The 113,595-nt window shown below is 66.6% G+C and carries 98 protein-coding genes, 1 tRNA gene and 1 pseudogene (1 of these 100 only partly in view); 54 read left to right on the forward strand and 46 right to left on the reverse strand.

Going from position 1 to position 113,595, the window contains the following annotated elements; all coding sequences use genetic code 11:
• Positions 1-13: 13 nt before the first annotated feature.
• A complete protein-coding gene (locus tag NX780_RS16505; protein WP_258828970.1) occupies positions 14-1,306 on the reverse strand; it encodes a GGDEF domain-containing protein in 1,293 nt (430 codons plus the stop codon).
• 346 nt (positions 1,307-1,652) lie between these two features.
• On the opposite strand from NX780_RS16505, the gene NX780_RS16510 reads away from it, so the two are divergent.
• Positions 1,653-3,473, forward strand: a complete 1,821-nt coding sequence (locus tag NX780_RS16510; RefSeq protein ID WP_258828971.1) for a hypothetical protein — start codon at positions 1,653-1,655, stop codon at positions 3,471-3,473.
• A gap of 241 nt (positions 3,474-3,714) precedes the next feature.
• Positions 3,715-4,596, forward strand: a complete 882-nt coding sequence (locus NX780_RS16515; protein ID WP_258828972.1) for a CAP domain-containing protein — start codon at positions 3,715-3,717, stop codon at positions 4,594-4,596.
• A 10-nt stretch (positions 4,597-4,606) separates the two neighbouring features.
• On the opposite strand, the gene NX780_RS16520 is transcribed toward NX780_RS16515, so the two are convergent.
• On the reverse strand, positions 4,607-5,053 hold the full coding sequence (locus NX780_RS16520) for a hypothetical protein (RefSeq protein WP_258828973.1): 447 nt from the start codon (positions 5,051-5,053) through the stop codon (positions 4,607-4,609).
• Between the two features lie 213 nt (positions 5,054-5,266).
• Between NX780_RS16520 and NX780_RS16525 the strand changes: the two genes are divergently transcribed.
• On the forward strand, positions 5,267-6,157 hold the full coding sequence (locus NX780_RS16525; protein ID WP_258828974.1) for an apurinic/apyrimidinic endonuclease family protein: 891 nt from the start codon (positions 5,267-5,269) through the stop codon (positions 6,155-6,157).
• A gap of 4 nt (positions 6,158-6,161) precedes the next feature.
• On the opposite strand, the gene NX780_RS16530 is transcribed toward NX780_RS16525, so the two are convergent.
• Both NX780_RS16530 and epsC read right to left on the reverse strand, forming a co-directional pair.
• Positions 6,162-6,857, reverse strand: a complete 696-nt coding sequence (locus NX780_RS16530; protein WP_258828975.1) for an alpha/beta fold hydrolase — start codon at positions 6,855-6,857, stop codon at positions 6,162-6,164.
• A 31-nt stretch (positions 6,858-6,888) separates the two neighbouring features.
• Entirely contained in the window at positions 6,889-7,806 is a 918-nt protein-coding gene (epsC, locus tag NX780_RS16535; RefSeq protein WP_258828976.1) for a serine O-acetyltransferase EpsC, read from the reverse strand.
• 153 nt (positions 7,807-7,959) lie between these two features.
• On the opposite strand from epsC, the gene NX780_RS16540 reads away from it, so the two are divergent.
• The 7 genes from NX780_RS16540 (at position 7,960) to NX780_RS16570 (ending at position 14,359) form a co-directional block, all read left to right on the forward strand.
• Positions 7,960-8,445: an acyl-CoA thioesterase gene (locus tag NX780_RS16540; RefSeq protein ID WP_258828977.1), complete on the forward strand. Its 486-nt coding sequence runs from the start codon at positions 7,960-7,962 to the stop codon at positions 8,443-8,445.
• A 66-nt stretch (positions 8,446-8,511) separates the two neighbouring features.
• Positions 8,512-9,066, forward strand: a complete 555-nt coding sequence (locus NX780_RS16545; RefSeq protein ID WP_258828978.1) for a lipocalin family protein — start codon at positions 8,512-8,514, stop codon at positions 9,064-9,066.
• 58 nt (positions 9,067-9,124) lie between these two features.
• Positions 9,125-9,200, forward strand: a tRNA-Phe gene (locus tag NX780_RS16550).
• Positions 9,201-9,492: 292 nt separating this feature from the next.
• Positions 9,493-9,972, forward strand: coding sequence for a MarR family winged helix-turn-helix transcriptional regulator (locus tag NX780_RS16555; RefSeq protein ID WP_258828979.1), 480 nt, complete (start codon positions 9,493-9,495; stop codon positions 9,970-9,972).
• A gap of 86 nt (positions 9,973-10,058) precedes the next feature.
• Entirely contained in the window at positions 10,059-11,777 is a 1,719-nt protein-coding gene (gene mqo / locus NX780_RS16560) for a malate dehydrogenase (quinone) (RefSeq protein ID WP_258828980.1), read from the forward strand.
• 464 nt (positions 11,778-12,241) lie between these two features.
• A complete protein-coding gene (locus tag NX780_RS16565; protein ID WP_258828981.1) occupies positions 12,242-13,630 on the forward strand; it encodes a hypothetical protein in 1,389 nt (462 codons plus the stop codon).
• Positions 13,631-13,750: 120 nt separating this feature from the next.
• Positions 13,751-14,359 carry a peptidoglycan-binding domain-containing protein gene (locus tag NX780_RS16570; protein ID WP_258828982.1) on the forward strand — a complete coding sequence of 203 codons (609 nt, stop codon included), beginning with the start codon at positions 13,751-13,753 and terminating at the stop codon, positions 14,357-14,359.
• A gap of 62 nt (positions 14,360-14,421) precedes the next feature.
• Here the strand turns inward: NX780_RS16570 and NX780_RS16575 are convergent, their stop codons facing one another.
• A complete protein-coding gene (locus NX780_RS16575; protein ID WP_258828983.1) occupies positions 14,422-14,817 on the reverse strand; it encodes an FxsA family protein in 396 nt (131 codons plus the stop codon).
• 172 nt (positions 14,818-14,989) lie between these two features.
• On the reverse strand, positions 14,990-15,415 hold the full coding sequence (locus tag NX780_RS16580; protein WP_258828984.1) for an Sbal_3080 family lipoprotein: 426 nt from the start codon (positions 15,413-15,415) through the stop codon (positions 14,990-14,992).
• 197 nt (positions 15,416-15,612) lie between these two features.
• Between NX780_RS16580 and NX780_RS16585 the strand changes: the two genes are divergently transcribed.
• Positions 15,613-16,014: an MmcQ/YjbR family DNA-binding protein gene (locus NX780_RS16585; RefSeq protein ID WP_258828985.1), complete on the forward strand. Its 402-nt coding sequence runs from the start codon at positions 15,613-15,615 to the stop codon at positions 16,012-16,014.
• Between the two features lie 56 nt (positions 16,015-16,070).
• A complete protein-coding gene (locus NX780_RS16590; protein WP_258828986.1) occupies positions 16,071-16,415 on the forward strand; it encodes a zinc ribbon domain-containing protein YjdM in 345 nt (114 codons plus the stop codon).
• A gap of 8 nt (positions 16,416-16,423) precedes the next feature.
• On the opposite strand, the gene NX780_RS16595 is transcribed toward NX780_RS16590, so the two are convergent.
• Genes NX780_RS16595 through NX780_RS16605 form a run of 3 tightly spaced genes read right to left on the reverse strand, consistent with a single transcriptional unit; the run spans position 16,424 to position 19,094 of the window.
• On the reverse strand, positions 16,424-17,284 hold the full coding sequence (locus NX780_RS16595; RefSeq protein ID WP_258828987.1) for a hypothetical protein: 861 nt from the start codon (positions 17,282-17,284) through the stop codon (positions 16,424-16,426).
• A 31-nt stretch (positions 17,285-17,315) separates the two neighbouring features.
• A complete protein-coding gene (locus NX780_RS16600) occupies positions 17,316-17,906 on the reverse strand; it encodes a TerD family protein (RefSeq protein ID WP_258828988.1) in 591 nt (196 codons plus the stop codon).
• Between the two features lie 48 nt (positions 17,907-17,954).
• Positions 17,955-19,094, reverse strand: a complete 1,140-nt coding sequence (locus tag NX780_RS16605; RefSeq protein ID WP_258828989.1) for a toxic anion resistance protein — start codon at positions 19,092-19,094, stop codon at positions 17,955-17,957.
• Positions 19,095-19,255: 161 nt separating this feature from the next.
• Between NX780_RS16605 and NX780_RS16610 the strand changes: the two genes are divergently transcribed.
• From NX780_RS16610 to NX780_RS16620, 3 genes and pseudogenes are all read left to right on the forward strand, one after another.
• Positions 19,256-20,101: a DMT family transporter gene (locus NX780_RS16610; protein ID WP_258828990.1), complete on the forward strand. Its 846-nt coding sequence runs from the start codon at positions 19,256-19,258 to the stop codon at positions 20,099-20,101.
• 105 nt (positions 20,102-20,206) lie between these two features.
• Positions 20,207-21,600 (forward strand): annotated as a pseudogene (locus tag NX780_RS16615) (FAD-binding oxidoreductase).
• Positions 21,601-21,742: 142 nt separating this feature from the next.
• Positions 21,743-22,483, forward strand: coding sequence for an HAD family hydrolase (locus NX780_RS16620; RefSeq protein ID WP_258828991.1), 741 nt, complete (start codon positions 21,743-21,745; stop codon positions 22,481-22,483).
• Here NX780_RS16620 and NX780_RS16625 read toward each other — a convergent pair.
• The 3 genes from NX780_RS16625 to NX780_RS16635 form a co-directional block, all read right to left on the reverse strand.
• Entirely contained in the window at positions 22,432-22,899 is a 468-nt protein-coding gene (locus NX780_RS16625) for a hypothetical protein (protein ID WP_258828992.1), read from the reverse strand. The genes NX780_RS16620 and NX780_RS16625 overlap by 52 nt on opposite strands.
• Positions 22,892-24,058, reverse strand: a complete 1,167-nt coding sequence (locus tag NX780_RS16630; protein WP_258828993.1) for an MGDG synthase family glycosyltransferase — start codon at positions 24,056-24,058, stop codon at positions 22,892-22,894. Before NX780_RS16630 ends, NX780_RS16625 begins: the two co-directional genes overlap by 8 nt.
• 140 nt (positions 24,059-24,198) lie before the next feature.
• Positions 24,199-24,846, reverse strand: coding sequence for a glutathione S-transferase family protein (locus NX780_RS16635; RefSeq protein WP_258828994.1), 648 nt, complete (start codon positions 24,844-24,846; stop codon positions 24,199-24,201).
• Between the two features lie 108 nt (positions 24,847-24,954).
• Here NX780_RS16635 and NX780_RS16640 point away from each other — a divergent pair, with 108 nt between their 5' ends.
• The 6 genes from NX780_RS16640 to NX780_RS16665 all read left to right on the forward strand — a co-directional run bounded on the left by NX780_RS16640 (position 24,955) and on the right by NX780_RS16665 (position 31,348).
• Positions 24,955-26,016 carry a helix-turn-helix transcriptional regulator gene (locus NX780_RS16640; RefSeq protein WP_258828995.1) on the forward strand — a complete coding sequence of 354 codons (1,062 nt, stop codon included), beginning with the start codon at positions 24,955-24,957 and terminating at the stop codon, positions 26,014-26,016.
• 135 nt (positions 26,017-26,151) lie between these two features.
• Positions 26,152-26,628: a MarR family winged helix-turn-helix transcriptional regulator gene (locus NX780_RS16645; RefSeq protein ID WP_258828996.1), complete on the forward strand. Its 477-nt coding sequence runs from the start codon at positions 26,152-26,154 to the stop codon at positions 26,626-26,628.
• A gap of 7 nt (positions 26,629-26,635) precedes the next feature.
• A complete protein-coding gene (locus tag NX780_RS16650) occupies positions 26,636-28,693 on the forward strand; it encodes an FUSC family protein (protein ID WP_258828997.1) in 2,058 nt (685 codons plus the stop codon).
• On the forward strand, positions 28,690-28,896 hold the full coding sequence (locus NX780_RS16655; RefSeq protein ID WP_258828998.1) for a DUF1656 domain-containing protein: 207 nt from the start codon (positions 28,690-28,692) through the stop codon (positions 28,894-28,896). The genes NX780_RS16650 and NX780_RS16655 overlap by 4 nt, the downstream gene beginning before the upstream one ends.
• A 1-nt stretch (position 28,897) precedes the next feature.
• A complete protein-coding gene (locus NX780_RS16660) occupies positions 28,898-29,833 on the forward strand; it encodes an efflux RND transporter periplasmic adaptor subunit (RefSeq protein WP_258828999.1) in 936 nt (311 codons plus the stop codon).
• Positions 29,834-29,842: 9 nt separating this feature from the next.
• On the forward strand, positions 29,843-31,348 hold the full coding sequence (locus NX780_RS16665) for a TolC family protein (RefSeq protein WP_258829000.1): 1,506 nt from the start codon (positions 29,843-29,845) through the stop codon (positions 31,346-31,348).
• A 59-nt stretch (positions 31,349-31,407) separates the two neighbouring features.
• Here the strand turns inward: NX780_RS16665 and NX780_RS16670 are convergent, their stop codons facing one another.
• The 4 genes from NX780_RS16670 to NX780_RS16685 form a co-directional block, all read right to left on the reverse strand.
• Positions 31,408-31,617: a hypervirulence associated TUDOR domain-containing protein gene (locus NX780_RS16670; protein WP_258829001.1), complete on the reverse strand. Its 210-nt coding sequence runs from the start codon at positions 31,615-31,617 to the stop codon at positions 31,408-31,410.
• Between the two features lie 153 nt (positions 31,618-31,770).
• Positions 31,771-33,741, reverse strand: coding sequence for a PKD domain-containing protein (locus NX780_RS16675; protein WP_258829002.1), 1,971 nt, complete (start codon positions 33,739-33,741; stop codon positions 31,771-31,773).
• Between the two features lie 264 nt (positions 33,742-34,005).
• Entirely contained in the window at positions 34,006-34,995 is a 990-nt protein-coding gene (locus NX780_RS16680; protein WP_258829003.1) for a MerR family transcriptional regulator, read from the reverse strand.
• A gap of 160 nt (positions 34,996-35,155) precedes the next feature.
• Positions 35,156-35,716: a DUF2058 domain-containing protein gene (locus NX780_RS16685; protein ID WP_258829004.1), complete on the reverse strand. Its 561-nt coding sequence runs from the start codon at positions 35,714-35,716 to the stop codon at positions 35,156-35,158.
• 210 nt (positions 35,717-35,926) lie between these two features.
• Here NX780_RS16685 and NX780_RS16690 point away from each other — a divergent pair, with 210 nt between their 5' ends.
• Together NX780_RS16690 and NX780_RS16695 are read left to right on the forward strand one after the other, a co-directional pair.
• Positions 35,927-41,233 carry a DUF4214 domain-containing protein gene (locus NX780_RS16690; RefSeq protein WP_258829005.1) on the forward strand — a complete coding sequence of 1,769 codons (5,307 nt, stop codon included), beginning with the start codon at positions 35,927-35,929 and terminating at the stop codon, positions 41,231-41,233.
• Positions 41,234-41,390: 157 nt separating this feature from the next.
• The gene (locus NX780_RS16695; RefSeq protein WP_258829006.1) at positions 41,391-42,317 is read left to right on the forward strand and encodes a helix-turn-helix domain-containing protein; all 927 of its coding nucleotides are present in this window, start codon (positions 41,391-41,393) and stop codon (positions 42,315-42,317) included.
• Here the strand turns inward: NX780_RS16695 and NX780_RS16700 are convergent.
• The 3 genes from NX780_RS16700 to NX780_RS16710 form a co-directional block, all read right to left on the reverse strand.
• Complete coding sequence (locus tag NX780_RS16700) at positions 42,314-43,627, reverse strand: MFS transporter (RefSeq protein WP_258829007.1); 1,314 nt, start codon at positions 43,625-43,627, stop codon at positions 42,314-42,316. The genes NX780_RS16695 and NX780_RS16700 overlap by 4 nt on opposite strands.
• Positions 43,624-46,095, reverse strand: coding sequence for a family 20 glycosylhydrolase (locus tag NX780_RS16705; protein ID WP_258829008.1), 2,472 nt, complete (start codon positions 46,093-46,095; stop codon positions 43,624-43,626). The genes NX780_RS16700 and NX780_RS16705 overlap by 4 nt, the downstream gene beginning before the upstream one ends.
• A 61-nt stretch (positions 46,096-46,156) precedes the next feature.
• Positions 46,157-48,796, reverse strand: a complete 2,640-nt coding sequence (locus NX780_RS16710) for a TonB-dependent receptor (RefSeq protein ID WP_258829009.1) — start codon at positions 48,794-48,796, stop codon at positions 46,157-46,159.
• A 362-nt stretch (positions 48,797-49,158) separates the two neighbouring features.
• On the opposite strand from NX780_RS16710, the gene NX780_RS16715 reads away from it, so the two are divergent.
• Positions 49,159-49,800 carry a choice-of-anchor J family PEP-CTERM protein gene (locus NX780_RS16715; protein WP_258829010.1) on the forward strand — a complete coding sequence of 214 codons (642 nt, stop codon included), beginning with the start codon at positions 49,159-49,161 and terminating at the stop codon, positions 49,798-49,800.
• A 108-nt stretch (positions 49,801-49,908) separates the two neighbouring features.
• A complete protein-coding gene (locus tag NX780_RS16720) occupies positions 49,909-51,498 on the forward strand; it encodes an FAD-dependent oxidoreductase (RefSeq protein ID WP_258829011.1) in 1,590 nt (529 codons plus the stop codon).
• 92 nt (positions 51,499-51,590) lie between these two features.
• On the opposite strand, the gene NX780_RS16725 is transcribed toward NX780_RS16720, so the two are convergent.
• Complete coding sequence (locus tag NX780_RS16725) at positions 51,591-52,340, reverse strand: hypothetical protein (RefSeq protein WP_258829012.1); 750 nt, start codon at positions 52,338-52,340, stop codon at positions 51,591-51,593.
• Between the two features lie 131 nt (positions 52,341-52,471).
• A complete protein-coding gene (locus NX780_RS16730; RefSeq protein ID WP_258829013.1) occupies positions 52,472-53,680 on the reverse strand; it encodes a serine hydrolase domain-containing protein in 1,209 nt (402 codons plus the stop codon).
• A 136-nt stretch (positions 53,681-53,816) separates the two neighbouring features.
• On the opposite strand from NX780_RS16730, the gene NX780_RS16735 reads away from it, so the two are divergent.
• Positions 53,817-54,803: an LLM class flavin-dependent oxidoreductase gene (locus NX780_RS16735; RefSeq protein WP_258829014.1), complete on the forward strand. Its 987-nt coding sequence runs from the start codon at positions 53,817-53,819 to the stop codon at positions 54,801-54,803.
• 4 nt (positions 54,804-54,807) lie between these two features.
• Here NX780_RS16735 and NX780_RS16740 read toward each other — a convergent pair whose 3' ends face one another.
• Entirely contained in the window at positions 54,808-55,398 is a 591-nt protein-coding gene (locus NX780_RS16740; RefSeq protein WP_258829015.1) for an isochorismatase family protein, read from the reverse strand.
• 92 nt (positions 55,399-55,490) lie between these two features.
• On the opposite strand from NX780_RS16740, the gene NX780_RS16745 reads away from it, so the two are divergent.
• On the forward strand, positions 55,491-56,558 hold the full coding sequence (locus NX780_RS16745; protein WP_258829016.1) for a serine hydrolase domain-containing protein: 1,068 nt from the start codon (positions 55,491-55,493) through the stop codon (positions 56,556-56,558).
• A gap of 120 nt (positions 56,559-56,678) precedes the next feature.
• On the opposite strand, the gene NX780_RS16750 is transcribed toward NX780_RS16745, so the two are convergent.
• A complete protein-coding gene (locus NX780_RS16750; protein ID WP_258829017.1) occupies positions 56,679-59,456 on the reverse strand; it encodes a M16 family metallopeptidase in 2,778 nt (925 codons plus the stop codon).
• 241 nt (positions 59,457-59,697) lie between these two features.
• Complete coding sequence (locus NX780_RS16755; protein WP_258829018.1) at positions 59,698-60,825, reverse strand: PQQ-dependent sugar dehydrogenase; 1,128 nt, start codon at positions 60,823-60,825, stop codon at positions 59,698-59,700.
• Positions 60,826-60,999: 174 nt separating this feature from the next.
• Here NX780_RS16755 and mepK point away from each other — a divergent pair, with 174 nt between their 5' ends.
• The 6 genes from mepK (at position 61,000) to NX780_RS16785 (ending at position 65,975) form a co-directional block, all read left to right on the forward strand.
• Positions 61,000-61,539, forward strand: coding sequence for a peptidoglycan L,D-endopeptidase MepK (mepK, locus tag NX780_RS16760; RefSeq protein WP_258829019.1), 540 nt, complete (start codon positions 61,000-61,002; stop codon positions 61,537-61,539).
• A gap of 4 nt (positions 61,540-61,543) precedes the next feature.
• On the forward strand, positions 61,544-62,341 hold the full coding sequence (locus tag NX780_RS16765) for a hypothetical protein (protein WP_258829020.1): 798 nt from the start codon (positions 61,544-61,546) through the stop codon (positions 62,339-62,341).
• Positions 62,338-62,640 (forward strand): hypothetical protein, encoded by a 303-nt coding sequence (locus NX780_RS16770; RefSeq protein ID WP_258829021.1) that lies wholly within the window; start codon positions 62,338-62,340, stop codon positions 62,638-62,640. The genes NX780_RS16765 and NX780_RS16770 overlap by 4 nt, the downstream gene beginning before the upstream one ends.
• A gap of 47 nt (positions 62,641-62,687) precedes the next feature.
• Positions 62,688-63,977 (forward strand): M20/M25/M40 family metallo-hydrolase, encoded by a 1,290-nt coding sequence (locus NX780_RS16775; RefSeq protein ID WP_258829022.1) that lies wholly within the window; start codon positions 62,688-62,690, stop codon positions 63,975-63,977.
• 68 nt (positions 63,978-64,045) lie between these two features.
• Positions 64,046-65,515, forward strand: coding sequence for a PQQ-dependent sugar dehydrogenase (locus NX780_RS16780; RefSeq protein WP_258829023.1), 1,470 nt, complete (start codon positions 64,046-64,048; stop codon positions 65,513-65,515).
• A gap of 16 nt (positions 65,516-65,531) precedes the next feature.
• Entirely contained in the window at positions 65,532-65,975 is a 444-nt protein-coding gene (locus tag NX780_RS16785; protein ID WP_258829024.1) for a thioesterase family protein, read from the forward strand.
• On the opposite strand, the gene NX780_RS16790 is transcribed toward NX780_RS16785, so the two are convergent.
• On the reverse strand, positions 65,900-66,100 hold the full coding sequence (locus tag NX780_RS16790; RefSeq protein WP_258829025.1) for a hypothetical protein: 201 nt from the start codon (positions 66,098-66,100) through the stop codon (positions 65,900-65,902). The genes NX780_RS16785 and NX780_RS16790 overlap by 76 nt on opposite strands.
• A gap of 10 nt (positions 66,101-66,110) precedes the next feature.
• Positions 66,111-66,569, reverse strand: coding sequence for a hypothetical protein (locus NX780_RS16795; RefSeq protein ID WP_258829026.1), 459 nt, complete (start codon positions 66,567-66,569; stop codon positions 66,111-66,113).
• A 155-nt stretch (positions 66,570-66,724) separates the two neighbouring features.
• Between NX780_RS16795 and NX780_RS16800 the strand changes: the two genes are divergently transcribed.
• From NX780_RS16800 to NX780_RS16810, 3 genes are read left to right on the forward strand one after another with little or no spacing between them, the layout of a single operon-like run.
• Entirely contained in the window at positions 66,725-67,321 is a 597-nt protein-coding gene (locus tag NX780_RS16800) for an RNA polymerase sigma factor (protein WP_258829027.1), read from the forward strand.
• Positions 67,322-67,334: 13 nt separating this feature from the next.
• Positions 67,335-67,820, forward strand: coding sequence for a hypothetical protein (locus NX780_RS16805; RefSeq protein WP_258829028.1), 486 nt, complete (start codon positions 67,335-67,337; stop codon positions 67,818-67,820).
• Between the two features lie 39 nt (positions 67,821-67,859).
• The gene (locus tag NX780_RS16810) at positions 67,860-68,927 is read left to right on the forward strand and encodes a hypothetical protein (RefSeq protein WP_258829029.1); all 1,068 of its coding nucleotides are present in this window, start codon (positions 67,860-67,862) and stop codon (positions 68,925-68,927) included.
• Positions 68,928-68,990: 63 nt separating this feature from the next.
• Here NX780_RS16810 and NX780_RS16815 read toward each other — a convergent pair whose 3' ends face one another.
• Positions 68,991-69,485: a DUF3016 domain-containing protein gene (locus NX780_RS16815; protein WP_258829030.1), complete on the reverse strand. Its 495-nt coding sequence runs from the start codon at positions 69,483-69,485 to the stop codon at positions 68,991-68,993.
• Positions 69,486-69,650: 165 nt separating this feature from the next.
• Entirely contained in the window at positions 69,651-70,139 is a 489-nt protein-coding gene (locus tag NX780_RS16820; RefSeq protein ID WP_258829031.1) for a DUF3016 domain-containing protein, read from the reverse strand.
• Between the two features lie 157 nt (positions 70,140-70,296).
• On the opposite strand from NX780_RS16820, the gene NX780_RS16825 reads away from it, so the two are divergent.
• Entirely contained in the window at positions 70,297-71,037 is a 741-nt protein-coding gene (locus NX780_RS16825; protein ID WP_258829032.1) for a DNA-formamidopyrimidine glycosylase family protein, read from the forward strand.
• Positions 71,038-71,226: 189 nt separating this feature from the next.
• Positions 71,227-72,729: an HD domain-containing phosphohydrolase gene (locus tag NX780_RS16830; RefSeq protein WP_258829033.1), complete on the forward strand. Its 1,503-nt coding sequence runs from the start codon at positions 71,227-71,229 to the stop codon at positions 72,727-72,729.
• Positions 72,730-72,856: 127 nt separating this feature from the next.
• Here NX780_RS16830 and NX780_RS16835 read toward each other — a convergent pair whose 3' ends face one another.
• Both NX780_RS16835 and NX780_RS16840 read right to left on the reverse strand, forming a co-directional pair.
• Positions 72,857-74,788: a GAF domain-containing sensor histidine kinase gene (locus tag NX780_RS16835; RefSeq protein ID WP_258829034.1), complete on the reverse strand. Its 1,932-nt coding sequence runs from the start codon at positions 74,786-74,788 to the stop codon at positions 72,857-72,859.
• 102 nt (positions 74,789-74,890) lie between these two features.
• Positions 74,891-75,391: a hypothetical protein gene (locus tag NX780_RS16840; protein WP_258829035.1), complete on the reverse strand. Its 501-nt coding sequence runs from the start codon at positions 75,389-75,391 to the stop codon at positions 74,891-74,893.
• Positions 75,392-75,920: 529 nt separating this feature from the next.
• Between NX780_RS16840 and NX780_RS16845 the strand changes: the two genes are divergently transcribed.
• Entirely contained in the window at positions 75,921-76,310 is a 390-nt protein-coding gene (locus tag NX780_RS16845) for a hypothetical protein (RefSeq protein ID WP_258829036.1), read from the forward strand.
• Between the two features lie 113 nt (positions 76,311-76,423).
• Positions 76,424-79,069 carry a bifunctional diguanylate cyclase/phosphodiesterase gene (locus NX780_RS16850; protein WP_258829037.1) on the forward strand — a complete coding sequence of 882 codons (2,646 nt, stop codon included), beginning with the start codon at positions 76,424-76,426 and terminating at the stop codon, positions 79,067-79,069.
• Here the strand turns inward: NX780_RS16850 and NX780_RS16855 are convergent.
• Positions 79,066-79,977 carry a LysR family transcriptional regulator gene (locus NX780_RS16855; protein ID WP_258829038.1) on the reverse strand — a complete coding sequence of 304 codons (912 nt, stop codon included), beginning with the start codon at positions 79,975-79,977 and terminating at the stop codon, positions 79,066-79,068. The genes NX780_RS16850 and NX780_RS16855 overlap by 4 nt on opposite strands.
• Positions 79,978-80,088: 111 nt before the next feature.
• Here NX780_RS16855 and NX780_RS16860 point away from each other — a divergent pair, with 111 nt between their 5' ends.
• A complete protein-coding gene (locus NX780_RS16860) occupies positions 80,089-80,499 on the forward strand; it encodes a RidA family protein (protein WP_258829039.1) in 411 nt (136 codons plus the stop codon).
• Here NX780_RS16860 and NX780_RS16865 read toward each other — a convergent pair.
• Entirely contained in the window at positions 80,496-80,741 is a 246-nt protein-coding gene (locus tag NX780_RS16865) for a hypothetical protein (protein ID WP_258829040.1), read from the reverse strand. The genes NX780_RS16860 and NX780_RS16865 overlap by 4 nt on opposite strands.
• 29 nt (positions 80,742-80,770) lie before the next feature.
• Positions 80,771-81,481 carry a 7-cyano-7-deazaguanine synthase QueC gene (gene queC / locus NX780_RS16870; protein ID WP_258829041.1) on the reverse strand — a complete coding sequence of 237 codons (711 nt, stop codon included), beginning with the start codon at positions 81,479-81,481 and terminating at the stop codon, positions 80,771-80,773.
• 152 nt (positions 81,482-81,633) lie between these two features.
• Here queC and NX780_RS16875 point away from each other — a divergent pair, with 152 nt between their 5' ends.
• Together NX780_RS16875 and NX780_RS16880 are read left to right on the forward strand one after the other, a co-directional pair.
• Positions 81,634-83,484: an autotransporter assembly complex protein TamA gene (locus tag NX780_RS16875; RefSeq protein WP_258829042.1), complete on the forward strand. Its 1,851-nt coding sequence runs from the start codon at positions 81,634-81,636 to the stop codon at positions 83,482-83,484.
• Positions 83,484-87,917: a translocation/assembly module TamB domain-containing protein gene (locus NX780_RS16880; RefSeq protein WP_258829043.1), complete on the forward strand. Its 4,434-nt coding sequence runs from the start codon at positions 83,484-83,486 to the stop codon at positions 87,915-87,917. The genes NX780_RS16875 and NX780_RS16880 overlap by 1 nt, the downstream gene beginning before the upstream one ends.
• Positions 87,918-87,927: 10 nt before the next feature.
• Here the strand turns inward: NX780_RS16880 and NX780_RS16885 are convergent, their stop codons facing one another.
• On the reverse strand, positions 87,928-88,113 hold the full coding sequence (locus tag NX780_RS16885) for a hypothetical protein (protein WP_258829044.1): 186 nt from the start codon (positions 88,111-88,113) through the stop codon (positions 87,928-87,930).
• Positions 88,114-88,234: 121 nt separating this feature from the next.
• Between NX780_RS16885 and NX780_RS16890 the strand changes: the two genes are divergently transcribed.
• Entirely contained in the window at positions 88,235-88,753 is a 519-nt protein-coding gene (locus tag NX780_RS16890) for a CcdC protein domain-containing protein (protein ID WP_258829045.1), read from the forward strand.
• A complete protein-coding gene (locus NX780_RS16895; RefSeq protein ID WP_258829046.1) occupies positions 88,750-89,328 on the forward strand; it encodes a hypothetical protein in 579 nt (192 codons plus the stop codon). The genes NX780_RS16890 and NX780_RS16895 overlap by 4 nt, the downstream gene beginning before the upstream one ends.
• 10 nt (positions 89,329-89,338) lie before the next feature.
• On the opposite strand, the gene NX780_RS16900 is transcribed toward NX780_RS16895, so the two are convergent.
• The 6 genes from NX780_RS16900 to NX780_RS16925 all read right to left on the reverse strand — a co-directional run bounded on the left by NX780_RS16900 (position 89,339) and on the right by NX780_RS16925 (position 97,812).
• A complete protein-coding gene (locus NX780_RS16900; RefSeq protein ID WP_258829047.1) occupies positions 89,339-90,703 on the reverse strand; it encodes a serine hydrolase domain-containing protein in 1,365 nt (454 codons plus the stop codon).
• Positions 90,704-90,893: 190 nt separating this feature from the next.
• Complete coding sequence (locus NX780_RS16905) at positions 90,894-93,716, reverse strand: ATP-binding protein (RefSeq protein WP_258829048.1); 2,823 nt, start codon at positions 93,714-93,716, stop codon at positions 90,894-90,896.
• 9 nt (positions 93,717-93,725) lie between these two features.
• Positions 93,726-94,430 carry a hypothetical protein gene (locus tag NX780_RS16910; RefSeq protein ID WP_258829049.1) on the reverse strand — a complete coding sequence of 235 codons (705 nt, stop codon included), beginning with the start codon at positions 94,428-94,430 and terminating at the stop codon, positions 93,726-93,728.
• Positions 94,423-95,817 (reverse strand): hypothetical protein, encoded by a 1,395-nt coding sequence (locus tag NX780_RS16915; RefSeq protein WP_258829050.1) that lies wholly within the window; start codon positions 95,815-95,817, stop codon positions 94,423-94,425. Before NX780_RS16915 ends, NX780_RS16910 begins: the two co-directional genes overlap by 8 nt.
• A 169-nt stretch (positions 95,818-95,986) precedes the next feature.
• On the reverse strand, positions 95,987-96,739 hold the full coding sequence (locus NX780_RS16920; RefSeq protein ID WP_258829051.1) for a DUF3108 domain-containing protein: 753 nt from the start codon (positions 96,737-96,739) through the stop codon (positions 95,987-95,989).
• Positions 96,736-97,812 carry a DUF3108 domain-containing protein gene (locus NX780_RS16925; protein WP_258829052.1) on the reverse strand — a complete coding sequence of 359 codons (1,077 nt, stop codon included), beginning with the start codon at positions 97,810-97,812 and terminating at the stop codon, positions 96,736-96,738. Before NX780_RS16925 ends, NX780_RS16920 begins: the two co-directional genes overlap by 4 nt.
• Before the next feature lie 154 nt (positions 97,813-97,966).
• Here NX780_RS16925 and NX780_RS16930 point away from each other — a divergent pair, with 154 nt between their 5' ends.
• The 5 genes from NX780_RS16930 to NX780_RS16950 all read left to right on the forward strand — a co-directional run bounded on the left by NX780_RS16930 (position 97,967) and on the right by NX780_RS16950 (position 100,666).
• Positions 97,967-98,650, forward strand: a complete 684-nt coding sequence (locus tag NX780_RS16930; protein WP_258829053.1) for a PhaM family polyhydroxyalkanoate granule multifunctional regulatory protein — start codon at positions 97,967-97,969, stop codon at positions 98,648-98,650.
• 6 nt (positions 98,651-98,656) lie between these two features.
• Positions 98,657-99,049, forward strand: coding sequence for a GFA family protein (locus NX780_RS16935; RefSeq protein ID WP_258829054.1), 393 nt, complete (start codon positions 98,657-98,659; stop codon positions 99,047-99,049).
• Positions 99,050-99,169: 120 nt separating this feature from the next.
• A complete protein-coding gene (locus NX780_RS16940) occupies positions 99,170-99,415 on the forward strand; it encodes a hypothetical protein (RefSeq protein ID WP_258829055.1) in 246 nt (81 codons plus the stop codon).
• A gap of 45 nt (positions 99,416-99,460) precedes the next feature.
• Entirely contained in the window at positions 99,461-100,090 is a 630-nt protein-coding gene (locus tag NX780_RS16945; RefSeq protein WP_258829056.1) for a hypothetical protein, read from the forward strand.
• A gap of 144 nt (positions 100,091-100,234) precedes the next feature.
• Entirely contained in the window at positions 100,235-100,666 is a 432-nt protein-coding gene (locus tag NX780_RS16950) for a hypothetical protein (protein ID WP_258829057.1), read from the forward strand.
• 119 nt (positions 100,667-100,785) lie between these two features.
• On the opposite strand, the gene NX780_RS16955 is transcribed toward NX780_RS16950, so the two are convergent.
• The gene (locus NX780_RS16955; RefSeq protein ID WP_258829058.1) at positions 100,786-101,466 is read right to left on the reverse strand and encodes a PEP-CTERM sorting domain-containing protein; all 681 of its coding nucleotides are present in this window, start codon (positions 101,464-101,466) and stop codon (positions 100,786-100,788) included.
• Positions 101,467-101,485: 19 nt separating this feature from the next.
• Positions 101,486-103,663 carry a phosphocholine-specific phospholipase C gene (locus NX780_RS16960; protein WP_258829059.1) on the reverse strand — a complete coding sequence of 726 codons (2,178 nt, stop codon included), beginning with the start codon at positions 103,661-103,663 and terminating at the stop codon, positions 101,486-101,488.
• A 486-nt stretch (positions 103,664-104,149) separates the two neighbouring features.
• Between NX780_RS16960 and NX780_RS16965 the strand changes: the two genes are divergently transcribed.
• Positions 104,150-104,737 carry a PEP-CTERM sorting domain-containing protein gene (locus NX780_RS16965; protein ID WP_258829060.1) on the forward strand — a complete coding sequence of 196 codons (588 nt, stop codon included), beginning with the start codon at positions 104,150-104,152 and terminating at the stop codon, positions 104,735-104,737.
• Between the two features lie 55 nt (positions 104,738-104,792).
• Here NX780_RS16965 and NX780_RS16970 read toward each other — a convergent pair whose 3' ends face one another.
• On the reverse strand, positions 104,793-105,020 hold the full coding sequence (locus NX780_RS16970; protein ID WP_258829061.1) for a hypothetical protein: 228 nt from the start codon (positions 105,018-105,020) through the stop codon (positions 104,793-104,795).
• A 282-nt stretch (positions 105,021-105,302) separates the two neighbouring features.
• Here NX780_RS16970 and NX780_RS16975 point away from each other — a divergent pair, with 282 nt between their 5' ends.
• Complete coding sequence (locus NX780_RS16975) at positions 105,303-105,980, forward strand: class I SAM-dependent methyltransferase (RefSeq protein ID WP_258829062.1); 678 nt, start codon at positions 105,303-105,305, stop codon at positions 105,978-105,980.
• A 6-nt stretch (positions 105,981-105,986) separates the two neighbouring features.
• On the opposite strand, the gene NX780_RS16980 is transcribed toward NX780_RS16975, so the two are convergent.
• A complete protein-coding gene (locus NX780_RS16980; protein WP_258829063.1) occupies positions 105,987-107,528 on the reverse strand; it encodes a sensor histidine kinase in 1,542 nt (513 codons plus the stop codon).
• 225 nt (positions 107,529-107,753) lie between these two features.
• On the opposite strand from NX780_RS16980, the gene NX780_RS16985 reads away from it, so the two are divergent.
• Positions 107,754-110,960 carry a patatin-like phospholipase domain-containing protein gene (locus tag NX780_RS16985; protein WP_258829064.1) on the forward strand — a complete coding sequence of 1,069 codons (3,207 nt, stop codon included), beginning with the start codon at positions 107,754-107,756 and terminating at the stop codon, positions 110,958-110,960.
• Here the strand turns inward: NX780_RS16985 and NX780_RS16990 are convergent.
• Positions 110,957-111,823 (reverse strand): aldo/keto reductase family oxidoreductase, encoded by an 867-nt coding sequence (locus NX780_RS16990; RefSeq protein WP_258829065.1) that lies wholly within the window; start codon positions 111,821-111,823, stop codon positions 110,957-110,959. The genes NX780_RS16985 and NX780_RS16990 overlap by 4 nt on opposite strands.
• Before the next feature lie 99 nt (positions 111,824-111,922).
• Between NX780_RS16990 and NX780_RS16995 the strand changes: the two genes are divergently transcribed.
• Complete coding sequence (locus NX780_RS16995) at positions 111,923-112,831, forward strand: LysR family transcriptional regulator (protein WP_258829066.1); 909 nt, start codon at positions 111,923-111,925, stop codon at positions 112,829-112,831.
• 5 nt (positions 112,832-112,836) lie between these two features.
• Here NX780_RS16995 and NX780_RS17000 read toward each other — a convergent pair whose 3' ends face one another.
• Positions 112,837-113,595 carry the end of a tetratricopeptide repeat-containing response regulator gene (locus tag NX780_RS17000; RefSeq protein ID WP_258829067.1) on the reverse strand. 975 nt of this gene lie beyond the right edge of the window, so 759 of the gene's 1,734 nt are visible here — the last part of the coding sequence; its start codon lies off the right edge, out of view; the stop codon is at positions 112,837-112,839.

Consider the following 113,595-nt stretch of genomic DNA (forward strand, 5'->3'; position numbering starts at 1 on the left):
TTTTTGTTGGTGCTCAGTCGGTCGCCATCGTCCAGGCGCCGCTCTCCTGTGCACAGATGCGGTTGCGCCCGCCCTGCTTGGCCTCGTACAGCATGGCGTCGGCGCGCAGGAAGAGCTCGTTCTCGCTGCGGTGGGCGGGATAGGCCGCCACCCCGCCGCTGAAGGAGAAGTGGCGGATGTCGCCGCGCCCGACCTCGAAGGGGATGGCGCAGAAAGCCTGGCGCATGGCATCCATCCGGCGCTGCCCTTCTTCCAGCGAGCAATCCCAGAACACCAGCACGAATTCCTCGCCGCCGAAACGGCTGAGCAGGTCCTGCTCGCCCAGCCGGGACGCCAGGGTGAGCGAGAGGCGCTTGATGACGATGTCGCCGAAGGAATGGCCCCAGGTATCGTTGATGGTCTTGAACTTGTCGATGTCGATCACGCCATAGGCCAGCGGACGGCCGTCCTGCGCCGCCTGGCGGATCAGGTCCTGGGCCTTCTTCTGCAGGCCGACCTTGTTCAGGAGCCCGGTGGCGCGGTCCTTGCCGATCAGGTCCTTGTTGATGCGAATCTTGCCGGCCCGGTTGAGCAGCTGGGCTTCCAGCAGCGCGGGATCGCTCATGTCGAACACCGCATCGAAGCCATCGAGCAGGGCGCGCCGCGCCAGGGCGGCATCCGGCCGGCGTTGCAACAGCGCCGTTTCGCGTACCGGATCGGCTTCAATATTGCGCTTTAGCACGCGAACGATGGCATCCGTGCGCGCGTATTCGGTGTCGCTCACCAGGATCAGGTCCGGCTGCAGTTCCTTGACGCGCACGTGCAGGGTGGTTGGGTCCTGGTGGCGCACCAGTTCGATGCGTCGCAGCAAGAGGTTCGCCTCGTCCAGCCCGGCCACCTCGCCCAGCACGGCAACGCGCACCAGGTCGCCCCGTTTCTTCTGCACGAAGAGATTGAACAGCTTGTCGACCAGCACGTCGTTGGCGATCGGCTTTTCGGCGTAGGCCAGGCAATTGCTGTCGACCAGGCGCTGCTGCAGGAAGAAGCGGCCGCCCTGGCGTGCGCTCTGCAGGTAGATATAGCTGTGGTCGCCCGGCAGGCGCTGCAGCAGCTCGCCCAGCATCAGGGTCCGGCGGCCGTCGCCCATGTCCGCCTGCATCGTGTGCAGGGCGTCCAGGTCGATCACATACAGGTTGTCGCCATTGTCGCGGGCCACCGCCTCGACGAAGCGGCTGACCTCGTCGAAGAAAACGATGTCGAAATCGTATTTGTGGGCGTGCAGTAGCAACTCGGACCGGTTGTCCTTGATGAAGAAACTTTGACACAAGACCAGGACATGATTCCTGTAGAGCGGCGCGCCACTTGGCATGTTTCGTCAAATCCCTTAGTAGGTTCCAGAGCCCTGGATTGAGGAGGATTGCAACACGATTGTCGGATGGACTGTGCCGAAATGCAACTACAGCCGGTCAGAAACACGGCCTCTCCTATGGCGCCGGGTGTTGCATTCACGTCAATCCGGCGTATCGGCAAAATCTTGGAGGCGATTCAGAAAAATCTGATTCAGCGCAAAGGGTAAAACTGCCGCCTTGCCGGTCGCGAACCATGAGCGTGCGCCCGACTCCAATCCAGACGGCGGCGCATGCTGCCGATATTGCATCCGATGGAGGAGACCGATGAAACCCCACCACCTCCTCGCAGCGCTCGGCGCAGTCGCCTTCACGGCCGTCGCGGCCGTGGCGGCCCTCCCCGCCGCATCCACGTCTGCGCAGCAAGCCAAGGGCCAAGCCGCGCCCGGCTTCGATCCCCTGTTCGCCGGCGCCCGGTGTGGCCCGGGGCAGGCCGGGCGTCCGCCCCTGCTCGACCGCCTGGTGCTGGCCCAGGCCGAAACCAGGCCCTTCAAGCCGGGCCAGCAGCTGCCCGCCCCGGCCACCGAGGCCGCGCCGCCCCTGTACGGCAATCTCGGCACCCTGCACGTCAAGGTCACGACCTCGGTGCCGAAGGCGCAGGCCTATTTCGACCAGGGGCTACGCCTGACCTTCGCCTTCAACCACGCCGAAGCCAGGCGCGCCTTCCGCACCGCGCGCCAGCTCGACCCGAACTGCGCCATGTGCCACTGGGGCGAGGCCCTGGTGCTGGGGCCGAACATCAACGCGCCCATGTTCCCGGAAGCCGCAGCGCCGGCCGCGGCCGCCGCCGCCCGCGCGGTGGCGCTTGCCGGCACCACGACGCCGGCCGAACAGGCCCTGATCCGCGCCGTCGCCAGGCGCTACGCGGCCACGCCACCGGCCGACCGCGCTCCCCTCGACAAGGCCTATGCCGACGCGATGGGCGAGGCGGCGCGCAGCTTTCCCAACAACGACACCATCCAGGTCTTGTACGCGGAGTCGCTGATGGACCTGGCGCCCTGGGACTACTGGGAAGCCGGCGGCGCGCGGCCCAAGCCGAACAGCGTCGCGATGCTGGCCGCCCTCGAGCGCGTGCTGGAGCGCAACCCCAACCATCCGGGCGCGGCCCACTACTACATCCACGCCGTGGAGGCCTCCACCCATCCGGAACGCGCCCTGCCCTCGGCCCAGGTGCTGGCGCGCCAGATCCCGGGCGCCGGCCACATCGTCCACATGCCCTCGCACATCTATTACCGGCTGGGCATGTACCGCGAAGCCCTGCAATCGAATATCGATGCCATCGCCATCGACGAGAAATACTTCGGCGGTTCGCCCAGCGACCCGGTCTACAAAGGCGCGTATTACCCGCACAACATCCATTTCGTCATGGTGTCCGCCCTGATGGGCGGCAAGGGTGACGTCGCGCTCGAGGCCGCCGACAAGCTGGACAAGGCGGTGCCGGCCGAGCTCCTGAAGGGCTTCGCCGGGCTACAGCCGGTGAAGGCGGCGCCCTACTTCTCGCACGTGCAGTTCAGCTCGCCCGATGTGCTCCTGAAGCTGCCCGACCCGGGGCCGGACTTCGTGCTGGTCAAGGCCATGTGGCACTACGCACGGGCCGTAGGTTTCGCGCGCAAGGGCCTGCTGAGCGAAGGCCGGCGCGAAGTGGCGGCGCTCGATCGCATCGAACAGGGCGCCGACTTCAAGCCGATCGCCGACTGGGGCGTCCCGGCGCGCGAGATCGTGCAGACGGCGCGCGCCGTCGCGCGTGGCCGGTTGCTCGATGCCGGCGGCGACCTGCCGGGCGCGGCCGCAGCCTACCGCGAAGCGATCGCGGTGCAGGACAAGCTGCCCTATATGGAACCGCCCTACTGGTACTACCCGGTGCGCCAGTCACTGGGGGTGGTCCTGCTGCGCAGCAAACAGCTGGACGCCGCCGAGCAGGTATTCCGCGACTCGCTGGCGCGCACGCCCAGCAATGGCTGGGCCCTGCGCGGCCTCATCGAGGTCTACCGGCAACGCGGCGATACGGCGGCGCTGGCGGCGGCGCAGAAGCGCTTCGAGACCACCTGGCTGGGAGAACGGGGCGGGCCGGCGCTGGCGCGGCTGTGATGGCGCAGGCAGGGGCGCCATCCTGTTGCGCCTTGTTACAGGCCGGCGCTTTGCAGGCGCCGGCCGCACTGCTATAGTGAGCGCGTACCGGCAGTCCGGCGAAAGCTGCACCGGCCATCGAAAACGCTGACCTTGCCGGGTCGGCGTTTTTGCTTTGTACGCGTCTTTCTTTCCTGTCAATTCACTTCTGGCATGCCGCAGGCCCCTGAGCGCGCGTCGTGCTTGACGAGGAAGCACCATCTTGCAAGCACATTTGTCGCCTCTCACTTTCCGGCTAGGGAGTACGCTGGCCGCGCTGCTGTTCGCCGCAAGCAGTGGCGCCGCACCGGCCCAGGGCAGCGAACTGGGCGCCATGGTCAATGCCTACCGTGCGGCGCCCGGCAGCTGCCGGGGCGCCACCGCCACGCCCGCTGCAAGCCTGGCCGAGCCGGCAGCCCTGTCGCGCGTGCGCATCGGGCCGGGCACCTTCATCGAACTGGCGCTGGAACGGGCCGGTTTCGCAGCCGACCACGCCGAAGCGATCAGCGTGACCGGACCGGACAACGCGCACGAGGCCATGACCGTGTTGCAGGAAAAATACTGCCGCACCCTGCTCAGCCCGGGCTTCTCGGCCGTGGGCAGCTACCGCGAGGGCAATGCATGGACCGTGGTGCTGGCGCGCGCGGCGCCACCCCTGCCCTCCGAGACCTTCCCTGCGTGGCAGGATGCGGGCCAGGCCATCCTGGCGGGCGTCAACGCGGCCCGGGCGAGCGCGCGCAGCTGCGGCGACCGGCGCTTCGGACCGGCTCCGCCGGTGCGCTGGAACCCGGCCCTGGGCGAGGCCGCGCTGGCGCACAGCCGCGACATGGCGGCCAAGCGCTACTTCAACCACAAGGCCAGGGACGGCAGCCAGGTGGCCCAGCGCGCGACGCGGGCCGGCTACCAGTGGAGCCGCGTCGGCGAGAACATCGCCTTCGGCCAGAGCTCGCCCGCCGAGGCCGTGGCCGGCTGGCTGGAGAGCCCGGGGCATTGCGCGAACATCATGAATCCGGGCTTCACCGACATGGGCGCCGCCTACGGCATCGCGGCCGAGCGGCGCAGCGGCCTGGTCTACTGGACCCAGGTCTTCGCCTCGCCGCGCTAGCCTGGCTGCTTCACGAGGTCGACGCGCCGGCGCCGCCCTGCTTGCCCGGCGCCGGTGTGGCGCCGCTGCTCGGGTCGCCGCCCGCGACCGACATGCCCTGGCTTGATGAGGTGCCGGTGCCGGTCCGGGTGTCGTCGCTCGATGCCGCCTCGCCCATGGCATTGCCGTCGGCGCCCGATGCGCCCGCCGCCGGGCTGCCGCCACCGCCGAGCGATCCGCCCGGGCTGCCGGGTACGCCTTCGGCCACGTCCTGCTTGCGCATGCCCGCCCCACCCGGCCCCCCTTGGCTGCCCGACTGCGCCGCGGCCGCCGAGGCATCGGTGCCGCCCGCCGCGCCGACGATGTCCGCGCCAGGCGGGTGTCCCTGGCCCATCACCGGACGGGCGTCCGGCGTCTCGCTGCGCGTCGCGCCCTGTGCCCCGCTGTTTCCGTGTTCATCGCTGCGTTCGTTCGCCATGCCATCCTCCTGTTGAGCTTGGATTCATCGACAGCCGCACGCCTGGCGGCCGCCGCAAGAAGGCCATTCTGCCGGACTTGGACTGCGCGGCGCGTCCCGTTTCCGACCCGCAAAACATGGCCAGCCGTACCGCCCGAAAAACCCGCCTGCGCTAGACTGCCCCGACAGCACGGCCGCCGCGGCCGCCCATGAACCGCAAGCAACAGGCAGACCATGCAACCACATCTCGGACTCGTGTGCATCACCGCCTCAAAGGACGTCCGCTACCGCACCGTGACCCGCAAGCGTCTCCTCGAACACAGCCTCGACGCCCAGGCAAGACTGCTCGAAGACCTGTACCGCGACAATATCCAGACCTTCGACAATGCCATGCGTTATTGCGAAGCCGAGGGCATCGGCCTGTACCGCCTGCCCTCCTCGATCTTTCCCTTCGCCGACGAAGACATCGGCCGCGCGGTGCTGGCACCCTTCGCCGAGACCCTCGGGCGCTCCGGACGGCGCGCGACCGAGCGCGGCATCCGCCTGGTGATGCATCCGGACCAGTTCGTGGTGCTCAATTCGGATTCGGAAGGTGTGGTTGCGAACAGCGTCAAGATCCTGCAGATGCATGCGGACATCATGGACCTCCTTGAACAGCCGCGCTCCTCGTGGGCCCTGCTGGAAATCCATGGCGGCAAGGGCAATCGGGCCGATGCCCTGGTCGAGCGCATCGCGCAACTGCCCGACGCCATCCGCTGCCGCCTCGGCCTGGAGAACGACGAGTACGCCTACGGCGCCGAGGAGATCCACGACATTTGCATGCGCGCCGGCGTGCCCATGGTGTTCGACGCCCACCACCACGTGGTGCACGACAGGCTGGACAGCTACGAGCACCCGAGCGTGGGCGAGATGCTGCGGAAGGCGCGCGCGACCTGGATCAATCCGGCCCACCAGCTGGTGCACATCTCGAATGGCCGCGAAGGCTTCAACGACCGCCAGCATTCGGACCTGATCGGCGTGATGCCCTCGTCCTATCTCGGCGCGCCGTATATCGAGATCGAGGCCAAGATGAAGGAAGAAGCGATCCGCGGACTGCGCGCGTGGTCGACGTCGGCCGGGGCCTGAAGCATCAGGCCTGGCTTACCCGTTCCAGCCAGGGCAGCATGAGCGACAGCAAAGCTTCGGGCGCCTCGATCGGCACCATGTGGCCGCTGTCCTCGACCACCGCCAGCTCGGCGCCGGGAATGCCCGCCTGCAGCTCTTCGGATTCCGCGCGGCTGCGCAGGCGGTCGTGGCCGGCCGCGATCACGAGCGTAGGGCAGCGGATCTCGCCGAGGCGCTCGCGGTCGCCCGCGCGCACGATGGCCGATTGGCGCCGGAACACCTCGCCGCCCAGGCGCACGCCCATGGCGCGCACGCGCTCGATCAGCGCTTCGTTGTGGGCTTGGTCGGGATGCAGGGAGGTGGCGATCGCGGTGCGGCTCAGTCCCGAGAAGGACACCGAGGCGCTGGCCGAGCCGACCGTGCCGCGGCTTTGCCGCATCGAGGGGCTGTCGGCGCGCGAGGAGGTCGCGATCAGGACCAGGGCGCGGACGCGTTCCGGCGCCAGGCGCACGATCTCGCGGGCGACGTAGCCGCCCATCGAGAAGCCAACCAGGATGAATGCATCGGGTGCGTTGGCGAGGACGCGGGCCGCCATCGCTTCGATGGTGGGATCGTGACGCAGGTCGGCGTGGACCACGGGACCACACTGCGCGAGCCCGTCGGCCACATCGTCCCAGAGCGTTTCGTCGGCCATGTAGCCGGGTACGAGCAGGATGGACATCCCGCCATGATAGCAGCGCGCCGGCTACCTTTCAGGTATTGCGCATCTGCGCCTGCGACACATTGCTGCCCGGCGGCACGCTCTGGGTCAGCCAGACATTGCCGCCGATGGTCGAACCGGCGCCCACCGTGATCCGTCCGAGGATGGTGGCGCCGGCATAGATGACGACGTCGTCCTCGACGATCGGGTGGCGCGGCGTGCCCTTGATCAGGGCGCCGCTGGCGTCCACCGGGAAACGCTTGGCGCCCAGGGTCACCGCCTGGTAGAGGCGCACGCGCTCGCCGAGGATGGCGGTCTCGCCGATGACGACACCGGTGCCATGGTCGATGAAGAAGCTGCCGCCGATTGTCGCCGCCGGGTGGATGTCGATGCCGGTCAGCGAGTGCGCGATGTCGGCCGCCAGCCGCGCCAGGAAAGGCACGCCGAGGCGGTGCAGGCAGTGCGCCAGGCGGTGGTAGAGGATGGCGATGGTGCCCGGGTAGCACAGCATGATCTCGGCCACGGAACTCGCCGCCGGATCGCCCGCCATGGCGGCCTGCACGTCCGACACCAGCAGCGCGCGGATGCCGGGCAGGCTGGCCGCGAACTCGCGCGTGATCGCCTCGGCGCGCTCGGCGAGGCCGGTTTCGTCGGCGTCCGTGAACTGCGGCGAGAAGCGCAGTGCGCGCCGTACCTGGCCCACCAGGCGGTCGAGCGCCACGCCCAGCGTATCACCGACGAAAAAGTCGATGCTCTCGTCGTTCAGGTCGGGCCGTCCGTAATGGGTGGGAAACAGCGCTGCGGAGACGCCATTGACCACCTGCATCAGGACCTCGCGCGAAGGCAACTCGCGCACCCGGCCATGGTGTCGGATGTTGTGGGTCGACTCGCGCGAGGTGCGCAGCGCGTCGATGATCGGGCCCAGGTGCCAGTGCACGGAGCCGCTCGGGGTCGGAAGTTCGCTGTTCATGAGCCCGAGCCTAAACCAGCTTGGCGCGATTGGGAACGATTCAGATCACACTTCGATATAAGAAAATCATCGTTAGGTATGCGGTCCTTGTTATTGCTGTGCAGCAGTTTTTGGCGCAGCATAGAATCGAGATTATTTTTCGACGAGTCCCGCATGAACCTGCCTTCCCACCAGCTGTCGATGACGGTCCTGATGACCCCGGACACGGCCAATTTTTCCGGTAACGTCCACGGCGGCACCATCCTCAAGCTGCTCGACCAGGTCGCCTATGCCTGCGCCAGCCGCTATGCCGGCCGCTACGTCGTGACGATGAGCGTCGACCAGGTGACCTTCCGCCAGCCCATCCACGTGGGAGAACTGGTGACCTTCCTGGCCTCGGTGAACTACGCCGGCCGCAGCTCGATGGAGATCGGCATCAAGGTGATCGCCGAGGACATCCGCTCGCAGGTGGTGCGCCATGTGAACAGCTGCTTCTTCACCATGGTCGCGGTGGACGACGACCGCAAGCCGGTGGCGGTGCCGCCGCTCACCCCGTCGACACCGGACGAGGAGCGCCGCTACGAGGAAGCCAGGGGCCGCAAGGAGGCGCGCCTGGCGCTCGAGCGCCAGCACGCGGAACGGGCGGCGGCGCGCAGCTAGGCTGGCGTGCGGCATGGCCCGGGCCGGGCGTTTACGATACGGTCTCGACCATCACCGGGAGCACGCATGAAAACCCTTCTGTGGGCAGTGCCGGCCCTGCTGCTCGCCTTCCAGGCCCGGGCGGCCGCGCCCGACAGCGCGGCCAAGCCCCTCACAACCATTGCCTCGCTCGACCTGAAGCGCTATGCCGGCACCTGGTACGAGATCGCCAAATTCCCGAATTCCTTCCAGGACAAGTGTGTCGGCTACACGACCGCCACCTACAGCGCGCGCGAGGATGGCCGCGTCGGCGTCGTCAACCGCTGCCGCCGCAAGGATGGCGACAACGACGTGGCCGAAGGCGTCGCGCGCCAGCCGGACGGCCCGACCTCGCCCAGGCTCGAAGTGCGCTTTGCGCCCGCCATCGTCTCCTTCCTGCCGATGGTCTGGGGCGACTACTGGGTGATCGATCTCGATGCGAACTACACCCTGGCCGCGGTCAGCGAGCCGAAACGCGAGTACCTGTGGATCCTGTCGCGCACGCCCACGGTCGACCCGGCGGTCTACGACGCGCTGTTGAAGCGGCTGGCCGCGCAGGGGCTGGACATGAACCGGCTGGTGCCCACCAAACAGGCGCCGTAACCATGTTTTCCCGCAGCACTACCGCCGCGTCAATGCCTGTGCTAGAATGCGAGCCCTTGGCCTGGTAGCTCAGTTGGTAGAGCAGAGGATTGAAAATCCTTGTGTCGGTGGTTCGATTCCGCCCCGGGCCACCAAGATATCGCTCACGAAACGCCCACTCATGCAAGTGGGCGTTTTGGTTTCCGGGATCGACGTTTCCCGGTGTCGGTCGATCTCCGCCCCTTCCCAGACAGCGGCTTTCGGCGCCCGCTCCCCGTGTTGTCGTGCCGGCCTTCCCCCAATTCAGGCAAGCATCCCCGCTTTGCCACCCGTCGTCTGGCCCCAACGCCATGAACAATCCTCGGCATAGAGTGGAATATTGACTACGGGGAATCCACAATTAACTATATTTGCCTAGGCAAATATAGTTCTTACCTTTCCAGACCCATGGCTGCATTTGAAGAATCAAAAAATGAACAGTTTGGTTACCTGATCAGCCAGGCTCGCAACGCCTTGTTTGCAGCGCTTGATCAAGAAATGCTGCCGCTGGACCTGACCGCGTCGCAATTTGTCGTAGTCATCAGTGCGATACGCAATCACGCGCGGACCGTCAACGAGTTTTGCCAGCTGGCCGGGATCGAGCCTGGCCCAATGTCGCGCCTGCTGGACCGCCTGGAAGCCAAGGGGATCGTCCGCAGGGTGCGCAACGTGGCAGACCGTCGCCAGGTCAACGTTGTCCTGACCGATAAAGGCGCCGCGCTCTGCCCACAGATCAACGTGGCGCTCCACAAGATCTACGGACAGTTGCTTGATGGGTTCAGCGAACAGGAAGCGCAGGCTTTCAAGCATGCGCTGGAAAAAGTTCTTTTCAATGCAAGACAGTACAACACACATCCAGGCACTACTGGGCCATTGGTAGAAAAGTAGATTCCCGAATACATCAGCTCGCGTCCGTGCACCATCCTTGTCCGACGGTTGCCTCTCGCATTCACTTTTTCAGGAGGACTCATCGCATGAGTCAGGAAACCAGCAAGAATCCGGCAGCGCCTGTCAGCGGCAAGCGCTTCTCACGACGCAAGTTTATCGGCACCGCTGTCGGCGCCGCAGCCCTGGCCGGCGGCTACTCGCTTGCATTCGGGGGCCAGTTCCGTGCCGCCAAGGCAGATCGCAAGGTTGACGTGCTGCTGATCGGCGGTGGCATCATGAGCGCGACGCTTGGTGTCTATCTGTCGGAGCTCGAGCCGACATGGACCTTCGAAGTGTTCGAACGTCTGGACAAAGTTGCCGAAGAAAGTTCCAACGGCTGGAACAACGCGGGCACAGGTCACTCGGCGCTCTGCGAACTGAACTACACCCCGATGGACGACAAAGGGCAAGTGCAAATTACCAAGGCGATCGAGATCAACGAGAACTTCCAGATCTCGCGCCAATTCTGGTCGCACCAGGTGCGCAAGGGCGTGCTGGGCAATCCGCGCGAGTTCATCAATTCGACGCCTCACATGAATCTCGTGTTTGGCAAGGAGAACCGGGACTTCATGCACAAGCGCGTTGCTGCGCTACAGGCATCGCCGCTGTTCGCCGGCATGGAATTGACGACCGATCCGGCCAAGATTACCGAATGGATTCCGCTCATGATGGAAGGCCGCAAACCGGACGAGATGGTGACCGCCACCCGTTCGCCGCTCGGCACCGACGTCAACCTGGGCGCGATTACGCGCCAGTTCTACAAGCATCTTGGCGAGACTGTGGGCAGCAAGATCTCGACCGGGCACGAGGTCCGCTCGATCACCCGTAACGAGGATGGATCCTGGCGTGTGTCGGCGTTCGACGTCAACGACAGTTCCAAGGTCCAGACGGTCGATGCGCGCCACGTCTTCATCGGTGCAGGCGGCGCCGCATTGCCGCTGCTGCAGTTGACGGGCATTCCTGAAGCGAAACAGTATGCCGGCTTCCCGGTCGGCGGCGAGTTCCTGGTCGCCGAGAATCCAGCAATTGCCTCGCGCCATCTGGCCAAAGTGTATGGCTTGGCGGATACGGGTTCGCCACCGATGTCGGTGCCGCATCTGGATACCCGCGTGCTGGACGGTAAAACGGTGCTGCTATTCGGACCATTCGCGACCTGGTCCACCAGATTCCTCAAGAACGGGGCTTACTCCGACATCGTCAAGGCAACCACGCCCTCCAATATCATTCCGCAACTTCAAGTCGGCGCCCATGAGTTTGCACTTGTAAAATATCTCGCACAACAATTGCAGCTGTCCAAGGAAGAAAAAATGGCAGCGCTGCGCCACTACATGCCCGAGGCAAAGGATGAGGATTGGCGTTTGTGGCAAGCTGGCCAGCGTGTACAGATCATCAAGAACGTGCCCGGCAAGGGTGGCGTACTGAAGCTTGGTACGGAAGTGGTGGTTTCCGAAGATCGCTCGGTGTCTGCGTTGCTGGGGGCATCCCCAGGTGGCTCCACATCGCCGGCGATCATGCTGTCGCTGCTGGAGAAGGTTTTCCCGGATCAAATGAAGACGGCCGCCTGGCAGGAAAAAATCCGCGAAATCGTTCCGTCCTATGGGAAAAAGCTGAATGAAAATGTGCAGCTGCTTGCGGCTACCTGGGCAAGTACCGCTGAAACACTGCAGCTCGCAATCGCGTCACCAAGCCTGGAGAACTTCACGCCAGGTGCGGCCGCCGTCGTTCAACCCGGGCGAGTGAAAAAAGTGCCTGACATCGCGCTGTAGTACTGTCTGGCTGCAATTTGAGCATGCCTCCTCCGGACTCTCCATGCGCTGAGCGGCCTGGCTCGATACCTGGCTGACCGCCCAAGTCGCATGTTGGCGCGTGCGACGGCGCCCGGTATTGAAAATCCTTGTGTCGGTGGTTCGATTCCGCCCCGGGCCGCCAGAACACTACCTCACCCGACGCCCACTCATGCAGTGGGCGTTGTCGTTTCCAGGGCCGGCCGTGCTTTTGTTTGCCTAGTGTCGAAGATATTTACACGCCGCTAGTTCTCTCATTTCGAGCTCAGCAGTTTTTGCAATGGAATCAGGCATGTAAAGACAAATCTGTCTTCTGGCACGCGATTTGCTGTGGTTCCTCGCGCAACACAACCGATAGTAAGTCAACATTTGAGGGGGACTCGAATATGCACACATATGGGAACGCTCGGCCGCGTCCGGGATGGCGGGCAGGGGCCGCTTGCGTAATGCTCGCCCTGAGCGCTGTCGTCTTACCGGCAAAGGCCGGCGTGGTCATCTACAACAATACCAATCCAAGCCTGGCCACGGTGGCGCTCGGCATCAACGATGCGGGCCACCTGAATTTCACCGGTGGAGAGAGGCCAGGCAACGCCGGTGCAATGGGACTGGCCTACCGCTTCGCGGACGGCACCTTGCGCGATGCGACTGCCCCGGGCTGCCTGTGCGAAGGCTGGGGCGTGGCAGTCACACGCAGCGATGGCAATCGGGTGTCGGGTTTTGCCAATGAATCGGCAGGGTCTGGCGGCTTGACGGGTGGCACTTTCAGCTCTACGACGACACGCGCCACATCGCAGATCGGCCTGAGCGATGCCCCGGTCGTGATCACGCACGCTTACGGGGTGTCGATTGCTCCAAACCTGTTCCAGGGGAACATCACCATTACCAACACGGGCAGCACGACGCTCTCGGACGTGGTCTACCGCCGCGCCATGGATTGGGACGTGCCGAATACCGAATTCGACGAATATGTTACCCACAAAGGCGTGGTGGCCAACCTCGAGAGCAATGGTGGCGCAGTCCGGTATGCCAGCGATAACGGCTTTGCCTCAAGCAATCCGCTCGTGGGCGCAGGCTATATCAACGGCGGGACCGTGAACACCGATTTCGTCGATAATGGCCCCGCCGACCATGGTTCGGTCTTCGACTTCGCCTTTGGCTCCCTGGCCGCCGGCGAAAGCCGCACCTTCAACATCTTCTACGGTGCCGCCGCCACCAAAGCCGGCGCCTTGTCGGCCTTGGCGACAATCAATGCCGACGTCTATTCGCTTGGCCAGTCAATGGGTGCCGGCGGCCCCAATGACGACGCCCCGACCTTCATCTTTGCTTTCGGCGGCGTCGGGAGCACCGAACCCGGCATGTCGCCCGACAACCCACTGCTGCCGATCGTCGACGTGGGCACCGGCGTGTATGAGTTTCCTGCGCCAGTTGCACGTCGCTGGTACGACCCGCCATTCGCGGAAGGCTTCGAGTATCGGCTGGCAGGCGATGGTGTCTTTACCGCGGTCGGCATCGACACCGGTTTCGGCGACCTGACGATCGTACTGGAGGACGGCACCCGCATCGCCATCGCCGCCGGCACCACGATCGACTTCGCGGACAAGGGGCTGGCCCCGAAGAGTTTCAAGATCCTTGGACTGCACCTCGACACGGGTGATCCGGACTACGATCCGCTGCGTGCGTTCCCGACCTTCCTGGATTTCAGCGGCTCGCCTGACACCCTGTTCATGTCGCCGATCCTGGTGGATGATCCAAGCGCGGTGCCGGTACCCGGCACGCTCCTGCTGCTGGCGCCGGGCTTGCTGCTGCTGGTGCGCTCGCGCCGCCGCGCGGCCTGAGGCAGCGCCAGGAAACGCGCCCGGCACCCGTGCGCTGCCGGGCGCATTTTCCTGGTTCAGATGTTCCAATTACAACGTTCGTCATCTACAATGACTCAACCATTCTCTAGGGACCTGCCCATGCAAGCGCGCCTGAAGAAACCGGTGGTACATCTCCTTGTTGCCGCAAGCCTGTGCGCGCCCGTGTTGGCGCAAGCCACCTCGGCGCGCGGCGAGTTCGGCGTCAAGGGTATCGGCGCCAGCGACTGCGCCACCGCCGTACGCGAGTACAAGGGCGGCACGCCCAACGCGATGATGTACGGGGGCTGGCTGTACGGTTATCTCACCGCCGTCAACCAGGCCACGCCGGACACCTTCGACCTCGCGACCTGGCAAGACCTGAACACGCTGACCAATTTCGTCATCGAATACTGCCAGAAGAACCCGCGCACGAGCTTTGCGCAAGCCGTTTTCAACTTGACGGCTGCGCTCAAGCCGATGCGATTGACGGCGGCCTCGCAGCCGGTGCGCTTCACCCACAACAACAAGCCCTTCGTCATGTACGGCGATGTCATCAAGCGCATGGGAGAAGCCCTGAAGCACAAGGGCTACTACAAAGGAACCCTGCCGGCCCAGCCTGCCTTCACCGGCGAGATGGCGCGCGCCGTCAGCCGCTTCCAGGCCAGTAATCAATTGCCAGCCACTGGAGAACCGGACCAGTTCACGCTGTTCAAACTGTTTGGCCGTTGAATCCCGTCATGGAGTCTACCTGACCGGACCAGCGCCAACCCATGCAGGTTGGCGTTGTCGTTTCAGTCCTTCTTTTCCCTGAATTCGCCGTCGATCACCATGTCGTCGGTGCTTTGGCGAGCTTGTCGGCCAGTGAAGGAGAAGACGGACGACGATATCCGATCCAGAACAGCTCGTCTCAGCCAGGGCAGTGCGAGAACGAACGCCGTCGTAAAACCTGCAAATGCTGCGGACACGTATTCGCCTCGCGCCAGGAAGTGCAGGAAGCACAGCGCGAGCAAGCCCACGATGAACGGCCGCCGGACCGGCTTCGGCAGCAGGCCGACGATGCGCAGCTTGCCTTCGCGTATCCAGGGAAACCGCGCAAGAACAGCGGCAAGCAGCAGTCCTGCCAGGAACCGGCCTGTGCCGAGATAGTCGGCCAGGACCCCGATGACAAGAAAACCCGTGTAGGTCATCGTGCTTGCCAAGGCTGCCAGCACCAATAGTGAAACAGCGATCGTCAGCTTTGGCGTACGTATCGCCGTCGTGATTAAAAAACGTAGGATTTGTGTGCTCCAGAAAATGGGCCTTGGAAGGCTATCGCAAATTCTAGCAGTACTCTCCCGTATCCACGCTTCTACCAGCTATTCATTTGAATCCGGAAAGAAGCTCGTCGATGACAGGCGACAGTTTGGAAGAAGTACTAGCCCATTTATTCAAAGCAAATCCGCCGGAATGCTCGTAATTGGCTGAAGCAATCGTTTCGCTGTTGCGGCGCAGCCGTAGCTCGGCACGATTCAGGAATGGCGTAAAGTCCCAGCCCCTGGTCGCCGTATACCAGAGCGTGTATTCACACCGGTCAGGGGCCTTGTCGCGATAGACCAGGGTGCGGATATCGTGGCGCTGAAATCCTTCTTCCAGCACGGACAGCATGTCATTCACAAGAACCTTGGGGTTTTCCTCGATGCACACCAGTTTTACTGCGTGGGCGGATGCATCCACCTTTCGGACGTTAACCGAGGTGCATGCTTGTAACAGGGAAGTGGCAAGGACGACGAAGATTATTTTTTTCATGGATAGATAGGGAAGTACCGCAGACGTGCAGCGAGAGCAAACTAAGCATGTGAGAACACACGTTTATGCCATGGAGCATAACACATTGCCATTAGCCAATTATTTGAATGATGAGTGCGGCGTACAATGCAATGTTGCACATCCTTGCCCCTGTACTTTTAACGCTCCGCCGAGTTCACCGCCCGTTTCCTGCCCCTATGAACGTTGAAGAACTAAAAACACGCTGTCGAACATTCCCAGCTGCCACCGAAACGCAGCAAGGTGCGCCAAGCAACATTCTCGTCTACGCCGTCGGCGGAAAGACCTTCGCCTATTTCAAGACGAGCGAGCCGGAAAAGTGGCGCTTCAGCATCAAGGTGTCGCCCGACCGCTTTCTGGAACTGACCGGGATTCCTGGCGTCAAACCCGCCCGTTACATGGGACGTTTTCATTGGGTGACCATCGTCGACGTCAATGCTTTTCCGGAGTCCTACCTGACCGAACTGCTGGAATGCTCGTATCGCAAAGCGCTCGAGTCGCTCGGCAAGGCGGCCCGACGCGCCATCGCGGAATCTGACGCCGGCCTCATGTATCCGCGAAGCAATTCTTCTTCAGCGTAAAATAGCGCGGCGCCCGCGCGCATTTTTTATTGCATGAACTTTTGCCTGGATTCACCATGACACCATTACCCCCCTGCCCTGTTTGCAATTCCACCCTGAGCTACGAAGACGGCTCCGGCAACTACGTCTGCCCGGAATGCGCGCACGAATGGCCGGTCGCGGGCGAAGCGGCAACTGAGGAGACGGCGCGCGTCTGGCGTGATGCAGCCGGCAATGTGCTGCAGGACGGCGATTCCGTCACCGTCATCAAGGACCTCAAGCTCAAGGGCGGTGGCGGCGTGGTCAAGCAGGGCACCAAGGTCAAGAACATCCGCCTGGTCGATGGCGACCACGATATCGACTGCAAGATCGACGGCTTTGGCGCCATGAGCCTGAAGTCGGAATTCGTCCGCAAGAGCTAAAGCGTTTTCTACTTGCCGCCCTGCGCCTGGGCGAGTTCGAGCGCAGGCAGGGTGACCGTCAGGAAGGACGACACCTGTCCGATCAGGTCCGCCGCCTGCTGGCGGACCTGCCCCATCTGCAGGATCGACAGCTCCGCCTGGCGCACCGCCTGCTGGATCAGCGTGCGGCGCTGCACCAGCGCATCCTGCAAGGCCGCATCCGCACCGCCGGCGAGCTTCGACACGACTGCCAGCACCGCGCCGTGCAGGGCCAGGTTCTGCGCCGACGCTTCCAGCATGCCGACGGCGCCTTCGCTGTCCGCCATCAGTTGCAGGAGCTGCGCGCGGCTCGCGCTCAAGGTGTGCTTGTGCTGTGCAAGCGGTAGCGGGCGGCGGAACAGCTTGTCGAACACGCCCGTTGCCGGCTTGCTGCTCTCGAGTGCGGCCTCCAGCTGCGCGGGTACGCCCATCTGCGAAAATGTCAGGACCAGTTCGGTGATCGGCTGGAGCAGCGCCGCCTGCTCCATCAAAGGTTTCTCGGCCCATTCGGTGACCAGCGACAGCTTCACCGGCAGGATGCGCCGGAACAGCGCCGCAAGGCGTTCCTCCGCATGGTCGGCCAAGGCCGGATGGTCGGCCCGGGCCATCGCCAGGGCATCGCGCACGGCCGGATGGTCCTCGCTGTCGAACAGCGCCTTGACCTGCGCGCCCGGCGCGGGCGCCGGAGGAAGATCGTCGAAGGAAAGCGCCCTGGGCGGGCCACTCGGAGCAGCCGGAGTCTCTTCGTCGCCGAAATCGAAAGCCCGCGGCCCGTCCGGGGGCGCGGGCGGCGTGGCGGGTCGCTCCTCCTCCCCGCCGAAATCGAAGGCCTTGGGCTTCTGGTCCGTCATCGTAGCGAGCAAGGCTGCGCGGTGGTCGCCCTTATCCGACGGTGCCGCCGAGCTTGCGGATGAAGGTCGCCAGGCTCAGCTTGAAGCCGGCGCCGACGGCCTGGAAGCGCCATTCGCCATCCTTGCGGTACAGCGAGCCGAACTGCAGCGCGGTCTTGTCCGAGTAATCCTCGTCCAGGTCGTATTCGGCCAGCACTTCACCGGTGTCGTCGTTGTACACCTTCACGTAGGCGTCGGTGACGCTGCCGAAGGTCTGCTTGCGGGCCTCGGCCTCGTGGATGGTCACGACGATCGGCATTTCCATGACTTCGGCTTCGACCCTGGACAGGTCGACGGTGATCACTTCGTCGTCGCCATCCTTGTCGCCCGTGCGGTTGTCGCCCGAGTGCACGACGGCGCCGTCGGGCGAGGTGTTGTGGTTGTAGTAGACGAAGTGGGCATTGCTGATCATGACCGGATGGTCGCTCGCATCCTTCCTGCACAGGAACACCGACGAGTCGAGGTCGAAAGCATGGCCCGCGGCCGCGTTGACCTTCCAGCCGAGGCCGATACGTACGCGTTTCAAACCCGGCGCGGTCTTCTCCAAGTTGATGCGGTGGCCGGTTTGGAGTGTCGTCGACATGGACTTCCCTTCTAAGATCGAAATGGTTTGTAAAGTGCGCTGCGCGGCTCAGCCCGCCGTCGGCGAGAAGCGCGCGATCAGTTCGCGCTCCAGTTCCTGCAGCTTGGGCAGCTCGTCCTTGCGGCGCTGCTGGCCTTCGTTCGAGATCTGCTCGAGCTTGTCGAAGGCGCTCACCAGCTGGTTCTGGACGTGCTGGGCGGTTTCCAGGCTGACCAGGGAGCGCTGCTTGGCGCGCGCCACGGTCTCGGTATTTTCCAGCAGCATGTCGGCCTGGGCGCGGAAGGCCGCGTCGGTGGCGTCATAGGCCGCGTTGGCGACCGCCGCGCTCTGCTTGGCTTCCAGCTGCAGCAGGTAGAGCGAGAACACATTACGCCAGGCGGGGATCGACACGTTGACGATGTCGGTGAAGGTGTCCGTCAGCGCACGGGCGTTATCCTGCGACAGGCGGATCTGCGGCACCATTTGCGTGGCCATCAGCATGGCGCGGCGCAGGTCGTCGATGCGCTTTTCCAGGCGCTCCAGGCGGCGCTTGAGCTCGGTCGCCTGCTGGGCCTCGAAGGCATTCGTGGCCGCCCCTTGCTGGGCGACCGCCAGCCGCAGCTGCTCGGCCCATGCCTCGCCCTTCTTCACATCGGCGTCCAGCCCCTGGTAGTACTGTTCCAGGCCCAGGTACATGTCGTCGAAGTCCTTGATGCGGCCCCGGTGCACGTTCGCGTGGCGCGTCATCTCCGCGATCAGGGTGTCCATGCGCGATTCGACCACCTGGTACTGCGACAGCATCTTTTCCTTCACCGAGCCGAACATGTTCGTGACGCGCGACAGCAGGCCGCCGGAACGCAGCTTGGCCGGGTCCAGGCCCTTGGAGGTCGCGATCAGTTCGTTCAGCTGGGTGCCGAAGACGTCCGCATCCGATGCGCGCACGGTGCCGAGCAGCTTGGCCGACACCTTGGCCACGCCCGCGCCGGTATTGCCGCCCAGGGCCTCGATGGCCTTGTCGTCGATGCCGGAGACATCGACGCGCACCACTGGGGCGGCGGGCGCCACGGGCGCCGGGCTCACCTCCGACAGCGATGCGGGCAGCCTGTCCAGCGTCGGCGCCGGATTGAGCAAAGGAGCAAGGGGCGCGGGCGCCACAGGCTGCTGGGCGGCTGCGTTCGCTTCTTCTTCGGAGGAGAACAAGGGTTTCATGACTTTCCTTCAGGGTGAAGTGACAACATGACTAGCTTACCACCGGACAATCCGACTGGGCGAGCGTCCCCTCAGTATACGCACACCACGCATCGGCATTTCATGCGGGGCGATTATCATCACCGGCAACCATATGCTCATCACTATCGGGAGAACGCTCCATGTCCCCTGCGCGCATCGTCGCCCTGACCGCACTGGCACTGCTGGCATTCGCGGGAAACTCCCTGCTCTGCAGGGCTGCGCTGGCGCACACGCGCATCGATGCCGCGAGCTTCACGACGGTGCGCCTGGTCTCGGGCGCGCTCATGCTGTGGGTGCTGGTGGCGCTGCGCGGATCCGCCGGCGCCGGCCAGGGCAGCTTCCTGTCCGCGCTGGCCCTGTTCGCCTATGCGGCCGGCTTTTCCTTCTCCTACCTGCATCTCAGCGCCGCGGCGGGTGCGCTGATCCTGTTCGGCGCCGTCCAGGCGACGATGATCGCCTGGGGCCTGTGGAAGGGCGAGCGCCTGCGCCTGCCGCAACTCCTGGGCCTGCTGCTGGCCTGCGCCGGGCTGGTCGGCCTGATGCTGCCCGGCCTGTCGGCGCCACCCTTGGCCAGCGCCCTCCTGATGCTGGGCGCCGGCGTGGCCTGGGGCATCTATTCCGTGCGCGGCCGGGGTGCGGGCGACGCGCTCAAGGTGAGCGCCGGTAATTTCCTGCTGGCGGCGCCCATGGCGCTTGGCCTGAGCGCCATGCTGCTCTCCCGCGCCGCATTCGATCCCATGGGCATGTGGTACGCCTTCCTGTCCGGCGCCCTTACCTCCGGCCTCGGCTATGCCGTCTGGTACACGGCGCTGCCCTATCTCGCATCGACGACTGCCGCGGCCCTGCAACTGAGCGTGCCCGTGCTCGCGGCACTGGGCGGCATCGCCTTCCTGGACGAGCCGCTCACGCTGCGCCTGCTTGCCGCATCGGTCGCCATCGTCGGCGGCATTGCGCTGGTGATCCTGGCCGGCAAACGGCCGGCGTAACGGCGCCCCCGTCGCGCTTCTCCAACGCACGTGCTTGCGTCAGCCGCTGTCGCCTTCCTATCATGAAAAGTGCGGCTTCGAACCACGCATCCAGGAGGGCAGACGATGAATACGCTGACGGATGGACAGTTCAATGAACTGAGAGGGCTCATCAGGGGAACGCTGTTGCAGGCGGGCGATGCGGGCTACGAGGAAGCCCGCACCGTGTGGAACGCGATGATCGACCGGCATCCGGCCATCGTCGTGCGCTGCGCCGGGACGGCCAGCGCCAGCTGGTGCGCGCGGCGCTACGCTATGCGCGCGAGCAGCAGCTGCCCCTCGCCGTGCGCGGCGGCGGCCACAACATTGCCGGCAGCGCCCTGTGCGACGACGGCCTGGTCATCGACCTGTCAGGCATGAAGTCGGTCCACATCGTTCCCGATCAGCGCCGCGCCTGGGTGGAGGGCGGGGCCACCCTGCGCGATTTCGACCACGAAGCGCAAGCCTACGGGCTGGCCACACCGCTTGGCATCAACTCCACCACCGGCGTGGCGGGGCTGACGCTGGGCGGCGGCTTCGGCTGGCTCAGCCGCACGCTGGGACTGGCGGCCGACAATCTGCTGTCGGCCGAGATGGTCACGGCCGATGCCCAGCGCCTGCATGTGAGCGCGAGCTCCCACCCCGAGCTGTTCTGGGCCATCCGCGGCGGCGGCGGCAACTTCGGCGTGGTCACGCGCTTCGAGTTCCAGCTGCACCCGGTGGGTCCCGAGATCACGGCGGGGCTGATCGTATTCCCGTCCGCCCAGGCCAGGACGGTCTTGCGCCAATACCGCGATGCCGTCAATGCCATGCCGGCCGACCTGACGGTCTGGGCCGTCCTGCGCAAGGCGCCGCCGCTGCCCTTCCTCGCGCCGGAGGTGCATGGCCAGGACGTGCTGGTGCTGCCGGTGTTCTCGCCTTCGCGCAGCAGCGCCATCGATGCGGCGATCGAGCGCATCGGCAAGCTGGGTGACGCGCTGGGCATGCACGTCGGCCCCATGCCTTACACGGCCTGGCAGCAGGCCTTCGACCCCTTGCTGACGCCAGGCGCGCGCAATTACTGGAAATCGCACAATTTCTCCCAGCTGAGCGACGAGGCCATCGAAGTCGTGCTGCGCTATGCCGGCGCCTTGCCGACATCCCAGTGCGAGATCTTCCTCGGCCTGCTGGGCGCGCAGGCGAGCGTGCCCGCGCCCCAGGCGACGGCCTATCCGCACCGGGATGCCTTGTACGTGATGAACGTGCACACGCGCTGGGACGATCCGCTGGATGATGCGCGCTGCATCGCCTGGGCCCGCGATTTCTTCCGGGATGCCGCGCCGTACGCGAGCGGCGGCGTGTACGTCAATTTCATGCCCCAGGACGAGAGCGAGCGCACCAGCGACGCCTACGGCGCGAACTACCAGCGCCTGGCGCAAATCAAGGCGCAATACGATCCCGACAACCTGTTCCGCGCCAACCAGAACATCCGGCCGGCCTAGGCTGCTGTTGCTTGCCCGAGACAGCCGATCGCCCCTGGCTTTCCTGTCATACGCCCGTCATGACAGGGCTCGAAGATGGGTCAACACGAGCTCCGGCACGTTATCCGTGCCGGATCGGCCAAGGGCTTTCGGTAGGGGTCCCATGTACACAAGCGACAAACGGCTGTTGATCCTCGACGCGGACGGCACCACCATCGACGCGTTCTCCGCCATCGAAGCGGCTTTTGCCCGCCACGGCATGGCGCTCGGCGCGGAAACCAACTTCCGGAAGCGGCACCACCTGCTCAAGTACGTGGGCGGCCTGAAGGAATTCCCCTCCATCATCCGGAAGAACCTGCGCAGCAACAGCCGCGCCAGGCTGGTCGATACCCTGACCGGCATCTACCGGGAAGAGGCCAGCCTGTACGAGGGCATCGCCGACCTGATCCGCGAACTGATCGCCGCGCCCGACATCACGGTCGGCATCGTCACGCGCAACGTCACCATCGAGCCGCTGGAGACCCTGCGCCGGCTGTTCCGCCGCCACGACATCGATATCGACGAACTGGACTTCCTGGTCCACATTCCGCTCAAGGAGAAGAAGACCGCCCAGTTCCGCGCGATGCGCGAGCGCTTCGGCATCAACCCGGCGCGCGCCTATGTCTGCGGCGACGAGCACAAGGATTTCACCGCGGCGATCAACACCGGCATGCATCCCTTCATGGTCTCCTATGGTTTCGAAGACCACGACCGGCTCACCAGCAAGTACGAGATCCCGCAGGAGCTGATTTCCCGCACCTCGACGGAGCTGTGCCGCCGCATCCGCCACGCGCTCGACCTGGGCGTGCTGGTTCAGGCCCCGTACCAGAGCAGCAGCATGCTGACGGCCCCGAACACCCAGTAGTCAACCGGGGCGCCAAAGGCCCAGTGCTTGTGCCAGGGCACGTGCTCCTTCTTGAATCGGCGCCAGCCGAAGGCCGGGTTGACGATGAACCACAGGTAGTCCTCGACGATCCAGAACAGCATGATCGAGGCCAGCACCCGCGCCTCGAGTTCCGGCGACCAGCGGCCGATGAAGAACAGCGGGAAGTGGAAGACCAGGCCGATGAAGGCGAACATCCACAGGTGGTAGCCGGTCAGGGCGCGGCCGCCCATGAAGAGGTCGAGCAGGGGGTGTTCTTCGATGCGCCAGGTCGGCAGGTTTGCCGCCCACCCGGCCTCTCCTTCGATTTCCACCTCCACCCGGGCGAACAGGTAGGCCAGCACCAGTACCGCAGCCACCATCGACACGAAGCGGCCCGCCTCCGACAACTCAAGCATAGGCCCTTTCGGCGACCAGCACGGTTTCCAGTACCTGCCGGGCGGCATGCTGGCGTCCGAGCATGCGCGCGCTGGCCGCCATCTCTTCCAGCCTGGCGGGATGCGCCAGCAGGTAGCGGACCCGGTATTCCAGGCTCGGCAGGTCGTGCGCCGCGAGGGCTGCGCCCTGCTCCAGGACAAAGTTGGCGTTGTGCTCTTCCTGCCCGGGAATCGGCGCGTTGACGATCATGGGCAAGCCCATGGCCAGGCATTCGGCCGTGGTCGCGCCGCCCGGCTTGGTGATCACGAGGTCGGCGCAGGCCATCAGGCGCTCGACCTGGTCGGTATAGCCTTGCGGCGCGAGGCGGCCCGGGAACTGCGCGGCCAGCGTGTGCAGCGCGGCCAGTTCGGTGGTGTTCCTGCCGGCCAGGACGATCAGCTGAAAGTCGCCGGGGATGGCCAGCAGACGCCCGGCCATGCTGCTCAGGCCGCCCAGCCCGGCGCCGCCTCCCATGAGGAGCAAGGTCGTGCGGCCCGGGTCGAGGCCGATGTCACGGGCGCAATCGGCGCGCTCGTGGCGGCGCGAAAAGGCGGGCATGGTCGGGATGCCGGCGACATGGATCGCCTGCGCCGGGATGCCCTGCGCGCGCATGCGGAAGGCCACCTCCTCGTTGCCGGCGAAGTAGCCGGCGATGTGCGGATGCACCCACATGCGGTGCAGGTCGAAGTCCGTCACCTGGACCCAGACCGGGCAATGAAGAAGGCCGGCCGCGATCTGCCGCGACAGCAGCTCGGCCGGCTGGAAATGGGTGCAGATCACGATGTCCGGCGCCAGCGCGGCGATTTCCGCCAGCAGGGGCCGGCTGTCGCGCGCTTCGATCCAGCGGCGCAGCCGGTTCGGCCAGCCATCCGGCCGCAGCCGGTCGGTCAGCCGGTAGACGTGGCGCCACAGGCCCGGCGCACGCTTGATCAGTCCGAGGTAGACGTCGGTGTAGACCTTGCGCAGGCGCGGGGTGGCGAACGCCATCGCATCCAGGTGGATGACCATGGCGTCGCCATACTCCTCGATGGCGCAGCGGCGGATGGCTTCGGCCACACGGGTATGGCCGGCGCCGGCGGGCACGCTCAGCACGAGGATCTTCTTTCCGGCCATGCCGCGCTGGAGTTCGCCTTCCCTCATGGCGCACGCTTCCCGGCGCCTGCCGTCACTGCCATGCCGACCAGGGTTCCACGCTCGTCCATGCCTGTTTCCCCATCAAGGATATGCGGGCAATGTAAGCGCGGAATATGACCTGGCAATGACGCGGCCGTGCCGCAGTACTAGCCCGGCGCCAGGGCCGCCTCGTGTTCGGCAACCAGGGCCAGGTCGCGTTCCTCCACGCGTTTCGATGCCGGGCGGGCGCCCATGCGCTCGGCATACTCGACCAATGCAGGCAGGCGCGGCACGCCGGCATAGGCCATGGCCCATCCCAGCGCCGATCCCCACAGGACGTCGGCTGCCGACATGGTGTCGCCCAGCAGGTAGCGGCCGCGCTGCAGCTGGGCGTGGATCACGCCCAGCATGGCGTCGAAGTCGCCATAGGGTGAACTCATGGGAGGAGCCGGTTCGCGCTGCATGCTGCGGTCCACCAGCGCCGGTTCGAAGCAGGCCGCGTAGTAGACGAGCCAGCGCAGGTAGGCGCCGCGCCGCGGATCGTCGAGGGAGGGCGCCAGGCCAGCCTCGGGGAAGCTGTCAGCCAGGTGAATGAAGATCGCGACTTGTTCGGTGACGACGGTATCGCCGTCCATAATGGCGGGCACTTTCCCCAGCGGGTTCACGGCCAGGTAGGCGGGCTGGCGCTGTTCGCCGGCCTTCATGTTCAGGACCCGCATGTCATAGGGCGCGCCCAGCTCTTCGAGCAGGGTGAAGGTGCTCGAGGAGCGGGTGTGCGGCGAGTGGAAGAAGGTGATGCTGCGCTGTGTACTCATGGTTATGCCCTGGATGAATGGTTGATGTCGTTGAAGGCCGATCCGCGGTCGACTGCGAGCATGGTATGCCTGCCAAGCTGACATCTTCTGTCAGGTATTCGGATGGATATGGATTACACTGGCCCGATGCGCGCGAGCCGACTTCTCTTCATCCTCACGACCCTGCAGGCCCGTGGCCGCGCGAGCGCGCGTGCGCTTGCCGACGAGTACGGGGTGTCGCTGCGCACCATTTATCGCGACGTCGACGCCCTGAGCGCCGCCGGCATCCCGATCTACAGCGAGCGCGGCAACCAGGGCGGCTACCGCCTGCTGGACGGCTACCGGACACGCCTGAACGGCATGTCGGCACTGGAAGCCGAAGTCCTGTTCCTGAGCGGCCTGTCCGGGCAGGCCGCCGAACTCGGCCTGGACGCGGCCTGTGCCAGCGCCCGTGACAAGCTGCTGGCCGCCCTCCCCGCCGACGTTCGCGAAGGCACGAGCAAGATGCGCCTGCGCTTCCACCTGGATGTCCCCGGCTGGTTCGAAGCGAGCGAACGGCCGGCCTGCCTGCCGCAACTGGCGCAGGCCGTGTGGGGCGAACAGCCGATTCGCATCCGCTATCGCAGCTGGAAGGGCGAGAACGAGCGCGAGCTGGACCCGCTCGGCATCGTGCTCAAGGGCGGCGCCTGGTACCTGGTCGCCAGGTGCGGCGCCGATGTGCGCACCTACCGCGTCTCCCGGATCCTCGACCTGCAGCTGCTCGACGGCCACATCGAGCGGACCAGCGACTTCGACCTGCCGGCCTACTGGGCCGAGAATGCGCGCCGCTTCGAGCAGGAGCAGCACCCGGAGCAGGCGACCTTGCGGCTGTCGCCCTGGGGAATCAAGATGATGGAGGCCTTCCTGCCGCCCTATTCCGTCACCCACGCCACGATCGGGGAAGCCGGGCAGGATGGGTGGCGCACCGTCACCCTTCCCGTGGGGCCGGTGCGCCACGCCGCGTATGAGCTGCTGCGCTTCGGGGCCGAAGCCGAGGTCTTGGCGCCGGAGGCGCTGCGCAGCCACATCGGGCAGATCGCAAGGACCCTGGCGCAGCGCTACGCGACGACACAGGACACGCCCGTCGGTGATGGCCCGATGCCGTCGACCATGCGATCGACGGTCGACTGCTGCGACACCCCGCTCCCATGAACATGCACAAGGCCGAACCTGACGCGCGGCCGTATTGATTTACCAGCCCGGCAAGCGGCAGATTCAAAGGCTTAGTTGAAAGAAATTACTTCGCATGCTAAGCTTTCGCATGAGAACAATGTGCATGCCAATCAAATGAGCGTATCCGACCAGACCCTCGGCAGCCTGACCGCCGCCCTCACCTATGCCGCGCGCGCCTACCGCGCCGCCGCCGACAAGATCGCGGCCGACTACGGCCTGTCGCAGGCGACCGGCCTGCCGGTGCTGGTCATCAGCCGCTTCGGCGAGGACGGCGTGCGGCCCGGGGTGCTGGCCGTCGCCCTCGGCCTGGAAGCGTCCTCGCTGGTGCGGGTGGTGGACTGCCTGATCGCCGCGAAACTGGTGGAGCGCCATGACGACCCGGCCGACCGCCGCGCGAAGATACTGCGCCTGACGGACGAGGGGCGCCAGGCGGCGGAGCAGATGGACCAGGCCCTGCGTCCCTTCCGCCGCAAGCTGTTCGGCGAGTTCGAACCCGCCGACGTCGAAGCCTGCCTGCGCGTGCTGTCCGGCCTGCCGGCGGCGATTGCCAACATCACTTCTTCCGACGACGCCGGCAGCAAGGCAGCGTGAGGCAGGCATGAAGGTGGCCAGCCGGTCGGAGATGCTGTTCTCCATCAAGTCATTCGCGGCAGCGATGCTCTCGGTTTACCTATCGATGCGCATCGGACTGCCGCGACCTTTCTGGGCGATGATGACGGCCTATATCGTCTCCGCCCCCTTTGCCGGGCCGACCCGCTCCAAGGGCATCTACCGGGCGGGCGGCACCGTGCTCGGCGCCGTCGCGGTCGTTTTCCTGGTGCCCCAGCTGTCGAACGCCCCCGAGCTGCTCTCGCTCGCGCTGGCGCTGTGGATCGGCGGCTGCCTCTACTTCTCGCTGCTGGACCGCACCCCGCGCTCCTACGTGCTGATGTTGGCGGGCTACACGGCCGGCCTGATCGGTTTTCCGGCGGTGGGCGACCCGGGCGCCATCTTCGACATCGCGCTCGCGCGAGTCGAGGAGATCGTGCTGGGCATGGTCTGCGCGACCCTGGTGCACACCCTGGTGCTGCCGCAGAGCTTCGCGCCGGTGCTGCTCGCCCGCCTGGACGGCGCGGCGCGTGACGCCGGGGCCTGGATCCGCGATGCGCTCAACCCCGGCGGCGATGCGCGAAGCGCGGGCGACCGCCGCAAGCTGGCCGGCGACATCACCGAGCTGCGCCTCATGAGCACCCACCTGCCCTTCGACACCTCGCACCTGCGCTGGACCGAGAAGGCGGTCAACGCCCTGCAGGAACGGCTGGCGCAGTTCCTGCCCATCGTCTCCGGCATCGAAGACCGCCTGGCGGCGCTGCGCGAACTCGGCGCGGACGCCGTGTCGGCACGCTGGCGCACCGTGCTGGAAGACGTGACGGCGCTGCTTGAAACCCCGAAAGACACGCCCCTCGCCGTCCAGGGCGCAGCCCTGCACACGCACATCGACGCGCTGGCTCCGCAAGGCGGACGCGACCTCGACTGGACCGGCCTCCTGGCGCTGAACCTGGCGGCGCGCCTGCACATGCTGGTCGACCTGGTGCTGGAAACGCGCCTGCTGCGCCAGCACATCGACGCCGGCGTGCACGGCCGCCTGCCCGACAGCGTGCGCCACTTACCTGGCGTCGCCCCCAGCGCCCTGCACCAGGACCGCGGCATGGCCCTGCTGTCGGCCCTTGCCGCCGTCGTCGCCGTCCTGGCCTGCTGCGCCTTCTGGATCCTCACCGGCTGGCCGGCCGGCGCGGCCGCGCCCATGATGGCGGCGGTGCTGTGCTGCTTCTTCGCCGGCCAGGATGACCCGGCGCCCTTCATCAAGGGCTTCCTCACCTACACGGTGTATTCGATTCCGGTGGCGGCGCTGTACCTGCTGGCGATCCTGCCGGCCGTGCACGGATTCGAGTCGCTGGTGCTGGCCTGCGCACCGACCTTCCTGGTGCTGGGCGTGCTGGTGGCGCGGCCGTCGACCTTCGGACGCGCCATGCCTTTTCTCTTCGGCATCTGCGGCGCCCTGGCCATGGTCGATACCCACAGCGCCGACATCGTCTCTTTCACCAACGGCATGCTGGCGCAGATCATGGGCCTGGCCGCAGCCGCCCTCATCACCCGCGTGCTGCGCAGCGTCGGCGCCGGCTGGACCGCGCGCCGCGTCCTGAAGGCCGGTTGGCGGGAACTGGCGCGCCTGGGCAGCGGCGAACGCGTGACCGCGCCAAGCGAGTTCTCCGCGCGCATGGTCGATCGCGTCGGCCTGCTCACGCCGCGCCTGGCGATGGCCGGCGCCCACGCGGACCTGCAGGCGGTCGATGCGCTGCGCGACCTGCGCGTCGGCCTGAACATGACCATGCTGCAGTCCGTACGGGCGCAGCTCGGGCGTGGCGAAGCGGCCCTCGCCTCCCTGATGTCGCGGCTGTCACGGCGTTTCGCGCGTTTGCCGGCGCTCGACCGGAACGAGGAAGCAGGCTTGCTGGCTGCTCTCGACAACAGCCTGCGCGCGATCTGCCAGGGCACGCGTGACGCCGCCCAGCGCGAGGCGCTGGCCGCCCTCACCGGCATGCGGCGCGACCTGTTTCCCCAGGCGCCAGCCTACCAATCCTCGCCCCTGACTGCTTACGACAAGGAGACCCGATGATCGGCGAAGTCAGCCTGTACGGCCTCTACCTTCCTCCGCTCCTGCTGCTGACGCTGGCGGCGCTGTTGATATCTCGCCTCCTGAACCTGGCCCTGGCGCGCACCGGCTTCTACCGCCTGGTGTGGCATCCGGCGCTGTTCGATTTTTCCCTGTTCGTCATCGTGCTCGGCACGCTGGCTTACTTCACCCGCAACTGGTCCTGAGATGGCTACGAACAAATTTTTACCGGCCCTGGGCCGGGTCGGCATCACCTTGCTGGCCACCGCCGGCGCGGCCTACGCAGGCTGGCATATGTGGCGCCACTACGAACTGGCGCCATGGACCCGCGACGGCCGCGTGAAAGCGTATGTGGTGCAGGTGGCGCCGGACGTGACCGGCCAGGTCACCAGGGTCTACGTACACGACAACCAGCACGTCGCGGCCGGCGAACCGCTGTTCGAGATCGACCGTGCGCGCTTCGCGCTGGCGCTGCGCCAGGCCGAGGCCCAGGTGACCGCAAGCGAAGCAGCCCTGGCCCAGGCCCGGCGCGAGAACAAGCGCAATGCCGAGCTGGACGACCTGGTATCGACGGAAACGCGCGAGCAAGGCCTCACCCGCACCGACCAGGCCAGGGCCGCCCTGGCCCAGGCCATCGTCAACCGCGACACGGCCCGGCTGAACCTGGAGCGCTCGCACGTGGTGTCGGCGGTGGACGGCATCGTCACCAACCTCGACCTGCGCGAAGGCTCCTATGCGACCGCGGCGCGTCCGGTGATGGCGCTGATCGACCGCAACACCTTCTATGTCGAAGGCTATTTTGAAGAAACCAAGCTGCCCGCCATCCAGGTGGGCGACAGGGTCGACGTGACCCTGATGGGCGTGCGCCAGCCGATCAAGGGCCACGTCGAGAGCTTCGCCGAGGGCATCACCGACCGCGACCGCAGCACCGGCGCGAACATGCTGCCGAACGTGAACCCGACCTTCAACTGGGTGCGCCTGGCCCAGCGCATTCCGGTGCGCATCGCGATCGACCGGGTGCCGGCAGGCGTGCGCCTCGTCGCCGGACAGACCGCGACCGTGGAAGTGCTGCCCGCTGCGTCCCATCCCGCACCCGCCGCGCGCGCCGTGGCGGCTGCGCCTGGCGCCACGAAGGCGCAATAAGGAGTGAACATGCATCGCAACCGCAAGCTCGCCGGCAAGGCTGCATCCTTGTGCGCGCTGGCCGTGCTGGGCGCCTGCACCACGCTCGGCCCGGACTACCAGCTGCCGAAGGAAGCCGTCATCCAGCGCGACGCCGCCAGGGGACCCCTGATGGGTTCAAGCGAGACGCCCTTCAGCGCCGACCCGCTGCCGAAGGACTGGTGGCAGCTGTACCAGGACCCGGTACTGGACAAGCTGATCGCCAAGGCTTTCAGCGCCAACGCCGACCTGCGGGTGGCCGCGGCGAACCTGGCGCGTGCCCATGCGGTGCTGGAAGAGGTCGAGGAAAAGAAGCGTCCCGAAGTCGAAATGGGCGCCGCGCCGCTGTACGGACGCATCGCCGGGGCCTCGATCGGCCTGCCGGAACAGCTGCCGCGCACCGGCATCTACGAAGGCGACATCAAGGTGGCTTACCAGGTCGACCTGTGGGGCCGCATCCGCCGCGCCATCGAGGCCGCGCACGCCGACCAGGAAGCTGCGCAGGCGGCCAGCGACCTGGCCCACGTGATGGTGGCGGCCGACACAACGCGCGCCTATGCCCAGGCCTGCTCGGCCGGCTACCAGCTGAAGGTGGCGCAGCAATCGGTCGCGCTGCAGCAGCAGTTCGTCGCGCTGACGGCCCAGCGCGTGCGGCGCGGCCGCGGCATCGCCATCGACACCAGCCGCGCCCAGGCCCAGCTGGAGCTGCTGCGCGCCAACCTGCCGCCGCTGGAGGCAGGCCGCCGCACGGCCCTGTATCGCCTGGCGGTGCTGACAGGCGAGGCGCCGAGCCGGTTTCCGGCGGAGGTTGCGCAGTGCGCGACGCCGCCGCGCGTGGCCGCGACCATTCCGGTCGGCGACGGCGCGGCCCTGCTGCGCCGCCGCCCCGACGTGCGCCAGGCCGAACGCCTGCTGGCGGCAAGCACGGCGCGCATCGGCGTCGCCACCGCCGAGCTCTACCCGAACATCACGCTGGGCGCGTCCTTCGGCGGCGTCGGCTTCATGGACCAGTTCGGCGACGCCAGTACCTGGAAATTCTCGCTGGGGCCCCTGATTTCCTGGAACCTGCCGGCCCTGAGCCCGGCGCGCGTGCACATCGCCCAGGCGAACATCGCTACCCAGGGCGCGCTGGCGCGCTTCGACTCGGTGGTGCTGAACGCGCTGCGCGAGCTTGAAACCGCGTTGACCGTCTACGCCCGCGAACTCGACCGCAATGCCGCCCTGCGCGCGGCGCGCGACCAGAGCGCACTGGCTGCGAAGCAGACGGCCAGGCTCTACCAGTTCGGCCGCAGCGACTTCCTCGCTGCCCTGGACGCGGACCGCACCCTCGCCAGTGTGGAGAGCATGCTGGCGGCTTCCAGCGCGAAACTGGCGGAGGACCAGGCGCAGCTCTTCCTGGCGCTCGGTGGCGGCTGGGAGAATACCCGCGCGGCACACGCCGAACAGCAGCAGGCGGCGCACGCCGGCGCGCACGACGGGAAGCGCGCGGCGCCCTGAAGCGCCGGTGAACCGCCCCGGGATGACAGCTGCATCAGCCCAGCCCGGGCAGGCAGGTCTCAGGCCTTCCTGAGCGCGTCCGCCTTGTGCGCCGCCTCGGCCCCGGTCTTGTCGCTGACCACCAGGTACTCGGGGTGTTCCTTCGAGGCCGCCACGTGGTGGCCCTTGATCTCGGTGGGCGAAGTCAGTTTCTTCTTGATCGTCCCGTGCACCGTGCCCTGGGACGACTGCCACTGCACCCTGTCGCCAGCCTTGAATGCGTCTGTCATGATGGCCCCATCGAAATGGTCGAATGGATGGCCGCGACGTCCCGGATGTGAACCGCACCCGGGCATTCGCGAACCGGGATCGCCATTCAAGCACAGATCGCCATCCGCTCCCGCACGCCAGGAAGCTTCCTGGCCGCGGGCTGCCACGCCTCCCTATTGCGCCAGTACGCTGGCCTCCACCAGCGGCGCCGCGGCTTCTGCCGAAGGCGTGCCGCTGTTGTCGTAGTGAATCACTTCCTTGCCGGAGACAGGGTCCGGCTGCCAGATCTTCAGCGCAAAGCGGCCCGGTGCGGCGCCGGCCAGGCCGACCGTGGTCGCGAGCCGGAAGCGGGCCTTGCCCACGCCATTGACCGCGCCTTCGCCGTCGAACACGTGCTGCGCTCCCTGCCGGCCGAGGAAGCGCAAGCTGCTGCTGTGAAAGCGCAGTCCGGGGAGATCGAAATGCATCTGCGCCGGCATAGCCGCCATCTGCGCCGCCGGCCCCATCGCGGCAAGCGGCGCCACCAGGCTGAACGCCGCCTTGCCGACCCATGAGGGCGCCTTCCGGTAAGCGCCCCTTGGCGACAGCACGCTGCCCCGGGCGGCCACCGTGCCGGCGGCGGAAGCGGCGGCAACGATGGTGCGGCTGACGGCCGTACTGCGGCCGTTGCGGTCGATCACCGTCGCCGTGACGCGGTACACGCCGGGCAGGGCGAAATGGTGGCTGGCGCTGGCGCTGCCCGTCTCACCTGCTTCGCGCACCTTGCCGGCCTGTGCGCCGCTGCCGTCGCCCCATGACCAGCTCACGCTGCGCGTGCCCACCCTGGCGGAATCGACCCATGCCACCGAGGCGGCGAATGCGGCGCCGGCCCGGACCACCTCGGGCGCAGCCACGGGCCCGACCACATGGCCGCCCTGATGCCCATGGCTGGGGGTGAGCAGCACCAGGCCGGCGTTGGAACTGGACACGATGTCGCCGTTGTCGTTGATGGCAAGCGCATCGTCGAGCACCAGACCGGGCGGCGCGTTGCGCAGGCGGGTGTTCAGGTCGACCATGCCGGCTTTGGCCGACCAGGCGAATGCCCGGAAGGCCTGGTTGCGGTCGGTGGCGTAGCCGACCACCTGGCCGCGATCGTTGGCCTGCTGGGAACGCGAGTTGGCGCCGCCCAGGGTGCCCAGCAGGCGCATGCCCTCCGTGCGCGTCCAGGTCATGGCGCGCTGGTCGCCGCCGGCCAGGGTGACGAGGCCGGCGATCCGGCCGCCGGGGCTCATGGCGAGGGTGAAGGATTCCACCCCGCCCGCCGCGCCGAGGTCGCGCATGCCGCGCCCGGGCGTCCACAGCCAGGCGCGATAGCCTGCTGCGTCCGCCGGCAGGCGGCTGCCGGCCACCTCGCCCCTGGCGCTGACGGCGATGCCGTCCGAGTCGAGGCTGCCGAGCGTATCGATGTCGACCAGGCCGCGCGCCGGCATCCAGGCAAAGGCGTGGCGCTCCAGGCTGGCGGTGTTGGCGGCGCCGGCGATGAGGCCGGCGTCGTTCAGCGCGGCGCCCCACGATGCCCCGTCGACGCCGGGCGCGAGCGCGCCGAGGCTGCTCATGCCTTCGCTCACGCTCCAGCGGAAGGCCAGCGGGGGCGTGCTGGGGACGCCTTCGGAAAAGCCGGTGACGACGCCGCGGTTGTTGATCGCCTGCGCGCGCGAGTTGCCGGTAAACGGCAGGACGCCGAGGTCGAGCATGCCGCCGCCCGCGCTCCAGACGAAGGCATGTTCGCTGCCCGTGGCGGTGAAGGAGCCTCCGGCGAGCTGCCCGGCATTGTTCAGGCCCAGCGCCACGGTGTCGCTGCCGCCCAGCGTGCCGATGTCCCGGACTGTTCTGCCATCGTAGAAATAGCCGCGCGAGGCGGCGCCATCCCACATCGAGAAGACGATCTGTCCCCGGGCGTTGATCTTCGGCAGCGCGCTGAGTTCGCCGGAGCCGAGGTTGACGACCCGGTAGCTGGTGCGGACGGCGCCTCCCTTGCCCGCTTCGAGGGCCGGCGCCGGGGCTTGCTGCGCCAGCGCCGTGCCGCCCGCCGCCAGCGCCAGCAGCAGGCAGGGCCACCACCCCACGCTCGTCTTCGACCTGCCGTTTCCATGCACGCGCCGCATATGTCTCTCCCATGAAGGTAATGCCATTTCCGCCTCATCGGACAATCCGGGCGGATCAGGGGTGATCATGGAGCGGACACGGTGCGCACGATTCGACTTATCCCAGCATCGCGCGTCGGCATGATGTTGATCAAACGTGTTCTTGCGCCAGCGCCAAAAGCATTTAGCGCGTTATATGCAGCAATTTCTGACTGGCACGCGCAAGAAAAAAAGCCTGGCGCGCAGCCAGGCTCCCTTCCCGTCGGCTTTTTCCGTGCAGCCGGACTAGCCGTCCTTCCCGGGCAGGGGCAGCCCCTCCGCCAGCGCCAGACGGATCATCGCCTCTTCCAGCACCACGCGCGCCCGGCCGGAAGCCAGTTCGAGTTCGCGGTGCAGGCGCGCATCCTCCTGGTTGCGCGAGGCGCACTGGGCGCTGTAGCGCTCGAAGCTGCCGACCATCATGAGGATCTCGGACAGGTGGCGCGGGCACTCGCAGCTGAGACGGTTGCCGGCTGCCGTGATCGCCGCCAGCGCGGCATCGTCGAGGCGGCGCGGGGCCACCTCCTCGCCCTCGGACTCCGGAGCAGGCATGCCCTGCCCCGCCAGCGCCGAGCGGCACAGCAGCACCAGTTCGCCGACCTCGGCCGGCACGCGCGCCACCAGGCAGCCTTCGGCGCGCAGGGCGCGGATGGCGGCGCTGCCGCCAAAGCGGTACAGCACCACGGTGGCCGCCGGATGCACCATCTCGCGCACGGCCATCACCTTGTCCAGCGGGGCTTCGTCGAGCTCGGACGCTTCGATGAGCAGCACGTCGATCACGACGCCGTCGCCGCTCGCCACCACCTGCTCGAGCCGCGCATGGTGGCGCTGCACCTGCAGCGCGCGCCCGTCGCGTCCGCTGGCCGCGATGCGGCGCGCCAGGCTGTCGCCCACCACCAATACCCGCATCGGCCCGCTGACCTCGCGCGCGCGCGCCGGGTCGGGTGCGATCATCTCTTCCAGCCGCTCCACCGGCAGCCCGGTCAGCACCCCGATCGGATGGCCGAGGTCGACCAGCTGCTTGAGCAGCCCGAGACGGCGCACCTGCTCCGCCGTGTACAAGCGCTGTCCGTGCGCCGATCGCTGGGTATCCGACAGCGCATAGCGCCGCTCCCACACCCGCAGCGTTTCCACCGGCAGGCCAGCCAGCCGCGCAGCCACGCCGCTGCGGTAGGTCACCTGCCGGCTGCCGGCGCCCTGCTCTTCCCCGGAACCATCCATTTTCTTCGCATTCATACGACCAGCCTTTGAACCAATTGTCTATGCAAGTCCCGCGACAAGAACGAGACAGGGCCAGTGTAGCGCAGTGAGAATGTCAACTCAACAACGATTCGTTTCAATTGGTCGACAACAAAACGCCACCGTCGAGGTGGCGTCGGGGCCGGCAGCGCCGCGCTTACCAGGTGAAATCGTCCGGGATCTTGAAGTCGGCGTAGGGATCCTCTTCCTCGGTCTGCGGCGCGGCCTCGGACCGCTTCACCTGGATCACGCTGGCCGGGTCGCGCTCCGCGATCTTTTCGCCAATGACCTTGGGCACCAGCTCGTAGTTCCCGTTCAGGAACACGATCACCAGGCGGCCCGCGACCAGGTGCTGCTGCACCTGTTCCGACACATAGATGCGTTCGATCTTGCTGCCGTGGGTGAAGTTGTAGGCGATGTCGCCCTTGCCGCCCTTGCCGGACCCTGCGCGCGGCTGCCGGTTCACCTGCACCAGCTGGGCGATCTGCGCCCGCACCGCCTTCTGCGCAGCCTGCGCGTCGCGCTGCGCGTTCAGCTCGCGCGCCCGCTCGGCGTTCTTGCGCTGCATCTCGAGCGCGGCCTCGCGCGATTCGTTGACCGACTCGGCGCCGGTGCGGCGCTCGATCTTCTTCTGCTTGCTCTTGTCCTGGTTGACCTTCTGGACCTTCTTCTTGTCCACCAGGCCGGCTTTCAGCAACTGCTCCTGCAGCGAGACCATTGTTCTGCTCCTTCGATGACGGCCGGCACGGCGCCGGCGCGTAAAGCCGCTAGCATAGCAAACCGGCGGCGGCGCGGCGACGAACAAAGGGTGGGGAAAGACTTGCCTGCGTCAGGGTTTATTCCGCAAGCATGGAATGCGCCAGGTACATAGACAGGAATGCATGAGTCAAGGATAGTCGAAGGATTTCCAATCCTGAACCAATCCGCCATGTCCGACCACCGTTCTCCCAGCGTTTTCCACGGCACCATGTCCGGCCAGGCCGCGGCCACCGATACCACAGGCCCGGTCATGCTGACCTGGCCGCAGAACGGCCATCGCGCGGACGCGCCGCTGGTCTTCACCTTCGACGAAGACATCAAGCTCGGCACCGGCACGATCTCCCTGCTCAACAACAGGGGCCAGGGAATCACCGAGACCCTGGCCGGCAGCCCCTATGTGACCGTATCGGGAAAGACCCTCACCTTCGCCCCGCCGCAGCGTCTCGACTACGCGTCCCTGTACTCGATCACCTTCAGCAACGACGCCATCACCGACCTCGGCGGCAACCGGCTGAATGGCGGATACTGGTCCACCAGCTTCCAGTCCGGGCTGGTTCCCGAGGCGCAGAACGTGACCGGGACGGCGGGCGTGGACATCATGAACGGCAGCGACCTGGCCGACACCATGGATGGCCTGGGCGGCAGCGACACGATCAATGGCTACGGCGGCGACGACATCCTGCGCGGCGGCGATGAGACCTCCGGACAGCCGTACAGCAACGGCGACACCATCCGTGGCGGCGCCGGCAACGACACCATTCATGGCGGCGCCGGCGGCGACAATCTGTCCGGCGACGACGGCAACGACCGGGTGTTCGGCGGCGACGACAACGACTACCTGTACGGCAACGCCGGCGACGACTACCTGGAGGGCGGCGCGGGCAATGACATGCTGAACAACTCGCTCGGCGACGACACCATGCTCGGCGGCGACGGCGACGACAACCTCAGCATCGACCATGGCGCCACCGGCGTCCTCGATGGCGGCAGCGGCAACGACCGCCTCAGCGGCTACCTCGGCACCTCGTATGCGGGCGGGAGCGGCGACGATGTCATCGATCTGCGGATGAGCGGATCGAATGCACGCCCGGCCACGGTAAGCGGCGGCAGCGGACGCGACACCATCCGGGTCATCTTCGGGAGCACCCAGACCGCCGTCGCCATGTCCGGCGGAGAGGATGCGGACACCTTTATCGTCGACACTTACGGCCAAGCCATCGGCGCGAATGCCTTGCGTATCACCGACTTCACCCCAGGCGCCGGCGGCGACCAGCTCAACTTGCTGCAGATCTACGGTGTGCAGGAAAACGGCAACCCCTTCACCAGCGGCTTGCTGCGTTTGCTCGCCTCCGGGGCCGACACTCTGCTCCAGCTGCGCGATGCCGCCACCCCACCGGCCTACGCAACCCTGCTCACACTCACCGGCGTACAGCCGGGCCAACTCACCGCCGCCAACTTCGTCGGCGGCATCGATCCGCGTGGCGGCACCACGGGCCTCACCCTCACCGGTACTGCCGAACGGGATCAACTCGAGGGCATGTTCCTCGACGACACACTGTATGGCCTGGACGGCGACGACGCGCTCAGAGGCGGCGCCGGCAACGACCTGCTCGAAGGCGGCGCCGGCGACGACTACCTCGAGGGCAACGGCGGCGACAACATCCTGCGCGGCGGCGACGGCGACGACCGCCTGAGCAGCAACACCTTCGGGAACAACCTGATGGAAGGCGGGGCCGGCAACGACATCATGAACGGGGGCGCCGGCAACGACCGCATGCTGGGCGGCGCCGGCAACGACATCCTGCAGCTGGAGTCGGTCTACGGAAACGAGGTTCGGACGGTGACCATGGCGGGCGAGGATGGCAACGACACCCTGCGCACCGGCTTCGCTCCAAGCAACGTCAAGATCGTCGCCAGCGGCGGCGCGGGCGCCGACACCTTCGAGATCTCGTCCTTCGCCGACCTGACGATCCTGGACTTCGGCCAGGGCGACGTGCTCGACCTGCGCCCCATCCATTTCAACGTCAGCATCAGCGGCAATCCCTTTGGCACGGCCGGCTACCTGAAGGCGGTGCAGGAAGGCGCCCACGTCAGGATCTATGCCGACGGCGACGGCGCCGCCGGCAGCGCACAGCCCTGGCTCGCAGTCACGCTCGAGAACATCCAGCTGTCCGCGCTGACGGGCGCGTCTTTCGCCGGCGGCTACGACCCGAGCGGCACCAACCAGGGCGTGACGCTGCGCGGCACGGCGGGCGCCGACACCCTGAAGGGCGGCGCACTGAACGACATCATCGAAGGCGGTGACGGCAACGACACCATCAACGGCGAGGCCGGCGATGACAAGCTCTACGGCGGCGACGAAACCATCGTCGGCGGCGGCGATACGATCTCGGGCGGACTGGGCAACGACGAGCTGCATGGCGGGACCGGCAACGACAGTCTCGAAGGCGGGGAAGGCGACGACCGGCTGTATGGCGGCGGCGGCGACGACCGGCTCGACGGCGGAGCCGGCACCAACTATCTCGAAGGCGGCGATGGCCGCGACATCCTGAGCAGCTATTCGGGCAAGGACCACCTGCTGGGCGGCGCCGGCGACGATACCCTGACCGGCGGCTGGGCGAATATGGACGGCGCCGCCGTCACCATCCTGGACGGCGGCGACGGCAATGACCAGATCACTGCCTACGGCTGGGCCGCCAAGGTGCTGGCCGGCGCAGGCGACGACACGGTGTCGGTCGAGGCCGCCGGCAGCCAGGCCAGCAACACGGCCATGGTGGTCGACATGGGCGCCGGCAACGACCGGATGACGGTACGCTCCGCGTACGGCGAGACGCGCCCGATCCAGGCCAGCGGCGGCGCCGGCGTCGACACCTACCGCTTCGAGGGCAGCGAGCGCTGGCCCCTGCTCACCATCACCGATTTCCAGACCGGCGCCGGCGGCGACGTGGTGGACCTGTACTCGTTCAGCTGGAACTTCAGCGCCAATCCCTTCGGCACTGCCGGCCAGGCGCGCCTGGTGCAGGACGGCAGCCGCGTGCTGCTGCAGATCGACCTCGACGGACCGGCCGGCTCCGGTGCCTGGGCGAGCCGCATCGCCTTCGAGAACACCCGGGTGGCCAACTTCACCGGCGCCAACTTCACCCAGGGCGCCCGACCCGACGGTAGCTCGACCGGCCTGGAGATCGCAGGCACCGCCGGCAACGACAATCTGCAAGGCGGTCACCTCGACGACACCATCCGGGCCGGCGACGGCAACGACACCCTGACCGGCAACGCCGGCGCCGACAAGCTCTACGGCGATGCCGGCGACGACCAGTTGTCCGGCCGCGATGGCAACGACCGTCTCGAAGGGGACGATGGCAAGGACTATCTGTACGGCGAAGAAGGCAACGACGAGCTGCTCGGCGGCGCCGGTAACGACATACTGCAGGACCAGTACGGCGACAACATCCTGCGTGGCGGCGATGGCGACGATGGCTTGTACGTCGCGACCGGGCGCAATGCCCTGTTCGGCGACGCCGGCAACGACAGGCTGCGCGCCCAGGGCAGCAGCGGCACGATCGACGGCGGCGCGGGCGACGACATCATCGAAATCAGCGGCTTCGACATCGCCGCTTACCAGATCGAGGCGACGGGCGGCGATGGCAACGATACCTTCCTGGTCAATTTCCTCGGCAACGCCGCCTCCACCGTCCGGCTGAGCGGCGGCGCCGGCGTCGATACCTACCGTCCGGGCAGCGTCCTGGCCGGGACGACGGCCTACGTCAACGATTTCCAGGCCGGCGCAGGCGGCGACATCGTCGACATCATGAGCCTGGTCGCACCATCGCCGTCGAACCCGTTCGCACCCGGCGGCAGCGCCCAACTGATCCAGCGCGGCGCCGACACCGTCCTGCAGGCGCGCGTGAGCGCCGACAGCGGCGCCGCCTTCGCGGACGCGCTGGTGCTGCGCAACGTCGACAAGTCCACGCTCACCGCGCAGAATTTCAGCTACGGCTTCAATCCCGACGGCTCGGCGACCGGCCAGACGCTGGTCGGCACCGACGGCCGCGACCAGCTGGAGGGAGGCTGGCTCGACGACATCCTGCGCGGCGGCGCCGGCAACGACGTGCTGTCCGGTTCGATGGGCAACGACCGGCTCGAGGGCGGGGATGGGGACGACCAGCTCGACGGCGACAGGGCCGGCGTGGTGCCGGTCGACGGCAACGGCTCGCGCTGGCCGGCCACGTTCAGCGGCGACGACGTGCTTGACGGCGGGGCCGGCAACGACACCCTGACCAGCAGCTACGGCGCGGACACCCTGCGGGGCGGCGCCGGCGACGACCTGCTGGTGCTGGCGCGCTACAACGGCTTCGGCACGGCGGCCTTCGACTACCGTGTCACCCTCGACGGCGGCGACGGCAACGACCGCATCATGATCCAGAACGGCATCCAGCCCACGATCGGCGCGACCATGAGCGGCGGCGACGGCAGCGATACCTTCCAGCTGAACGTTCCAGTGCCGGCGGCCACCTACGTCATCACCGACTTCCAGGCCGGCGCCGGCGGCGACGTGCTGGACGTGTTCGAGCTGCTCGGCTGGGTGCGCCAGTCGCCGTTCGCCACCGGCCACTTCTCCCTTGAGCAGCGCGGGGCCGACACCGTGCTGCGTTTCGACGAGGACGGATCGGAAGGGTCGAAAGCCGCCGCCGACCTGGTCACACTGAGAGGCATCGCGAAGGAGACGCTGAGCGGCGCCAACTTCCGTTACGGCTACGCGCCCGGCGACAGTGCAGGCTCCCTGGCGCCGGAAGTGCACGGCAGCACCGGGCGTGACCGCCTGGAAGGCAATGCGGGTTCCGACCTCCTGCACGGAAACGACGGCAACGACGTCCTGATGGGTGGCGGCGGCAACGACCTGCTCGCCGGCGGCGCCGGCGTCGACACCGCCGTGTTCAGCGGCGCGCGCGGCCAGTACGCCCTCGTCGGCTTCAACACCTACACCCCGATGGTGGCCGACCTGCGCCCGGGCGCCAATGACGGCAAGGACCGCGTGGACGGCATCGAACGCCTGGTGTTCGCCGACAGCGCCATTGCCTTCGACACGGGCACCAATGGCAATGCCGGCCAGGCCTACCGTCTCTACCGCGCCGCCTTCGACCGCGAACCCGACCTGGTCGGCCTGGGCTTCTGGATCGAGATGCTCGACCGCGGCGTGTCGCTGCAGACGGTCGCGGGAGGTTTTACCCAGGGTGAGGAATTCATCAAGCTGTTCGGCGCCAATGCGAGCAACGCGGAGATCGTCACCCGCCTGTACCAGAACATCCTCGACCGCGAACCCGAGAAGGGCGGCTACGACTTCTGGGTCGCGGTTCTGGATGAAAAACGGACCGATCTGGGAACCGTGCTGGCGGCTTTCAGCGAAAGCAACGAGAACTACTGGGTAGTCGCCGGGCTGATCGGGAACGGCTTCGAGTACCAGCCTTACCTCGGCTGAACCCGGGTCGTGGCGATATGCATGTGTTGCGCAGGCAGCACATCTTTCGCCACGACATCACGTCCTGGCGCGGCTTTGGCCCATAATCGCTGTAATAACAGCAACCTTCTGACGCGATGTATTGCCGTATCGTTCCACCCCTGCCTGCCGCATGTCCATGAACACCAAGGCCCCGACGCGCGTCTCGCGCCTGTACGAGGTCATGGACCTGATGCTGGACTCGGTCGGCGACCCGCTTGCCCTGAGCGGCCTGGCCGCCTCGGCCAGCTATTCGAGCTACCACTTCGACCGCATCTTCCGCGAGCTGACCGGCTTCTCGGCCGTCGAATACCAGCGCAAGCGCCGCCTGCGCCGCGCCGCCCACCAGCTGCGCCACGAACCCGACGTGCCGATCGGGCGCATCGCCCAGGATTGCGGTTTCCCCAGCAACGCGGCCTTCGCCAAGGCCTTCAAGCAGCAGTTCGCGATGTCGGCCAAGACCTGGCGCGAAGGCGGCTGGCGCGCGTACATGGACCAGCAGGTCGGGCGCGAGAGCGACGTCAGCTTCTTTGTGGCCGAACCGAGCAATGTCGAGGCGATCCTGGCGCCCTACTGCGCACCGGAACCGGGCAGCATCGCGGCCCGCATCGAGGTGCGCCAGCTGCCGGCCGTCGCCCTGCGCTACCAGCGCTTCTTCGGCCAGTCCGGCGCGGCCCTCTCGATCGCCTGCAACAGCTTCATCTGCGAACGCGAGAAGAGCGGCGAGGTGCTGCCGGGCGCGCCCTGGTACGGCGTGTTCGATGAAGACCCGGGCTTCACGGGCGAACGCGAATACTGCTACGACTTCGGCTTCGACGCCGCGCACGGGGGCGAGGAAGCGGGCGACGCCAGCCTGGGCCTGCGCGTGCTGCCCGCCGGAACCTATGCCTGCCTGGATTTTTGCCACGAGTGGCCGCGCTTCCGCTCCATGTACGAGGACTGGCTCGAGCGCCAGGCCCAGGCCGTCTGGCGCTTCGACAGCGCGCGCCCGCACATCCAGCGGGTCGAGCGCGGGCCGGACGGACAGTGGCGCGGCCACCTCGCGCTGCCGATCAAGAAACGCTAGACGGCAGGCTTCTGCAGCGCCTCGAGCCGCACCACGCGGCTGAGTACCAGCACCGGCAGGGCCGCCACCAGCACCCACAGGAAGAAGTGCTGGTAGCCCAGCCATCCCTGGATGTCGCCGCTGACCATCTTGAACAGCACGAAGCCGAGCTGCATGAAGCCGGTGCCGAGCGCATAGTGCGCGGTCTGGTAGCGGCCGCTCGCCACCACCTGCATGATGAAGAGGATGACGCCCACGAAACCGAAGCCGTAGCCGAACATCTCGATGCCCAGGCCCACGGCGATGACGCCGAGCGATTCCGGCTGCGCCACGCTCAGGTACCAGAACACGGCGTTCGGCAGGTTCATCGCGATGATCAGCCAGGGCATGGCGCGCTTGAGGCTCAGCGCCGCGGTGAAGTAGCCGCCCGCGATGCTGCCGGCCAGGAAGGCGATGGTGCCGGCGGTGCCGTAGACGGCGCCCACCTGGGCGGTCGTCAATCCGAGGCCGCCGACCTCGCGCGCGTCGCGCAGGAACAGCGGGCCGATGGTCTGGATCTGCCCTTCCCCGGCGCGGAACAGGATGATGAACAGGATCGCCATCCAGATGCCCGGCTTGGCGAAGAAGTCGCGGATCACGTCGACCAAGGTGCCGGCCACGCTGCGCGCGCCGCTGCCGGCCGGCGCATTGCCCGGGGTGTCCGGCAGCGCCCACAGGTGGTAGAGGCCCAGGCCCGCCATGATCGCGCCGAGCAGGCCGAACACCGTGGCCCAGGCCGGCCCCGGCCCCATGCGCACTTCCAGGTAACCGGCCAGCATCACCAGGCCGCCCATCGAGAGGAACTTGGCGGCGTTGAAGAAGGCGCCCTGCCAGCCGGCGTAGGCGGCCTGCTGGCGCTCGCTGAGGCTGGCGATGTAGATGCCGTCGGCGCAGATGTCGTGGCTGCTCGAAGCCAGCGCCACGATCGCGAACAGGGCGATCGAGAGACCGAACCAGGCGGGCAGCTGCAGCGCCAGCGCCATCGCGCCAAGGGCGCAGCCACCGGCCAGCTGGAAGCACACGACCACCCCGCGCTTGCTGCGCGCCAGTTCCAGGAAAGGACTCCACAAGGCCTTGAACACCCAGGCCATGCCCAGCAGGCCCGTCCAGCGCGCGATCTGCTCATTGGGCACGCCCATCGACTTGTACATCAGGCCCGCGACCAGCGCCACCGCATAGAAAGGCAGGCCCTGCGCCAGGTACAGGGTCGGGACCCAGGCCAGCGGATGGCGGGTCGGTTTGCTCGCGCCTTCGGGCATCACGGCGCCGGGGAGGTCTTTCAGGAAGCTCATGGCTGGTCCAGGTTGAGGGTGACGATGCGGCTGCCGCGGCCGCGGGTGTCGAAGGTGGCCAGCTTCAACACGCGCGCATCGGAGACGGCGACGGGCGCCGCGTAGCGTGGGCTGTGCACCGAAGGATCGAGGCCGTCCACAGTGTAATGGACGGCCAGGCCCGGCAGGGCGACATTCGCATGCAGCAGGCCGTCCTTCGCCACCGCGCCGGGCGGAGGCAGGCGGTAATCCCAGGGGCGGCGCGCGCGGTCCAGGCGCGGCAGCTCGCGCTGGCCGAGGCGGTTGGCGAATTCGTTCCAGTCGTGCTGTACGCGGGCGGCGCGCTCTTCCTGCGCCGCGATGTCCTGCCAGAGCGGGTCCGCCGCCCAGGCCCGCTCGGCCAGGCCGATCAGGCGCGGCAGCGCCAGGTATTCGAGGCGGGCGCGCGAGCGTGCGTTCTCTCCCCACAACTGGCCCTGGATGCCCCTGATACGCGCGCGTCCGTGCGCGTCGAGGGGCTGCAGCGCGTCCAGCACGCCGCGGTCGGGCGCATGGCCCATCGGGTCCAGAATCGGCATGGCGTGCGCGTCCAGCGGGCAGAAACCGAAGGCGTTGCGGGTGCCGACGAAGCCGGCCCAATAGTAGCCAGGCTCCTGCGGATGCTTGGCATAGGCCAGGTCGAAGTAGAGGTTGGCCGCATTCGACAGCACCACGTCGTAGCCGGCATTCGCCAGCCGGTAGGCGCAGTCTTCCTGGCCCGAACCCCAGCGGTTGTTCCAGACGTAGACGTGGAAATCCGGGCCGGCGAAGCGCGGGTTCGGCAGCATCCGCTCACCCTCGCGTTTCAAGGCCGTCTCGTCCCAGCCGGCATACTCCACGCCGTGGCGCGCCAGGATCGCGCGGCAGCGCTCGATGAAGTCGTCGTGCAGGTCCTGGACGTCCCAGCCCTTCTCCGCCATCAGGGCGCGGCAGCGCGGGGAGCCGAGCCAGGCGCCGACGGGCACCTCGTCGCCGCCCGTGTGGATCACGCGCAGCGGCACGCCGGCCTCGCGGTACAGCACGCAGACCTCGCCCACCACGGTGTCGATGAAGCGGTCGCTTGACGGCAGCGCGATGCAGATCACGTTGTCGTGCCAGAGCTGCACCGATTCGTAGGTGGAGCTGTCGTCGAGGTCGCTCAGCAGGTATTCTTCTGCGCCTTCCACGTCGCCGGCCGCCAGCAGGCGGCGATGGCGTTCGCGCATCGCCACCACGGCGGCGCGCGCATGGCCGGGCATATTGAATTCGGGGATGACCTCGATGTGGCGCGCATGCGCGTGGCGCAGGATGGTGACGAATTCCGAGGCCGTGTAGAAGCCGCTGCCGGCGGACCTATCGACGTCGGCGCCCGAGCCGAAGGAAGGCGGCAGGCAGGAGATGCCGTCCTGCGCGACGCCGCGCCGGGAGCCGACCGCGGTCAGCTCGGGCAGCGCGCCGATCGCCAGGCGCCAGCCCTCGTCGTCGGTCAGGTGGAAGTGGAAGCGGTTGAGCTTGTAGCTGGCCATGCAGTCGAGCAGGCGCAGCACCGTGGTGACGCCGGCGAAGTGGCGCGCCACGTCGAGCATCATGCCGCGGTAGCCGAAGCGCGGCGCGTCCAGCACCCGTCCCGTGGGCAGTTCGCCGTTCGGGGTGAGCAGCTGGGCCAGGGTCTGGATGCCGTTGAAGACGCCGTGGGCGCTGGCGCCGACGATGCGCACGCGGCCCGGCTCGATGTCGAGCAGGTAGGCCTCATTGCCGGCCAATCCCGCCACCTCGCCGATCTCCAGCAGGATGTCGCCCGAGCCGCCGGGCACGATGCCAGGCAGGGAGCCCAGCATCGCGGCCAGCAGCGAGGCCTCGTTCCACAGCGTGCGCTCATAGCCCATCGGCGCGTGGCGCGAGAGCAGGCAGCGGCGGCCGTCGAAGTGCGCCGACACCGGCTTCGGCGTGATGCGGCCGACCGCGCTCTCGGGCAGCAGCTGCAGGGCCGCGTTCTGCTCGAAGCGCCAGGCCGCATCGGCCGTCGGCAGCAGGTCGCCGCGCATGCGGTGGCGCTGCTCGGGCCGGGCGAACGGGGCGATCTCGGGGTCGCCCAGGTCGACCGGAGGGCCGCCGTCTCCCGGTTCCAGGTAGAAGCCGAGCGGGGCGTCGGTGATGCTGATCGCCCAGTGCAGGGCCTCGTATTGCACGGCATGGGTTTGTCCCGGCAGCCATGGCCCTCCCCCGGGCATGGTGAGGCGGAACAGGTCGCCGTTCAGGTGCTCGACGGCGAAGCCGGTGCTGACGCTGTCGCGCAGCACCTTGCGGCAGGTGTTGAAGCAGATCGCCCAGCCCGGCGCGATGGCATGATGCGAGACGTTCCGCAGCACGAGCCGCGCCGTGAACGCATCGTCGCGCGTGTAGTTGCTCAGGCATTCCCAGGCGATCGCGATCGCAGGGCCGTCGCGGAATGGTTCGGTAGTGGGGATCATGTTGTGCTTTGCGCTGCCGGCGGGCGCGATTGCTGGCGCCCGCCGTGTTGCAGGTCGATGCTTACAGCTTGCCGCGGATGCCGACGTAGAAGGTACGGCCGTTCGAGTAGAAGGCGCGCGGGCGGTCTTCGTTCTCGGCGTACATCTTGATCGTTTCGTTGGTCAGGTTGAGTGCGTCGAAGGTCAGGGTGAAGCGCTCGTTCAGTTTCACGTTCACCGAGGCGGCCAGCGAGGGCATGCTGTCCACGTGCTGGCTGGCGCCGCGGTCGACGCCGGCCTTGTACTTCGAGCGGTAGTTGTAGGCCAGGCGCGCGGAGAAGCGCTCGTTCTCGAAGTAGCCGGTGACGTTCCAGGTGTTGCGCGAGGAGTTCAGCAACTCGCCGCCGTCATCGAGCTTGCCGTCGGCATGGGTGTAGTTCACCAGGGTGCCGAAGTTCTCCCACAGCGGCTGCTGCCAGCTCAGCTCGATCCCCTTGTTGCTGCCGGTGGTGTTGTACGGCGAGGTGATCTGGTACTGGGTCTGGGTGTTGCGCTTGTTGTTGAAGTAGGTTCCCGTCGAGGTGCCCTGGGCCACGATGGAGCGGAAGTCCATGTAGAAGAAGCCCGCCGACAGCAGCGCCTTCGGCGCGTAGTACCACTCGGCGCCCACGTCGAAGTTCACCGAGCGCACCGGATCCAGGTTGACGTTGCCGCCGCTGCCGCTCAGGGCGTCGTCGTTGAGCGAAACCGAGCCGCCCAGCGCCGAATAATCCGGTCGGGCGATGGTCTTGGCCAGCGCGGTGCGCAGCACCAGGGTCGGCGAGACGTCGTACTTCAGGTTGGCGCTCGGCAGGTAGTCGGTATAGGTGCGCTTGAAGGTGGTCGGGGTATAGGGACCGAAGGCCGAGCCGGTGATGGCACTTGGGCCGCCCGGCAGGTTGACGATCGTCGTCTGGCGCGTCTCGACGGCGCGCAAGCCGATGTTGCCGCTCCAGTTGTCGGCGCCGAAGTCGGCCATCGCATACAGGGCCGCGGTCTTCTCGCCGACCTGGAACTCGTTCATCCAGTTGTGGCGCAGGGTGTAGTCGAGCAGGCGGTTGCCCGGGACCGCACCCCAGGCGCCGAGGGCCGCGCCGTCGTATTTGAAGTAGTTGTTCAGGATGTTGCCGCCCAGGTCCTTGCCGAAGTCGCCCGGGTACATCTGGCCGTTCCAGGCCGGGCCGGGGGCCGTGAAGCCGGTCGCGCCCGGACGGGTCTCGAGCGGATGCTCGGCGGTGCGGGTGTGGTCGGTCCAGCGCGCGCCGAAGCGGATCGCCGAAATCATCGAATCCTGCATGCGCCATTCGCCGTCGAGCTGGGCGTACTTTTCCTGGTCGACCGACTGCGACTCGCCGCCACCGGCCCAGGCGGTGCTGCCCGGCGATGCGGTGTTCCCGCCCGGGTAGCTCACGCTAGCCGGCGACAGGCCGTTCAGCGCATAGACCATGCCGCCGTCGACGTTGTTCTGGTAGTAGACGTCGTCACGGTCCCAGCCCACGCCGTGGGTCTTGCCGATCTTGCCCGAGAGGGTCAGCTGGTCGTTGACCTTGTGCTTGCCGTTCAGGTCGAGGTACCAGGATTCGCCGCCGGCGTCCGGACGGTAGATGTTGTCGACCTCGCCCGCATTGCGGGTGAAGGCGGCGCCCACCAGGGTGCCGTTCTTGATGACCGGGTTCTGCGGCACCAGGTTCATGCTGTTGATCGAGTTGGCCGGCGCGGCGAGCCAGTTGGTGTTCTGGTGCGGGGCATCGAGCTTGGAATAGAAGCCGTTCAGGTCGATGCTGGTGCCGCGCTGCGGGCGCAGCTCGATGTCGAAGGCGCCGCCCTGGCGCTTCTTGGTCTGCTCGAAGAGGGCCGCGCCAATAAACGTCGGGACCACCACGCCGCGCAAGGCGGGATTGGCGGCGACGGCCGCGCTGGTCGGGCTGATCGGGGTGTAGCCGAGGATCTCCTGGCCGTCGCGGCGCACGCTGGCCTTTTCCGAGAAGCCCTGCAGCAGCACGCCGAAGGTGCTGGCTTCGTTCTTCCAGCTGACCAGGCCCGAGAGGTGGGGCTCGGCCTTGCTTGATAAGTCGTTGTAGTTGGCCTGGATCGAGCCTTCCACGGTCAGCGGCTTGCGGAAGTCGAGGGGACGGCGGGTGATGACGTTGATGGCGCCGGAGACGCCGCCTTCGACCAGGTCGGCGGTCGGGCTCTTCTGCACGACGATCGAGCCGACCAGTTCGGAAGGCAGCAGCGAGAAGCTGCTGGAGCGGCCGACGTTGCCGCCGATCTGGTTCAGCACGTACCAGTCGCCGGTGCTGATCGCGTGGCCGTTGAACAGGGTCTGCTGCAGGCTGGGGCTGGTGCCGCGCAGGCTGACGCGGTCGTTCTCGCCGAAGCCGCCTTCGCCGCCGGCCGAGGACTGGGTATTCACGCCCGGCAGGCGCTGGATCGCGTCGGCGACGTTCTTATCGGGCATCTTGCCGATGTCCTCGGCGGTCACCACCTCGACCACCGAGTCGGCGTTGCGCTTCTGGCGCAGCGACTGCTCGAGGGCGGCGCGCACGCCGGTCACCACCACGGTCTGGGGCTCGACCTGCTCCTGAGCCATCACCGGGCTGCCGAGGCCAATGAGGAATACCGCCACGCCGACCGCGATCGCGGTGCGCTTGTACTGCTGCCTTGCCATCAACTCGTTCATGTTCTCTCCAAAACATTATGGTGATTCCGCGAAGGGCCGGAACCGCTTCTTTCACTTCAGCCGTCGGTCTCGACCGCGTGTGGACGTTTGTGCGTCTCTCGTGTGGGAGGCATTGTGGAGTGATCTTTTCGGCCATGTTTGTCAAATCTTGCTAAGAAGATGCGATTTCATCGGCATGACACATCGGCGTGCTAGCCGGGCCGGACCGTCCCGGCACTGTCGAAAAGTTTTACAGAACAACAATAATATTTGATATGAAATATATAATTTATTAGCAAAATCAATGGCTTGGCCAAGTGGCATGTAATGTGCTAGTTCAATTGGGAGAGAGCGGTTCCACGATTGAACACACGGAGGCAACCATGATGAAGAAGGTGATGCTGGCCCTGGCTTGTGCCGTCGCCATGGGCACGGCGCAGGCCGATGTTCTGCTGGTAGAGAATTTCGATAACGTGAATGCCCTGCGAGACGGGGGGCAATGGATCTTCGAGAACGCAAGCGAGCCGCCGGGCATTGCACCGGGCTGGGTGCAGGGCAATCCAGACGTATTCGAAGCGCACCAGGGCGAGAGGAACGCATACATCGCGTCCAGCTTCGAAAGCGCCGCACCCAACGGACAGCTGGACGACCGCCTGTTTACGCCGCTGTTTTCGCTCGAGAACGGGGCGATCGCCACGTTCTGGCTGCGCGGCGCCAACGACCCCGGATTCTTCGACATGGTCGTCTACGGCTACACCGACGGCGGCGCCGATCCGCTCGATTTCATCCTCCAGGAAGTCACCACCGCCCCGGATGGGTGGACGCAGTACTCCATCACGATCGATGCGCGCGCCGGCGACGGACGCCTGGGCTTCGTGCACACCGGTCCGGAAGCCACCTCGAACTATGTCGGCCTCGATACGCTGCGCATCGTCGACGGGCGCGAGGGCGATGTTCCGGAGCCCGCAACCCTGCTGATCATGGGCATCGGCCTGGCTGGCCTGGCGGCAAGCCGCCGCCGCTGAGCGTCATCAGCCGGGGCCCATCGTGCTCCGGATTTTTTTCTGCCCCGGTAGACTGTGTCCATGTCTTGACGGCGCGCCTGGCGCCTTCTCTTCGGAAAGGACGATGACATGGCTGCTACGACGAATGGCGCTTCCGTTTCGGTCTGGATGGACACCGCGCAGGTGCCCGCCCGGCCTCCCCTCCCCGGCGACCTCGACGTCGACGTCTGCGTGATCGGCGCCGGCATCGCCGGCCTCACCACCGCCTACCTCGCGGCCCGCGAGGGGCGCAGCGTGGCGGTGATCGACGCGCTGGGCATCGGCGCCGGCGAGACCGGGCGCACCACCGCCCACCTGTTTCCGCCCGACGAGTGGTATGCCTTCATCGAAGACAAGTTCGGGCAGGCCAATGCGCGCCTGGTGGCCGAGAGCTATGCGCGCGCCATCGACCTGGTCGAATCGATCGCCGCGCAGGAGCACATCGCCTGCGAATTCGAGCGTCTCGACGGCTACCTCTATGCCCTGCCCGGCAACGGCTTTCGCGACCTCGAGAAGGAACATGCCTGCGCCGCGCGCGCCGGCGTGCCGGTCGAACTGGTCGCCGGCGTACCCGGCCTGCCTTTCGACACCGGCCCGGCGGTGCGCTATGCCGGCCAGGCCCAGTTCCATCCGCTGAAATACCTGGCCGGCCTCGCCGCCGCCATCGAACGGCGCGGCGGGAAGATCTTCGGCGGCACCCACGCGCACCGGGTGCGCGGCGATGCGCAGCAGCAGACCGTGTCCACCGACCATGGCGAGGTCCGGGCGCGCGCCGTGGTGCTGGCCACCCACACGCCCTTCAACGACCGCGTGGTGATGCACACCAAGCAGGCCGGCTACCGCACCTACGTGGTCGGCCTGGAAGTCCCGCGCGGATCGTTGCCGCGCATCCTGCTGTGGGACACGGGCGACCCGTATTACTACGTGCGCCTGGAAAGCCCGGAAGGACTCGGGCACGACATCCTGGTGGTGGGTGGCGCGGACCATAAAACCGGCCACGACGATCATCCGGAACACCGCTACGACGAGATCGAACGCTGGACCCGCGAGCACTTCCCGCAGGCGGGAAGGGTCGCCTACCGCTGGTCGGGCGAGGTGATGGAACCGTCCGACGGCCTGCCCTACCTGGGCCGCAATCCGATGGACGACGAGAACGTCTACCTGATCACGGGCGACTCGGGCAACGGCATGACCCACTGCACCATCGGCGCCATGCTGGTGAACGACCTGATCGCGGGCCGCGACCATCCCTGCTACGCGCTCTACGATCCCTCCCGCAAGCCGGTGCATGGCCTTGCCGATTTCGCCTCCGAGCAGGCCAAGACCATGGCGCGCTACGGCGAATGGCTGACCGGCGGCGACGTCGATTCGGTCCAGGAAATCGCGGCCGGCGAAGGCGCGGTGGTGCGCGACGGCCTGCGCAAGATCGCCGTCTACCGCGACGCCCAGGGCGGCCTGCACGCGGTGTCGGCCAAGTGCACCCACCTGGGCTGCGCCGTGCACTGGAATTCGGCCGAACGTTCCTGGGACTGCCCCTGCCATGCCTCGCGCTTCGACATCGAGGGCAATGTGCTGCACGGCCCGGCGCCCGAACCGCTGGAGAAGGTCGAACTGCAGGAAGGCGGCGCGCCGCCGCCGCGTTCGCCGCGCGCCGGCATGCGCGGCCGGAACGTGCGCTGAGCGGCCACGCTAGCCGACCGTAAACGACGACACCAGCCCGCGGGCTGGTGTCGCATGCGGCCGCGCGGGCCGCATCTGGTGTGAGCTGCGGATCAGTAGCCGCGGCCGGTGCTGCTGGTGCTGCTCGTGGTGCCGCCGGTGCTGCTGGTGCCGGTGGTGCTGGTCGAACCGGTGGTGCCGGCGCGGCCGGTGGCGTCCATGGTGCCGGTCGAGCTGGAAGTGCCCGTCGTGCCGGTGCTGCCCGAGGAGCCGCTGGTGCCCATCGAACCGCTCGAGCCCGAGGAACCGCTGCTCGAACGGGTCGGCGGTTCGCTCGATGCGCCGGTGCTGGTGCGCCCTGCTTCCACGCCCTGGCTGTCATAGCCGCTCCAGCCCTGGGAGCCGCTGCTGCCGCTGGTGCCGGTAGCGCCCATCGAGCCGGTCGAGCCGCTGCTGCCGGTGCCCATGGAGCCGGTGGCGCCAGTGGAGCCGGTACCGGTCGCGTTCATCGAGCCGCTGGTGGTGCTGCTGGTGCCCATGGAACCGCTGGTGCTGGAACCGGTCGCGCCGCTGGTGCTCGAGCCGCTCTTGCGGTCCTGGCCACCCATCGGGCTGCCGGTGTCGGCGGCGCTGCTGGTGCCGGTCTTGCTGTGGTCCGCGCCTTGCTTCTGCTGCGAGCTGCCGGTCGCGCTGGCCGACGAGCTGCCGCTGCTCTGGTCGTTCATGCTGGAACTGGCGCTGGTGCCGGCGCCGCGGGTGTTCTGGGTACCATCGCTCGATTGTGCGTGGACGGTGGTGGCGCCGAACATGGCGGCGGCAACGGAAGCACCCAGCAGGCCTTTCAGTAGCTTGTTCATTTTCATGTCAATCTCCTAAATTTGTCTTCGGGGCAAACTGCTCAACAATATCAAAAAGATATTGTTTAGGGGTCCGAGTGTAGAGAGGCACGAATGAGGGAGGCGCACGGTAGCCTCCCGGAAAATACCGAACAGGCTTATGGTTGAGCTGCTCGCGCGGCCTGGGCCGACAGGGTGCCGAGCTGGGTGTACAGGGGCAGGATGTTGCTCTTGTCGTCAGGATAGACTCGGTTCGACAGGAAGACGTAGAAGCTGCGCGAGCCCGGATCGACCCACAGGATGCAGCCCGTGAAACCCGTGTGGCCGTAGGAACCGAGCGGGAACACGGCCCCGCGCGGGCGTTGGGCATAAGGAGAATCGATGTCCATGCCCATGCCGCGCAGGGCCAGGCCTGGTGGCGACTGCCTGGTGGTCAGCAGGCGCACCGATTGCGCGGACAACACGCGTACGCCCTCGAGTTCGCCGCCATTGAGGAGCATGCGGGCGAAGCGCGCCACGTCGCGCGCCGTGGTGAACACGCCGGCCGATCCGCCCACATTGCCCATGCGGCGCACGGTCGGGTCGTGCACCTCGCCCTGCAGCAGCTGGCCGGGAGCCAGGTCGCCGTGCAGGGCGGCGCCAGGCCCTTCCGCGCCGCGCTGGGTCGGCGCGATCGCGCCTGCCGGCATGCGTGCGAGCGGCAGATAGCCGGTGTCGCGCATGCCCAGCGGCCCGTAGAAGCGCTGCTGCACGAAGCGGTCGATGCCCATGCCGGAGGCCTGCTCGACCAGGCGGCCCAGCAGGATGTAATTGATGTCCGAGTAGCGGAAGAAGGTGCCGGGCGTGTGCGTCACGCTTTGCGCGCAGGCCAGCGCATACGCCGCCTCCTTGCCCTGCCACGCGGGCCTGGCCGGCAGGCCCGCCGGCAGTCCCGAGGAATGGGTCAGCAGCTGGCGCACCGTGATGGCGTCCTTGCCGCCGCCCGCGCATTCCGGGAAGTAGCGCACCAGGGGCGCTTCGAGGTCGATCCTGCCCTCTTCCGCCAGCAACAGCACCGCGGGCGCCGTCGCCAGCACCTTGCTGAGCGAGGCGGCGTCGAACACCGTATCCGGCGTCACCTTCGTTGCGCCGGCGTCGTAGGTATAGGCGCCGAAAGCTTGTTCGTGGATGGCGCCGTCGCGCTCCAGGTGGAACACGGCGCCGGGCAGCTTGCGGGCGGAGATATTGTCTTCGATGGCGCGGTCCAGCTCGGCCAGCCGGGCCTGGTCAAGCCGCATCCCGGTCTTTCCCGGCAGTTGGGCGCAGCCGGCGAGGAGCAGGGCGGTGGCGAGGATGGCGGTGCGGCGGCATGGCGAATGGCTGGGCATGGGACATCGGACGGTAAATGGTCCGATCGATCATAAAGACGGGTCCGCCACGGGTCAATCTTTACAGTACGGCAAGCAACATCGCGAAAAATGGGGCCTTCGCACGCGAAAATACGCTTCGGCGTATCATGAACGGATGATCCCATTTTCCATACTCGACCTCGCGCCCATCACTGAAGGCAGCGATGCGGCCACCTCCTTCCAACGTTCACTCGACCTCGCCCAGCATGGCGAACGCTGGGGCTACCAGCGCTTCTGGCTGGCCGAACACCACGGCATGCCGGGCATTGCCAGCGCGGCGACCGCCGTCCTGATCGGCCACGTGGCGGCCGGCACCAGCACGATCCGGGTCGGCGCCGGCGGCATCATGCTGCCGAACCACTCCCCGCTCGTGATCGCCGAGCAGTTCGGCACCCTCGCCTCGCTCTACCCGGGCCGGATCGACCTGGGCCTGGGCCGTGCGCCGGGCTCGGACCACACCACCGCGCGCGCCCTGCGCCGCAACCTGGCGTCGGATGCCGACGAGTTCCCGCAGGACGTGGTGGAGCTGATGGATTACTTTGCCGACTCGCCACGCCGCCAGGTCCGCGCGGTGCCGGGCGCGGGCCTGGACGTGCCGGTCTGGATCCTCGGTTCCAGCCTGTTCGGCGCCCAGCTGGCGGCGGCGCTCGGCCTGCCCTATGCCTTCGCCTCGCACTTCGCGCCGCAGATGATGATGCAGGCGATCGAACTCTACCGCTCGACCTTCCGGCCTTCGAAGCAGCTCGACAAGCCCTACGTGATGCTGGGCTTTAACGTGTTCGCCGCCGACAGCGACGAGGAAGCGCAGTTGCTGGCGACCTCGATGCAGCAGGCTTTCGTGAACCTGCGCACCGGCCGCCCGACCAAGCTGCAGCCGCCGGTTCCCGGTTATCTGGAGAGCCTGGGAACGGCCGAGCGCATGATGCTCGATTCCGTGCTGTCCTGCACCGCGATCGGTGCGCCGGCCACCGTGGAAAGCCAGCTGCGCAGCTTCATCGCGCGCACGAAGCCGGACGAGCTGATGATCACCTCGCAGATCTTCGACCACGCGGCGCGCCTGCGCGCCTACGAGATCACGGCCGAGATCAATCGCAAGGGCTAAGTACTCAGGCGTCCCCCGTCCCCGCATGCAGCATGTCGATCAGGGCGCGCGTCGAGCGTACCCTGCCCATCTTCGGGAAGATGTGCTTGCAGGCGAAATGATGGGCCTCGGCGTCCATGCTCGACATCGCATCTTCCGCGAATACCAGCTTGTAGCTGCGGTCAAACGCCGCGCGCGCCGTCGATTCCACACCGAAATTCGTCGCGATCCCGCCCAGCAGCAGGGTGTCGATGTGGCGCCGGCGCAGCAGCTGGTCCAGCTCCGTGCCGTAGAAGGCGCCCCACTGGCGCTTGGTGACGACGATGTCGGTCGCTTCCACCCCGGCCATCTCGGCCAGTTCGGACGCATCGTAGGGTGGCGCAGCCGCGCCGGGCGGGCGCATCGGCGCATCGGCCAGCGGGACCGGCAGTTCGTTGAGTAAAACACGCACGTAGACGACCATGGCGCCGCGGCTGCGCATTTCCTGCGCCAGCAGCACGCAGTTGCCGACCGTCTGCTCGGCCGTATAAGGCGCCAGCTCGCGCTTGACGTTGCTGTTCTGCAGGTCGATCAGGACGAGCGCCGTGCGCGCGAGAATCAGGGTGTGTTCGGTCATTGCTTGTTACCTCCTCGCGCGCAGTATTCATGAATCAGGCCGGGTGCGGCGCACACGGCTACAATGCCTCGACTATTCTTTCCGGAGGAAGCATGCAACGTCGCCAGTTCATCCACCTTTCCTCACTCGCCGCCGGCGCCGCCATCCTGCCTGGCTGCGCGGCCATTTCCAGCCTCACTACCGGTCCCCTGATCGAGCGCCACCTGCCTGCCGGCTATAGCGGCGTGGCCGCCGTGCGCAAGCATGCGGATTCTCCGCTCGTCATCAAGGCGGCCGGCCTGGCGCTGCGCGAAGAGTCGCAGGCCAATACGAAGGAAACCCGCTTCATGATCGGCTCGTCCACCAAGTGGATCGCCGCCGTGACCGTGCTGCGCCTGGTGGACATGGGGACGCTCGAGCTCGGCGCCCCGATCGCCCGCCACCTGCCGGAACTGCCGCCTGAAAACGGCGCGGTGACCTTGCGCCAGCTGCTGTCGCACCGCAGCGGCATCCCGAACGGCCTGGCGGAAGCGCTCGGCAAGGACAGCAAGGTGCGCGACCTGGAAATCGGCCCGGTCGAGGCAGCGCTGCGCTTCGCCAGGGGACCGCTCGCCTTCAAGCCGGGCGAGCGCTTCGACTACTCGGTGGTGAACTACGTGCTCGTGGCCGCCATCGTCGAACGGGCGACGAAGAAGCCGTTCACCGAGAGCGTGCAGGAACTGGTGCTGGGGCCGGCCGGCGTGAAGGACACCGGCTTCGCCGCCACCGGCTACGAGGATGAGGTCGGCATGGCCGTGGGCTATGCGGCCGACGGCAAGCGCAAGACGCCGTCCGCCCCGCCGATGATCGCGGCCAGCGGCACCTTGTACAGCACGGCGGCGGACCTGGTCGCGATCGCGGACGCGGTCTACCGCAAGAAACTGCTGTCGCCGGCCGCCCTGCGTGAACTGTCCACGGTCCACGACGCAGGCGAGCACTACGCGCTGGGCGGGCGCGTGCAGACCGTGCAGACGAAACAAGGCGCCCGCTCCCTGGCATGGGAAACGGGCGCCTTCGGGGGATACAAGAGCGTGCTGGCCTACGACCTGGCCGATGGCCGCGCCGTCGTCATGCTGAACAATACCGACATGACGCAGACGGAACTGGGCAAGATCGCGACCGCCCTGTTTACTGATATGTAGGGTGGACGGCTTCGCCGTCCGCGCGTTCGACTCCCGTGTGAACGGATGCGGTGCGACTGCTCCGCGGCTGGTTGAACGCGCGGACGGGAAACCCGTCCACCCTACGAAAGCATCGGCCGCTTACTGTACCGGCTTGCCGTCCGCGTCGATCTTGCGGACTTCGCCGATGTTCAGCGCGCGGATGCCGGATTCGACCTTGCTCATGTCGCCGACCACGATCCACACCAGGCGGTCCGGCGTGAAGCTGCGCGCCGCCAGGGCATTGGCCTGCGCCGGGGTAAGCGACAGGGCCTTCTGGGTGTAGCTGTTGTAGTAGTCGTCCGGCAGGCCGAACTGCACGATGTTGCTGTAGGCGCCGGTGAGCTGGCCCGCGGTTTCGAAGCCGCCCGGCAGACCCAGGGTGTTGTTGTCGACCGCAGCCTTCAACTCTTCCGCCGTGATCGGCTTGCCGCCCGCGATGTCGCGGTACTCGCGCACCAGTTCCTGCATCGCTTCGCGGGTCTTGTCGGTCTGCACCGGCGAGACGCTCATGAAGGGACGCTGGCCCAGGGCCGGCTGCAGCAGGCTGCGCACGCCATAGGACCAGTGCTTGTCTTCGCGCAGGTTCATGTTGATGCGCGAGCTGAAGGTGCCGCCGAACAGGTCGTTGACGATCTCCAGCGGCAGCGCGTCCGGATCGTTGCGCGGACCAGCCAGCTGGGCGCCCACGATCACGCTCTGCAGCGCGCCCGGACGGTCGACCAGGTAGACCACGCTCTTTTCAGGCGCAGGCACCTTGGCCAGCACCTTCTTCGGCACCTCGCCGGCTTTCCAACCCGCGAAGGCTTTCTCGAGCTGCGGCTTGATCTCGGCCAGGGTGGTATCGCCCACCACCAGCAGGGTCGCGTTGTTCGGCTTGAACCAGGTGGCGTGGTACTTCACCAGGTCGTCGCGGCTCATGCGCTTGACGGCGTCCTCGGTGCCGGTGCCGGTGAAGGGCTTGGCATAGGGATGGTCCTTGCCGTACAGGATTTCGGGCAGCACGCGCAGCGCCATCAGCTGCGGCACGGTCTTCTCGCGCGCGATCGCAGCCAGGCGGTCCTTCTGCAGGCGTTCGAACTCGTTCTGCGGGAAGGACGGGTTCAGGATCAGGTCCGAGTACAACGCCAGCGCCTGCGGCATGGTGGCCTTGAGCGTGTTCATGTACACGGTGCCGCTGTCGAGGCTGGCGCCGGCGCCGAACTGGGCGCCCAGGCTTTCGAAGGCTTCGCCGATTTCCAGCGACTTGCGGGTCCTGGTGCCCTCTTCCAGCATGCGCATGGCCAGGCTGGCGACGCCCGGCTTGTCCGCCGCATCCGAGGCGTAGCCGCTGTCGACCAGCAGCTGGAAGTTGACCACCGGCGCTTCGTGACGCTCGGCCAGCACGACCTTCAGGCCGTTCGACAGGGTCGTCTTCTGCATTTCCGGGAGCTTGAGCGCCATCGGCTTGCCGAGCGCCGGCTCCTTGCTGCGGTCCACGCCCGGCTTGCCGGCGGCCAGGCCGGTCGGATACGGGTCGACCTGCAGGATGAAGTCGCCGTCGCTCAGCCAGTCGTTCATGGCCTTCTTCACGGATGCCGGGGTGGCGTCCTTGATGCGCTGGAGGTAGACCTTGTAGCAGTCCGGATTGCCGGTGAAGGTCTGGCACGATGCCAGCAGGTCGCTCTTGCCGCCGAAGCCGCCGACGCGCTCGATCATGCGGGTGTAGCGGGCCAGGATGGCGGTCTTGGCCAGGCGCAGTTCGGCTTCCGTCGGGCCGTTCTTCATCAGGGCCTTCAGCTCTTCGTCGGCGATGCGTTCCATCTTCGCCACGTCGGCGCCCGGACGCGCGGTCAGGGTCATGTCGAACTGGCCGCCGATTTCCGACGCGTCGTCGCTGGCGACGGCGCTGGTCGCGATCTGGTCCTTGTAGACCAGGCGCTTGTACAGGCGCGAGGTCTTGCCGCCGCCGAGCACCAGGGCCGCGAGATCCAGCTGCGCTTCTTCGGGCGTGTTCGCGCCCGGCACGTTCCAGGTACGGTAGATGCGCGACTGCGGCACGCGGTCCTGCACGACCGTGCGGTGGGTGCCGGTGCGCTTGGCGATCCAGGCTTCATGCTTGGCCAGCGGCGGGCCCGGTGGAATATGGCCGTAGTACTGCTCGACCTTCTGGCGCGCCACTTCCGGGGTAATGTCGCCGGACAGCACCAGCACGGTGTTGTTCGGGCCGTAGTTCTTCTTGAACCATTCCTGCACGTCGGTCATGGTGGCCGCGTCGAGGTCTTCCATCTTGCCGATCACGGTCCAGGAGTAAGGGTGGCCGACCGGGTAGGTGTTCGTCACCAGCAGCTCGTAGGCGACGCCGTAGGGCTGGTTCTCGCCCTGGCGCTTCTCGTTCTGCACGACGCCGCGCTGCAGGTCGAGCTTCTTCTGGTCGACGGTGCCGAGCAGGTGGCCCATGCGGTCGCTTTCGGCGAACAGCGCATAGTCCAGCATCGAGGTCGGCACGTTCTGGAAGTAGTTGGTGCGGTCGGTATTCGTGGTGCCGTTCAGGTCGGTCGCGCCGATGCCTTCCATGGCGTTCAGGTAGGTCTTCTTGAAGTTGTCGCTGCCGCTGAACATCAGGTGTTCGAACAGGTGGGCGAAGCCGGTCTTGCCCGGCTTTTCATTCTTCGAGCCCACGTGGTACCAGGTGTTGATCGCCACCACCGGGGTCTTGTGGTCTTCGTGCACCAGCACGGTCAGCCCGTTCTTCAGGGTGAACTTGGTGTAGGGAACATTCGGGATCGGAATGTCGGGGGTGCTGGATTGCTTGGCCGGGGCCGCCTGGACGGCGGACATGCCGAAGGCAAGCGCGAGCGCTGCGGCCAGCTGGGTGCTGCGACGAAGGGATACTGCCATGCTGCTCCTCCAAAGGACCATCCGGAATGGATGCGATGGAGCATTCTAGGCAGCTTTTCTTGTGGCAACAATGGCAATGCGACGAATGACGAAGAATCCATGCACAGCGCATTCGTAGGGGTGATCTGGTCCGGTGGACCAGATCACGCTCTGCCGACCGCGCGTCCAACTCCCGGTCGCACCGTGGCAACGCATGGTCTGGCTGGACGCGCGGTCGGGGGACCCGACCACCCTACGGAAATCATTGCGGCACGATCCTGAGCAAACTGCCCTTGTCCTCATCGGTCAATGCATACAACTGCCCGTCCGGCCCCTGGCGCACGTCGCGCACGCGCTTGCCGATGTCGAGCTGTTCCTGCTTCACCACCTTGCCCTGGGCGTCGAAGGCGATGCGGCGGATGTCCTTCGAGGCCAGTCCGCCGGAGAGCAGGCTGCCCTGCCATTGCGGGAAGGCCTTGCCGGTGTAGTACACCAGGCCCGAGGGCGCCGGCGAGGGCACCCAGGCCAGCAGCGGCTGCACCATGCCGGGCACGTTCTTCGTGCCGACCGGTTCGCGGCTGCTGTAGTCGGCGCCATAGCTCTGCAGCGGCCAGCCGTAGTTCTTGCCGCCCTCGATCAGGTTGATCTCGTCGCCGCCGCGCGGGCCGTGCTCGCTGGCCCAGACGCGCCCGCTCTGCGGGTCGACCGCGATGCCCTGGATGTTGCGGTGGCCGATGCTCCACAGTTCCGGCAGCGCGCCCTGCCGGTTCGCCAGCGGATTGCCGGGCGCCGGCTTGCCCTCGCCCGTCAGGCGCAGGATGGAACCGTTGTGGCTGCCCAGGTTCTGGGCCTGGTCGCGCGCCAGCATATTGCCCACGCGCTGGGGCGGATTGCCGCCGTCGCCGATGCTCATCAACAGGGTGCCGTCCTTCAGGAACACGATGCGCGAACCGAAGTGCTGGCCGCCGCTCTTCGCGGGCGAGGCGGAAAAGAGCGTCTTCACGCCGTGCACCCGCTTGCCGTCGAAGACGCCCTGCACCAGCACGGTCCGGTTGGCGCTCGAGGTGCCGCTGGACATCGTCATGTAGACGCGCGCATTGGCCCCCTTGTCGGCGGGATGGACGGCGATGTCGAGCAGGCCGCCCTGGCCACTGGCGAACAGCTCGGGCAAGCCCTCGACCGGCACCGCCGCCACGCGCTTGCCGTCCACCAGGTGCAGCGTGCCTTCCTTGCCGGTGACGAGGATGCGGCCGTCGGCCAGCCAGGCCATGCCCCAGGGCTGGGGCAGGCCGTCCACGACGGTCTCGGCGCGCCAGCCCTTCGCTTTCGGCGGCTCGCCGCTCGTCTGGATGACCTGGGCCTGGACATGTGTCGCAAGCAGGGTGGACAAGACGGCAACAGACACAGCAAATGATTGATAACTCGTCATCTGATTGCTCCTAAAATTGTTCAAAACGTCAATAAAGTAGCGCATTTGCCGCGATTTCCTGCATTTTCTCTGCACGTTAAACCCAAGAGGCGTAGAATTCACGTTTCAGTTGAACCTTCATAAGGATTCCATCCGATGATGCAACGACGCGCATTCCTGAAGTCCTCCCTCCTCGCAGCAGCTCCCACCCTCAGCATCCCAGCCCTTGCCAAAACAGCACAAGCCGCTCCCGGCGAGCGTACCCTGCGCCTGTACAACACGCACACCGGCGAAAAGCTGAACACCGTGTTCTGGGCCGAAGGCGAGTTCATTCCGGATGCCATGAAAGACATCAACAAGGTCCTGCGCGACCACCGCAACAACAAGGTGGCCCAGATGGATCCCGAGCTGCTGCTCCTGCTCACCCAGCTCAACAGCAAGCTGGACAATAACAAGGAGCTGCACATCATCTCCGGCTACCGCTCGCCGGAGTCGAACGCCAAGCTGCACGCGGCCAGCAACGGGGTCGCCAAGCGCAGCCTGCACATGGATGCCAAGGCCATCGACATCCGCCTGCCGGGCAAGGACCTGCGCATGCTGCACAAGGCGGCCATGTCGCTCAAGGGCGGCGGCGTCGGCTACTACGCCGACTCGCAGTTCGTCCACATGGACACCGGCCGCGTCCGTTACTGGTAAGACCATGGCGCGGCAAGCCGACCGCGTCATCCTCCTGCTGGCCTGCCTCGCGGGCCTGCCTGCCCCTGCGCTGTCGCAATCCGGCCAGCCCGCCACCGTCACGGTGCAATCGACCCGCGATCCGGTCGACAAATCTTATCGAAAAATGATCCGGGGCATGGAACGCTTCGAGCGCGAGCGTGCCATGGCCCCGAATGCGCCCCTGCGTTTCCAGCTGCTGCCGCGCTCGCCCACGGTGGAGATGCGCGGCATCACCCTGCGGGTGGCCGGCAATACGGTCAGCGTGCCGGTCCCCGTCGCCGAAGACAACAGCTTCGTGCTGCCGCGTAACGAGACCGCGCTGCGCGAGGACGCCGCCGTGCTGGCCAACCGCAAGACCACCAGCATGACCTGGCGCGCCCTCATCGTCACGCCCGGCCTGCCGCCGGGAACCCGGCGCCTGGGCGACATGCGCCTCGAGTGCCGGGTCGGCGTCGAGGCCGGCCTGGTGTCGAACAGCTCGCCGCTGTTCAGCTGGATCAACGAGGCCCTCACCTCACCCGAACAGGTCTGCGGCAGCCCGAACGGCAATTACCTCTATTTTTCCGAGCGCCCCATCTTCGCGGTGCGCCTGCGCGCGGGCGAGCGCGTCGAAACGCTGCCCTTCCGCATGCTCTACGCCGGCGGCGAACAGTCGAAGACCGATCTGCAATACTGCGATTGCCAGGTCATGCTCGACCGCACTTTCTATGCCCCGATCTGGGACGCGGCCTGGCCGGACGACACGCTGGTGGAGTTCGAATACATGGAGGATGCGCCGTGAAGCTGCTCGCGTTCATTGTCTCCTTGTGCCTGCTGGCCGGTTGCGCCGGCACATCCGCGCCGCCCGGTGCACAGGTGGCGCTCGACCGCCTGCAGCAGACGGTGGTGCCCGGCACGACCACCAGGGCGCAATTGCTGGCCGCCTTCGGGCCGACCAAGAGCGTGGTGTTCGACAGTGGCTTTGAGAGCTGGGTCTACCAGTCTCCGGCCGGCGGCGGGCAGTTCAGTGAATTCGTCGTGCTCATCAATCCCGCAGGTGTCGTCACCAAGACCCGGACCCGTCCTGCCGCCCTGCCCTGACTCATCCGTAGTAGAGTTGTGCATTCTTCATTGCCAAGGATGCCGACATGCTGCGCAAGCTTGCCCTCCCGCTGCTCCTGAGTACCGCCCTGTGTGCACAGGCCGCGAATCTTTCGTCTACCGAGCAGCGCATCACGGCCAGTGTGACCGCCTGGCAGCCCCAGGCCATCGAGCTCCTGGCCCGCAGCGCCCGCATCAATAGCGGCACCCTGAACCTGGCCGGCGTGCGCGCCACCGGCGACGTGTTCCGCGCGGAGCTCGACAAGCTCGGCTTCAAGACCGCCTGGCTCGACATGCCCAAGGAGATGGGACGCGCCGGCCACCTGGTCGCCACCCGCACGGGCAAGAAAGGCAAGCGCCTGCTGCTCCTCGGCCACCTCGATACCGTGTTCGAGCAGAGCGCGCCGGGCCCGCTGTGGCAGCGCGAAGGCGACAGCGCGCGCGGCCAGGGCGTGGGCGACATGAAGGGCGGCAATGTGATCGTGATCGCGGCCCTGCGCGCCCTCCAGCAGGCCGGGGCGCTGGACGACACCACCATCACCGTCCTGTTCACCGGCGACGAGGAGGAAGCCGGCTACCCGCGCGAGGTCTCGCGGCGCGACATGGTCGAGCTGGCCAAGCGCAGCGACATCGCGCTCAGCTTCGAAGCCGCGATCGGCAAGGACGGGCAGCCGATGGCCACCGTCGGCCGCCGCGCCACCGCCAGCTTCGACCTCGACGTGACGGCCCGCCAGGGCCATTCGATGAGCGTGTTCGGCGTCAACGGCTTCGGCGCCGTCTACGAAGCCGCCCGCATCCTCGACGCATTCCGTCGCGAGGTGGCGGAACCGGGCCTGACCTTCAACCCGGGCGTGATCCTGGGCGGCACCGAGGTCGCCTTCGATGAGGCGAATTCCACCGGCACCGTGGCCGGCAAGACCAATGTCATCGCCAACCGCGTCACCGTGCGCGCCGACCTGCGCTACCTCGACTACGCCCAGCGCGACCGCGCCCAGGCCCGCATGCGCGCCATCGTGGAGCAGCACCTGCCGGGGACCGACGCGAAGATCACTTTCCGCGATTCCTATCCGCCGATGGCGGTCACGCCGGGCAACCTGAAGCTGCTGGCCCAGTATTCGCAGGCCAGCCAGGATGCCGGGCTGGGTGCGGTGGGCATGGTGCCGCCGGAATCGCGCGGCGCCGGCGACATCCAGTTCGTCGCGCCCCTCGTCGACAGTCTGGACGGCCTTGGCGCGAGCGGTAGCGGCTCCCACGGGCCGGACGAGCGCGTGGACCTGAAATCCCTGGAAAGTTCCGCGATCCGCGCAGCCCTGCTGATCTACCGCCTGACACGCTGAGCGGTGCGTGCATGCGCACGACTTCGCTGGCAGAATAGCCGGACAAGCTGAACGCGATGGAGGCCGAGATGCTGTCCGAACGTGTGCGAACGATCCTGCTGTCCCTGCCCATGCTGGTGTTGTTCCTCCTGCTGCCCGCCTGCGGCGGCGGAGGCGGCAGCCCCGGGACGCCCGGCCCCTCCCCCACGCCGCCGGGCGCCACCACCGGCAACCTGGCCGTCGTCACGAGCGGCCTGCCCGCCGGCGCCAACGCCTCGGTGCGCGTCACCGGCCCCAACAATTACCAGCAAGACCTGACCGGCTCGCAAACCCTGTCGAACCTGGCCACCGGCAGCTATAGCGTCGCCGCCGCGCCCGTTACCGTGGGCGGCACCACCTACAATCCGTCTCCCGCCACCCAGAGCGCGGTCGTCAGCGCCGGCGGCACCGCCACCGCCACCATCACCTATGGCGGCACGGCCGTGAACATCACCCTGAGCGAAGTCGTGTCCAACCTGGACAACCCGACCTGGCTCACCGCCCCCGCCGGCGACACGCGCCTCTACGTGCTCGAGCGCCCCGGACGCGTGCGCATCGTGGAAAACGGCAGCCTGCTGCCCATCCCCTTCCTCGACATCGGCGCGCGCGTGTTTACCGGCGGCGAAGGCGGCTTGCTGTCGATGGCCTTCGACCCGCAATTCGCCAGCAACCGTTATTTCTACCTCTACTACACCGACCCGCAGCAGAACATCGTCATCGAACGCTTCACGGCCGGCAGCAATCCCAACCTGGCCGATGCCACCTCCGGCCTCGTGATCCTGCGCGTCGCCCACCCGAACTTCACCAACCACTTCGGCGGCCAGGTCGCCTTTGGCCCGGACGGCCATCTTTATTTGGGGACGGGCGACGGCGGCGGCGCCGGCGACCCGGCGGGCAACGGGCAGAACCTGAATGCGCTGCTGGGCAAGCTGCTGCGGGTCGACGTACGCAATGCCACGGCCGGCCAGCCCTATACCATCCCGGCCGGCAATCCCTATGCGAACCAGCCGGGGCGCCGCGCCGAGATCTGGGCGGCGGGCCTGCGCAACCCCTGGCGCTTCAGCTTCGACGGCAGCCAGCTCTACCTCAGCGACGTCGGCCAGGACCGGCGCGAAGAGGTCAATATCGGCGCCGCCGATGCGGTCGGCCTGAACTATGGCTGGAACACGATGGAAGGCACGCTGTGCTACAACGCGGCCACCTGCGACAAGAGCGGCCTCACCCTGCCCGCCTTCGAATACGACCACGGGACCAACGACGCCAACGGCTGCTCGATCACGGGCGGCTTCGTCTACCGCGGCAGCGCGATTCCCGGCCTGGCCGGCAGGTACTTCTATTCGGATTACTGCCGCGGTTTCCTGAAGAGCTTCCTTGCCAGCGGCGGCAACATCACCGAGCAGCGCGAGTGGAACATCGCCGCCATCGGCAATGTGGTCTCCTTCGGGCAGGACGGCCAGGGGGAGCTCTACCTTCTGAGCTCGCGCGGCACCGTCCATAAAATCGTCCGCGCCGCCCAGTAGGAAGTAGAATGACGAGATGGCACGCTTACAGCTCTCCTTCCCCGAAGACCAGTTCTACTATTCGACCCCGATGTCGGTACGGGTCACCGACATCAATGCCGCGAACCACCTCGGCAACGACTCGATGATCTCGATGATCTCCGAGGCGCGGGCGCGTTTCCTGTTCGAGTTCGGCGTCGCCGAGACCGAGCGCGACGGCACCGGCATCATCGTGACCGACCTGGCGACCACCTACCGGGCCGAGGCGCATGCGCGCGACCAGCTGCTGTTCGAGGTCGGCGTCATGGACTTCAACAAGTACGGAGGAGACATCACCTTCCGCATCACCCGCCCGCGCGACCGCAAGCTGATCGCGATGGCGAAGTCCGGCTTCGTCTTCTTCAACTACAAATCGAGCCAGGTCGTGGCGATGCCGGAAGATTTCCGGAACAAGTTCGACCGGGTGAACTGGATCGACTGATCGACCGTCTGTTCGACGCGATCGACGTTCTTGCCCAGGCTGCGCAGGCCCTCCGGCGCCTGCGCCCCGGCCTGCTGCGCGAAGAAGCCGCACAGGGCCAGCAGCAGCCATTGAAGATACTTCATCGCCGTCCGCTCACTTGAAGGCGGCGACGGGGCCGAGCTTGCGCACCAGCGCGATATTGGCCTGCTGCTCGCGGGTCAGCCTGGCCTGCATCTTGGCCGCCTCGGCCTTGCCCGCCATGGCTTCGTGGGCCAGGTACAGCGAAGCGTCGATGAGGGCGTAGCTCGCCAGGCCGTATTCCTTCGGCGACAGGCCGTGCTTTGTCACGATGCTCCTGGCGACCGGCCGTTTTTCAACCGACAGGATGAAGCGCTCGACCGGCAGCTCGCCGTTCTTGCGGTACTTGTCGTCTTCCTTTTCTTCCTCCTCGGTCTGCTCGGGCAGATCGGCCTTTTCCAGCGCCGCATTGGCGGCCTTGACCTTCTGGATCAGGGCGGGGCTCAGGACGAAATGGTCGTCCGGCGTGCCGGCATGGGCGCCGGCGCACAGGGAAAAGGACAGGATGGCGATGGTCTTGCGAAGGATGGTCATGATCGTTTTCTTCTAATTTCTGTTCAGAAGAAATTATAGAAAGCTTCGGTCCCGGCGGGCACCCATGCGCGAGCACTTCCCCCACCTGTGGTGTGCTTCGAAAATTCCTGGAACTTTTCGCATCGATTGCCGGAATACAGGTAAAGATGACGACCATGAGCACTCACGAGACCCCCGACACGGAATTACTGCGCCAGGTGCACGCCGGGCGCGCCGACGCCTTCACGGCGCTCTACCGGCGCCACCAGGGCCCGCTCTACCGCTACGCCCTGATGCGCTGCGGCTCGGGCGACACGGCGGCCGACGTGGTGCAGGAAGCCTTCATGGGGCTGCTCACCGGGCGCTTCCGGTTCGACGCCCTGCGCGGGCAGCTGCAGCACTTCCTGTTCGGCGTGGCGCGCAACCTCATCCTGAAGGCCGAGGAAGGCCGCGGGCGCCATGTGGCCCTGCCGGAGCCCGGCGACGAGGACGGCGAGGTGGAGCTGCCCTGCGAGGGTGCCGAGCCGCTGGTGCGCCTGCTGGGCAACGAGGCGGCCGAGGAGGTGCGGCGTGCCCTGGCGCAGCTGGCCCCGCACTACCGCGACGTGGTCATCCTGTATGAACTGCATGAGCTGTCCTACCTGGAGATCGCGACGGTCTGCCAGGTCGACATCGGCACCGTGCGCTCGCGCCTGTCGCGCGGCCGCGCCGCCCTGGCCAAACGCCTGCAGGCGCATGCCCCTGCGGCGCGGCCGCCATGCCTCACGCATTGAAGGAGTAGATCGAATGGACACCAAGGACAAGGAGGCGCTGCTCGCGCCCCGTCTCGAGCAGCTGCGCGAGGAGCTGGCCACACTGGACACGCCGCGCTGCGTCGAAAAGGAGCTGATGCAGGCCTTCCAGCAAAGGTTTCGCCCGAAGCGTACCTGGTACGGCTTCCTGACCCTGCCCCAGTGGGGCGCGGCCGGCGCGCTGTGCTCGCTGACGGCGATGGCCGTACTGCTGGCCCTGTCGCCACACCAGAGCGTCAGCGTGGGCGGGCCGCCGCTCATCGGCATCGACGGCGGCGCCGCCTTCGTCGCCCTCGACTCGCTCGAACGGATCGAGGCCGAACCGGACGCGCGCCTGGTCGAGGCCGAGGTGCCGCGCACGGCGTTGGCCCCGCTGGGCGTGCCGGTCAGTCCCGACAACGCGGCCGACACCGTGCGCGCCGAGATGCTGGTCGCCGCCGACGGCCAGCCGCTGGCCGTGCGGCTCAGCACGACGAACTGAATCTCCATCGATAACCCCGATCAACCACAAGAGGAAGCCATGACGACCAAGAAGATCCTGATTGCAGCACTGCTGGCCTGCGCCTTCGCGCCGGCCCTCGCGGAAGAATTCGAGATGGAAGACCAGGTGCAGCGCATCGTGACCCGCAGCACCGAAGGCATCGGGCCGCAGCTCGAACACGCGCTCAGTCTCGACGGCAACGCCACCGTCCTGCACCTGGGCCCCGGCAAGCTGGTCAAGAACGCACCCTACAGCGCCGAGATGGTGAGCGAGCGTACCCGGACCCTCGGCGACGGCAACCAGATCGTCAACAAGAGCAGCTCGATGAGCTACCGCGACAGCGCGGGCCGCACCCGCACCGAGACGCGCGGCGCCGACGGCGAAGTGCGCAGCGTGGTGATCCACGATCCGGTCGAGGGCGTGCGCTACATCCTGCGTCCGCGCGACAAGAGCGCGATGAAGATCGTCGCACCGAATGTCTCCGCCATCGCGGCACGTGAACAGGCTCGCGCCGCGGCCGGGGAAGCGCGCGTGGCCGCCGCCGCGGCGCGGGCGGCCCATGCCCAGGCGCGTGTCGCCGGCGAGCAGGCGCGCATCCGGATCGAAGAGCTGCGCAAGGAAGGCAAGCTGGGCGATGGTGAACGCGTGATCATCAAGCAGGTCGAGCGCCGCGGCCCCGGGGACAAGGAGCACAGGGACGTCAATATCCGCATCGCCCAGGTGGGCCCCGGCCCCATGCTCGGCGAACGGCTTGGCACGGCGCTGGAGGACGCGCTCAGCAAGCGCAAGACCGAGACCCGCGACCTCGGCACCCGCGAATTCAATGGCGTGAAGGCGACCGGCAGCGAGCGCAGCTACGAGATCCCGGCCGGCGAGATCGGCAACCGCCTTCCGATCGTGGTCAGCACCGAGACCTGGACCTCGCCCGAATTGCAGGTGGTGGTCTACCAGAAGCGCAGCGATCCGCGCACGGGCGACAGCGTGCTGCGCCTGGAAGACCTGAAACGCGAAGAGCCGGCCGCCGCGCTGTTCACCGTGCCGTCGGACTACACCGTCAAGGATCCGGTCTCCATGGCCAGGGCCCGGGTCGAGAAAAAGACCCGGTAATCCAGGCCGCCCCCAAAAAAATGGCGCCTCCTGGAGGCGCCATTGTTCATTGCAGCGGCCCGATCAGCCGGGTTTCTTCTGCAGGATGGTCTTGTTGAACCATTCGTCGAGCATGCGCTTCTCGTAGCGCAGGCTGTCGGTATCGAAACCGCGTACCGGACGGCTCATGTAGCTCATGTCCGCCAGGCGCGCCTTGCCGCTGTCGATCACCTGGCCATTGGCGCTCAGGGAGTAATTCAGCTCGATGCGCGGCCAGTCCGCGGTGCCCTGCAGCACGCGCAGGTCGCCCCCGGCGCGACGGTTCGGGTATTCGCGGCCAGCCAGGTCGATATCGGTGATCTCGACGGTCAGCTCCTGCCCGGCAGGCAATTCCTTGCCCAGCTTGGCGAAGTGATCGGCCAGGGTGCGCAAGACCTCTTCACGCTCCCAGGGGGTAAAGGGCAGGTCCGAAAACTTGTCGGACTGCACATAATTGACGGTCACACCCGCCGAGACGGCGCCGGCGGCACCCAGCGCGAGCACGGCCGCGAAGGCCGCTTTGCCGATCAAGGATTTCATCGCTTTCCCTTTCAGTGTTCCATATGTCCACATATCGAATATACGCTCTCGACGCAGGCTTTCCAGTCCCCTTTTGTCGAAGTTTTGTATCCATATGTTAGCTCGCGTAAACGAGAACGGCGCCTTGCGGCGCCGTTCCATCCTGCCAGGCTCAGCCAGGCGTGATCAGGACTTCTTCAGGATGGTCTTCTTGAACCATTCCTGGATCATGCGCTTCTCGAAGCGCAGTTCGTCCATTTCGTAGGCGCGCTTCATGATGCGCTGCAGGTAAGCCACGTCGCTGATCTTGGCGTCGCCGCTGTCGAGCACCTGGCCGTTGGCGCTCAGGCTGTACTGCAGCTCGATCAGGGGCCAGTCGTTCTTGCCGTCACGGGAACGGATGTCGCCGCCCGCGCGGTTGCCGCGCACTTCCTGGCCGGACAGGTCGATGTTATAGACATCGAGTTTCAGGACCTGGCCCTTCGGCAGGTCGTCGCCCAATTTCGTGAAATAGGCGGCAATGTCTTCCAGCGTTTTCTTGCGCTGCCAGTCATCCATGGGCAGGTCGGCAAACTTCTCCGGGTTGATATAGTTCACGAACACCTCGGCCGACGCGGCGTTCGCTGCCAGCGCGAATACGGCTGCAATGGCCGCCTTACCCACCATGGATTTCATGTCTCTCCCTTTCTTGTTCAAAATTAATTATTCTGAAATATACGCTCTTTGTGGCAACTGTCCACTATAACTTTTGACAGGGCCGCCCGACCAATGTTAGGCCCCGCACGGGACGTTTTCCGAACTCGGCCGACAATGGGGCAAAGGAGAGCACGCCATGCCCGAAGGACCTTCGCTCTATATCTTGAAGGAGCTGGTGACCGACTTCGTCGGCCAGGACATCGTCCGCGCGGACGCCAATGTACGCGCCATCGACCCGGCCCGATTGATCGGCCAGCACATCCTGGCCATCCGCACCTGGGGCAAGCACCTCCTGATCGAGATGCCCGAACTGGTGCTCCGGGTGCACTTCCTGCTGTTCGGCACCTGGCGCATCAACGAGCGGCGCGAAGGCAAGACCCCGCGCCTGTCGATCGAGACCGCCAGGGGCGACGAACTCAACCTCTATGCCTGCGCGATCAGGGAAATCGACCGCATCGAATACGAGGCCTACGATTTCAGCGCCGACGTCATGTCGGAGAGCTGGGACCCGAAGAAGGCGCGCAAGAAGCTGCGCGCCAGGCCCGACATGCTGGCCTGCGACGCCCTGCTGGACCAGGACATCTTTTCCGGCGTCGGCAACATCATCAAGAACGAGGTGCTGTTCCGGATCCGCGTGCATCCGCTGTCCACGGTCGGGGCCCTGCCCGCGCCCAAGCTGCGGCTTCTCGTGGAGGAAGCGCGTCAATACAGCTTCGACTTCCTGGAATGGAAGCGCCAGTACGTCCTCAAGCAGCACTGGTTGGCGCATGCGAAACGCATCTGCCCGCGCTGCGACATCCCCTTCCACAAGGCCAACCTGGGCCGCTCGAACCGGCGCAGCTTCTACTGCGAACGCTGCCAGAAACGCTATACCTGAGGTGTTTTTGCCGGATTGTCTTTATTCAGGATTCATAGCCTGCGGCAATGTGACATCGTTAACCAACACTTTTCATGTTGCTTGTTGTTAAGGCTCAATAGCCGTACTACAATCAACTTGACTTGCGGCTATTTTTTCCTTTCAGCCGCCTGCTGTTGGAACGTGATCAACCAAGGTAACGGAACCCGTATGTCCTTCCTGTCATCCGCCGCGCCCAAGCTCGCGCCATGGAAAGTGCTGCTCGTCGACGACGAGCCGGACATCCATGACATCACCAAGCTGACCCTGTCGCGCTTCCGCCTCGACGGCCGCGCGCTGACCTTCGTGCATGCCTACAGCGGTCTGGAAGCGAAAGAGGTGCTGGCGCGCGAGAAGGACATCGCGCTGGTCTTCCTCGACGTGGTGATGGAGAACGAGGACAGCGGCCTGGAAGTGGCGCGCTGGATGCGCCAGGACCTGGACAACCAGTTCACCCGCATCGTGCTGCGCACCGGCCAGCCGGGCCAGGCGCCGGAAGAGCGCGTGATCGTCGACTACGACATCAACGACTACAAGGAAAAGACCGAGCTCGATCGCACCAAGCTGTTCACCACCACCTTCGCCGCCCTGCGCGCCTACCGCGACATCATGAAGGTCGAGGACGCGCGCCGCGCCCAGCAGACCTACCGCGAAGGCCTGGAACGCGTGATCGCCGCTTCCACCCACATCTTCCAGCAGCGGAACCTGAAGGACTTCGCCAACGGCCTGCTGCAGCAGGTGGTGGCGCTGCTGCGCCTGGACCAGAGCATGCTGCTGCGCCTGAAGGGCGCCAGCGTGATCACCGGCGAGAGCCAGTACGAGGTGCTGGCCCAGATCGGCGACCTGGCCGGCGAGATCGGCCCGGAACTGGTGGCCCAGCTCGACGACGCCCGCCACAACCGCATCTCGCGCCTGCACGGCGACACCTATGTCGGCTACTTCCCGAACAGCAGCGGCAAGGCCTCGCTGCTGGTCCTGAAAGGGGTGGACGAAATCGCCGAGATCGACGCCCAGCTGCTCGAGGTGTTCTGCTCGGGCGTGGCGATCGCCTTCGACAACATCCTCCTGAACCAGGAGATCACGGACACGCAGGCGGAACTGATCCTGCGCCTGGGCGACGTGGTCGAATCGCGTTCCTATGAAGCCGGCAATCACGTGCGCCGCATGTCGCAGGTGTGCTACATGCTCGCCCAGGCGGACGGCATGCCCGAAGAAGAAGTGGCGACGCTGATGCACGCCGCGCCGATGCACGACGTCGGCAAGATCGCCACGCCGGACGCGGTGCTGCTGAAACCCGGCAAGCTGACCGAGGAAGAGTGGGAGATCATGAAGCAGCACCCCACCGTGGGCCTGCAGATCCTCGACGGTTCCCAGCGCCCGATCCTGAAGGCCGCCGCCGTGATCGCCCACCAGCACCACGAGAAGTACGACGGCAGCGGCTACCCGCAAGGCCTGAAGGGCGAAGCGATCCACCCGTATGCGCGCATCGTCGCGGTGGCCGACGTGTTCGACGCCCTGAGCCACAAGCGCTGCTACAAGGACGCCTGGCCGGCCGAGAAGGTCACCGAACACCTGCGCGAGGTGGCGGGGCACCACCTGGATCCGCACTACGTCGACCTGCTCATCAGGAATATGGACAAGGCGCTGGCGATCAACGAGCAGTGGCCGGATTGAGCTGACGCCGGCATCTCGCCGTTCGTAGGGTGGGCGGGTCTCCCGCCCACGCGTTCAACCAGCGGGAGAATTGCCGCGCAGGCAGCATTACCGTGGTTTGAACGCGCGTGCGGCGAAGCCGCACACCCTACTTTTTGCGCGAACGCGGGAACGTCAGGTGATAGCGCAAGCCTTTCCCAGGCTCGCTTTCCACCCTCACCGTCCCACCCAGCGCCCCCGTCACCAGGTTGTACAGGATATGCGCCCCCAGCCCGCTGCCGCCGCTGCCGCGCTTCGTGGTGAAGAAGGGATCGAACAGCTTCTCCAGCGCCTCCTGGTCCATGCCGGCGCCATCGTCCGCGTAGTCGAAGACGACTTCCCCGCCCTCTTCCTTCACCCGGATGTCGATCTTGCCCGCCTGGTCGCGCTCGAAGCCGTGCACCAGCGAGTTCACCACCATATTGGTGACGATCTGCGAGACCGCGCCCGGGAAGCTGTCCAGCACCAGGTCCTTCGGACAGTCCACGCTCACCTTCACGGGCCGTCCCTTGAGCTTGGGCTGCAGCGACAGCAGCACTTCGTTCAGGTAGGCGCCGAGGTTGAAGTTGCGGATGTCGTCCGAGGACTGGTCCACCGCGACCTGCTTGAAGCTGCGCACCAGCGCCGCGGCCCGCTGGGTATTCGTGGTCATGATGCGCAGCGACTGGTCGACGATGTCGAGGAAGGAGTTCAGGCTGTCCTCGGTCATCTCGCCCGCCGCCAGTTCCTCGCGCGTGAGTTTCAGTTCCTGCACCAGGTGGCTGGTCGCGGTCACGCAGATGCCCAGCGGCGTGTTGATCTCGTGCGCGACGCCCGCCACCAGGCCGCCCAGGGAGGCGAGCTTCTCCTGGCGCACCAGCTCCGCCTGGGCCAGCTGCAAGCGGGTCAGCGCCTCATTGAGCGCCGCGTTCTGTTCTTCCAGCGCTTCTTTCGTCTTGCGGATCTTGCGGTCGGCCTGCATGCGCGCGATCGCCACCGCCACGTGGCTGGCCACGAAGGCGAGCAGGTCGAGGTCGGCCTTTGTATACATGGTCTCCGGGTCGTAGCTTTGCACGACCAGCACGCCGTAGGGCTGTTCGTGGACCAGCATCGGCGCGCCCATCCAGCTGGCGATGCCAAGATGCCCGAGCGGCTCCTTGACCAGGCCATTGGCGACCAAGTGACTGAAACTCGTGGCGTCGTGAAGTTGCGCCTGCTTGCTGGACAGGACATACGAGCACAGGCCCCTGCCGACAGGAAAACGCTTGAGCGGCACTTCTGGATCCTTCTCGTCGACGAAATAGGGAATGCTGATTTCCTGGGTGTCCGGGTGGTAGAGGCCGATCAGGAAGTTCTTCGCCACCATCAGTTCGCCGATGATGGCGTGCAGGCTGGCGCTGAGCAGCTCGGGGTCGAGGGCCTGGGCGGACAGGTCGGCGATCTGGTACAGCGCATGCTGCACCTGCTCGGCGCGGCTGCGTTCGGCCACCTCGTGCGCCAGCGCCGCGGTGCGTTCCTGCACGGCGCGCTCGAGGCGGTCGACGCTCTGCAGGCCCTGCAGCGCATTCGAGACGTGGTTGGCGATCTGCGAGAACAGGGCCTGGTCTTCCTCGCTGTAGGTGACGCCTTTCGTATAGCTCTGGATGACCATGGCGCCCAGCGCCTGCTGGTGGCGGTCGAGCAGCGGCGCGCCCATCCAGTGCTCGGCCGCGCTGCCGTGGCCCCATTGCGCACCGGCTTGCACGAACTCGTCGGCGGTGATCATCAGGCGGCGCTTGTTCACCACCACCCAGGCGGTCGGCGATTTTTCCGGTGAGGCGAGCGGCACCCGCTGGTTCAGGATCGGCACCGCGTCGTCGGCTTCGTCGACGAAGTAGGGGAACCAGATCGTCCCGTCCTCGCGGTCGCACAAGGCCACATAGAAGTTGGCCGCATACATGATGCGACCGAGGGCGCGGTGCACCGCGCCGATGAAGTCGACGATGTCGCTGCAGGTGGTCGAGAGCTCGCCGATTTCGAGCAGCATCGACTGGACCGCTTCCAGCCGGTCGAGACGTTCCATTGCTTCCCCAAGAGTAATTAATGCAACGGGGAAATATTAACAGTTCGTGCCCGCCAGCCGAAGCGCTATGTGGAGGGGTGTGGCTTTTGCCGCCGCTTTTGCCTACCCGCGCGGAGCGCGGAAGTCATTCTCGAACCAGGCGTAGGCCGAGGCCGGGCTCAGCTTGAAGCTGGCCGGTACGCGCACCTTCGCCACCTGCTCGCCCATCTCGTCGGTGGCGGCAAGGATGCCGTAGGGATCGTCGTCGTCCGGCACGATGTCGAGCGTGACCTTCAGCTCGCCCTGCCCGGTCGAGATGGTCGTGTTCTTGTGCAGGATCGCGTGCAAATGCTGTTCGTGGCGGCGGATGACTTCCGACGCCGTCTTGACCAGGGTGTTGAAGGCGTTGACGTCGAGCGGCTTGGGGTTCTTCTTGTCGCGGCCCATGGTCCAGGGTCCGACCAGCGCGGGCTCGGCCTCGCCGTCCTTGTACATGGCGACGGCCCAGCCCTCGTCGTCCTCGTTCTTGATCACGCGCGCGGTCCAGCCGTTGGCCTGCCACAGGCGAGCTTCCTGCACCGGGGCGTCCTCGCCTTCGTGCTCGTGGTCGATGTTGTCGTTCATGGTCGTGTTTCCTCGTGCTTCAAAGCACAGATCATAGAGGAAACCGACCACAGGAAGAAGCGTGATTCGCCCTTTTTATCAGGCAATTCTCGGGCAGCGCCAGCCGGGCCCGGATGGTGGACGTATCGGCGGTCGCACCGGCGTCGGATGCGGGTCGCCCCTGGGAGACGGCAGCTCCCGATTGAAAGGATTGATGATGATCGGCGGGATGGCAGGCGGCGCCGATGGTGGGCCTTTGGGACCGCTGTTGGCTGCTGCGGGATGCAGAACATGGTCCCCCATTTTGTCGATGAATGGATGCATGGGATCCCCCTGTAACAGAGCAGGCTGTCAGTATAGGAGCCCTCGGTGCGAAAGCAATGCCAAAGCGTCACGTTTCGCACGCCGGGTTTCCCCTCTTTATCGCTCGCCGGAACATCTCGGCGCCCGAAAAATGCAGCCTGTCGCAATCCCATGGTTGGTGCAGACGCGTGCGTCTAATCTTCAACCATCGCGAAAGCATATTGAAGACCAACCGACGAGGACCGCCATGAAAACGACCGTAAAAATCATCATCCTGTTCCTGTTTGCCGTGCTGCTGTGGAACATCCTCACCGAGACCGCCGACTTCATGACGGTGAACATCGATGGCGAAGAAATCGGCGGGCCGCTCGGATGGCTGATCGGTCTCGTCTTCGCCGGCGGCGGCGCAGTGATCGCCACGGTGGTGATGCTGTTCGTGGGCCTGGTGCTGGCCGTGGTCTTCGCCGGCGTGGGCGTGATCGTGATCGGCGCGCTGGGCTTCGCGGCGGGTGCGGTGCTGCTGGCGATCTCGCCGCTGCTGTTGCCGCTCCTGATCCCGATCGCGATCGTCTGGTACATGGTGTCCCGCTCGCGCCGCCAGCGCGAACTGAAGCCGGGCGTGCAGCCCGCCGCCTGAGCCCCTTCCGCCCCATCGAACGGCCGGGCTTCCCCGGCCGTATTTACTTTGCGCTGCGCTTGCGGGACTGCCCTGTAGAATCGGGCCATGGTTCTTCAACCGATATGGCGCACATGCGAGCCTTCCCCTCTTCCGACCTGAAACCGAAGCGCCCGTATTCGCCGGCGCGCCTGGCGATCGTGACTGCCGGGCTGATCGCCGCCCTGGGCTTCGTGACGGCTGCGATGCTGTTCGCCAGCTACCAGGATGCGCTGCGCGAACAACAACTCACGCTGCGCAATGTGGCGGTCGCCTTCGCGGCGCAAACGGCCGGTGTGTCCCAGGCCATCGAGGGCGCATCGCTGGGCGCGGCGCGCATGCTGCTGGCGCGTCCGGCAACGCCACAGGCCACGACGCTCGACGATACGCAGGTGCAGGCGGCCCATCCCTATCTGCTGCGCCTCGTGCTCTTCGATGCCGACGGGCGGCTGGCCGGTAGCGTCACTCCGGGCACCAGCAGCCTGGACATGCCCAGCTTTCCGACGCCGCCCGCCGGCGCGCCCGCGCGCCGGATCACGGTCTCGGACGTCGACCGCGTTACCGGCCGCGCGGTCCTGAACTGCATGCATCCCGTGCGCGACCGTGCCGGCCGCCTTGTCGGCACCGTGGTGGCCCAGGTCGATTCGCGGCGCTTCGAACGCCTCTACAACCTGGTCGAACTCGGGCCCGGCGGATCGGTCACCCTGCTGCACCTCGACGGCACCATGCTGGTGCGCGGGCCCGGCTACCCGGCCGGCATCGGCCGCTCCTTCCTCGACACGCCGCTGTTTCGCGAGCAGCTGCCGCGCGCCAGCCGCGGCGCCTTCCAGGCGAACAGCCCGATCGACGGTTCCGCCGGCCTGTACGGCTACGACGTGGTCGAGGGCGCCGACCTGGTCATCATCACCGGCATGAAGCGCGACGTGGCCCTGGCGGGCTGGTTCGGGCGCCTGTGGACGGCCCTGGCCTTCTACCTGCTGCTGTCGGCCGTGCTGGTGCTGCTGGCCTGGCGCGTGGCCCGCGACACGCGCCGCCAGTATCGCCTGGTCGACATGGTGTCGGCCAGCGAGGCGAGGCTGGCCAAGCGTTTCGACTACCTGTCCTCGATCGTCAACGCGATCGGCGCCCCGGTCTGGGTGCTCGACGGCGCGCGCCGCATCGTGCTGGCCAACGATGCCTTCGCCCGCCTGGTGGGACGCCCGCGCGACACCCTGCCCGGCCTGGAGGAGCGCGCGGTGTTCGATGGCGCCGACAGCGACCGCGAGCGCCGCTACGAACAGGTGCTGGCCAACGGGTCCAGCCTGGACGCCGCCGGCTCGGTGCGCGACGGCAGCGGCGAGGCCCGCACCGTGATCCAGCTGACCAGCCGCCTCGCCAGCGAGGACGGCAAGGCCCACCTGGTGAATGTGCTGACCGACATCACCGAGCGCGAGCGGGCCGAGGCCCGCCTGGCCTGGCTCGCCGAATTCGACCCGGTGACGGGGCTGCCGAACCAGCTGCAGTTCTGGCGCCTGCTGGAAGCGCGGATCGCCGCGGCGGCGGGGCGCGAACTGGCGGTCGTCACGCTGGTGCTCGACCGCCTGCACGAGATCATCGACCTGCTCGGCCACGAGGCCGGCAACCGCGCCCTGCGCCAGGTCGCCGAGCTGCTGCGCGACGCCTGTGGCGACACGGCCGTGGTCGCGCACGTGCGCGGCGCCGAATTCGCCTTCCTGCGCGATGCCGCCGAGGGCCGTCCCGGGGTGGAGCGCTTCGCCACCGAACTGCATGCCCTCATGTCCGGCCCCTTGAGGCTCGACGGACGCGATTTCTACCTCGGACCGCGCCTGGGCCTGGCGCTGTTCCCGCACGACGGACAAAGCGCGGACGAGCTGCATCGCAACGCGCAGGGCGCGGCCAGCGGCGCCGGCATCGAGCTCGAGCAGGCCGTGCGCTTCTTTTCCGCCAGCGCGCACTCGGAACTCGGCCGCCGCCTGACCATCGAGGCCCACCTGCGCCGGGCGCTGGAGCGCGGCGAGCTGCGCCTGGTCTACCAGCCCAAGGTCACCGTGCAGGACCAGCGGGTGGTCGGCTTCGAGGCCCTGCTGCGCTGGACCAGCCCGGAACTGGGCGCCGTGTCGCCGGTCGAGTTCATCCCGATCGCCGAACGCACCGGCCTGATCATCCCGATCGGCGCCTGGGCGCTGGAAGAGGCCTGCCGCCAGATGGGCGAGTGGAACACGCGGCTGGGACGGCCGGTCAGGGTGGCGGTCAACCTGGCGCCGCGCCAGCTATACCAGAAGTCGCTGCTCGACACGGTGCGGCGCTGCCTGGACAGATACCGGATCGAACGCGGCTGCCTCGAACTGGAAATCACCGAATCGGCCCTGATGAGCCGCGAAGAGGAAGTGGACGTCCTGATGCACGACATCCGCGCCCTCGGCGTCGACCTTGCGATCGACGACTTCGGCACCGGCTATTCCAGCCTGGCCTACCTGAAGCGCTTCCCGCTGTCGCGCCTGAAGGTCGACCGCGCCTTCGTGCGCGACCTCGGGCGCGACGAGGACAGCGCCGCGATCGCGCTCTCGATCGTCAACCTGGCGCGTGGACTGAAGCTGAAAGTCGTGGCCGAGGGGGTGGAGACGGACACCCAGCTCGGGGTGCTGCGCTCGATGGCCTGCGACGAGTACCAGGGCTTCCTGTTCAGCAAACCGCTCGAGCGCGAGGCGGTGCTGCCGCTGATGGAAGGCGTGCGGGCCTAGCCCGGCAGCGGCGCATGCTGCGCCATCAGCGCGCTCACCCAGTCGATGAAGACGCGCAGCTTGCGGCTCATGTGGCGGTTCGGCGGATACGCAATGTGCAGCGGCATCGGGTCGATGCGCCAGTCCGTCAACAGCGGCGCCAGGCGGCCCGCCAGCGCGTGTTCGCGCGCCATGTAATCGGGCAGCCACAGCACGCCCAGGCCAGCCAGGCCGGCGGTGAGATACGCGTTGCCGTCGTCGATCGACAGGATGTGCGTGCCGCCGACCGTGGCCGTCTCTTCGCCTCGGTGCATGGCGTAGGGAAAGCCGCCGCTCCTGTTCCAGCGAAAACGGACGATGCGATGGTGCGAGTCGACCAGCTCGGCCGGGTGGGCGGGCGTGCCGGCGCGCGCGAGATAGGCGGGCGCCGCATACACGCCCAGGCGCAGCTCGCCGACGCGCCGCGCCACCAGCGAACCATCGAGGATCTCGCCACCACGCACGACGCAGTCGACGTTCTCGCCGATCAGGTCGACCTTGCGGTCGCTGGCGCCCATTTCGAACTGGATTTCCGGGTATTGCGCGTGGAAGGCCGGCAGGGCCGGCACCAGCACCATATTGGCGAAGGGGCTGGGCACGTCGACCCGCAGCTGTCCGCGCGGGGTGGCCGCGTTGCCGGGCAGGCCGATCTCGACGTCCTCGAGTTCCGACAGCAGGCGCGCCACGCGCTCGTAGTAGACGGCGCCGTCCTCGGTGACGTTGACCTTGCGCGTGGTGCGGTTGAGCAGCTTCACGCGCAGGTGGCTTTCCAGCTGCTGCACCAGCTGGGTGACACTGGTGCGGCTCATGTGCAGCGTCTCGGCCGCCCTGGTGAAACTGCCTGCCTCCACCACCCGCACGAATGCACGCATCGCGTCGAACCTGTCCATCCCGCCTCCCGAATTATTTGGATTAGACAAACAGTCCTGACGCGAATCGTCTGTTTATCCGCACAATCCGGAAGACTACCATCCTCCTGCCCTCAACCAAGGAGAAATGCGATGTCAGTACGTGAAGTAGTCTTCCCAGCCGGCCGCCAGGCCCTCTATGAAAAGAACCGCTACTCGCCGGCGGTGAAGTCCGGCGGCTTCCTGTTCGTCTCGGGCCAGGTCGGCAGCCGCGAGGACGGCTCGCCCGAACCGGAACTGGACACCCAGGTGCGGCGCGCCTTCCAGAACCTGAACGCGGTGCTCGGCGCGGCCGGCTGCGGCTTCGCCGACGTGGTCGACGTGACGGTCTTCATCGTCGACCCGGAACAACGCTTCGAACGGATCTGGAGCGTGGCGCAGGAGTTCTGGGGCGAAGCGCCCTACCCGAATGTGACGGCGGTGGGCGTGACCTGGCTGTACGGATTCCAGTTCGAGATCAAGGTGGTGGCGAAGCTACCCGAGCCAGCCAGCGGTCGGAACTAGCTGCCGGGGCGCATCCGCTGGTTTTCCTCACGGATGGCTGCCTTGACCCACTTTCTTTGAATCAGCCCCAAGCTGTCCAGCATGCCGAAGACAAGCAGGCACAGGCCGATGGGAATGAGGATCTTCGTCACCCGTGCGGGCAGGTCTAGTTCGAATGCGGCAAAACTTGTGCCTAGGAACAAAGCGCCGCCAATGAACGCTGCCAATCTCGACCTGAGCAGCCACTTCGTATAATTCGTCATCGCCATTCGTCGTAGCCGATGGTGCGGACTCAGGCAGCCTTGCCGGCCACGTACTGCTCGTAGCCGCGCGCGCGCAGTGCGCAGGCGGGGCAGGTGCCGCAGCCATGGCCCCAGGCGTGGGCCGCGCCGCGCTCGCCCAGGTAGCAGGTGTGGGTGTCGAAGCGGATCAGATCGACCAGCGCCGAACCGCCGCAATCCTCGGCCAGCTGCCAGGTCTGGGCCTTGTCGATCCACATCAGCGGCGTCTCGACCTTCAGGCGCGTCGCCATGCCGAGATTGAGGACCACCTGCAGCGCCTTCATGGTGTCGTCGCGGCAGTCCGGGTAGCCCGAAAAATCGGTCTCGCACATGCCGCCCACCAGCACGTTCAGGCCGCGGCGGTAGGCCACGGTCGCCGCCACCGTCATGAACAGGAGGTTGCGGCCCGGGACGAAGGTGTTCGGCAGGCCGTTTTCCTGCATCGCGATGGCCACGTTGCTGGTCAGGGCCGTGTCCGAAATCTTCGAGATCAGGCCCAGGTCGATCATGTGGTCCTCGCCCAGGCGCGCATCCCACCCGGGGTTCAGTGCGCGCATTTTCGCCAGCAGCGCGGGGCGCACCTCCAGTTCGATCGCATGGCGCTGGCCGTAGTCGAAGCCGATGGTCTCCACGCGCGCATAGCGCTGCAAGGCCCAGGCCAGGCAGGTGGTGGAGTCTTGGCCCCCGCTGAAGAGGACGAGTGCGGTGTCTTGCGATTGCATGATCGTGTTCCGAAAGGTGGACAGGAGAACCGCGCATTCTGGCATAAAACCGGGTCAATCGTGCGGCGCCAGTGGCGCACGCAAGACTCAGCAGTCCGTCGTCGTTTTTGCCAATCCGTTAAGATTGCCATGAAATTCTTCGTCGGAGTGTCATGTTGCTTGTCAGATCGATCCCCTGCCGCCTGCTGCCCCTTTCCCGTCTCCTGATGGGGATAGGCGCTTTGCTCTTCGCGACCGCATTGCACGCCCAGGGCATCGACTACCAGGTCCGCATCGACGCGCCGCGCCAGCTGGAAAACATGCTGGAAGAAAACCTCGACCTGATGCGCTGGCGCGGCAACCCGCGTGTCGACATGGAGCAGCTGCAGCGCCTGGTCAAGGAAGCGCCGGCCCAGGCCAAGACCTTCATCGCCACCGAAGGCTATTACTCGCCCAAGATCTCCGCCGGCCTCGATACCAGCGGCAGCCGTCCCGTGGCGCGCGTGATCGTCGACCCGGGCGAGCCGACCGTGGTCGGCGACGTCGACCTGGTGCTGCAGGGCTTCGCCCCGCTCGACGAAGGCGCGGCGCCCTTCGACGCGGCCGCCCTGCGCCAGCGCTGGCAGCTGCCGGTGGGCGCGCGTTTCCGGCAGGCCGACTGGGAAGCCGCCAAGCGCGAGCTGCTGCGCGACGTGGCGCAGCGGCGCTTCCCGCGCGCGCGCCTGGTCGAGACCAGCGCCACCGTCGACCCCGACGAACGCCGCGCCCTGCTCCACGTCGTGATCGACAGCGGCCCCGAGATGCGCTTTGGCGAGCTGCGCATCCGCGGCCTGAAGCGCTATCCGCGCGAGGTCATCACGAATCTCAACCGCATCAAGCCCGGCGACGAATACAGCGAGGCCGCACTGCAGGCCCTGCAATCGCGCCTGCAGGACACCGGCTACTTCAGCAGCGTGGAGGTCAGCGCCGACATGCGCGCCGTGCTCAATGCCGAGATCCAGGACCTGAAGGACGGCGACAACGATGCCGACGGCGACCCCACCACGGTGGAGCCGTCCACCGGCCCCACCGTGCTGCCGGTGCTGGTGCGCGTCACCGAGAACAAGCGCAAGAACGTCGAGGTCGGTCTCGGCTTCTCGACCGACACCGGCGGGCGCGCCCAGGCCAGCTACGACGACCTGAACGTGTTCGGCAAGCGCATGAAGAGCGACATCATCTACGAACAGAAACGCCAGACCGCGCGCGTCGATTTTTATTGGCCGACCACGCCCAAGGGCTATAACGACAGCGTCGGCGCCGGCGTCGAGCGCAACGACGTGCGCGGCGAGATCACCACCCTGGCCACCGTGGCCGCGCGCCGCCAGTGGGGCTCGCCGCTGCTCGAGCGCAGCCTGACCCTCGAAGCCCTGGTCGAGAAACGCGAAGTGCCGCCGAAGGAGCCGACGACGACGCGCAGCCTGCCGCTCACCTACAGCATCACCAAGCGCCGCCTGGACAGCCTGATCCAGCCGACCAACGGCTATGTGCTGCAGGGCCAGCTGGGCGGCGCGCTGCTGCCGATCCTGACCGATGAAAAATTCCTGCGCCTCTACCTGCGCGGCCAGATGTTCAAGCCGCTGGGCGAATCCGGCACCCTGGTCCTGCGCGGCGAATTCGGCGGCGTGGCGGCCAAGGACAAGCTGGGCGTGCCCTCCACCTTCCTGTTCCGCGCCGGCGGCGACCAGTCGGTGCGCGGCTACGGCTACCGTGAGCTGGGGGTGCGCGAGAACGGCGCCATCGTCGGCGGCAAGTACATGATCACCGCGAGCGCCGAGTATCAGTATTATTTCCGCCCACCATGGGGCGTGGCCGTGTTCTACGACGCCGGCAACGCCGCCGACAAGGTCGGCGACCTGAAACCGAAATCCGGCTTCGGCGTGGGCGCGCGCTGGCGCAGCCCGGTCGGCCCGATCAACGTCGACCTGGCCTATGGCCACGCCGTCAAAAAGGCGCGCCTGCACTTCTCCCTGGGATTCACCTTCTGATGGATACGAACGACACACCCCCGCCGACCACGGAGCCCGCGGCGAAACCACGCCGCTGGCCGCGCCGCGTCGCCATCGGCGTCGTCGTGACCGGCATCCTGGTGGGCGGCACGCTCTGGTACCTGGGCCGCGAGACCACGCTGCAGATGATCGCGCAGAAGGTCGCGGCCTCCACCGGCGGCAAGCTCACGCTGACGGGCGTGCGCGGCTCGCTGTACGGCGCCATGCACATCGACCGCGTCGTGTGGCGCACCGACGAGCAGCTCATCGTCGCCAACACGATCGACCTGCGCTGGTCGCCCGCGCAGATCGTTTCGCGCGGCATCCTGGTCGACGAGCTGCGCGCGGCCAGCCTGCGCGTCGAGACGCTCAAGGAGTCCGAGGAAAAGAGCACCATGCCGGTGAAGCTGGCGCCGCCCTTCCCGGTCTCGATCGACGACGCCCGCCTGGACCAGGCGGTGTTCGTGTCCAAGGGCGCGGAAACGCGCATCGACAATATCCGCCTGCGCCTGGAAGGCAACAAGCAGCGCTGGGAAGTGCGCGACGCCGCCGCCGTGACGCCCTGGGGCGATGTGGCGGCAAATGGCAGCATCGGCGCCCAGCGTCCCTTCAAGCTCGATGCCACCGCCAGCCTGACGCAGTCGAAGGCCAAGGCCGGCGCTCGAGCGGCCCAGCTGCGCCTGAAGGTCGGCGGCGACCTGGAAACCACGCTGGTGGACGCCAACGGCCAGGCCGGGCGCGCGACGGGCGACGCCCGCTTCGTGCTCTCGCCCTATGCCGATATCCCGCTGCGCGAGATGCGCATCAACGGCCGCAACGTCGATCCGGGCTTCTTCAACCCTTCGCTGCCGACGGCGGATCTCACCTTCGCCATCGCCGGCAAGCTGGACGAGAAGCGCAACATCAGCGGCCGCGTCGACATCACGAACGATGGTCCGGAAGGCACCATCGACCAGCAGCGCCTGCCGCTGCGCAGCATGCGCGGCCAGCTAGGCGGAAGCCTGGATGCCCTGCAGGTATCCGACGTGCTGATGGACTTCGGCGCGGCCGGCCGCTTCACCGGGACGGGCGGCGTGCAACGGGGAGCGGACGAGGAAGGCATCGGCACCGCGCGCTTCGCCCTGCACACCGAGCGCTTCGACCTGAAGGGCATCCATTCCACGATGAAGCCCACCGCGATCCGCGGCGACATCCAGGTGAGCAATGCCGCCGACGTCCAGACCCTGCAGGCCAACCTGGCCGACAAGGCGATGCGCCTGACGGCCCTGGCGACGCTGGAAAAGAACGTGGTGACGGTGCGCGAGGCGCGCTTGTCCTCCGGCGGCAGCCGTGTCGACGTCACCGGCAACATGAACCTGCTGGACGACAAAGCCTTCAAGGCCAGCGCCACGGCGAGCCGCTTCAACCCGGCCAACTTCGGCAACTTCCCGCAGGCCGACATCAACGCCAGCGTCAACGTGGCCGGGGCGCTGGCTCCGGCATGGCGCGTGGACGCCGATTTCGCCGTGCGCCGCAGCCGCCTGTTCGACCAGGCCCTGAGCGGCGAAGGCAAGCTGCACGCCGATGCGAAGCGCATCAGCGGCATCGACGCCAGCCTCGCCCTCGGCCAGAACACGGCGGCACTCAAGGGCGCCTTCGGCGGCGCGGGCGACCGCCTGACCTGGCGCCTGGATGGCCGCCAGCTCTCGGCCGCGCGCAGCGACCTGTATGGGGCCATCAATGCCAGCGGCGTGGCGACCGGCACCATGCAAGCCCCACGCACCACCTTCGAAGTCAATGCCGACAACCTGGGCTGGGTCGCGGCGCAGCGCAAGAACGCCAACGGCAGCCTGCGCGCCAGCGGCGAGGCCTGGCTGGCCGGCAGCGAAGGCGCCCGCTTCGTCGAAGCGAAGGTGAGCGGCACGGCGCAGCGTTTCAACCCGGCCGCCTTCGGCTCGCCGCTCGCCGGTTGGATCAACGGCAGTTTCGACGCGAGCGGCCGCAGCGGCGCCGACTGGCGCGGCGCACTGGACCTGCGCGTGCAGGACTCGACGTTGTCGAACTCGCCGCTGTGGGGCCATGCGAAACTCACGGCCGACCGCCGCCACGTATCGAATGCCGACGTCGACCTGCACGTGGGCGCCAACCTGGTCGCCGCCAAGGGCAGCTTCGGGCTTGGCGCCGACCAGCTGGCCTGGCGCATCGACGCGCCGCAGCTGGCGGCGCTCGGCCAGGACTACGGCGGCCTGCTGCGCGGCCAGGGTACCTTGTCCGGCACCATGGACACGCCTTCTCTTACCGCGGCGCTGGAAGGCCAGAACCTGCGCCTGATGGGCACCCACAACATCCGCTCGCTGCGCGCCAGCGCCAACATCGGCTCCGGCCGCGGCGCGCGTGACGCGATTGCGACCGACATCCAGGTGCTTGACTACGTGAGCGGCGAGACACGCGTCGCTTCCGCCAGCCTGAAGACCGAGGGCACCCGCGGCGCGCATACCCTGCGGGCGGCCGCCGTCGGCGACGCTTTCGACGCCAACGTCGAGGTGCGCGGCGGCCTCAAAGGCGACACCTGGAGCGGCACGCTGGCCGCCATGCAGAACCGCGGCCGCTACGCGATGACGCTGCAGGCGCCGGTCCCGCTCACCATCGCCGGCCCCAGGGGCAGCGGCGTCATGGGCCTGGCGAAGCCGGAAAGCATCGCCTTCAATGGCGCCGTGGTGCGCCTGCCGGCCGGCAGCGTCACGGTCGACTCGCTGGTCAAGAACGGCCCGCGCTGGGCTAGCCGCGGTCATGCGGACAACGTGCCGCTCACCTATCTCGCCCAGTTCTCGCCCGCGATCCGCGACAACGCGCGCGGCGACCTCACCCTGGGTGCGCAATGGGCCCTCGACCTGCGCACGGCCACCGCCACCGGCGGCGCGCCGGCGCTGGACGGCATGGTCCACGTGTTCCGCGAAAAGGGCGACGTGATCGCCGGCGGCGACAGCCCGGTGCCGCTCGGCCTGCGCACGCTGGACGCGCGCGCCGACGTCACCGGCGGCGCCCTGCGCGTGAAGGTCGCGCTCGACGGCACACGCACCGGCACCGCGAGCGTCGAAGGCTCGGCCCAGCTGATCCAGGGCCGCCTGGACCGCGACAGCCCCATGCGCATGACGGCCAACGCCAATATGGGCTCGATCGCCTGGCTGGCGTCCTTCGCCGGCCAGTCCGGCCTGGAGCTGGACGGCGCGCTGCGCCTGGCCCTCACCGGCTCCGGTACCATCGGCACGCCGCGCCTGGACGGCAGCGTGCAGGGCGACAAGCTCGCCGTGCGCTGGCCCGAGCAGGGCGTGCGCCTGCAGAACGGCGAGCTGCGCGCCAACCTGGCTGGCGACCAGCTGAACCTGCAGCGCCTCTACTTCCAGGGCCGCCAGGGCAGCGCCTCGGCCGACGGCTCGCTGCGCTTCTCCAGCGGCCTGGCCGCGGCCGACCTGCGCCTCACCCTCGACAAGCTCGAAGCGCTGTCGCGCCCCGACCGCACCGTGGTCCTGAGCGGCAAGGCGTCCCTCGTGCGCGACAGCGAACGCTTCGCCCTGGAGGGCAATGTGCGCGCCGACCGCGCCCTGATCGAATTCGCGCCCCAGGGCCGCCCGACCATGTCGGACGACGTGATCGTGCTGGGCCAGGGCGGCGCCAAACCCGTCGCCTCGAACAGGAAGGAAGAGCTGCCGCTCACCATCGACCTGCGCGCCGACCTGGGCGAGGAATTCAAGCTGCGCGGCCTCGGCATCGATGCGACCCTGGCCGGCAACGTCCGCGTGCGCAAGGTCGGCGCCGGCGCCCCGCGCGTGAACGGCACCATCCGCGCCGTCGAAGGCGACTACGCGGCCTACGGCCAGAAGCTCGCCATCGAGCGCGCCGTCATCACCTTCAGCGGCCCCTACGACAACCCGGCCCTCGACGTGCTCGCGGTGCGCAAGCGCCCCGAGGGCGAGCAGCTGTCCGAGACGAATGTGGAAGCCGGCGTCCGGGTGCGCGGCACGGCCCAGTCGCCGCAGGCGCAGCTGGTGTCGACGCCGAACGTGCCGGACAGCGAGAAGCTGTCCTGGCTGGTGCTCGGCCACGGCATGGAAGGTACGAGCGGCAACGAGAAAGATGTGCTGGCGGCCGCGGCGGCCGCCCTGCTCGGCGGCAAGGGCGGCACCGGCGGCATCACGCAAAAGCTGGCCACCTCGCTCGGGGTGGACGAGCTCGGCCTGAAGCAGGCCAACGGTACCGCGACCGGCCTGGAGAGCACGGTGGTGACGGTCGGCAAGCGTATCTCCTCGCGCGCCTACCTCAGCTTCGAGCAGGGCGCGACCACGGCCTCGAGCCTGGTGCGCCTGCGCTACAAGTGGAGCCCGAAGATCACGCTGCAGTTCCAGACCGGCACCAATACCGCGCTGGACGTGCTGTATTCCTGGGCCTTCGACTGATCGAACCGGTCTAATGCAGGACGCTGGGCTTGGGATCCGGTACCGGGTCCTGGTCACCGGCGGGCGTGTGGTTGTGCCCGGGCTGGTGGTGCGGATGGGGCGTGTCGAAAGGCTCGGGAGCCGGTTCCTCGATCGGGGCCGGGTCCGGTGCGCGGTGCGCTTTCACGGGGAAATGCGGAAACGAAACTGCATTCATGGCGGGAATCTCCTCATTCAAACCGGAAGAGAACCTTATCATGAGCGCCCTGGGGCTGCCGTCCGCTGCCGTCTCCCGTGCGGGGCGGCTACAATGGCAGGCTCAACGAACTCATTGCACCATGGACCTCTCGATCACCACCCTCATCCTGCTCGTCCTGACGCCCCTGCTGGTCTGGCGCGTCTACAACCGCATCAAGGCGCGCATGACGCGCCAGCGTTCGATCGTCTCGCGCCACTACACCGGCGTGCTGGTGTTCGGCGCCATGATCCTGGTGCCGGCCGCGCAACTGCTCGACAACATCACCAACCTGGGCGCATTGGTGGTCGGCGCCGCTCTCGGGATCGGCTGGGGCGTGTGGGGCATCAAGCGCACCCGCTTCGAAGACACGCCGCAGGGCTATTACTTCACGCCACCGATGCGCGTGGGCATCCTGATGGCGATGATCCTGGTGGCGCGCATCCTCTACCTCGGGGTCGAGATCTACGCGAACCAGGGCAAGGGCATCCCGGCGCCGAAGCTGACCGACGATCCGCTCACCATGCTGTGCGTGGGACTGACGGCGGGCTACTTCGGCCTGTACTCGGCGGGGCTGCTGCGCTGGCGCAGGCAGGTGCGCAAGGCGATCGATTTCGAATGATCCGCAGCGCCAGCCTGCAGCACCGGGTGGCCAGGCAGCTCGGCTACGCCGCCCTCACGATCTTCGTGTTCCTCGCACTGAACCGGGTCAACGAGTTCGTATTCGGCCCCTTCGAGCACAGCGCCGGGATCAACTGGGTCTTTCTTCCGGCCGGCATCCGCCTGCTGGCGACGTTGCTGTTCGGCGCAGCCGGCTTCCTGGGCCTGCTGCTGGTCAGCCTCTACCTCAACTTCCAGCACTTCGTCTTCCAGGACGATGTGCGGGCCCTGAGCGGCGCCATCGCGGGAGCGGGCGGCCCCTATCTTGCCTACCTGTTCGCCAAGCACTGGTTCGACCTGGGGCCGTGGCTCAAGAACCTGACCGCGCAGCGCCTGCTGGTCACCGGGGTGCTCTGCGGGATCATGAGTCCCGCCTTCCACCATGCCTTCATGTGGGTGCAGACGGGACTGGTGGACTGGACCGCGCTCGGCGTGATGATGACCGGCGACATCGTCGGCATCCTGATCGTCCTGTATCTCGCAAAAGGCCTGATCGTGCTGACCGACCCGCGTGACGTGGAAGATCCGCTCGCCTGAGGTTCCGCGATCAGTCAGCTGTCCTTGTCATCGGCACCCGCTTCTTGGCTGACACAACGCGTCCATTTTGCCTTCCCTCAACGCTGTCGACGCTACCGGCACTCGTACGTTTGAAACTGAACGTCGAACGATTCGAACGAGCGATGAACACGTCACGTGCGATAGCAAACGCGCGGACTTTATTTTGCCCGCTTACCTGCATTGTCAAACCGCCCGCTGCGCTTGGCGTGACAGTCAGCAAGACACCCGGCTTGAGCTCGTACTCCCCGGCGTAATCAGCCAGTACTTCAGGCGCAAGCACGATCTGCCGGAGCTCGGGTTCGGCGCCGGGCACCAGCGCCGCCATTGCCACGTCATCCAGCGACACCGCCGTATTTGACAGTATCACGATTCCTGTCTTGCCATCTCCGGTAAAGCCCACGAAGCTGGAATATCCCCCCGTCATCCCATTGTGCCAAATTACCGGCTTCTCTCGCACGGTGCTGATGTGCCAGAACAGTCCAATATGCTCTCCTTTTATTCCATCGGTCGGCCGTTGCGCACGACGCGCCAGGGCCAAGGCCGAGTCCGGAGGGGCCGACATCATCGCATTCACATAGCGGATCATGTCGTGAGCGTTGGAACGTAAAGCGCCAGAACCGGCCAACACGTTCATATCCCAGTTGGTCGCGGCGTCGCCCATGGCCATGTAGCCTTCAACCAAAGCGGCCCGCATGGAAGGAGTCAGGGTGATCGCCGACGATGGCATGCCGAGTGGAATCGTGATGTTGTCGCGTATCAGGGCTTCATATGGCTTTTTGGCGAGCCTCGAAAGTGCATGGCCCAGCAAGCCGGTGCCCAGGTTGGAGTACTCGTACCGGGTCCCCGGTTGACGCGTCATGGCATGCTTGGCCAGGTAAGCCTTCAACTCGGCTTGGCCGTAGTCCGCATAGGGATTGTCTGCTTGCGCGGGACGAATATTGTCCGGCATGCGTGGCAATCCGGACGTCTGCGTCGCAAGGTCCAGCAGGGTGATCGGCACTCCTTTGTAATCAGGTATCACATAATCGTCCAGGAGCTGGGCGACCGGCTGATCGAGCCGTACCGTGCCAGACTTGACGGCCTGGGCGAGCAGCAAGCCCGTGAATGTCTTGGTGACCGATCCGATCTCATAGATCGTCTGCGCATCCACGGCCCGGGCGCCGGCCTTGAAAAATGCATACGTGACACTGTCGCGCCCATCAGTCAAGCCAACAACAACGCTGGCCAACTCATTACTGTCGACACGGCTTTGCAGGACGGCACGGAGATTGGCATTCAGTTCCGGGGCCGCGATCGCCGTCTCGGCAAGCAGCGTTCCAGCACAGGCAAGCAAGGCAGCAAGATGGGTCTTCATGTTGTACCTCTACAGTCGGCGCGAGTGGCGGCCCGGTGCGGCGGGGACACGCAGGCAGGCACGTCTATGGCGTGTCAGAGAAATCATAGCACCCGCGCGACGCCGACTTGCCTCTCCAAAAAGAACAAAGCCTCCAAGGTGGGCTTCTCGGAGGCTTTGTCTGATTACTGGAGCCGCAAACTAACGAGGCTCAAGCGGCTTTCGCCTCATCTTTTCTTCTCTGCAGCACGAAGATCGGCTGCGCCCACTGCACATCCTTCTTCTTCTTGCTGGTGATGAGCGTCAGCTCCGACGGATCGTACACGTCCGTGTTGTGCGTCAGCGGCGTCGTCATCAGGTACTGGGCGTCGGTGTTCTTCAGGAACTCGCCGACCAGCTGGATGTTGCGGATGTCCAGGTGGGCGAAGGGTTCGTCGATGAAGACGAAGCCGCCCGAGCCTTCCTCGGACTTCAGCAGGCCGATGAGCAGCACCAGCGACTTCATCACCTGCTGGCCGCCCGATGCCTCGCCGTCGTTCATGCCGATCTGGTCCTTGCCGTCGAACTTGAAGCGCACGTGCAGGCCGGCCTGGGCCAGTTGCACGTCGTCGTTCTCCAGGCGCACCGGGTCGGCCTGCACGTCGATGCCGGCCAGCTCGCCCAGCTCCTTGATGTTCCTGGAGTAGGTCTTGATCGTGTAGCGCAGGCGCTCGATGTAGGCGCCGCGGGCATTGGCCGTGGCTTCGATCGCGCGGTTGTTCTGGTAGCGGCGTTCCTCGGTCTCGCTCTGGCGGCCCGAGAGCTGGTCGTTCAGGCGCGCGTACTGGTCGATCACGGTGCCGTCCTGTTCCCAGTCGTCGCGCGCAAGGGCGTGCTCGAGCGAGGACAGGCGCAGGTTGACCTGGTGCGCGTTCTGGTGCTTGGCGACGATGCCGCCGCGCCAGGCCGCGTTCTTCCAGGTCTTCGGCACGTGGCGCCAGCCTTTGCGCAGCTCGAGCAGCGCCTTCGCATGCTCCGCGCGCTGCTCGATGGTGCGGCGGTTGTTCAGGCGCATGCCGGCTTCCGCTTCGGACAGGGCCATGCGCGCGTTCTGCCACACGGTGTCGGCGCGGGTGCGCGCCACGGTCGCGTTCTTGGTCAGGGTCGACAGCTCGCCCAGGCGCGCGCCGACTTCCAGGCGCTCGGCCTTCAGTGGCTGCAGCGCACGCGCGGCTTCCTCGAACTCGGCCTGGCGCGCCGCCAGTTCCTTGGCCGCGTCCACGCCGGCGATGCGGCCCTTGAGCGCGCCCACTTCGGCCGCCAGCTTGCTGATGGTGAGGGTCAGCGCGTCTTCCTGCGCTTCGAGCGACGGCAGCAGTTTCTGGATCGCTTCCAGGCGCTGGGTCTTGCCGGCCGAGCCGAAGCGGTAGCGCGAGGGTTCGACGAACAGCGAGCGGCCGCCGCGGCGTTCGCGGTGGTAGGCGTCCGGCGTGATCCACTCGTCGGCGCCCGACTTGAAGCCGGCGTCGACCGAGTCCACACGCTCGATGCGCTCGAGCTGGTCGATCAGCCAGCCCGGCGCCTTGCTAGAAAAGCGCACCACGGACAGCAGGCTGTCGTCCTTCACCACCGGCGCTTCGATGCAGTCCGGTACGATGAAGTGGCGATAGCGCTCCTTTTCAGCGAGGCGGTAGGCCGCCGGCGCATCCTTGGCTTTCTCCAGCAGCACGACGGACGCGTAACCGCCGAGCACACCCTCGACCGCGCCCTGCCATTTCGGATCCGTCACTTCGACGATGTCCGACAGCATGGCGTGGGCGATGCCCTCATCGCGCAGGGCGCGGCGCATCTGGCGCTGGGCTTCCGGCTCCGGCATGGCGCTCTTGCCCTGCAGGGCCGAGATGGTCGCCATTTCGGCGGCGATCTTCGCGGAGACGTTGTCGCGCTGCTGCTTGTTCTTGGCCAGCTCCGCTTCTTTTTCGTTCAGCTGGTTCGCCACTTCGGCCAGGTCGGCGCCGGCATCAAGCGACAGCTTCTGCAGGCGTTCCTTCTGCTCCGCCAGGCTTTCCAGCGGTTTGAGCTTCTGGTTGACCTGGGTGAGGCGGCTGGCCAGTTCGGTGGCTTCCTGTTCCAGCTGGGTCTCCAGCTTCTGCGCCTCGGTCAGCGCGCGCTGCTGGGCGGCCAGCTGCTGGCGTTTTTCAGCGAGGATGGAATCCGCCTGCAGCAGGGGCTTGCGGGCTTCCTTGAGGTTGCGGCTGATGGCCGCGGCCTTCTCGCGCGCCTCGTGGTATTCGAGGGCCGGCAGCACGTCTTCCTGCAGTTCCTTCTTTTCCTTGTGCAGGTCTTCCCACTGGTGGTAGTTGGCCACGCGCAGGCGCAGGCCTTCCAGGTTGATGCGCGAGGTTTCCAGCTCCGCCTCGAAGCGCTTCAGCTCCGTCTCGGTATCGCGCTGGTGGCGCTTGGCCTCGTCGTAGGCGTCCAGCACTTCCTTGTCACCGAAGACCTGGAACACCAGGTCCAGCAGCTGGCGCGGCGCGTATTCGCACAGCTTGTCCGTTTCGCCCTGCTCCAGCGCCAGCACCTTCGACATCGCCGGCGACAGGCCGGCCGAGGCCAGGCGCTTCTTGTAGTTCTCGACGCCGAGCCAGTCGGTGGCTTCGGTGACTTCCTCGATCTCGACGTTCCCCGGTCGCATCAGGTACTGGCGCTTCCAGTCGCCGCCGTTCTTCTGCACTTGGCAGAACAGGGTCACTTCGTCGTCCGAGAAGAAACCGGAATGGCGGAAGGGACGGTTCGAGAGCTGGCGGCCGACCGGCTTGTTGTCGACCACGGCGCGCAGCCAGGCGCTCTGCTGGCCCGAGTGGCGCGCATAGTGCTTGTAGGTGCGGCCCATCGAGCAGTCGAGGCCGAACAGGGTGCGCAGCGCATCCAGCAGGGTGGTCTTGCCGGAGCCGTTCTGGCCCGCGATCGTGATGATCTTGGCGTCCAGCGGGATGTTCTTGATCCGCTGCCAGTAATCCCAGTGGACCAGTTCGAGTGATTTGATGTGGAACATGGGCGTGCCTTAAATCGGGGTTTCTTCGTCGGGTGCGGCTTCGACGACTGCATCGTTCGCCGCATCGATCTTGCGTGGCGCGGCCGCCAGCGGCGCGCGCTTGAACACCTCGGCCAGCGCGCCGTTGATGATGCGTTCCTTCAGCAGGTCGGTGTCCATCATGAGGTCCAGCAGCGGGCCTTCCAGGATCACGTCGCCGCGGCGCTCGATGAAGCCGAGCTTCGAGAGCACGCCCAGGTTCATGTCCATGCGGGTCTTCTTGCCCAGCTTGTCGCCGAAGTCGGACAGCAGCGCGGTATACGAGATGCCGATCGAGGTGTCTTCCGCGCGCGGGATCGGCGCGTCCTTGTCGAACATATCGGTCTGGTCGTCGTCGACCGTGACGTGGGTCTCCTGGCGCTCGCGCTTCGGCAGGATGATCTGGGCCCACAGCACCACCAAGAGGGCCACGCCGTCGCGGGTCAGGCCGAAGTTGTTGTTCTGCCAGATGTCCTTGGCGCCGAAGATCTTCGGCTCGACATTGCGGTGCAGGGCGATCGTCACGTGGTCGGCATACACGTTGTCGAGCAGCTTCAGGCCGGATTCCAGCAGGCGCTTGTCGACTTCGATGCGGAAAGCTTCGTCCGACAGCGCGCGCTTGACCATCTTGTCGTCGCGGCGCAGGGTCTGGTGCGTCAGCAGGCGCGCGATCAGGATTTGTGCGTCGTCATTCATCGGTATTGCCGCTTTCAGGACTATCGAGGTCTAGATTCAGTGAGAGGGTGGCGATCGACATGGCCGCCACCTCGGGGTCGTCGAGCTGGATCATGCTGTCCGTCGGTTCGAACTTCACCGGCAGGCGCGCCAGCTCGGCGGTCGCGCCCTGCAGGCTGGCCTCGGCCGCGTCGCCCAGCAGGGGCAGCAGCGAGGCGCGGTAGGACGCCACCGCGAAGCTGGCCGGCAGCAGCGACTCGTGCAGCGCCACCTTCTTCGGACCGCTGTCCGAGAATTCGGGGAAGTTGCCGAGGTTGGCGAAATCCGCCAGCTTGTTGATCCAGTCGTTCAGTTCGGCCTGCATGGCCGGGTTGTCGTTCACCGTCAGCGGCGCATCCTGGCCGCTCGGCAGGCCTTTCGGGCCGGTCGAGGTCACGCGTTCGAGCAGCAGCTCGGTCTCGGCCACGTCGATCATCTCGGCCGGGGTCGCGAAGAGCGGCACCACCGGGCGGTCGATCGCACCCTCGGCCAGGCTGGCCAGGTCTTCGTGGGCCAGCAGCCAGCGTTTCACGTCCGTGGTCGACAGGCCCGACTGGCCTAGGTGCACGCGCTGGCGCTCGATCTGGTTCAGGGCGCGCGAGAACATGCCCTGCATGTTCAGCAGCGCGCTCTGGGCGCGGCCGATCGCCTGGGCTGCGCGGTGGGTCGCCGAATCGGCGTTCGGGTCCTGCGTGATGGCGCGCAGGATGACGGAACCCTTCTCGACCCAGTCGCAGGCCATGTGCCACTTCGCCTGCGAGGTGCGCAGGCGGAATTCCGAGCCGGAAGCGATCGCGTCGCGGAACTCCTCGGTCAGCTCGACCAGGCGGCCCAGCAGGTGGCGCAGCTGCTCCACCGTGACCCCGCCCACGGCCTGGGCGCCGGCTACCTGCGAGAGCAGGAAGCCCATCTCGGCGTCGTCCTCTTCCGGTTTCGCCAGGGCGATCAGGGTGTCGAGGGCGGACAGCACATTGCGCGCCAGCGGCGTGATGCGGTAGACGGCGCCGGGCGCATCCCAGGCCAGCAGACCATGGCTGCGCAGGCGGTTCAGGACCGTCTCGAGGCTTTCGGCGGTCAGGTAGGCCAGCTTGTTGTTGATGTCGGCGCGCGAAAAGCTTGAGGCGCCGGTGTCGCTCGCCAGCTCGCGCAGCACCAGCAGGCGTACCAGCACGCCGTCCTGGGTGCCGTGGAACAGGGCGGTAAACGCCGACAGCATCGGCTGCGCGCGCTTGAGGTGATAGACCTGCTCGATCTCGTCGGGCGCGACACCGTTCTGGAAGTGCGCCTGTAGAGGGTCATCTTCCAAGGGTGTTTCAGCTGTAATCCGGGAGTCTGCGGCGAGCGCCGCGCCGGCCAGGTTGTCGATCATGTAGGGGTACCGTTCATCTGGGCGCGGACGTGCTCTGCCGTCCGCGGGGGCGCCAGTATAACAGTTTAGGATGGGCAATTAGCAGTCCGGCAGGCCCCCGGGAGGCCTGCCATTGCAGGAAAGACACACTCAAGCATTGCCTTATTTGCAAGACAATGTTGTCTAATGCTTAACGTCTTGTGACCGTGCTGAGGGTCTGCTCGACCTGTTCCTTCTCGCCTTCCTGGTAGCGCAGCTTGACCGGATACCATTCAATCTGCGGGGCCAGCCAGATCTCCAGCGACTGGTCCTTCTTGTCCGCCACCGGCTGGCGCGAGACCAGCACGGCGTCGACCTCGCCCAGGCCGGTGCGCACCTTTTCGCGGCGCACCACTTCAAAGACCCAGCGCTCGGCATCGCGCCGGCCGGCGACGAAGAACGGCCATTTGGACCCTGCCTTGAACCTGTCGCCCGCCGCGCGTGCCACGGCGGCCAGTTGCCAGGTGATGGACACGCGGTCCTGCTCGCCGCCCTTGAGCGGGTAGACCTGCTTGCTTTCGCTGAAGCTCAGGGACTTCGCTTCGCGGTCGAAGGTGGCCGTGGTCGGGTCCTTGCGCATGCGCTTCTCGACGAATTCGGCGGGGGCCAGCCCCCAGGCGTCGATGGCGCCGCTGCTGCGGTCGTCGGTGATGGTGCCCAGCACCGGCACCTTCGATTCGGCCTTGGCGCTGTATTGACCGTCGCCGGCGCGCCAGGTGACGATGGCCTCGCCCTTCAGGCCGAAGCCGCGCTGGCGCGCCTGCAGCTCATAGTGCAAGTCGGCCGAGGGCGGCAGTTCGAAGGGACGCTTTGCGCTGGCCGGCGCATCCTGGGCCGCGGCCGCGCCGATGGCGCCGGCGAGGAGCAGGCCGAGGCCTGCCTGTTGTAGTCGTGTGTGCATCATGTGTTTCCTGTTCGGTTCATGTCGATCTGCTTGACGGTCTGGGTGGTCACCGCGCCGTTGGCTTCGCTGCTCTGGATCTTCACGGGGACCCAGCCATGGGCGGGCGACAGCCAGATGTCGAGCCGCGATTTGTACGACCCCTGCTTCGGCGGCCGCGCGATGCGCACCGTCTGCAGGCGCCCGATCGGGGTGTCGATCTCCTCCGGACCGACGACGTTGAAGGTGTAAACGCTCCCGTAGCGCTCCTCGCCGACAAATATGTCGATGTCGCCAGTGAGCTGGGCCGCGTCGCCGCGCGCGATCGCCGCCAGCTGCAGCGGCACGGTGGCCTTGTCCTGGGCGCCGGGCAGCAGCGCGTATTTCGCTTCCGAGGCCGAGAAGGTCACCTGGTTGCCGGGCCAGTCGAAATGGGTCGCGGTCTGGGAACGGCCGCGGCGCTTTTCCGTCATCTTCACCGGTGCGAAGCCCGTATTGCCGACGTGGCCTTCGCTCGTCAGGACCACCAGGTTCACGCGCGCGAACACGACCTTGATGCCGGCTTCGAAGCGCATCTGGTAGCCCTGCTCCGCCAGCTTCCACGCCAGCCGCGCCTCGCCGCTCCACTCGGTGCCGTCGGCGTCCTTGCGCGCCACCTCATACATGATATCGGCCGGCGGCGGCACGTCGACCTTGTAGCGGCGGATCGTATGCACGATCGGGGCCGCCTCCCCTTCCGCGGATGGCGGGAGAGCAGGCGCGCCGGCGACCGCAGGGACAGCCTCCGGCGCGGGAGCGGGCGGCGTCTCCGGCGGCGGCGCGGGCGGTCCCGGCGGTCCGGCCGGCGGCGCGATCGCATCCTGCACCGCCATGTTCGAGGGCAGCGGCTCGAAGTCCGGCAAGGGCGGCTGCGCCATCTTCGGCTGCGGCGGCGGCACGGGCGCCAGGTCCGGCGCGCGATTCGCCTGCGCGGGCAGCAGCTCGGCCACGCTCACCAGGCCTTCGCCATCGCGCATCGGCATCGCCAGCCCTCCGACGCCGGCGGTAAGCCAGCCAAGCGCCAGCCAGTGCAGCAGCACGACCAGCGTGCCGAACACCAGCGCGCGCCATCGCCGAGGGGAAAAAAAGGAACCCATTGCGCTAGTGTAGCCTGAGCGCCGCACGGATGCTGCCGGGCAGCTTTGCGCGCCCCCTTGGTAGCGGTGTTATTTATCTGCTACGCTAGGCTTCTCACCCACCCGGAGAAGACCGATGCTCAAGCCGCCCATGCCGAATGCCGCCGGAATGACCGACACCCTGGAATTCGTAAAAAACCTGTGGGGCGGCATGCACGTCCCGGGCGTCCCGGTGCCGGGCATGAGCGGGGCCGGCCTGTCCACCGAAGACCTGGACAAGAAGATCGCCGACCTCAAGGCCGTTGAATCCTGGCTCAACCTGAATCTGGGCATGCTGCGCGGAACCATCCAGGCGCTCGAGGTCCAGCGCGGCACCCTCGCCACCCTGAAAGCCATGGGCGACAGCATGGCGCAGGCCATGCAGCGTGCGGGCACGGATCCCGCCCTGGCCCAGCCTTTCGCGCAATTCTTCGCGTCCGCCGCAGCGGCGGCGCCACCGGCGCCCCAGCCGGACGCGCCGGCGGCCCCGGGCGGTGCAGCAGATGCGGCCGACCCGTCCCAGTCCGGCGCCACCATGCCCGCAGCGGTCGCATGGTGGAATATGCTGCAAGACCAGTTCCGCCAGGCTGTCGCGACCGCCATGCCGCCCGCCGGCGCCCCGGCCGACGGCGCCGCGGCCAAGCCGCCTGCCGAACCGAAAGCCAGGGGCGGCTCGCCGCTGGACGTGTCGGGCGGCGCGCCGGAAACCGCGCCCGCCAGCCCGCCGGTGCACGGCGCCCGCGTCGGCAAGAATCCGCGCACCAAGGTCGGCAAGGCTTGACGCGGCATGGACCAGGTCACCGGCGGCTGCCTCTGCGGCGACGTTCGGCTGGTGGCGTCCGGCCGTCCCCGCCGGGTCGGTCTCTGCCACTGTCTCGACTGCCGCAAGCACCATGGCGCGCTCTTCTATGCGGCGGCGATTTTTCCGCAGGATGCGGTCAGCATTAGCGGCGACACCCGCGCATATCGGGGACGGCATTTCTGCCCGCGCTGCGGCTCCTCCGTGTTTGCGCACAGTGAAGATGAAATCGAAGTCCACCTCGGCGCACTCGATGCGCTCGACCAGTTCGTGCCGACCTACGAGAACTGGGTGATCCGGCGCGAGTCGTGGCTGCCGCCATTTTCGCTTGCCCACCATTACGCGCGTAATCGGGAGTCCCCGGCGCCCGGCGAAGCTTGAATCGCGTCGCGGGCCGCTCCACTTGCTCTCTCGGCTGTGACAATTCACGCATAATCGAGGTTGTCCTGGCGTTATGATGTTCGGCATGACCGCTGACGCATCAAACCGTATCGAGATCGCATGAACTGGAACGACTGGCCCATCGTATGCTGGGCAATATCAACGCTATTCTGTCTTGTGACACGCCGCTGGTTCGACGCCACCTGGTCCGCATGCTTTGCCGTGTTCATGGTGTTCGACAGATGGCTGCCCACCGCGCTCCCGCTGCAGTTGCACCATGTGTTCCTAGGTGCAGGCGTGCTGCTCGTCGCCGCCGAGCTCATGACACAATACCGCCGCTATAAGAGAAGTTTGCGCAGTCAGTAATTGCTGAAAGTCTGGATGAGCGCTCCCCAACCCGACAGGCCAACCATGCAAGCCCGAATCCTGCCCCTTCTGCTGTCGATTGTCCTCGTTACCCCTTACAGCACGGCGGGTGCTCAGGAAGTTCCCCCGAGAAATTGCGAACACGACCGCGTTCGCCTGCTCGCCCTGGACGAGAACCAGTTTGACCAGGACCTGAACGGAGGCTGGCGGACGCTGGCGTCCAGACCGGGCTGCACCCTGGCCGCAGCCGACCTGCTGCGCGACTACCGGCAAGCGCATCGTAACGATGCAGGGCTGATGATCTGGCATGAAGCCCAGCTGCGCGCCAATGCCGGGCAGTACCCGGAAGCGATTACCTTGATGAAGCAGGCCTACAAGCCTGCAGAGAAAGACCTGGCTGGGTGGAATCTCTATGTCGACGCGACGATTGCCTTCCTGCGCAGGGACATGGCCGCTCTCAAGAAGGCAAGAGCGAAACTTGCCGAGGTCAAGGCGCCGGTAGCCGAGGGGATGCCGCCGGTCATCGATGGCTACGTGGAGCTGGACTTCGCCGACGGCGCAAAGAGGAAGATCCGCTGGCCGCCGAATATCGATGTCGTCGAGGGGTTGGAGAACTGTTTCGACAAGCCATACGCGAAAGCGTACGAGCTGGCGTGTCGCCAAAGCACGCCTTAAGGGTCAATATTCCCATCAATCAGTCGGTAGCGGTCGATCGCTAGTAGACTGCATTCGGCCGAAGCGGTCATCGACGACAGAACTGTGCGGCTGGCGGCCATCTATGTTTACTTTCAGATTTATCTTGCTGTGGAGTTAGCTATCTTGAACTGGACCGTTATCCGCATCATATTTATTGCTGCCGCATTCCTGTCATCCACGTTCATTACACAAGCGCAGCCGCAAACTGAAGACGCGCCGATTGCGATTTTGATCGCTGCTTTTCTATTCGGAATTATCGGGCTGCTTTTCGTCGTCGGTATGCAACGGATTAATCCATTGTCTGCAAAGCTGTGGCGATATCCGAAGTGGTCGATCAACCCATTTCAAATGCGAGAGCCTTTGCAATTCTTCCATTTCGGAGGATATTTCATGCTTGCATCGGGTGCAGGGATAGCCTTGAATCGGATTTTTTGGGGGCCAGCATTGCACACCAGTGACTGCTTACCACTCGTTTTTGGCTTTGGAATACTCTGCGGAGTGCGAGCGTGCACGATCATTTATCAAAACAAGATGGTAACCAACGACATCGACTAACGTTCAGCATCGGTGGCATCTGCCCTTAGTGACAGTCTGCGACCTTTCGCTGCGGGCGCCTGGCAGCAGACGGGGCGACAGGCCTGACTACTTCTGCCTGTCGCCATGCCGGCATGCGGTCAGCTCACGTGATCCGGTTTCCTGCGGCGGCGCGCCCACCCCAGCATGCCCAACCCCAACAGGAAGGTCGCTCCCATTCCAGGCTCCGGGACGTCATTGGACGGTTCTTCGAGAACAAACGACAGATTATCCGCATAGCCATCGTTGTCGCCTGAAACAAGACGCTCCATCGACAGCCAGAACGACAGCTTGCGGGTGCCAGCCGGCACGAAGCCATCGGCTTCACGATAGAACAGCCCCGTCTGGTTATTGCGATCCTGCGGCGTCACGGGCCCGAGCGCGGAGTTGCCGATCTCGTTGTCGAACTCATCGAGAAACTGCACATAGAACAGCGCGTTATCGCCCTGGTTGCTCCAGCCGCCGAGCCAGCCGCTCAGGGAATAGGAAGTCTGGCGCGTGGTCGTCAAGCCGAAGTCCAGGGTCTGGTAGGCCGCCGCATACTGGCCAAAGCCGGCGAACATCTTGCTGCCCCGGTCCACCGGCCCAGGCTGAGTAGGCAAGACCCAGTTGCTGCCATAGTCCACCGACTGGAACATGTTGTAGCCCTCGTAGCCGGTCCACCCGGTCACGCCTGCCTCGGCATCGCCATTGACGACCAGGTTGCTGCCATAGAGGACGCCGGCCTGGCTGCCGCACGCCACGGCGAACAGGGCCGCGGCAAGGATCAATCGACACTTCATGAAACGCTCCTTGTAAGGTTCAAACGACGCGGTACTGGTCGAGCTGGGCCGGGCCCTGCATCGCCGGGTCGCTGATCGACGGCAAGCCGTTTTCCAGGTGGCCGGCAAAGCGGCGCAGCCAGCCGGGCAAGCCGATCACGCGCAGGCTGTAGTCGTACCAGTTGCGGCTCGACGCCAGCGGCAGGCGGATCGTGCTCCTCGAACGCGCGACGACGCGCACTTCCGACGGCCGGCTCGCGTAGTACTTGTTGGCCGCGAGCTGGAAGGTGCAGGGCTGTCCGCCATTGTTCACGAGCTCGATCACCAGCTCCCCTGCCCTGCGGTCGGCGCGCAGGATCATCTCCGGCGACACGACGCTGCTCGCCTGGCGCACGTCGCCGACGATGTGACGGTGAAAGCCGTTCGGCCCCAGGATCCAGAGGTCGTAGGCCGCGCTGCTGGCCCAGCGGCCTTTGAGCTGCTTGCCCGCTTCCACGGTGTAGCGCCGCGGGACCTGCGCCAGCGCCAGGCGGTCGTACACGTGGAACACCGCCCCCGCTTCACCAGCGTTCTCGAAGGTGAGCTCCACCTGGCCGCTACCGACCGGCACCTGGGCCTGGACCTGCAGTTCGTAGGGCAGCGCACGGGCCGGGCGCACGCCGGCCGCCTGCACCGGCGCCGCCAGGGTGGCCGGCGTCGCAGGCACCTTGGTATTGGGCAGGCTCAACGCCAACGCGCGGCGCGCGGCCGTTTCCGGCAGCAGCTGCTTGAAACCGCTGTCGTTCGGGTTCACGAAGTCGAAACAGCTCAGCAGGTTCCCGCTCACCGCGCGACGCCATGGGCTGATGAGCGGCTCGCGCACGCCGAAACGCGCCTCGATGAAGCGCACCACCGAGGTGTGGTCGAAGACCTGCGAGTTCACCCAGCCGCCCTTGGACCAGGGCGAGATGACGTACATCGGCACGCGCGGACCGAGTCCGTAGGGGCGGTGCAGGGTGCGCGCATCGGCGCCGTTGAGGACGTGGTGATACTCGCCGGTCGTGTCGACGGTCGATGCGCCCGCGAGCTGGGACTGGGCCGGATTGCCGTTGTAGCTCGTGTAGGCCGGGACCGCCGGCGGCGGCATGTGGTCGAAGAAGCCGTCGTTCTCGTCGAAGTTGACCAACAGGACCGTCTTGCTCCAGCTCTCGGGATTGGCGGTCAAGGCATCCAGCACGCGCGCGATGTAGTCGGCGCCGGAAGCGGGACTCGACGGGCCGGGGTGCTCCGACCCTTCCGCCGTGGCGACGACCCAGCTCACCTGCGGCAGGCGGTTCGCCAGCACGTCCGCCTTCAGCAGGTCCAGGTCGCGCGTGCTGACACCGCGCTCACGCAGGGAGGGCGAATGGCCCGGACGCCGGTACCAGGCGTTGCGGAAAGAGCGGAAGCCCGCCAGGGAGTTGTCGGTGAAGTTGTCCGCCATGTTCTGGTAGACCTGCCAGCTGACGCCCGCCGCCTCCAGGCGCTCCGGGTAGGTGGTCCACAGGTAGTCGGTGGACATGTCCGGGTTGAAGTTGTCGCGGCTGTTGTCGGTCGACGGGCCGCCCGCCACGGCCAGCGGGTCGTTGTGGCCGCTGAACAGGAACAGGCGGTTCGTATTGGTGCCGCTCTGGGTAGCGCAGTGGTAGTGGTCGCAGATCGTGAAGGCGCGCGCCAGCGCGAACTGGAAGGGAATGTCGGCCTCGGCGTAGTAGCCCATCGAATGGTTCTGCTTGATCGTGCACCAGTCGTTCATGCGGCCGTGGTCCCAGGCAAGCTGCGCGTCCAGCCAGGCGTGCGGCGTGCCGGCCACGCGCATGACCGGGAAGTCCTGCACCGTATTGAGCCGGAACGGCGCGATGGCGCGGCTCTGCGGCCAGTTGGGCCGGCCGGGCACCGGGGCGCCGCCGACGGTCCGCTGCACGAAGACCGTCTTGCGGTTGATGAGGTTCTGCCGGTCCATCACGGGGATGGGGAAAGGGTCCCCGAATCCGCGTACGCCTTCCAGCGTGCCGAAATAGTGGTCGAAGCTGCGATTCTCCTGCGTCAGCACGACGATGTGCTCGACGTCCTGCAGGCTGCGGGTGCGCTGGTTGGCCGGCAGGGCCAGCGCTTTCTGTATGGATGGCGGAAATGTCGCAAGTACGGCGCTCGCGCCGCCCGTCTTGCCCATGGTGCGAAGGAAGTCGCGACGGCTCATGCGTGCTCCTTCGTGCGTGGAAACGCGAAATCGAAAATCTGCATGTGATTGATCCAGGTCGGTTGTGGGAAACAGCAGAACTGCGGTCCAACGTGGATCAGCTTAGGGAAGAAGAATGAAAAGTTGATGACAGGTTAATTCTTTCCTGCCCATTTATTTACTCGAAAGAAATACTCATTAGCAGCAGCGCATGGTTTCCAATGCCGCTCTTTTTTAAAAGTTGTGTCGTAGATGTAACGATTAAGCTTGAACAAAAATGCTTGTAACTGGACAATGTATCGCAAGAAAGTGAATTCTTCACGTTCTTGGATTTTGTAGCGTTGCAATATCTAAGCTGCAGAACAATTAATTCAAAGACAATCTATTTTTCAATAAAGAAACGAGTGCGTTTCCGAGGAGTGTAGTGTGAGGCTGAGATCATTATTCGTTCGTAGTGCCGGCAGTGTGATCCTCGCCCTCGCCGCGGCGCAAAGTTGGGCTGGGCCCATGGGACTGATCGAGCTCACCGGCCAGGTAGGATTCTCTTGCTGGACGGGCAACGGCGGATTCGAGCAATCCTGTCCTACAGCCGACCATGTGGAAAGAGGTACGTTCAGTCTCATCTACGACCCTTCCATTACCGATACCGACGCTGGCACGAACAGCGGACTGTTCCGAGGTGCGATCACATCCTTCGTCATGACGGTCAGCCAGGTGAACCGGCCGGAACTCCGCTTTTCCCTTGTAGGAACCGGCGACTTCCACCGTGAATTCGACGATGGGATGGGGCAGGATTGGATGAGCTGGAAAATGATGCTCGATGAAGAAAACGGCGCTGTCGAACGCAGCTTGTTTTCATTCGACATGGTCCCGCAGACGTGGGAAGATCCGAACGGCATGCCATCCACCGACTTCTGGTCCGCAGTCACCGCCCTGGGCGCAGGGGGCGCGGGTGTCCATGAAACGGATTGGCTCTACGGGGGCGGCCTCAAGGCGGAGATCATTCCCAACCCCGTCCCGGTACCGGGTTCGCTGTGGCTCATGTTCATAGGCGCGGGCGGCGTTCTCGTGCAGCGCCTGCGCCGGCGAAACTGATTGGCGCGCCGCTCCGGGTCGGGTTCCCGTCCGGGCGGCGCCATCACCGGCGGCCTTAGGCCGCGCACGACCTGGCCGGCCTCGGCATACGCCGGCGATCCTGCTTGCGGTAATGGTTCGGCGAGCACAGCACTCGCAGCGCGACCGGCCGCGGCACCCCCACCTCCTCCATGAACAGCAAGGCCGGATGCAAGCCATACCGGTTACACAGCTTCAGCCCTTCTTCCACAAAGTTTGCGGTCGTGACGTCGGTTCGTGCATCGTCTCTGCTCTGCTCAGCCATGCCTTCCTCCATGCGAGCGAAGGATGCTAGCAGAGCCCAGTATGTACTTAAAGTGATTTCTTAAGAGTTCTTCCTAAGTGGATGGTTTCGTAGCTAAATCGCAAAAGTTGCAGGTTTGATCTTGCACACTTTTGCGCTTGCATTTAATGCCACGATGCACGCGGGGGATCGCCACTATAGCCGAGCCTCAGCGTCGCTGTCGATCACTTCGACTTTCCCGAGGTTTGCCGTATGCGCTCTTATGTAACATAATGAGTTACGTATATTGCGAAAGGATAGACGATGACAAACACCTTCTTCCAGAAGGAACACGCCGCCTCCTACGCCGAGCGGCCGCCACGCCAGGTGCCCGGCTTCGACAGCCTGCACCGCATGGTGAGCATGCTGCTGGCGGAGCGGGCGCCCGGTGCGGGCCGCATCCTGGTGCTCGGCGCCGGCGGCGGCCTCGAGCTCAAGGCACTGGCCGAAGCGCATCCCGGATGGGCCTTCGACGGCATCGACCCGTCGCCCGACATGCTGCGCCTCGCCCGGCAAACGGTCGCCGGGCACGCCGCACGCATCCGTTTGGTCGAAGGCTATATCGACAGCGCCCCGGACGGCCCCTATGACGGCGCCACCGCCCTGCTGACCTTCCACTTCATTCCGCGCGAGCAGCGCCTCGCCACGCTCGCGCACATCCACCACCGTCTCAAGCCCGGCGCCGCCCTCCTGCTTGCCCACATCAGCTTCCCGCAAACCGAACCGGAGCGATCGCAGTGGATCGCGCGCCACGTCGGCTACGCCGCGGCGCCGGATGCCGACCCGGCCCAGTTGAGGCAGGCGCGGGAAGCGATCGCCACCAGGCTCACCATCCTTGCGCCCGAGGAAGAAGAGGACATGCTGCGACAGGCCGGCTTCATGGATGTGTCGCTGTTCTACGCCGGGCTCGGCTTCCGCGGCTGGGTCGCCTACAAGCCCTGAGGCTGCTCAGGCACCGGCGCGGCGCGGCAGGGTCACGGTGAACGTGCTGCCCTGGCCCGCGCCGGCACTTCTGGCGCTCACAGTACCGTTGTGCAATTCCACCAGGCGCTTGACGAGCGACAGACCGAGTCCGAGGCCGCCTTCGCCACGCTCGGGGTTGCGCGCTGCCTGCGTGAACGAATCAAAAATGCGCTCCAGCATGGCGGCGTCGATGCCGATGCCATTGTCCCGCACGACGATGTCGGCATGGCCCGGCCGGACATGCAGGGCCACCGTGATCTCGCCGCCCTCCGGCGTGTACCTGGCCGCATTCACCAGCAGATTGGTGAGGACCTGCACCAGCCGCTTGTGGTCTCCCATCACGAGCGCATGTTCCGCGGGCAGCTCGGCATGCAGGCGATGGCGGCGCTGCGTCATCCCGGGCCGGGTCTGCTCGATCGCGTCGCCGGCCACCTTGTGCAGGTCGACAGGCTGGTGTTCGATGGCGATCAGGCCCTGCCGGATGCGCGAGACGTCGAGCAGGTCCTCGATCAGGTGGCTGATGGTGTCGACCTGGCGCGCCACGATGTCGCCGGTGCGGCGCTGCTGCGCCGCGTCGACGCCGGCGGGCAGGCGCAGCAGGTCGGCGGCGGTGCGCAGCGGCGCCAGCGGATTGCGCAACTCGTGCGCAAGCACCGCCAGGAAACGGTCCTTGTTGGCGTCGGCTTCGCGCAGGGCCTGCAAGGCGTCTTCGAGCGCCGCGCCGGCCCGGCTCAGGCGCATGGCATTGTGCCAGGTGCTGACGACGAGGAAGGCGACGATGCTCCAGACCAGGAGCGCAATGCCGGTATCGGTATCGACGAGCCCGACACGCAGCGCCGCCCACAGCGCCGCACCGGCCAGGACCGGCATCGCGACCGCCGACACCAGCAGGCGCCGCGCGGCCCGCGCCGCGGTCGTCGGGCCGGACACGGCCGCCATGAGGCCTTCCTCCGGCCGCGCGGCAAGACAGGCGGCCGACAGCATGATCGACACCAGCGAGGTCGGAATCGAGATGCCCGTACCCGGCAAGAAGTTATAGAGCGAGGTTTCCTGGAACAGGTAGCTGGCAAGCGTCAGCAGGGACAGGAACAGCACGGCCAGCGCCAGCCACTGCGCATGCAGGATGAAGCGCGGCCTGGACAGGCCTGCCAGGCTGAGGCCGATGCCGAGGAACATGGTGGCCGTGATCGGCGAGGAGATGCCCCGGACGCCCGCGCGCACCAGCGGCGCGTCCAGCATGCCGAGCCGTTCGGCGCCATAGGCGGCCAGTATCGCCGCCGCGGCCGCGGTCAGCGCCAGGGCCTGCGGCAGCCCCGCTTCCCGGCGGCTTCCCCGCTGGCACCGCCACAGCGCCCAGCTAGCGACCAGGGTCAGCACCGTCGTCATCGGCACCATTGCCGGCAGGCCGGGAATGACCGACGTCAGCCTTTGCAGGTCGACCAGCCACCCCAGCATGCTGGCCGCGCCGATGCACGTACACACCCATGCGACCAGAACAGGCAGATTGTGCTTCGCTGTCTTGTTCACTACCTCGGACATCCATGAAATGATGTTGAATCAGTCTGCATATCATAGACGACATGCATGTTCGACAAGATTCCTTTGATTCCAGACGTTGTAGTTTCTCTTCGGCATTTAGAACGCCATTCTCCCGCTGCACCTTGATGCAATCGCTGGCGCGCTCTCAGGTAGCGTGCTGAACTGGTTCAACAGAAGCGGCGTCTGCCGTTTCTCAAGCCAGCAGGAGTACGCGTGCCCCCCTTCAACGCCGCCAACCTGACGCCCTCCCGGATTGCCGACCTGCGCCGCAAGCTGAAAGCGGCCGGCTGCCGTCCGCCGCCCCAGGCCTGTACCCTGGGCGAACTGTCCGAGGCCATCGTCGAATTCCGCCGGCGCCAGGGCATCGCCGGGCGCGGCGTGCTCGACGCGCAGACCCTGCGCCGCCTGGACGAGGTCAGCGGCGCCACCTTCGGCGACATCTTCCGCGACGAACTCGACCTGCTGCGGCCGCAGCCGGAAACGCGCGCCGAGGCCGACGAACCATCCATGCGCGCCCACGGGGCCGGCCTGGTGGGCCTGGCCCTGTCCGGCGGCGGCGTGCGCAGCGCCACCTTCGGCCTCGGCGTGCTGCAGGCCATGGCCGGCCACAAGCTGCTGCGCCACCTCGACTACCTCTCCACCGTCTCCGGCGGCGGCTTCATCGGCGGCTGGCTGTCAAAGTGCATCCACGAGCAGGGCGGCGACGTCGGGAAGGTCGAGGCGCTGCTGGCCCCGCCCGCCGGCACCGCCGAGGCGCCGGCGATCCGCTTCCTGCGCCAGTACAGCAATTACCTGTCCCCGCGCGGCGGCATGTTCAGCGCCGACACCTGGACCCTGATCGGCACCTATGTGCGCAATACGGGCCTGAACCTGACCATGCTGGTGGCCTGGCTGTGCGCCCTGCTGCTGCTCCCGCGCGCCTGCGTGTGGGCGGTGCACCGCATCGTGGGGCCCGGCGGGGCCTGGGCCGCCTACGCCGACCTGGCCTGGATGTTCGGCATCCTGCTGTTCCTGGCGGCCGTGTTCTGCATCGCCCTGAGCATCTCGAGCAAACCGTCCGGCTCGCGCGGGCTGCGGCGCTTTCCGCTGTCGCAGGGCGCCGTGCTCTGGTGGATCAACCTGCCGCTGCTGCTGGCCGGCTTCCTCGGCAGCGTCGGGCTATGGCGCCACGGCGGCATGGCGCCGTTCTGGGAGCTGGGCGCTCTGCCGGCCGAGCTGCAGGGACGCGCGCACTGGCTGCTGGCGCCGGGCTTCGTCTACTTCGTGGTATGGGCCTGCGGCTGGTATATGGCGCACGACCGCATCAGCGTCTACCGGCGCGCCGGCTACACCCTGTGCACGGCGGCGCTGGTGGCGGTGCTGGCGGTGCTGTGCGCGTCCGTGCGCGCCTTCGCGCCCGAGATGATGGTGCAGCTGATGTCGCGCGAGAGCGCCGAACATATCGTCAACGGCCTGCTGTCGCTCTCCGCCGTGCTGGTGCTGTGCGCCATCGCCCTGGCCGTCATGCACCGCCTGCAGCCGCACCGTCCGCCGGCCGACGTGAGCCGCCTCGAGGTGCTCGAAGGCCTCTCGCACCTGCTGTGCGCGGTCGGCGCCCTCACCCTCGGTACGGTGCTGCTGCTGGGTGGCCTGGCCCTGCTGCCCGACCCCAGCACCCATCCGGTGCTGAACAATGCGATCGCCCTCACGACCTTCGGCATGCCGCTCATGATGGCGCTGTTCGCCGGCACCATGACGCTGATGATCGGCCTGATCGGCCGCATGTACAGCGACGCCAGCCGCGAATGGTGGAGCCGCCAGGGCGCCTGGACCTGGATCTTCGCGCTGGCCTGGGTCACGATGTTCGGTGTCGCCTTCTTCCTGTCGCCGCTGCTGCACTGGGCCTGGCTTACCTTCGAACCCTGGTCCACCATCAGCACCTTCGCCAGCTGGCTGTTCGTCACCTGGTTCGGCCTGAAGGCCGGCAGCAGCAGCGCCACAGGTTCGCGCAGCTCCGACTGGCGCCTCGACTTGTGCGCGCGCCTTGCTCCCTATGTGTTCACGGCCGGCGTGTTCGCCCTGCTGGGCGCCTTCGTGCAGTGGGTGGTGGCGCCGCCGCGGCTCGCCTGCCCCGCCCCCGTCACGCTCACCTGCGTCTACGGCCTGCACGCCAGCGCCACCCTGGAGACCAGCGGCGCGCGCCTGGCCACGGCCTTCGCCGGCTTCACGGTGGCCGCCCTGCTGCTCGGCTGGCGCGTGGACATCAACAAGTTTTCACTCTACATGATGTACCGGAACCGCCTGGTGCGCGCCTACTTCGGCGCCAGCAACCGCGCGAGAAAGCCCCATCCCTTCACCGGCTTCGATCCGGGCGACGATCCGCTGCTGGCCGACCTGAAGCAGCAGCGCCCCTGCCACATCATCAACACCTCCCTCAACCTGGTCGGCGGCGAAGAACTGGCCTGGCGCACCCGCAAGGCGGCCTCCTTCACCTTCACGCCGCGCCACTGCGGCTTCGAGCTGCCGCCACAGTCCGCCGGCAGCGAAGCTGCGCGCGGCTGCTACCGGGCCACCAGCGACTACGGCTCGCGCTCGGGAACCGGGGCCGACGACGACGCCGGCGTGCGGCTCGGGATGGCGATCGCCGTGTCCGGCGCGGCGGCCAGCCCGAACATGGGCGCGCACTCCTCGCCCCCGCTGAACTTCCTGATGACGATGTTCAATGTGCGCCTCGGGCGCTGGTGCCCGAATCCACGCAGGCAAGCCTGGCAGCAGTCCTCGCCGCCGGTCGGCCTGTTCAGCCTTCTCGCCGAACTGTTCGGCCTGACCAATGCCGACGCCAGCTACGTCTACCTGTCGGATGGCGGCCACTTCGACAATCTCGGGATCTACGAACTGGTACGGCGGCGCTGCCGCCTGATCGTCGCCGTGGACGGGGCCAGCGACGGCCTGTTCTCCTTCGAAGACCTCGGCAACGCGATCCGCAAATGCGCCACCGACCTGCACGTGCGCATCGATCTCGACGTCGGCAAGCTCGCCCAGCGCGGCGGCGAGGGGCTGTGCGGCGCCAGCTGCGCGGTCGGCACGGTGCGCTACAGCCAGGTCGACGCGGGCGGCGTCGACGGCACCCTGCTCTACCTGAAGCCGGCCATCGTGGGAAGCGAGAACGCCGACCTGCTCAACTACCGCAAGGTGCACCCCGCCTATCCGCACGAGAGCTCGGTGGACCAATGGTTCGACGAGACCCAGTTCGAGAGCTACCGGGCGCTCGGCCAGTACATCGCCGACTGCGCCCTCGGTCCGGCAGCCGATGCCACACGGGCGCGCGAAGGCGGCTTCGACGTCGACGCGCTGTGCGCGCAGTTGTGGCGCCGGCATGGGCCCCGGGACGGCGCCCCGCTTCCAGCCGACCGCCCGGGCGTGCGCGAAGGCTGCCGCTAGCGGCCGATCTTCTCCAGCGCCGCAAGCGCTTCCTCGTCCAGCACCAGGCTGCCGGCCGCCAGGTTCTCGCGCAGGTGGGTGATCGACTTGGTGCCGGGGATCAGGAGGATGTTGGGCGAGCGCTGCAGCAGCCAGGCAATCGCCACCTGCATTGGCGTCGCGCCCAGCCGCCGTGCGAGTACCGACAGGCTGTCCGACTGCAGCGGCGAGAAGCCGCCCAGCGGGAAGAAAGGCACGTAGGCGATGCCCTGGCGCGCCAGCGCGTCGATCATGGCGTCGTCCTGGCGGTGCACCAGGTTGTACATGTTCTGCACGCAGGCGACCGGCACGATGCGTTGCGCCTCCTCGAGCTGGGCCATCGTGACGTTGCTCAGGCCAATGTGCTTCACCAGCCCGCGCTCGCGTAGTCCGGCCAGGGCTTCGACCTGTGCGGCGATCGATCCCTCCGCCGGTCCGTGTACGTCGAACATGGCGCGGAAGTTCACCACGTCCAGCCGTTCCAGGCCCAGGTTGCGCAGGTTGTCGTGGACGGCCTGTTCCAGCTCTTGCGGCGAATCCGCCAGCAGCCAGTTTCCCTGCTCGTCGCGCCGCGCGCCGATCTTGGTGACGATCGTGAGGCCCTCCCGGTAGGGGTGCAACGCTGCGCGGATCAGCTGGTTGGTGACGTGCGGACCGTAGAAATCCGAGGTATCGATGTGGTCGACGCCGAGCAGCAGCGCTTCGCGCAGCACGGCAAGCGCCGCGTCGCGGTCCGGCGGAGGGCCGAAGACGCCCGGGCCGGCCAGCTGCATGGCGCCGTAGCCGAGGCGGCGTACTTCGCGCGAACCGAGACGATAGCTGCCTGCCTGGTCGATGGTGGTCATTGCTGTTCTCCTCAAGTAGTTTGGTGCAACAACGATACGTCCGCGCGCCCGGACATACAATCCAGGTTGCACTGGACAACTTGTACGGAAAATCGAACAATGAAGATCGACCTCGGCGATTTATCCGCCTTCGTGGCGGTGGCGCGGGCCGGCGGCTTTCGCGACGCGGCGCGCCTGAACGACAGCAGCGCCTCGGGCCTTTCCGACGCCGTGCGCCGGCTGGAAGCCCGTCTCGGCGTGCGCCTGCTGAACCGGACGACCCGCAGCGTCGTGCCCACCGAGGCGGGCCGCAGCCTGCTCGCGCGCCTCGATCCGGTGCTGAGCGAAGTCGACAAGGCCCTGGACGTGGTCAACGGCTTTCGCGACACCCCGGCGGGCACCTTGCGCCTGAACGTGCCGATGAGCGCCGCCCGCCTGGTGCTGCCCTCCATCGTCCCGCGCTTCCTGGCCGCCTACCCGGAGATCACGCTGGAAGTCACCGCCGAGGAGAGTTTCGTCGACGTGCTGGCGGCCGGCTGCGACGCCGGCATCCGCTACGAGGAGCGGCTGGAGCAGGACATGGTAGCGGTGCCGATCGGTCCGCGCGTGCAGCGTTTCGCGGCGGCTGCCTCGCCAGACTACCTGGCGCGGCGCGGCCGTCCGGATCACCCGCGCGATCTGCTGCAGCATGCCTGCCTGCGCGGGCGCTTCCCCAGTGGAGCCGCGATCGCCTGGGAGTTCGAGCGCGATGGCGAGCGCCTGAGTGTGAACCCGTCCGGGCCCCTGCTCGTGCAGATCGGCGGCGCGGTCGATCTGGCGGTCGACGCGGCGGTAGCGGGCACCGGCATCGTCTACCTATTCGAAGATTGGCTGCGGCCCTATATCGAACGTGGCGAGCTGGCGCCGGTGCTGGAGGCATGGTGGCCGCGGTTTTCGGGGCCGTATCTGTATTACGCAGGCCGCAAGCTGCTGCCGGCTCCCTTACGCGCCTTCGTGGACTTCATCAAGAAAGAGGAAAGCGCGCGATAGGATGCTTACGCGGCAGCCGCCTCTCCAGGCGGCTCGTGCGGCGAAACATCCTTCGGCGCCTCCTCCACCTTCGGCGCCAGCGCCAGCAGCTGCTCGATCAGCTGCGCGAAACGCTGCTGGCCGGGCGCCAGGCGGTCCGCCTGCGCCAGCACGGCATGCGCCTCGTCCGACAGCAGGACGCTGAAGCCGCGCTGCTGCATGCACGAGACCAGGATCTGCGCCGAATTGAACAGGATGCGCACATTGTGCGGCAGCGCGGCGCGGGCATTCCTCATCCATTCGACCGCCTCGGGCAGCTTGTTGGTCTTCCACAGCAGCACGCCCTGGTTCATCAGGTCCACCGCTTCCTTGCGCGCCTTGCGGATCAGGGCCTCGCCCTCGTCGCCCATGCGCGCCTTCTCGAAGATCTTCTGCACCTCGTCCTGCAGCAGCACGTTGTCGTGGTTGTTGCGGATCACGTAGCACAGCAGGTCCACCGGCGCTTCCTTCACGCCCACCGCGAACAGCAGGGTCGCCATCTCGAGGCAGGTCGTCACGTCCGGACGCTCGGGATTGGACTGCAGCAGCGCTTCCAGCTCGTCGCCGGCCTTGCGCGCGCGCCGGTAGTCGCCGCTCTCGTGGTAGACCAGGCCTTCGGTGATCTTGGCGCGCAGCTCGATGTCCGGGTGCTCGGCGAAGAACTCGCGCTGGGCCGCGTTCAGCAGCAGCAGCGCCTCCTTCGGGTCGTTCTTCAGGCCGCATACGCGCGCCAGGCCCAGGTAGGC

The organism is Massilia agri, assembly GCF_024753255.1.
GTDB classification, from domain to species: Bacteria; Pseudomonadota; Gammaproteobacteria; order Burkholderiales; family Burkholderiaceae_D; genus Telluria; species Telluria agri.

What these genes read in the sequence shown, in the direction of transcription:
- NX780_RS16510 (WP_258828971.1), top strand. Translation starts at nt 1,653, where the DNA reads ATGAAACCCCACCACCTCCTCGCAGCGCTCGGCGCAGTCGCCTTCACG.
- NX780_RS16520 (WP_258828973.1), bottom strand. Translation starts at nt 5,053, where the DNA reads ATGGCGAACGAACGCAGCGATGAACACGGAAACAGCGGGGCACAGGGC.
- NX780_RS16525 (WP_258828974.1), top strand. Translation starts at nt 5,267, where the DNA reads ATGCAACCACATCTCGGACTCGTGTGCATCACCGCCTCAAAGGACGTC.
- NX780_RS16530 (WP_258828975.1), bottom strand. Translation starts at nt 6,857, where the DNA reads ATGTCCATCCTGCTCGTACCCGGCTACATGGCCGACGAAACGCTCTGG.
- epsC (WP_258828976.1), bottom strand. Translation starts at nt 7,806, where the DNA reads ATGAACAGCGAACTTCCGACCCCGAGCGGCTCCGTGCACTGGCACCTG.
- NX780_RS16540 (WP_258828977.1), top strand. Translation starts at nt 7,960, where the DNA reads ATGAACCTGCCTTCCCACCAGCTGTCGATGACGGTCCTGATGACCCCG.
- NX780_RS16545 (WP_258828978.1), top strand. Translation starts at nt 8,512, where the DNA reads ATGAAAACCCTTCTGTGGGCAGTGCCGGCCCTGCTGCTCGCCTTCCAG.
- NX780_RS16555 (WP_258828979.1), top strand. Translation starts at nt 9,493, where the DNA reads ATGGCTGCATTTGAAGAATCAAAAAATGAACAGTTTGGTTACCTGATC.
- mqo (WP_258828980.1), top strand. Translation starts at nt 10,059, where the DNA reads ATGAGTCAGGAAACCAGCAAGAATCCGGCAGCGCCTGTCAGCGGCAAG.
- NX780_RS16565 (WP_258828981.1), top strand. Translation starts at nt 12,242, where the DNA reads ATGCTCGCCCTGAGCGCTGTCGTCTTACCGGCAAAGGCCGGCGTGGTC.
- NX780_RS16570 (WP_258828982.1), top strand. Translation starts at nt 13,751, where the DNA reads ATGCAAGCGCGCCTGAAGAAACCGGTGGTACATCTCCTTGTTGCCGCA.
- NX780_RS16575 (WP_258828983.1), bottom strand. Translation starts at nt 14,817, where the DNA reads ATGACCTACACGGGTTTTCTTGTCATCGGGGTCCTGGCCGACTATCTC.
- NX780_RS16580 (WP_258828984.1), bottom strand. Translation starts at nt 15,415, where the DNA reads ATGAAAAAAATAATCTTCGTCGTCCTTGCCACTTCCCTGTTACAAGCA.
- NX780_RS16585 (WP_258828985.1), top strand. Translation starts at nt 15,613, where the DNA reads ATGAACGTTGAAGAACTAAAAACACGCTGTCGAACATTCCCAGCTGCC.
- NX780_RS16590 (WP_258828986.1), top strand. Translation starts at nt 16,071, where the DNA reads ATGACACCATTACCCCCCTGCCCTGTTTGCAATTCCACCCTGAGCTAC.
- NX780_RS16595 (WP_258828987.1), bottom strand. Translation starts at nt 17,284, where the DNA reads ATGACGGACCAGAAGCCCAAGGCCTTCGATTTCGGCGGGGAGGAGGAG.
- NX780_RS16600 (WP_258828988.1), bottom strand. Translation starts at nt 17,906, where the DNA reads ATGTCGACGACACTCCAAACCGGCCACCGCATCAACTTGGAGAAGACC.
- NX780_RS16605 (WP_258828989.1), bottom strand. Translation starts at nt 19,094, where the DNA reads ATGAAACCCTTGTTCTCCTCCGAAGAAGAAGCGAACGCAGCCGCCCAG.
- NX780_RS16610 (WP_258828990.1), top strand. Translation starts at nt 19,256, where the DNA reads ATGTCCCCTGCGCGCATCGTCGCCCTGACCGCACTGGCACTGCTGGCA.
- NX780_RS16620 (WP_258828991.1), top strand. Translation starts at nt 21,743, where the DNA reads ATGTACACAAGCGACAAACGGCTGTTGATCCTCGACGCGGACGGCACC.
- NX780_RS16625 (WP_258828992.1), bottom strand. Translation starts at nt 22,899, where the DNA reads ATGCTTGAGTTGTCGGAGGCGGGCCGCTTCGTGTCGATGGTGGCTGCG.
- NX780_RS16630 (WP_258828993.1), bottom strand. Translation starts at nt 24,058, where the DNA reads ATGAGGGAAGGCGAACTCCAGCGCGGCATGGCCGGAAAGAAGATCCTC.
- NX780_RS16635 (WP_258828994.1), bottom strand. Translation starts at nt 24,846, where the DNA reads ATGAGTACACAGCGCAGCATCACCTTCTTCCACTCGCCGCACACCCGC.
- NX780_RS16640 (WP_258828995.1), top strand. Translation starts at nt 24,955, where the DNA reads ATGGATTACACTGGCCCGATGCGCGCGAGCCGACTTCTCTTCATCCTC.
- NX780_RS16645 (WP_258828996.1), top strand. Translation starts at nt 26,152, where the DNA reads ATGAGCGTATCCGACCAGACCCTCGGCAGCCTGACCGCCGCCCTCACC.
- NX780_RS16650 (WP_258828997.1), top strand. Translation starts at nt 26,636, where the DNA reads ATGAAGGTGGCCAGCCGGTCGGAGATGCTGTTCTCCATCAAGTCATTC.
- NX780_RS16655 (WP_258828998.1), top strand. Translation starts at nt 28,690, where the DNA reads ATGATCGGCGAAGTCAGCCTGTACGGCCTCTACCTTCCTCCGCTCCTG.
- NX780_RS16660 (WP_258828999.1), top strand. Translation starts at nt 28,898, where the DNA reads ATGGCTACGAACAAATTTTTACCGGCCCTGGGCCGGGTCGGCATCACC.
- NX780_RS16665 (WP_258829000.1), top strand. Translation starts at nt 29,843, where the DNA reads ATGCATCGCAACCGCAAGCTCGCCGGCAAGGCTGCATCCTTGTGCGCG.
- NX780_RS16670 (WP_258829001.1), bottom strand. Translation starts at nt 31,617, where the DNA reads ATGACAGACGCATTCAAGGCTGGCGACAGGGTGCAGTGGCAGTCGTCC.
- NX780_RS16675 (WP_258829002.1), bottom strand. Translation starts at nt 33,741, where the DNA reads ATGCGGCGCGTGCATGGAAACGGCAGGTCGAAGACGAGCGTGGGGTGG.
- NX780_RS16680 (WP_258829003.1), bottom strand. Translation starts at nt 34,995, where the DNA reads ATGAATGCGAAGAAAATGGATGGTTCCGGGGAAGAGCAGGGCGCCGGC.
- NX780_RS16685 (WP_258829004.1), bottom strand. Translation starts at nt 35,716, where the DNA reads ATGGTCTCGCTGCAGGAGCAGTTGCTGAAAGCCGGCCTGGTGGACAAG.
- NX780_RS16690 (WP_258829005.1), top strand. Translation starts at nt 35,927, where the DNA reads ATGTCCGACCACCGTTCTCCCAGCGTTTTCCACGGCACCATGTCCGGC.
- NX780_RS16695 (WP_258829006.1), top strand. Translation starts at nt 41,391, where the DNA reads ATGAACACCAAGGCCCCGACGCGCGTCTCGCGCCTGTACGAGGTCATG.
- NX780_RS16700 (WP_258829007.1), bottom strand. Translation starts at nt 43,627, where the DNA reads ATGAGCTTCCTGAAAGACCTCCCCGGCGCCGTGATGCCCGAAGGCGCG.
- NX780_RS16705 (WP_258829008.1), bottom strand. Translation starts at nt 46,095, where the DNA reads ATGATCCCCACTACCGAACCATTCCGCGACGGCCCTGCGATCGCGATC.
- NX780_RS16710 (WP_258829009.1), bottom strand. Translation starts at nt 48,796, where the DNA reads ATGAACGAGTTGATGGCAAGGCAGCAGTACAAGCGCACCGCGATCGCG.
- NX780_RS16715 (WP_258829010.1), top strand. Translation starts at nt 49,159, where the DNA reads ATGATGAAGAAGGTGATGCTGGCCCTGGCTTGTGCCGTCGCCATGGGC.
- NX780_RS16720 (WP_258829011.1), top strand. Translation starts at nt 49,909, where the DNA reads ATGGCTGCTACGACGAATGGCGCTTCCGTTTCGGTCTGGATGGACACC.
- NX780_RS16725 (WP_258829012.1), bottom strand. Translation starts at nt 52,340, where the DNA reads ATGAAAATGAACAAGCTACTGAAAGGCCTGCTGGGTGCTTCCGTTGCC.
- NX780_RS16730 (WP_258829013.1), bottom strand. Translation starts at nt 53,680, where the DNA reads ATGCCCAGCCATTCGCCATGCCGCCGCACCGCCATCCTCGCCACCGCC.
- NX780_RS16735 (WP_258829014.1), top strand. Translation starts at nt 53,817, where the DNA reads ATGATCCCATTTTCCATACTCGACCTCGCGCCCATCACTGAAGGCAGC.
- NX780_RS16740 (WP_258829015.1), bottom strand. Translation starts at nt 55,398, where the DNA reads ATGACCGAACACACCCTGATTCTCGCGCGCACGGCGCTCGTCCTGATC.
- NX780_RS16745 (WP_258829016.1), top strand. Translation starts at nt 55,491, where the DNA reads ATGCAACGTCGCCAGTTCATCCACCTTTCCTCACTCGCCGCCGGCGCC.
- NX780_RS16750 (WP_258829017.1), bottom strand. Translation starts at nt 59,456, where the DNA reads ATGGCAGTATCCCTTCGTCGCAGCACCCAGCTGGCCGCAGCGCTCGCG.
- mepK (WP_258829019.1), top strand. Translation starts at nt 61,000, where the DNA reads ATGATGCAACGACGCGCATTCCTGAAGTCCTCCCTCCTCGCAGCAGCT.
- NX780_RS16765 (WP_258829020.1), top strand. Translation starts at nt 61,544, where the DNA reads ATGGCGCGGCAAGCCGACCGCGTCATCCTCCTGCTGGCCTGCCTCGCG.
- NX780_RS16775 (WP_258829022.1), top strand. Translation starts at nt 62,688, where the DNA reads ATGCTGCGCAAGCTTGCCCTCCCGCTGCTCCTGAGTACCGCCCTGTGT.
- NX780_RS16780 (WP_258829023.1), top strand. Translation starts at nt 64,046, where the DNA reads ATGCTGTCCGAACGTGTGCGAACGATCCTGCTGTCCCTGCCCATGCTG.
- NX780_RS16785 (WP_258829024.1), top strand. Translation starts at nt 65,532, where the DNA reads ATGGCACGCTTACAGCTCTCCTTCCCCGAAGACCAGTTCTACTATTCG.
- NX780_RS16790 (WP_258829025.1), bottom strand. Translation starts at nt 66,100, where the DNA reads ATGAAGTATCTTCAATGGCTGCTGCTGGCCCTGTGCGGCTTCTTCGCG.
- NX780_RS16795 (WP_258829026.1), bottom strand. Translation starts at nt 66,569, where the DNA reads ATGACCATCCTTCGCAAGACCATCGCCATCCTGTCCTTTTCCCTGTGC.
- NX780_RS16800 (WP_258829027.1), top strand. Translation starts at nt 66,725, where the DNA reads ATGAGCACTCACGAGACCCCCGACACGGAATTACTGCGCCAGGTGCAC.
- NX780_RS16805 (WP_258829028.1), top strand. Translation starts at nt 67,335, where the DNA reads ATGGACACCAAGGACAAGGAGGCGCTGCTCGCGCCCCGTCTCGAGCAG.
- NX780_RS16810 (WP_258829029.1), top strand. Translation starts at nt 67,860, where the DNA reads ATGACGACCAAGAAGATCCTGATTGCAGCACTGCTGGCCTGCGCCTTC.
- NX780_RS16815 (WP_258829030.1), bottom strand. Translation starts at nt 69,485, where the DNA reads ATGAAATCCTTGATCGGCAAAGCGGCCTTCGCGGCCGTGCTCGCGCTG.
- NX780_RS16820 (WP_258829031.1), bottom strand. Translation starts at nt 70,139, where the DNA reads ATGAAATCCATGGTGGGTAAGGCGGCCATTGCAGCCGTATTCGCGCTG.
- NX780_RS16825 (WP_258829032.1), top strand. Translation starts at nt 70,297, where the DNA reads ATGCCCGAAGGACCTTCGCTCTATATCTTGAAGGAGCTGGTGACCGAC.
- NX780_RS16830 (WP_258829033.1), top strand. Translation starts at nt 71,227, where the DNA reads ATGTCCTTCCTGTCATCCGCCGCGCCCAAGCTCGCGCCATGGAAAGTG.
- NX780_RS16835 (WP_258829034.1), bottom strand. Translation starts at nt 74,788, where the DNA reads ATGGAACGTCTCGACCGGCTGGAAGCGGTCCAGTCGATGCTGCTCGAA.
- NX780_RS16840 (WP_258829035.1), bottom strand. Translation starts at nt 75,391, where the DNA reads ATGAACGACAACATCGACCACGAGCACGAAGGCGAGGACGCCCCGGTG.
- NX780_RS16845 (WP_258829036.1), top strand. Translation starts at nt 75,921, where the DNA reads ATGAAAACGACCGTAAAAATCATCATCCTGTTCCTGTTTGCCGTGCTG.
- NX780_RS16850 (WP_258829037.1), top strand. Translation starts at nt 76,424, where the DNA reads ATGCGAGCCTTCCCCTCTTCCGACCTGAAACCGAAGCGCCCGTATTCG.
- NX780_RS16855 (WP_258829038.1), bottom strand. Translation starts at nt 79,977, where the DNA reads ATGGACAGGTTCGACGCGATGCGTGCATTCGTGCGGGTGGTGGAGGCA.
- NX780_RS16860 (WP_258829039.1), top strand. Translation starts at nt 80,089, where the DNA reads ATGTCAGTACGTGAAGTAGTCTTCCCAGCCGGCCGCCAGGCCCTCTAT.
- NX780_RS16865 (WP_258829040.1), bottom strand. Translation starts at nt 80,741, where the DNA reads ATGACGAATTATACGAAGTGGCTGCTCAGGTCGAGATTGGCAGCGTTC.
- queC (WP_258829041.1), bottom strand. Translation starts at nt 81,481, where the DNA reads ATGCAATCGCAAGACACCGCACTCGTCCTCTTCAGCGGGGGCCAAGAC.
- NX780_RS16875 (WP_258829042.1), top strand. Translation starts at nt 81,634, where the DNA reads ATGTTGCTTGTCAGATCGATCCCCTGCCGCCTGCTGCCCCTTTCCCGT.
- NX780_RS16880 (WP_258829043.1), top strand. Translation starts at nt 83,484, where the DNA reads ATGGATACGAACGACACACCCCCGCCGACCACGGAGCCCGCGGCGAAA.
- NX780_RS16885 (WP_258829044.1), bottom strand. Translation starts at nt 88,113, where the DNA reads ATGAATGCAGTTTCGTTTCCGCATTTCCCCGTGAAAGCGCACCGCGCA.
- NX780_RS16890 (WP_258829045.1), top strand. Translation starts at nt 88,235, where the DNA reads ATGGACCTCTCGATCACCACCCTCATCCTGCTCGTCCTGACGCCCCTG.
- NX780_RS16895 (WP_258829046.1), top strand. Translation starts at nt 88,750, where the DNA reads ATGATCCGCAGCGCCAGCCTGCAGCACCGGGTGGCCAGGCAGCTCGGC.
- NX780_RS16900 (WP_258829047.1), bottom strand. Translation starts at nt 90,703, where the DNA reads ATGAAGACCCATCTTGCTGCCTTGCTTGCCTGTGCTGGAACGCTGCTT.
- NX780_RS16905 (WP_258829048.1), bottom strand. Translation starts at nt 93,716, where the DNA reads ATGTTCCACATCAAATCACTCGAACTGGTCCACTGGGATTACTGGCAG.
- NX780_RS16910 (WP_258829049.1), bottom strand. Translation starts at nt 94,430, where the DNA reads ATGAATGACGACGCACAAATCCTGATCGCGCGCCTGCTGACGCACCAG.
- NX780_RS16915 (WP_258829050.1), bottom strand. Translation starts at nt 95,817, where the DNA reads ATGATCGACAACCTGGCCGGCGCGGCGCTCGCCGCAGACTCCCGGATT.
- NX780_RS16920 (WP_258829051.1), bottom strand. Translation starts at nt 96,739, where the DNA reads ATGATGCACACACGACTACAACAGGCAGGCCTCGGCCTGCTCCTCGCC.
- NX780_RS16930 (WP_258829053.1), top strand. Translation starts at nt 97,967, where the DNA reads ATGCTCAAGCCGCCCATGCCGAATGCCGCCGGAATGACCGACACCCTG.
- NX780_RS16935 (WP_258829054.1), top strand. Translation starts at nt 98,657, where the DNA reads ATGGACCAGGTCACCGGCGGCTGCCTCTGCGGCGACGTTCGGCTGGTG.
- NX780_RS16940 (WP_258829055.1), top strand. Translation starts at nt 99,170, where the DNA reads ATGAACTGGAACGACTGGCCCATCGTATGCTGGGCAATATCAACGCTA.
- NX780_RS16945 (WP_258829056.1), top strand. Translation starts at nt 99,461, where the DNA reads ATGCAAGCCCGAATCCTGCCCCTTCTGCTGTCGATTGTCCTCGTTACC.
- NX780_RS16955 (WP_258829058.1), bottom strand. Translation starts at nt 101,466, where the DNA reads ATGAAGTGTCGATTGATCCTTGCCGCGGCCCTGTTCGCCGTGGCGTGC.
- NX780_RS16960 (WP_258829059.1), bottom strand. Translation starts at nt 103,663, where the DNA reads ATGAGCCGTCGCGACTTCCTTCGCACCATGGGCAAGACGGGCGGCGCG.
- NX780_RS16965 (WP_258829060.1), top strand. Translation starts at nt 104,150, where the DNA reads ATGGGACTGATCGAGCTCACCGGCCAGGTAGGATTCTCTTGCTGGACG.
- NX780_RS16970 (WP_258829061.1), bottom strand. Translation starts at nt 105,020, where the DNA reads ATGGCTGAGCAGAGCAGAGACGATGCACGAACCGACGTCACGACCGCA.
- NX780_RS16975 (WP_258829062.1), top strand. Translation starts at nt 105,303, where the DNA reads ATGACAAACACCTTCTTCCAGAAGGAACACGCCGCCTCCTACGCCGAG.
- NX780_RS16990 (WP_258829065.1), bottom strand. Translation starts at nt 111,823, where the DNA reads ATGACCACCATCGACCAGGCAGGCAGCTATCGTCTCGGTTCGCGCGAA.
- NX780_RS16995 (WP_258829066.1), top strand. Translation starts at nt 111,923, where the DNA reads ATGAAGATCGACCTCGGCGATTTATCCGCCTTCGTGGCGGTGGCGCGG.